This window comes from Streptomyces lunalinharesii, from assembly GCF_039532155.1.
Taxonomy (GTDB): domain Bacteria; phylum Actinomycetota; class Actinomycetes; order Streptomycetales; family Streptomycetaceae; genus Streptomyces; species Streptomyces lunalinharesii.
In genome coordinates this window covers 166904-279438 of sequence record NZ_BAAARK010000001.1, presented here as the reverse complement: position 1 = coordinate 279438, position 112535 = coordinate 166904, and the positions used below count along the sequence as shown (strand labels likewise).

Below are 112535 nucleotides of genomic sequence, written 5' to 3'. Positions count from 1 at the left end.
GATGACGGGGAACGCGGCGTTGAGGACGTTGTACCCGTGGGCGCGGATCTGCGGGTCGGTGATCGAGGTCCAGCCGAACGGCGGGTGGACGCCGTTGGCCGCGCCGTCCCAGTTCTCCCAGTACCCCTGGAGGACCTTGCCGGTGGGCTTCGGCTGCACGGCGCAGATGTCGCTCCGGGGGGCGGCGCTCGCGGGTGCCGCGACGCCCAGCATCGGCAGGAGGCAGGCGGCCGCCAGGCCGGCTTTCAGCAGACGCGCTATCCGACCGGTCACGCTGTGCTCCCTTCGAGCCATGACGGGGCGTCAGTGGCGGGGGATCGGGGGGTGGTGCGCACACCGTAGATTGGTCCATACCTTTCGTCAATGGGTGTGGACCGAAAGGGAGTTGGCGGCTTGAGGGTCGGGTGTGGAGGTGCTGGGGGCGGGTCGCTGCGCCCGTAGGGGCTCAGGAATCCGTGCGGCGGGTGCGGCGGGCGCGGGAGGCGGCGTGGATCACCAAGGGGAGGTAGGTGCCGGGGAGTTCGCCCGGAGGGAGCTGGTCCGGTTCGACCAGGCTCTGTGCCAGGGAGCCCTCGTGGAGGGCGGTGACCAGACGGGCGAGGGAGTCGAGGTCGACGGTGGGCCGTCGCCCCAGCCGGTCGAACAGCACGGCCAGTAGGCGCGCGATCTCCGCGCGCAGGCGGCGGTCGTGGTCGGCGAGGGTGCGGGCGGTGTCGGGATGGCGGATGGCGTGGAGGGTGAACTCCGTCGACAGCAGGTACCAGCGGCGCTCGGCCTCGTCCAACGCGCTGGTGCGGGCGATCAGTGCGTGCAGCGGGTCCGCGGTGTCCTGCATCTCGTCGACGGCCGCGGCCAGTCGGTCGACCACGCGCCGGGCGTGCAGGTCGAAGAGGGCGAAGAAGAGCTCCTCCTTGGTGCGGTAGTTGGAGTAGAACGCACCCCGGGTGAAGCCGGCGCGATCGCAGATCTCCTCGATGGAGGCGCCGTGGAAACCCCGCTCGGTGAAGGTCTCCAGCGCCGCGTCGAGCAGCCGCGCGGTGGTCTGCGGGCGGCGTTTGGTCGGTCCCTTGGGCAACGCGTTCCTCCACAGGCATGGACACGCCGACGTGACCTGCGCACGCTACAGCACCGTATGCGATGCATATCCGCATCCGATCCACCTCCGCATCCGATGCCGATCGGCATCTGATGAGGATCGGCATCCGCTACGGATCGGCATCCGCTACGGATCGGCATCCGCTACGGAGGGGCGCCGGGTGGGGAGTGGCGGCTGCGGGCGAGGGGCGGGCTGCCGGCGGCGTCATACCGGTGGACGGTTGTCATACCTGGGGTCTACCGGCAAGGCCCGGCAGGTGCGCACCACGGGTTGACGCCGGACGTCCCCCGCGTCGGGCACCGTTGAGGCATGAACACAGCGACTCGACAGAGCAAGCCCCATCGAGGGCGACGACGACCGTGGTGTGGCGGGCACCGGCTGCTGCCGTCGCCACGCACCTCGGCAGGCGCGACCACCTCCGCTCGCATCGGTGCGACGCGGGCGGCGCCGGACGGCTCGGGCGCCGGTAGCCTCCCGCCATGGGCCTCTTCCGACGCAAGCCCCACCCGGCCGCCGCCCCGCCGTCGACGTCGGACGCCGCGGAGTCCCGCGACGACGTGTTCGCTGGAGGACTCGAAGCGGTGCGGCCGTTGCTCATGCCGCGGTTGCGACGCGCTGAGCAGTTACCGGACCGACAGGACTGCGTCGTCCGTGAACTCGGCGGGGGGTTCCTCGCTGTTCTGGGAGCGCGCACCCCCTCGGGCCTGTACTTCCTGCGGACCGGTCAGCTGCACCGATGGGGCGCCGACCCGGCCGAGCTGTGGTCGGTGGGGCTGCACAACCTCCGGCGCGAACCAAGGGAGGTGACGGTCTTTCAGCAGGGAGTCGGACCGGTCTATCAGGTCAAGGGCGGTGCGTGGACCGCCACCCAGGTCCTACGAGCCGAGGAACTGGTCGAGGTGGCGATGCCGCACGGTTGTGTCGTTGCCATGCCCGGCGAGAACCTCCTCGTCCTCCACCCGCTGGTCGACGTCAACAGCTACCTGCGGATCATGGAGTTGCAGAAGATGCTGCCGCGACTGTGCGGACCACAGGGTGGCTTCAGCGACGGGCTGTTCCACTGGCACCGGGGCGCTCTGGCGCCGCTGCGGGTCGTCGAGCAGCACGATCCGGACGGGACGCTCGTGCACAGCATCCAGGGTGGCGCGGAGTTGGCCGCGACCCTGCGGGCGTTCGGCAACATCCCGGGTCCGCCGCCCGGCCGGAGCGCCTCGACCTGACCGGCGGCGACGAGCGACGGCGCGCCATCACCCCACCGTCAACTGCCCTTCTTCACCAGGCGAGTGAGGGCCACGCCCCGCTCCGTGGTCCACTCCGTCCCCTCCGCGGCCTTGGCCGCCAGCTCGCCCGCATAGACGTCCACCGCCGATTCCAGAAGGAGGGCATAGGTCGCCACCGCCGCCCGGCCGCGCCGCCAGCCGGACACCGCGGGCACCGCGGCCACCACCAGCGCGGGCCACCACGCGACCGCGACGACCGCGAACAGCACTGACCAGGTGGCGAGTTGGGCGGCCGCCTCGACCCGACGACGGGCCGACGTGACCTCGTCGCGCACCTCCTGCGGGAGCACCAGCCACAGCCGCGGCCACACCGCGGCGAGGTCCAGTCCGTACTGGTGCAGCACGCGGAGATCGGCGCCGGCGACGCGGTCCCCCATCCAGGTCGGTCGGGTCGGTCGGGTCGGGGCGATCGCCTCGCGGTCCTCCGCCGCCCGGTCGATCGCCCGCGCCTCGGCCGGTTCCCGGGGTGCCGGCAGTGCGGCCCGGAGCTCCACCACGCGTCGCTGCGCACTCTCCCAACGGGCTTCCCGGCGGGCGACCAGCACCTGGGACGGGTGGCCGAGGGCCCGCGGCCACTGCCCGAGCCAGAGCCGCAGCGTGCCGCCGGCCGCCGATTCCACCGCGACCCCGACCGCCGCCACCGCCAACAACAGCACCCCGACATAGAGGAGTTGCACCGATGAAGGACGGGACGCGAACGCTTCCGCACACCGGGCGACGCGTTGTGCCAATCGCGCACGATCGAACGGATGCCGCTGTCCGAGCGCCAGCCCGGTCAACGCCGTGCCCGCCAACAACAACCCGGGCAGGGCGAGCCGGCCGACCCACCGCTGGGCGAGCTGCCGGCCCAGATCACCCAGTACCGGCATCACCGGAGGTGGTCCATCGGTCAGTCCGCCAGCAGCCGCATGGTCGAGCCGAGCACCAGGCAGTGCGGCCGCTCGCCGCCCGGCTCCCGGACGACCGTGCGCCCGCACCGGCTCGCCGGGCAGCCGTACCGTTCGCCGTGACTGTGTCCGGAACCCAGCCCCGCGACGATCGCGGCACCACCCCAGGCGTCGCGGTCCTGCCCGGCCGGCGCGATGCCCAACCGCGCCAGCAGCGGTGCGGCCGGCGCCCCCTCGCGCACCGCGCTCAGGCCGTCCGCGAGCTCCGCCGCCAGCGGAGTACCGTGCACCGCCCGGCGCAGCGCACCGAGTTGGGAGCAGAGGGCGGACATATCGGGGTCGTCACGACCGTCCGCGAGTGACGTCGAGGCCATGGGCTGCCCTTCCGGTCGGGCTTATGCTGTGCTGCCTGGAGAGGCCGTCGGGACCGCACGGGGAGGAACTCCCCGCGGGACCGCAGGGGTGAGAATCGGACACCCCATTCTCGGGCCAACGGGGGCGTGATGCGAGAGCTTTCACGGGATCCGGCGCGTGATCCCTCACGGAACGGTTCGCGGGACCAACTGCTCGTCGCGGTACGGCACGGCATCGCCGTCGCCCGCGACACCGGTGACCTCGGCCCCCTGCGGGCCCTGGAACGCCAAGGAGTGATCACCCGGCTGGTGATCAGCATGGACGATGCCCGGTGGCCGGACCTGGCCGCGCTGCACGCCGTCGGCACGGCCCGCTGGTTGCAGTACGTCACCGGGCCCGAAGGCGCGCACCAGGCCGAGTGGGAGGCGTCCCTGCAACCCCTGTCCTGCGTGTACGCCCGCGAACGGGACGCGGTGCCGCCGGAGGCCGCCGCCGTCCTGGAAGCGGTGCGGTCCGGACGGCGGTTGAGCGGGCCCCGGATCCCGCGGGAGGTGCGCCGCTGGGTGCTGTCCGGACTGCGGCTGCGCGAGGAGTTGTCCCCGGACTTCGTCGAGGTGGTCCGCGGGCTCGACCCGCGCGGTGGCCAGCCGCACCGCGACGCCCGCGCCCTCCGCCCCTTCCTCGACCGGACACCGCGCCACCTGCCGTCCCGGGTGCGGGCCCTGCGCCTGCTGACGGTCACCCTCCAGCTGGGCTACCGGGCCACGGGCGACGCCGCGACCTTGGCCGAAGCGGTGCGGCTCGGCCGGGAACTCCTGCTGCTCGTCCCGGCCGGCGGGGCGCGCTGGGCCGACGCCGTCGCCCAGCACGCCCGCGTGGTGGGCGACCACTACCGGCACACCCATGATCGGCGGGACGTCGACGAGGCGGTGGACTGCGGTCGCGAAGCGCTGCGGCACACCCCGCCGGACAGCGAGTGGCTGGCGTCGCGGCTCGACGAGTTCGGCCTCCACCTGTCGCTGCGGTACGACGTCAGCGGCGCCGCCACCGACCTCAACACGGCGATCGACGCCAGTCGCGGTGCGGTGCGGGCCGTCCCCGCCGGGTCTTCGGACGCGACGTCCTACCGGGCCCGGCTGGCCGGTCTGCTGGTGAAGCGCCACCGGGTCACCGGGGACGGGGCCGCGCTGGACGAGGCGGTGCAACTGGTCCGGGGGGAAGCCCATCCGCTGACGGTGCCGGGACGGGGCGGGGTGCTGCTCGAACACGCGGAGGTGTTGCACGCCCAGTACCGGCGGACCGGATTGGTGAGCGTGCTGCACGACGCCCTCGCGCTCTACCGTGAGGCCGTCGACGACCGGCGGACCCGCGGCGGCAACCCCACCGACCTCGCCATCGCCCTCAGCCACTTGGGAAACGCGCTCTACGACCTGTGCGCCGACTTCCCGGGGGCGGGCCGCCCCGCGCCCGGCGACCGGCCGCCAGCGGAGCCGTCCGCGCTGGGCGAGGCGGTCGCCGTCCACCGCGAGGCGGTGGCGGTGAGCGCGCCGGACGACCCGCAGCGCCCCGGCTACCTGAACAACCTCGCCCGCACCCTGCGCGAGCGGGCCCGCCGGGGCGACGGCCCGGACGCCCTCGACGAGGCGATCTCCCTGCTGCGGGAGGCCATCGAAAGCGCCCGCCCCGGTCACGTCTTCCGCTCGGCCATGCTCTCCCACCTCTCCGCGGCCCTGCTGGAACGGCAACGGCACAGCGGGGCCGACGAACCGGAACCCAAGCTCATCCGCGAGGCGTACGCCTTTGCCGAGGCTGCCGCCCGCAACGCCGCCGGGCCACCCGGCGAACTGATCCGGCTGCACCGCGCGCTGGCGGAGTTGGCGAGTTCCACCGGCCGCCACCGCGAGGCCGCCGCGGCCTACGCCCGCGCCGTCGCGCTGCTGCCCCAGGCGGTGCCGCACCACCTCCACGGCAGCGAATCGGAGAGCCAACTCGTCCGCCACGGCCGCGGTCTGGCGGCCGACGCCGCGGCCGCGGTCCTCCAGGCGGGCGGCCCCGACGCCCCCGCCCGGGCCTTGGAGATCCTCGAACAGGGCCGTGGCATCCTGCTCGCCCGGACGCTCGGGCTGCACGGCGAGGAGGAGGCGCTCCGGGACGCCGCCCCGGCCCTCGCGGTCCGGTTGGCGGGCCTGCGCGCCGCCCTCGGCACCGCCCCGACCGGTGCGGACCCGGCCGACCGCCGTCATCAACTGGCCGACGAGTGGGAGCTGGTGGTGGCCGAGGCCCGTCGGCTCCCCGGTCTGGAGGGCTTCCTCAAGCCGCCACGGTTGGCCACGCTGCGACCGGCGGCCGCCGGCGGACCGGTGGTGACCGTCAACACCAGCCCACTGCGCTGCGACGCACTGATCCTGGCCAGCGGGGGAGTGACCGCCGTACCGCTGCCCGCGCTCACCCACGCCGAGGCCGCGTCCCGTGCCGAGCGGTTCGCCGAGGCCCTACGCACCGCCGAGGCGCACGGCACCGCGCTCGTGGACCGTCTCGCGGCCCAGGCGTACCTCCGCGAAACCCTGAAGTGGCTCTGGGACGCCGCCGCGGCCCCCGTCCTCACCCATCTCTCCCGTACCACCGCCTTCTCCCACACCCCGGCCACCACAGCACCCCTGCCCCACCCGCCCCGCCTCTGGCTCTCCACCACCGGCCCCCTGGCCCAGCTCCCGCTGCACGCCGCCGGCGACCACGACGACCCGAGCGGCACCCGCTCCCTCCTCGACCGCGCCGTCCCCTCCTACACCCCGACCGTGGCCGCCCTCGCCGCGGCCGTCCGCACCGCCGCCCGCCGCGGCGCCCGGCCCCACCGGCCCGCTCCCCTGGTCGTGGCGATGCCGCGCACCCCGGGTTTCGCTCCGCTGGCCGGCGCCCTCACCGAGGCCCGCGCCGCCGCCGACCGCTACGGGGCGGACACGGTCCTGCTGACCGGTGTGGAGGCCACCCGCACCCGGCTGTTGGCGGCCCTGCCGGCCAGCACCCACGTCCACTTCGCCTGCCACGCGGTGGCCGACCCGACCAGTCCCTACGGCAGCCACCTCATCCTCGACGACCAGCCGCTGACCGTGTCCGAGATCTCCCGGCTCCGGCTCGCCCGCGGCGAGTTCTGTTACCTCTCGGCCTGCGCCACCGCCCGGTCCGGGCGGCTCCCCGACGAATCCGTCCACATCGGCGGCGCCTTCCACCTCGCCGGGTTCGGCCAGGTCGTCGCGACCCTCTGGCCCATCGAGGACACCACCGCCGCCGAGACCGCCCGGCTCTTCCACGCCAGCCCGCACCCCACCCCCGCCCACGCCCTCCACCAGGCCGTGTGCACCCTGCGGGCGAACGCACCCCGGTTGCCGAGCCGATGGGCGGGCCACGTCCACATCGGGCCGTAGGGCAACCGTGCCTCGGGCCGTAGGGCCACCACGAGAGGACTCGGCGACGCCCCACCGGGCGGGGCCCCACCGTGCGGCGCCGCCCGGCACTGCCGACGACCGCGCCGGGTCCGCCCGGCACCACCCCGCTGCGGACCCGGCGCGGTCTGCGTCAGCTCAACCGCAGCGGCAGCGAGGCCAGCCGCCAACTGCCCGGCAGCGGGACGCGTCGGAGGTCCTCCGGCGCCACCGCCAGCGACACGTCCGGGTAGTGCGCGAGCAGCTTCCCGAAGGCGACCTCGGCCTCCTGCCGGGCCAGGCTGGCGCCCAGGCAGTAGTGCATGCCGTGACCGAAGCCGACGTGGTTCTCGGCCCGGCCCGCCGGCTGCCGGGTGAGGTCGAGCCGGGCGGGATCGGCGAAGTGGCGCGGATCGTGGTTCGCCGAGACCAGGACGGGCGTGACGGCCTCGCCCTTCTTGATCCGCACGCCGCCCAGCTCGACGTCCTCGGTGGCGTACCGCAGCTGGGTCAGGTGCACCGGCCCGCACCAGCGCATCAGCTCGTGCACCGCGCGGGGCAGCAACTCGGGCTCGGACTTGAGCAGTTGCAGCTGGTCGGGATGGGTGAGCAGGGCGGCGACGCCGTTGGTGATGAGGTGGGCGGTGGTTTCGTGACCGGCCAGGACGAGGGTCAGGACCAGCGTCACCATCTCGACGTCGCTGAGGCGGCTGCCGTCGTCGTCGTGCACCCGGATCAACTCGCTGAGCAGATCGTCGGTGAGCGCCGCCCGCCGTTCCCGGATCAGGGCGTGGATGTGGTCGATCATCTCCGGGAACGTCTCGGGGTGCAGCTCCGGTCGCGTGGAGACCAGGTGCGTGCCCCATTCCCGCCACTTCGGCCGGTCGGCCTCCGGAATCCCCACCAGTTCGCAGATGACCGTGATGGGCAGCGGATAGGCGAAGTGCGGGATGAGGTCGACGACGCCGTCCACGGCGTGTTCGGGCAGCCGGCGCAGCACGTCGTCCGCGATGTCCGCCACCCGGGGACGCAGATCGGTGATCTTGCGGGCGGTGAAGGCCCGGGAGACCAACCGCCGGATCCGGGTGTGGTCGGGGGCGTCCATGTTGAGGATGGTGCCGGAGAGGTACACGCGGTAGTGCTCGGGCAGGCCCATGATCTCCAGCAGCCGGTCGACGGGGGTGTCCGCGTTCCCGCCGCCCGCCGAGTGCGCGGGGCTGTTGGCGAACCGCTGGTCGCGCAGCACCTCCCGGGCCTCCTCGAACCGGGTGATGAACCACACCGGGGTGTCGTCCACGAACCGGCCGCGGACCACCGGACCCTGCTCGCGCAGCGCACCGTAACCCGCGAACGGGTCGCTGATCAGGCCGGGTTCCATCACGTTCGGCTCGCCGGGGTGCTTGCCGACGAACTCGCTGAACGGGGAGTCTGATAGTTCGGTCATGTCGCTCTCCTGTGACGTGCAGTGAAATGAGCTGGGCTCGATGGCGAATCGGAGGCCGGACGGACCACGGCCGCGCGTGCGTCGGCCGGCGGTTCAGCCCCGCAACTGCCGGCGCATCTCGCGTGCGCCGTACTCCTTCGCCTGCTCGTACAGCGGGAGGACTTCGCGCCTGGCGGCCTCCAGCGCCTCCTCCACGGTCCGTGCCCGGGGAGCGCCGGAGCGGCCCGGCGGCCCGGCGGCCCGGGCACGGAACTCCTGCGCGGGAAGGTCCACCGCGTTGCGGATCGTCGCGGCGAACAACTCGGCCCGCACCTCCGGCGTGTCGGGCGCGTGGTCCGCCAACATCGCCTCGGCCATGAAGAATCCGGTGGACGTGGACATCAACACGTACTGCTGGTGCCGCACGTCGATGTCGGTGCGCACCAGCCCGTGCTCCCGCAGCACTTCGAGATAGCGCAGCAGGATCCCGTTGTTGAACGCGAGGAGCTCGGCGAGTTCCTTCTTGGCGACGTCGTTGAGCCGGCCGAGGACGTCGACGTCGTCGGTGTAGAGGGCGCGCAGCACCGGCTCCTCCAGGAAGTCCAGGTAGTAGCCGTGCATCATCCGGCTCGGCAGGATCTCCCGCGGGTCGGTCCGCATTCTCGCCAACTGGGCGTGCAGGGCCTGTGTTTTCGCCTTCAGCACGACGGCCAGCAGCAGGGCGTCCTTGGTCTTCCAGTGCAGGTAGACCGTGCCCTTGCCGACCGCGGCCCGGCGGGCGATCTCGTCGATCGTCACCCGCCGATAGCCCCAGGCGACCAGGAGTTCCCCGGCGGCCCTCAGGATGCGCTCACCGCGCTCGGCACGCTCCACGCGCTCTCTCCCTCCCCGTGCGTGACCAGATTTTGAATCTGGTCACGCAGTCAAAGGTAAGGAGCGAGCGGCCGCCGGATAAGGCGGAATCCGGTCACGCGCCGTCGGCTGCACCACAGTTGGCCGACGGCTTGTCCGAGCCGGAACGGCGGGAGATCATGACCTCGTTCGCCGCTCTCCCCGCGCCGACCGCTCCCCGGCGGTGACGGGACCGAATCGAGGAGAACGCCATGCTCAAGACCTTCGCCGAGCTGTCCACGCCGCTGGTGGCCGACGCCTGCGTGCGGCTCGGCGTGCCCCTGCGCCCCGCCCCGCCCGGCATCGGTGCGGTGGTTCCCGGCCACCGGATCGCCGGACGGGCCCTGCCGACCCGCCACTACGGGAGCGTCGACGTCTTCTTGGAGGCGTTCACCGACGCCCGACCGGGCGACGTCCTGGTCATCGACAACGGGGGCCGTCAGGACGAGGCGTGCGTCGGCGATCTGCTGTGCCTCGAAGCGCAGGCCGCGGGGCTGGCCGGCGCGGTGATCTGGGGGCTCCACCGGGACACCCCGGAGCTGGCCGAGATCGGGCTGCCGGTCTTCAGCTACGGCCGATCCGCGCCGGGCCCGGTCCGGCTCGCCGAACGGGAACCGGAGGCGCTGATCAGCGCGCGCTTCGGCGCCCATCTGATCACCGCCGACGACCTGGTCTTCGGCGACGACGACGGGGTGCTCTTCGTCCCCGCTGACCGTGCCGACGAGGTGCTCGCGACGGCACGCACCCTCTGGGAGACGGAGCGCGCGCAGGCCGACCGGATCCGCGCGGGGGAGACCCTGCGCCGGCAGACCGCCTTCGACGACTTCCTCGCGCGTCGTGCCGCCGATCCGTCGTACACGTTCCGGCGGCACCTCCGGCGCGTCGGCGGCGCCGTGGAGGAGTAGCCGGAACGCGCACGACCCGGTCGCGGACCTGCCGGGGCGGCCGCGGGCGGGCCGGGCGTTTTAAGCAGTCGGCAGAGGAGAGGCGGATGCCGCCGCGTGCGGTCGGGGCGCGAGCCGAGGGCCCGTAGACCTCAGGCATGGCCCGGTGGCCGAGGTCGTACCTGGGGTTGACGGCGGGGTGCACCCCTCGGGTTGATGCCGTCGGGCGGCGGATCGCGGACAGTGGAACACATCGAGGCGCGGCACGGGCCCGCGTCGGGCACACGCAGCCGACTGTTAGGGAAGAGGGGGCGTCATGGGGAGCAGGTTCAGTGGACGACGGGCGGTACCGCCGAGGGACCTCGCGCGGTGGCAGGCCGTTGGCGGGGAACATGCTGCCGATGGCGTAATCGTCGGGTTGGCTGCCCGGGCGCGTCAGGCTGTGGGCCTTGAGCACGGTCGTGACAGGAGTCCGTGACGGGAGCCCGAGTGAACAGGTCGCGTGAGTGGGTCGTTGAGCGGTGACGCTGAGGACGAGGGGCGCGGGGTTGGCCGGCCCGGTCCCGACGGCACGGTGGGAGCCGCCGTCGTGAAGCCGTCGGGCCAGGCCCGCCCGGGCCAGCGGCTCACCGGACTCGTGGACAGCAACGGTTTCGAGGCTCCGCGGGTCCCGCCGTGGATGCGTTGGCTGCCCGGGCTCTACGTCCTGCTGGTGCTGCTGCTGGAGTTCGTCACGCCCACCCAGTGGGCGGTCAGTTCGCTGCTCATCGCCGTGCCGGTGCTGGCGGCCTTCACCCACGGCCCGATCGGCGTCGCCGTCGTCACCGTCTTCGCCGCCGGCCTGGAGGGCGTGCTCGCGGGGACCCCGTGCTGCACAGGCCACAACATCCATCAGTTATGGGGGAATCACTATGTCGCGACGTACATCTCCACCTTGATCGTGGGGATCATGGGCGTGGCCCTGGCCGGGTACCGCCAGCGTCAGCAACGCCACCTGGTGCAGGTCAACTCGGTGGCGGAGGCGCTGATGCGCACGCTGCTGCGACCGGTGCCGCACCGGGTCGGCGGGGTGCTGGCGGCCGGTCTCTACCGGTCGGCCGAGGTCGGCACGATGGTGGGCGGCGACCTCTACGACATCCGGGCCACCCGGGCCGGCGAGCGGGCCATCATCGGTGACGTCCGGGGCAAGGGGCTCCAGGCGGTCCGTACCGTCGCCGACATCCTCGGCAGCTTCCGCGAGGCGGTCTACGACCCCGGGGACCTCCTGGCGGTGGCCTCCCGGATGGAACGGCGGCTGGCCCACGAGGCGGCGGAGATCCCCGACGACGAGCTGTTCGTGACTGCGGCCCTGATCGAGTACGACGCCGGCGCCCGCCAGCTGACGATTATCAACCACGGGCACATCGAGCCGGTGCTGATCTCGGCCGGGGAGGTGGTCGCCCTCACCGGGCCACCGGCCCTGCCGCTGGGGTTGGGCGGGCTGGCGGCCGAAGTCCCGGTGTCGTACACGCACCCCTTCGGCGAGGGGGACGTGCTGTTGCTCTGCACCGACGGTCTGATCGAGGCCCGCGATCAGACGGGCGCGTTCTATCCGCTGCTGGACCGGCTCACCCTCCGGTTCGGGGGTCGGCCCGCGCCCGGACCGGCCGACGTCATCGACTTCCTCAACGCCGACCTCCCCCGTCACACCCGCGTACTCCACGACGACGTGGCGATCCTCGCCCTCGCCCCGTGCGACCGGGAACCCGACCCGGCGTAGGGCGGCTGACCCGCGCGGCGTCGGAGGCGGGGCCGGCACCGTGGCAGGACCGGCACCGCGGCAGGAACGGGGAGACACGGGGCGGGCACGCTGCGCGGCAGGGCAGCCCAGCGACATCGCCGAAGCCGCAGGAAGCGAGGAGAGCGAAGGAGCAGCGAGCAGCGGGGAGCAGTGGGGACGAGAGGAAAGAGGGAGGGGAGGGAGGGAGGGGGTGGGGAGGAGGGGAGGGGAGGGCGGCGATGACGGTTGCGGCGAAGCACACGGCCCGCAGGCGAGCGCAATTCGCAGCGCCCAGGGCGGCCAAGGCGGCCGGGGAGGCCGGGCGACTCGGGTCGCTTACGGCGGCCGGGCGGAGGACCCTGGAGACGTAGTGGGGGTCGGGAAGAAGTTGTGAGGTGTCGGATGAGCACGCTCGAAGAACACATCGACATCAACGTTCCGCTGGAAACGGCGTGGGCTTGCCTCCATCGTGCGGAGACCTATCCACGGTTCCTGAACGGCGTCCGCCAGGCCCGAGCGGCGGGTGAGCGGCGGGCGCACCTGGACGTCGAGGCGGGTGGCCGGGCGCAGGAGGTCCAGGTCGAGATCGTCGACCGGGAGATGGAGAACGTGATGACGTGGCAGACGACGAGCGGTCCCGATCTGGCCGGGACGTTCTCGCTGCTGCCCATCGACCGCGGGCACACCCGGATCCAGGCCCGGTTCGAGTACGACCCGGGCACGATCAAGGAGACCTTCGGCGGGCCACAGGGCTTCGCACAGGCGGTCGCCATCGAGCGGGGAGTCCGCATCGATCTCCAACAGTTCAAGGAGCTGGTGGAAGCCGAGCGCACGGCCAAGTGAGCGGAGCGCGTGCCGCCGGACGTCAGACGAGGTGGCGTTCGGGCATCGGGCGCTCCACCCCGTCCAGTTCCAGGGTGCAGCGGGGCGCGGTCGGGACGAGCCGAGGCTCGCGGATGCGGACGCGGAAGAGCCGGACGGGGTCGTCGGGGAGTTCGCCGGTGAGGAGGTTCAAGCCGGTGTCGTGTGCCTTTTGGTAGGCGACGACCTTGCCGTTGACCAGGAGTTCTATCTCGCCGTCGCGCCCCGGGCCGATGTTCACGGTGATCGAGTGGCCGCCCTGATCGAGGTGGAAGTGGTGACTGCGTCCCATGGCCCTCGCCTCCCGCGGTCAGGCGGCGCGCGGTGCGAGCGGCGCCCGCGTCCGACGGCTGCGTGCCTTTCGGACGTCGGGTACGTCCCGACGTCCGTGCTTCCAGGTTAGTGCGGTGGGCGAGCGGGGCCGGTGCGAAGGGGCGGAGTGCGCAGGCGACGAGGGGGAGGCGAGTGACAATGGGGGGTGAGTGCCGTGCCGGGCGGTCCGCGGAGTGCGGGGCGCGAGGCCCCGCCCGGAGGAAGCGCCGTCCGGGCCGGCGGGAGACGCTGATGAACGGCTCGGTCCGGATCGGACGTGTGGTCGGGGTGCCGCTGCGCATGCACTGGAGCGTGCCGCTGCTGGTGGTGCTGTTCGCGTACGGCCTGGGGCGGCAGACGCTGCCGGTGATCGCTCCGGGGCGCTCCGCCGTCGTGTACGCCGTGGCCGGGGTCGTCGGCGCCGCGCTGCTCACCGGAAGCCTGCTGTTGCACGAGACGGCGCACGCCGCGATCGCGCGGCGGAAGCAGATCTCCGTGGAGGACGTGACCCTGTGGGCCTTGGGCGGGATGACGCGGATGGGCCGGCCGCAGACCGCGGCCGCGGCCTTCGCGGTCGCCGTCAGCGGCCCCCTGACCAGCCTGCTCGTCGGGGGTGTGGCGCTGGGGGCCGGGTTCGGGCTCAGTGCGCTGTCGGGGTGGGCGGTGCCCACGGTCGTGCTGGTGTGGTTGGGCTGGGCCAACGTCTTCCTGGGGGTGTTCAACCTGCTGCCGGCCGTGCCCCTGGACGGGGGGCGGGTGGTCCAGGCACTGATGTGGTGGCGCACCGGCGACCGGGACCGCGCGGACCTGGTGGCCTCCCGGGGCGGCCAGGTGATGGGCGGGCTGATGGTGGCCGCCGGCTGGTTCCTCGTCCTGCGCGGCTCGGCGAGCGGGCTGTGGCTGGCGTTCATCGGGTTGTTCATCATGGTGGTCGCCGGGGCGGAGCGGCGCCGTGCGACGCTCCAGACGTCGCTGCGCGGGCTGCGGGTGAGCGAGGCGATGTCCAGTCCCGTGGTGACCGGCGCGGACTGGCTGACCGTCGAGCGCTTCATCGACGAGGTTGCCGTGCAGACCGGGCACACCGCGGTGGCGCTGCTGGACTTCGAGGGGCGGCCGAGCGGCCTCGTCCAGCTCCGCAGGCTCGCGGCGATACCGGTCGCCCAACGCGCGGAGCTGCGGGTGCGGGACGTGGCGACGCCGCTGTCGCAGTGTGCGGTGGCCGCGCCCGACGACCTGCTGATCGAGGCGTTGGAGAAGCCGTCCCTGCGGACCGGGATGCGGATCCTGGTCGTGGACGCGGGACACCTGGTGGGGATCGTCACCGCCAAGGACGTCTCCCGGATGATGCAGCGGCGCACGCTGAGCGGTCGGACGGGGGCCCGGTGAGCGCGCGGTCCCCGGCAGGGCGGGGCGCGCACGGCACGGACCCGTCGGGCGCCGGCAGGGACTTCGGTCACCGGGTCGGCAGCGGCCGAACGGCAGCGACCGGGGCGGCAGCGACCGGAGCGGCAGCGACCGGAGCGGGAACGGCCAGGAGGGAGCGAGGGTGAGCGAAACGGCGACGCGGTACGTCACGGTGACGGCGCTCAGCCACACCGGTCTGGTCCGGGAGCACAACGAGGACAGTCTGGTCGCCGGTCCGTGGACGCTGTGCGGCACGGTCACCGCCAACCCGCAGACGCTGCTGTTCCCGCTGGGCAGTCCCCTGGTGGTGGCGGTCGCCGACGGCATCGGCGGGCAGCCCGGTGGTGAGGTGGCGAGTGCGCTGACCGTGGCGCACCTGGCGGCACTGGGGCCGTCGCTGGACAGCGAGAAAGCCGTGCGGGAGGCGCTGACCCGCTGCAACCAGGCGGTGTACGCGGCCGCCGAGCGGAACCGGGCGCTGCTCGCGATGGGGACCACGGTGGCCGGTGCGGTCGTCCTGCCCGACTCCTTGCTGGTCTTCAACGTCGGCGACAGTCGGGTGCTGGAGGCGGACGGCGACGGGTTGCGGCAGGTGAGCGTGGACGACAGCCCGCCGCTCCAGGCCGGGCAGCGGACCACGTCGTTGGTGACGCAGGCGATCGGTGGCGCGGCCCGGTTCAGTGCGATCGCTCCGCACGTGCGGAGCGTCCCGTTGGACCGCGAGCGGCGGTACGTGGTGTGCACGGACGGCCTGACCGACCCGGTCTTGGAGGAGGAGATCGCCGCGATCCTGCGGGCCCACGATGGCGGACGGGCCGCCTTCGAGCTGTGGAAGGCGGCCATCGAGGCCGGCGCCCCGGACAACATCACGATGGCGTTGGTGTCTGTCGGGGAGTGAGGCGGGTGCGCGCGTTCAACTCCCTTGCTGCTGCCTTCTCCTGAGGTGGTGTGGGCTGCCGGAGGGCACTGCGCGGTCGGCCGGTTCGCCGGGGCCGCCACCGCCGCGCCCTGATCGTCGCACCATGCACTCGGGCCACGGGGAGAGCCCCACGGGGCCGCCCGCGTCGCCGCGGGGCTAACCCCGGTCGCGGGGGAGTGCCGGCAGTCCGAGCCGGTTTCCGGTGTCGTCGTCGAATTCCGCGCAGAACGCGCCGATGGCGTCCTCCAGATGGGAGAAGGAGCGCGCGGCGAACAATACGGGCTGATAGCTGGAAATGCGGTACTGCGTACTGGCTGCGTCGCACATGTCCAATTCGCGGACTTCTCGGCCCTCGTGTGCGGCGATTTCCCCGTACGAGGACAACAGTCCCGCGCCGAAGGCTTTCGGGCCGCCGGATTCGGTGACCAGCCCGAATTCGAGGGTGTACCAGTACACCCGGCTGAGGGTGTCCAGTGCCTCGGGGGTCCGGACCCGGTTCGCGGCCCGCCCGATCACCCGGTACAGCTCGGCGATGCGTGGCGACGACAGGTGCATGCCGTGCCCGAACACGTCGTGCAGCACGTCGGGTTCGGGGGTGTACAACGGCACGGCCGGATGGCGTACGAACTGCACCGCGTGGAAGTAGCCGTGCTCCATCGAGCCCAGGAACCGCTCGTTGGACACCACCCCGCCGGCCAGCGTGAGCGCGAAACCGGTACGGGCCCGCAGCCCGACGCTCACCTCGGCGTGCTGCGGCACCCGCTCCGCCCCGACGTCCGTGTCCGCCCCGGCCTCCAGCACCGCCCGGCAGGCGTGCGCCCGGTGTGCCGGGGCCAGCGCGTCGTGCACCGTCCGCCACGTCCGGTCCTCGTCCTCGGTGTACGCGACGTCCGCGTACGGCGCCCCCACCGGGTGGTTCTCGGCGCGGGCCGCCAGGGTGTCGCGCCGCCGCCGGTACTCCGGGTCGTAGCGCCCGGGGTGGTCGTTCGCCCGGCCCAGCCGACCCTCGGCGGAGATGGGGGTCCGCTTCCGCATCGTGGTCATGGCCCTGAATCTGCCCCGGGGTCGGGCGAAGCTCACCTGCCGTGGGGGTCGTTTCACGGTGCGCGGCGGACCGGGCTCCGCACGCGACACGGACGGCCGCCGGACCACCCCCGCCGCCTTCGACACCTCAACGCATACCGCGTCATCGGTGACGTTATTACTTCGTTTCTTGACGATTGCGCCTCTCGTGACGTTCACTCAGCCCTTCATGGGCCGAGTCAGGGCGGCCCCTGTGGAGGTACTTTTCATGAGGCCGATGAAGGCAATGGGCGCAGTGAACGTGATGAATGCAACAATCCGCCGCCGGATCGTCGTCAGTGCGCTGACGCTTTCCCTCGCCGCCCCCTTGGCGGCCTGCGGAAGTGATCATCAAGAAGCGCCCGAAGGGAAGGACCACATCGGCCTCCTCCTTCCCGAGAACAAATCCACGCGGTACGAGAAATTCGATCACCGCATCATTTCCCGGCGCATCGCGTCGCTCTGCCTCGCCTGCAAAGTCGACTACGGAAACGCCCAGTCCAGCGCCGAGACCCAGCGCACCCAGTTCGAGGACATGGTGAAGAAGGGTGTCAAGGTCATCGTCCTCGACCCGGTCGACGCCCGGGCCGCGAAGGGCTGGGTGGACTCCGCCGCACGTCAGGGCGTGCAGGTCATCGCCTACGACCGGCTCGCCGAGGGCGACGTGAAGGCGTACGTCTCCTACGACAACGAGAAGATCGGCCGCCTCCAGGGCGAGGGAATACTCGCCGCGCTCGGCCCGCGCGCCGCCAGCGCCAACGTCGTCATGTTCAACGGTTCCCCGGACGACCCGAATGCCCCGTCCTTCAAGAAGGGCGCGCACGCCGCCCTGGACGGCAAAGTTCGTAAAATCGTCTACGAGAAGGACGTTCCCGAATGGTCCGCGGCAACCGCGAAGAAGGACATGACCGACGTCATCCACTCGCTCGGTCCGCAGGGCTTCGACGCGGTCTACTCGGCGAATGACGGGATGGCCGACGGAATCACCGAGGCGCTGAAGTCGGCGGGTCTGAAGAACGTTCCGGTGAGTGGTCAGGACGCCGAACTCCCCGCATTGCAAAGGTTGTTGAACGGCACTCAGGCGTTCACCATCTACAAGGAGGTGCGGCCGGAGGCGGAGACCGCCGCGGAGATCGCCTTCCGCCTGCTGCGCGGGCAGAGCATCACCTCGCTCACCTCCACCACCGCCGACAGCCCGAGCGCGGCCCACATCCCCGCCAAGCTGTTCAAGGCCACGGTGGTCACCAAGGAGAACCTCAAGGACACCGTGGTCAGCGACGGCGTGGTCCGCACCGACTGGCTCTGCACCCCGGCCCTCGCCGCGGAGTGCGCCTCGCTCGGCCTCACCTGAGCCGTCCGGCGGGGCCGGCCGGCGCACCTCGCCCCGGCCGGCCCCGGGCCCACCGCGGTCACCCGGGCCGGTCGGCCCGCCCGATCCACGCGTACGCCGTCCGCGCGCTGAACTCCCGCTGGCCGCCCGGGAACACCAGCCCCGCCCCGGCGAAGCCCGGATCGTCGGCGCTGCCGGCCACGTAGGGCACCGCGATGCACCGCATCCCGGCCCGGCGCGCCGCCACGACGCCCGGCGCCGCGTCCTCCACCACCACGCACGCCGCCGGCTCGACCCGCAGCCGGCTGGCGGCCGCCAGGAACACGTCGGGCTCCGGCTTGCCGTGCGGCACCTCCTCGGCCGACACCACCGTGGTCAGCAGCGCGTCCAGCCCCGTCCCGGCCAGCACCGCCTCGATCGCGGCCCGGGACGACCCCGACGCCACCGCCATCGGGTGCCCGCCCGCGGCCAGCCGCCCCACCAACTCCCGCATCTGGGGGAACACCGTGGTACCCGCCCGCGCCAGCTCCAGGTAGAGGCGGTTCTTCCGGGTCAGCAGTTCCTCCACCGGAGCGTCGAGCCCGTACTCCCGCGCCAGGACCTCCAGGGTCTCGCGGGTGCCGATCCCGATGAAGCGGGCGTGCCGCTCCCAGGTGAAGTCCGTGACGCCGTACCGGGCCAGCAGGCGCCGCCCCGCCTCGAAGTAGAGGGGCTCGCTGTCCACCAGCGTCCCGTCCAGGTCGAAGACGACGGGCGTCGGTCCGCCCGGCGCCGTCCCGTCCGGCACCGCTCAGCCCGCCCGGTCGGCCGTGCCGCCGACGGCCTCGACCAGCGGCAGCATCCGGTGCGGCACCCGCTCGCGCAGCGCCATCTCGGTCCGGGTGCGGACCACCCCGGGCAGGCTGATCAGCCGCTGGATGACGTCCTCCAGGTGGGCGGCGTCCCGGGCCACCACCCGCGTCAGCAGGTCCCCGCCGCCGGTCGTGGAGAACGCCTCGATGATCTGCGGCACCTCGGCCAGCGCGGTGGCGACCTCCTCCAGGTGTCCCTGCGTCACCTCGATGTGCACGAAGGCCAACACCGGATGGTCCAGCGCGGCGGGCGAGAGCCGCGGGCTGTAGGCGGTGATCACGCCGTCCCGCTCCAGGCGGTCGAGCCGGGCCTGCACCGTCCCGCGGGCGACGCCCAGCACCCGGGCGTACTCCCGCACGCTCGTCCGGGGCTGCTCCAGCAGCAACCGCAGGATCTTCGCGTCCAGTGCGTCCACGGCCATCGGCGCGCGGCCTCCTCGCGGTCCGGGGTGTCGGAAGGACGGTCGGGCGTCCCGGGCATGGATCCATTATCCAGGCGTGAGGCCCCTTCCGTCACCGTCCACAAGAACGATCTTTCGTGGTGATTCGTCCCCCTAGCGTGGAGGGCACCGACCCGACGCAGGGTCACCACCGACGTCTGGAGCCCCGATGACGCACGAGGCGCAGCAGCGCAGCACCGACCACGGCGACGGCCCCGACCGGCCGGCAGCCGAAGTCGCCGCGGTGGCGGCCGAACTCGTCGCCATGGCCGCCGCGGACCAGCAGGCCGCACCATGCGCCAACGCCGACGACTTCGCCGACCAGTTGGCCTGGCGCCGGCTGACCGCCCAGCACGCCGACCGGCTCACCGAGATCCTCGACGCCCACGGCTGGCCCACCGCGGACCGTTTCGGCGCGGCCGCCGCCCGCGGCGCCTGGCTGGTGGCCCAGCACGCCGACCGGCAACTGGAGGTCCAGCGGCGCGCCGTGCACCTGCTCGAACGCGCCGTTGCGGACGGCCTGGCGAGCCCCCGCGAGCTGGCCTTCCTCACGGACCGCAGGCTGGTCAACGACGGGCGCGAGCAGATCTACGGCACCCAGATCGCCGGGGTCCGCGACGGCGCGCCCGTACCGTGGCCGTGCCGTGACCCGGAGCGGATGGACCGGCTGCGCGCCGAGGTCGGCATCCCACCGTTCGACACGTACGTCGCCCAGTTCGCCTGAGCGGCGGCCGGCACCCCCGGTCCGGGGCCGCGGCGCCAGGCCGTTCCCGGAGGCCGCCGCCGGGGCACAAGACTGTGAGCTGAGAGGCCCCGGACCGCCCGAGTGACCCGGGGCTCCCCCGCGTCGGGGACCGCCTCAGGTGAGGGTCAGCGTGGCCTTCTGGTCGGCGGCCGAACTGGCGCCCACGTAGAGGTCGATGGCGCCCGGCTCCAAGCGGAACTCGCCCTGCGGGTCGTTGCTCCAGAACCCGAGGTCCGCGGCGGCCAGCCGGAACCGCACCGTCCGGCTCTTTCCGGGCGCCAGCGTCACCCGCTGGAAGCCCCGCAGTCGGCGGACCGGCTGGGCGAGGCTGGCGACCCGGTCGTGGACGTAGAGCTGGACCACCTCGTCGCCGGGCCGCGAACCGGTGTTGGTGACGGTCGCGGCGACCTCGACGGTGTCGCCCTCGCGCAGGGCGCCCACCGCGATCCGCCCCGCACTCAACTCGGGCGCCCCGATGCGGAACGAGGTGTAGCTCAGGCCGTGGCCGAACGGGAACTGCGGGCCGTCGGGCAGGTCGAGGTACTTCGAGGTGTACTTGTCGTCGGGGGAGTAGGGGCGGCCGGTGTTCTCGTGGTTGTAGTGGACGGGGATCTGGCCGGCCGACCGTGGGAAGGAGACCGGCAGTTTGCCGCCGGGGTTGACCGCGCCGAACAGCACGTCGGCGAGGGCGGGGCCGGCCTCGATCCCGGGGTGCCAGGCCACGAGCACGGCCGGCGCGCGCGCCACCCAGTCGGCCACCGTCAGCGGCCGCCCGTTGACCAGGACCACCACGAACGGTCTGCCGGTCCCCGCGACGGCCTCGACCAACTGCCGCTGCGCGCCCGGCAGGCCGATGTCGCTGCGGGCGGCGGCCTCCCCGCTGAGCGCCGGGGGTTCGCCCACCACCACGACACTGACCTCGCAGGCCGCGGCGGCCGCGACCGCCGCCGGGATGCCGCTGGTGTCGTCGCCCTGCGGCGCGACGCCGCGGGCGTGCCGCACCGTGCTGCCGGGCGCCGCCCGCCGCACCGCGTCCAGCACCGTGCCGGCCGGGAACTTCTCGGCCGCGGGCGGCATCACCCACGTCCCGAGCAGGTCGGTGGAGTCGCCGAACGGCCCCACCACCGCGATCGAACCGACCGAACGGGCGAGCGGCAGCACCCCCCGGTCGTTCTTCAGCAGCACCATCGACCGGCTCGCCGCCGCCCGGGCCGCCGCCCGGCTCCGCGCGGACGGCGCGCCGATCGCCCTGGCCTCGTCGGCGTACGGGTGCGCGAACAGCCCGAGCGCGTACTTCAGGCGCAGCACCCGGGCGACCGCCTCGTCCACCCGCCGCGCGCTGATCCGCCCCTCCCGCAGGAGCCGCTTGCCGTGGGTGACCAGATGGGTGCTGGTCATCTCCATGTCGACGCCGGCGTTCAGCGCCAGCCGCGCGGCGTCCGCGCCGTCCTCGGCGACCCCGTGCGGGATCAGTTCCTGCACGCCGTTCCAGTCGCTCACCACCATGCCGTCGAAGCCCCACTCCCGCCTGAGGAGGTCGGTGAGGGTGTGCGGGTCGGCGTGCGCCGGGACGCCGCCGATCGTGTTGAAGGCGGCCATCACGGTGGCCGCCCCGGCGTCCAACGCTGCCTTGAACGGCGGGAGGTAGAGGTTCCGCAGCCGGGACTCGGAGACGTCCACGGTGTTGTAGTCCCGGCCGCCCTCGGCCCCGCCGTACGCCACGAAGTGCTTGGCGCAGGCGGCGATCCGGTCGCCGGCGGACAGCCGGTCGCCCTGGTAGCCGCGGACCTTGGCGGCGGCGAACGCGGCCGTCAGGTACGGGTCCTCGCCGTTGCCTTCGGCGATCCGGCCCCAACGCGGTTCGTGCGTCACGTCCATCATCGGCGCGAAGGTCCAGTGCACGCCGTTGGACCGGGCCTCCCGCGCCGACACCTCCGCGTCCCGCGCCGCGACCTGCGGGTCGAAGCTCGCGGCCTGCGCCAGCGGGATCGGGAAGGTCGTCCAGAAGCCGTGGATGACGTCGAGCCCGAACAGCAGCGGGATGCCCAGCCGCGACTCCTCGACGGCGATCCGCTGGAGCGCGTTGCAGGTCCGGGCGCCGAAGATGCTGAGCACCGAGCCCAACCGGCCGGCCCGCGCGGCCTCTTCGACGGCTTTGGTCCCCGGCCCGCCCGGCCCGGTGTCGTACGCCCAGGGGAGCTGCTGCAACTGCCCCAGCTTCTCTTCGAGAGTCATACGCGCCAGCAGTGCGTCGACCTTCCGGTCGTACGGCCCCGGTCGGCGCCCGGACGGTGCCGGTGCCGCGGTGGCCCCCGCCGCAGCGGCGGGCGGGACGGCCCGTGCCGGGGTCGCTCCGGTGCTCGTCAGGCCGGCGGCCGCCGCGGTACCACCCGCGGCGGCCAACAGGGAACGACGTCGCAGCCCATCCATGCCTTCACCTTTTTCATCCATCGAGGGGTAAAGGTTCTCTCAAGGCGCCAGGAGCTGAAGTGACGGTAAGTGGCGGGCAGTTGGCCGTCAAGGAGGCGTGCACGGCCCCGTCCACCGCGCCGCGCCCGGCCCGGAGCGCCCGCAGTGGCCCCCGGCCGGCGCGGCGGCGATGATGCACGGCATGCCCGACGACTCCACCGCCCCCACCGCCCCCACTGCCCCCGCCGTCGTCCGCCTCGACGACTTCACCGGCGCCGACCTGACCGAGATCCTCGGCCCCGGCCCCGATCCCTTCGGCGTCGCCGCCACCGGCCTGACCTGGTTGCCGAAGGAGGAACACTTCGGCATCCGGCTCGGCGGCCGGCTGGTGGCCCACGCCGGTCTGCGCCGGCTGCCCGTCGACCTCGGCGGCACGCCGACCCCGGTGATCGGCGTCGGCGGGGTCGCCGTGGCGTCCGACGTGCGCGGCCGGGGGCTGGCCCGACGGGTGGTGGCGGCCGCCCTCGACCACGCCCGCACCATGGGGCCGCGGCACGCCCTCCTCTTCTGCCGCCCGGCGCTCCTCGCGCTCTACCAGCGGCTCGGCTGGCGCGAGGTGCCGGCCGAGGTGCGGGTGGAGCAGCCCACCGGACCCGTCGTCATGCCGCTGCGCACCCTGTGGACACCGCTGCACGACGGCGCCACCTGGCCGCCCGGCCCGGTCCGGCTGCGCTCGCTGCCCATGTGAGGCGCACCGCCACGGGGCACCGGGTCACGACGCCCCGCCGGCGAGCATGGCGCGGGCGAGCCGGGCGGTGGTCCGGTGCCACTTCCCGGCCTCCTGGAGCATGGTGTGGCGCCCGCGCGGCATCGTGAGGAACTCCACGTCAGCGCCGGCCAGTCGGGCACGTTCACCGTAGGCGCGCGAGTCCTGGTAGGCGGTGACGCGGTCGCGGACGTCGTGCAGCAGCGCCAGGGGCTTGCCCCGGAGGTGGTCCACCGGGTCCTCGGGCGGGCACCAGGGCGCGAGCGCGACGATGCCGCGGACCGCGGGGTGCCCGCCGGCGTGGAGCGCCGCCCGCCCGCCCATGGAATGGCCGACGAGGACGATCCGCAGCCCGGGGTGGTCGGCCACCAGCGCCTCGACGGCCCACCGGGCGTCCCGCGCGGCGTCCGCCGCCGCGCCGTTCCAGCCGCGGCAGCGGTAGCGCACGGACGCGAGCAGCGGCGCCTCCCCCATCGCCGCCCGGGTCACCGCGCGCCGGAACGGCCGCATGCGCAGCGCGGGAAGGTTCAGCAGCGGCGGCGGTCGGGTGCCGTCGGCCTGGCCGCCGTGGAGGAACAGCACCGCGGAGCGCGGGGCGGCCGGGCCGCCGTGGACGACGAGCGGCCGGTGCGCCGGGTCCGACGACGGAGGGTGGGCGCGGGGGGCACGAGGGGCGCGGTCGGCAGTGGTCATCGGTGCGGTCCCTTGCGTGGCGATGGGAGCGGGAGGAACCCACTGGTGCGTGCCCGGTAGGCGGCGTAGCCGGGACGGTGCGCCGTGTGGTTCTCCAGCAGGCGTTTGCCGCTGCCGCCGATGAGAAGGTACGACATCACCATCGGTGACGCGCACGCGACGGCGGCGGCCCGCCAGTCGCGGCAGGCCTGGGCGAACAACCCCCACCAGACGAGGAAGTCGCCGAAGTAGGTGGGGTGGCGGGTCCAACTCCACAGGCCCCGCTCCATGATGGGCCCGGGGCCGCTCGCGACGGAGCGGCCCCACCCCGGGCGGGCGCAGAGGACGGTTCGCCGCGGGCTGCGACGTGCATGAACACCTCCGGGACGTGCATGAACACCTCCGGGGGAGACGCGGGCACCCTTGGTTCGGCGCCGGGCGCAGCGCGGATGGGTCGGGAACGGACGGAGGGACGGACGGGCGGCCGACGCCGGCGGCGCACCGGAGGGGCGTCGCAGGCCCGGCCGACGGGTGCCCGCCGGACTGCCGGCCGGACGCGCGGTCGACCTCGCACCCGCTCCGGGCGCCGAGTGCGCCGAGTGCGGCCAGGAGTGCTCCATTGGCCCCGCAGTGGCAGCCTCGGAAGATCCAAAACTACGCCATTGGCCCAGTGAATCAGTTGACTGTTGAGCCATCGGCCGTATCGATGGTGAAATGTACGAGTCGATGGCGCTGCGGGATCCCCGCGGCGCCTTTCTCATGTCGTGGTGCACCTGTGCACGGAAGGGGCGGGGCAACTTGCTGAAGAAGGCGTTCGTGGCGCCGGATCCGGGCCGGATCCGGCTGCGGTTCGCGGCCCGGGCCGTGCTCGGGATCGGGTGCGCCGTGGCGTTGTGCGGAGCGGTCGGACACTCGCTGATCGCCGCGATCACCGGCGGCCTGGCCGCGCTGCTCGCCCTGTTCACGGTGACCGACCCGACGGTGCGCGGGCAGGCCGTGACGACCGCGCTGCTGCCGCTCGTCGGGCTCCCGGTGCTCGGGCTGGCGGCCCTGCTGCACGGCGTGCCCGTCGCACGCGACCTGGCGTTCCTCGCCGTCGTGGGGGCCGGGGTGTACGCGCGGCGGTGGGGACCGCGCGGGCACGCGCTGGGCGTCTTCGCCTTCATGATCTTTTTTGCCGCGCAGTTCCTGCACACCGTCCCCGGCCAGCTCCCCGAGCTGTACGCGGCGCTGCTGCTCGGACTCGCGGCGGCGTCGGCGGTGCGGTTCGCCGCCTGGTGCTACGAACGGCGGTTGCCGGCGCCCGCCGCGCCGGCCGCGCCCGCCGGGGGGACGGGGTTCGCACGGATCACGACGCGGCAGGCGGTGCAGGCGACCGTGGGGGCCGCCCTCGCGCTCGGCGCCGGGCACCTGCTGTCCGACCAGCGCTGGTACTGGGCGGTGGGCGCCACCTGGTGGGTGTTCGTCAACACCACCTCGCGGGGCGAGACGATCGTCCGCGGGTTCCGGCGGTTCCTGGGCACGGTGCTCGGGGTCGCCCTCGGCTTCGCCGTCGCCGTCCCGCTGCACGACGAGCCGGTCGCGGCCGCCGTGGTCGTCGCCCTCAGCGTCTTCGGGATCTTCTACGCCGCCGCCGTCTCCTACACCTGGATGATGCTCGCCGTCACGGTGCTGGCGAGCATGCTCTACGGGCTGCTCGGCGTGCTTGATCCGGCGCTGCTCGCGCTGCGGGTGGGCGAGACGGCCGTCGGCGCGCTGGGCGCCCTGCTCGCGGTGCTCCTCGTGCTGCCGGTGACCACGCACGCCGTCACCGACGAGCGGGTCGAGCAGGCCGTGCGCTGCGTGCACGCGTGCACGGCGGCGGCCGCCGCCCGGCTGGCCGGGGACGCGGCGGCCGACCCGGCGCCGCGGGTCGCCGAGCTGGAGGCGATCCTGGGCCGCGTGCGGCTGTCCCTCGTCCCGCTGGTGCATCCGCTCAGCCCCTCGCGGGCGCGCAAGCGTCGGGCCCGGCAGATCGTCGCGCTGCTCGACGACTGCGCGCGCGAGGTGCGCGGGCTCGCCTCGATCGCCGCCGACCCGGTGGCCTCGCACGACGCCCGGCTCGTCGCGGCGTGCTGGCGGGTGGAAGCCGCCGTCGAGGCCCTCACCGACGCCCCGATCGACGCGCGGCGCCGGCCGGCCGGAGCCGAGACCGCCGCGCACGCCGCCGACGGCGAACCCGTACTGGCCCACCTGCACGCCCTGGAGCAGGCCCTCCTCGCCCTCGCCGTGCCCCTCGGCAGGTCCGGCCGCGTCCCGGCGGGGGCCTGACCCGTCGCGCCGGCCGGCCGTGGTCCACTCCCGGCCACTGCCGGCGCCGGGCCCACCCGTCCTGTTAGCGTCGCCGGGACAGCGCGAGGCCGTCCCGGAGGGGCCGCGGCGGGCCCGCCGCCCCTCTCCCGGACAGCCCGTCGGGCAAGACGGACGAAGGGCGGCGACCCATGGCGACGAAGCAACGAGGTACCGGGCGGACCACCGGCGGACCGGCCGACGGCGCGGGCGTCCGCGCCTACCTCGGCTCCTTCACCGCCGCCGGCGGCCACGGCATCACCACCGCGGCCGTCGACCCGGAGTCCGGCGCGCTGACGCCGCTGCACTCCACCGACGCCGTGCCCAACCCCTCCTACCTGGTGCCCGACCGGGCCGGCCGCCGCCTCTACGCGGTCAGTGAGACCCCGCACGGCGCCGCCGCCGCCTTCCGCCTCACCCCCGAAGGGCCGGACCTGCTCGCCCCCGCCGTCCCCGTCGGCGGCGCCGACCCCACCCACCTCACGCTGACCGCCGGCCACCTGGTCACCGCCAACTACAGCTCCGGCGACGTCAGCACGCTGCCCGTACGGGACGACGGCACGCTCGACGGCCCGGCACGGGTCCTCGCCCACCAGGGCAACGGCCCCCGGACCGACCGCCAGGAGGGACCGCACGCCCACGCGGTGCTGCCCGACCCCAGCGGTCGCTGGCTGCTCGGCGTCGACCTGGGCACCGACTCGGTCCGCACCTACGCCCTCGCCCCCGCGAGCGGCACGCTCACCGTGCACGACGAGGCGCCGCTGCGCCCCGGCAGCGGCCCCCGCCACCTCGCCTTCCACCCGGCCGGCCACCTCGCCTGCGTCGTCAACGAACTCGAACCGACCCTGACGCTCTGCCGCTGGGACGCCGACCGGGGCACGTTGACGCCGCTGGGGGAGACCCCGCTGCTGCCGGTCGGCGCCGCGGGCACCGACCCGACGTTCCCCTCCGCGCTGGTCGTCTCCCCGGACGGCCGGTTCGTCTGGGCGGCCCACCGCGGCCACGACAGCATCGCGGTGCTCGCCCTCGACGCCCGGGCCGGGACCGCCACCCTGCGCGCCACCGTGCCGTGCGGCGGCCACTGGCCGCGCGACCTCGCGCTGCACCCCGACGGGCGCCACCTCTACGCCGCCAACGAACGCTCCGGCGACGTCACCTGGTTCACCGTCGACCCCGAGACCGGCCTCCCGGTCCGCGGCGGCTCCGTCGCGGCACCGGCCGTCTCCTGCGTGGTCTTCGCCTGACGGGCCGTTGCGGGGCGGGGCGCGGCCCGTAGGGTCGGCCGGTGCGCCGTCACCCCTGGGGGAAGCGCCCGCCGAAGTACACCTGGGTCTCGGTGAGCCGCCCGCCCCGCACCGTCATCACCTCGACGTTGCGGTGCCGTTCGCCGCTCAGCAGCTCGTACGCGTAGCGGACGAAGACCTGGCCGTCGCCGAACGGGACGGCGTCGAGGACCACCTGCGAGCGGACCCGGTCCGCGGTGGGGAAGCAGACCTCCAGGAACGCGGCCCGGTCGAGGTGGTCGTCCTGCGGGCTGGTGAAGACGAACTCCTCGGCGAGCAGCCGCTCCATGGCCGGCCGGTCCTGGGCCAGGTACGCGGCGAAGCAGGCGCGGGCGACGTCCTCGGGCGCGGTGGTGTCCGACATGGTGTCCTCCTGTGCTGACGGGCGGGCCATGACGGTAGACGGGGCGGCGCGGCCCGACTCATCGGCCGCGCGGGAACGCCGGCCGCCGGGCGGAGCACACGGGGGCGCACGACGGCCACTGAGCGCCCCTACGCCGCCCGCGACCGGCCCGCCGGCGTTCCGGGGCCACGCCGGCCCGCCCGGCCCGTCCAGGGGGCGTCTGCGCCGCTCAGCGGGGGTGCAGGGGCCGGACCGGGGCCCGCGCGTGCGACGGGCCGCCCCGCGCGTGCGGCGCGGGACGGCCCTCGGTGAACGGGTGCGCGGCTCCGGTCGTCCTGCCGGTGCCGCGCGACGGTGCCGCAGACTTACCGGACGGCCGCCCCCAGCCCCTGGCCCGGCAGGGTGATCCCCATCTTGGCCGCGTAGTTCGACAGCACCAGCCGGCCCACCGCGCCGTACGCGCCCAGCGCCTCGGCGGACGCGCAGCCCGCCTCCGCCGCGGCCGCCCCCAGCAGGCCGTCGGCGAGTTCGGGGCCGATCAGGTACGGGGCCAGCGCCAGCTGCTGCGAACCGGAGGTGCGCAGCTGCTCGGCGGTGCGGGCGATGGCGCCCTCCTCGTCCAGCCCGGCGGCCAGCACCGGCACCGCCAGTCGGGCGGAGAGCAGCATGCCGGTGATGCCGGCGGCCTGCACCGCCTCCTCGCCGCCGACGGTGGCCAGGATGATGCCGTCCGCGGCGGTCGCGACGGTGAACAGCCGGGCCCGGTCGGCACGGGCCAGACCGACCTCGGACAGCCGGACGTGCAGCGCCTCGGCGAGCAGCGGGTGCGGGCCGAGCACGTCGGTCAGTTCGGCCCCGGAGCCGCTGTTCATGATGGCCTGACGTATCCGGCGCAGCAGGGCGCTGTCCGGCCCGGCCAGCAGCGGGACGACGACCGCGCCGGGACCGGGGTCGGGCTGGCCGGCCGCGACCGCCCGCGCCTTCTGCTCGGCGGCGGCCTGCGTCAGCACCGCCTGAAGCGACGGGAACGCGTCGTCCCCGCCGTCGACGTAGCCGATCCGGGCGTCGAGGCCGGGCAGTTCGGACCGGGCGATGCTGGAGACCTCCTCCGCCAGGCTGCGCGAGGCGGGGGTGGGTGCGCCGGGCACGGCCAGCACCAGGGCGGGTGCGCCCTCGGGTGCGGCGAGCGGTTCCGGCTTGCGGTGGCGGCCGGACTGCCGCGTGCGCGGCGTGCGTACGGGCAGGCCGGGGGCTACGGCGTCAAAACGGGGCGAGCCAGGTGCGGGCCCAGTGGGGGAACTCATGGCGCCGCATGCTAACGCCTCGTCGTGCCCGGCTGCCGAGGGAGGGTTCCACCACGAGGTATCCGTCCCGTTTTATCCCGCGCGTCGGGGTGGCGGGTCCGCCATATGCCCTGTGATCTGCAACAACTTCCCGTCGACGGGGAGCGCCAGCCGGTCCTCGGCCAGCGCCGCGGCGATCGCCAGCGCTCCGTCGAGCGGGCTCCCGGCGGCCTCGGCGGGCCGGGCGTCGGGGAGCCGTTCGGCGAGTGCCGCGCGCAGCGGGACCCGCAGCGGGTCCCCCAGGGCCAGGAGGCCCCCGGTGAGCGCGACCGCCGCGCCCGGGACCGGCGGGCAGGCCGCGGCCGCCGCGTCCGCGATGTGGCGTGCGGCGTCGGCCAGGATTCCGGCGGCGAGCGGGTCCCGCGCCGCGCACCGGGCGACCTCGGGCGCGAACGAGGCCAGTACGGCGGGTCGGTCCGGCCGCGGATAGAGCGCGGCGGGCAGCCCGGCGACCGGTCCGAACACCGCCTGTGCCCGGTCCAGCAGGGTCCGCGAGCCGCCGGGACGGCCGTCGTGGGCGCGCAGCGCCGCCTCCAGTCCGGCCCGCCCGATCCAGGCTCCGCTGCCGCAGTCGCCCAGCAGGTGCCCCCAGCCGTCGGCCCGGCGCCAGCCGCCCGACGGCGTCAGGTCGGCGCCCAGGGCGACCAGGCCGGTGCCGGCGGCGACCACGGCGCCCGGCTGCTGGCCGAGCGCCCCGGCGTAGGCGGTCACGGCGTCCGCGGCGAGTGCGAGGCGCCGCACCCCGAAGGCGTCGGACAGTGCCTCGGGCAGCCGGGCGCGCAGGGCGTCGCCGAGTGTGCCCATCCCGGCGGCGCCGACGCACCCCGCGGCGAACCCGACCGCCCCCACCTGTCGCGCCAACTCCGTTGCGGCCGGCAGGAGTTGTTCGAGCATGTGGTCCGCGTCGATGCCGGTCGGGCCGGTGCGCACCGGATCGTGCGAGGTGAACGTGGCGGCCGTCCGGGGCATCCCACCGTCCGGCGCGATCCGGGCCACCGCGATCCGCAGGCCGGACCCGCCCGAGTCCACGCCCAGGACGTGGCCGCCGGCGCCGTCGCCCACGGGCTCAGCCAAGGCCGCGGGAGTCCTGCTTGAGGGCGGTGTCGACGGTCAGCGCGGTCGCCACGACCAGGCTCAGCAGTGGGTCGGGCAGCTGTCGGTGGATCTGCAGCACGTAGTTGTCCGCGCTCGTGAACATCGTCTTCGCCAGCCCCTCCCAGGTCTTGGTGATCCGGGCGATCTCGGTCTCGGTGTGGTCGACGATGGCGAAGTTCCAGGCGCGCCAGTTCTCCGCCTTGATGGCGCCGACCTGCTGGCCGTTGACCTGCATCGCGAAGTTGATCTTCCCGATGGCGTTCTGCTGGACGATCTCGCCGACCGGCTGGCCGTCCGGACGCGCCACCAGCACCTTGGACTTGATCAGCTTCGCCGGCCGGGTCAGCACCAGCTGGGGCTGGCCGTAGGCGTCCCGGATCTCCAGCTTGTGGGTCATGTACTGGTCCAGGCTGGACACCACCCGGAGCACCTTCCTCGCGGTGCTCTGGCCGATCTCGACGACCGAGCCGAGGGTGTTGCCGTGCTGGTCGTAGACCGCGTACTCGTTGCTCACCTCGATGAGCTTGGCCTTCTGGTTGACCACCAGCACCGGCTCGGTGAAGAGCGAGCCGCCGCCCGGCCCGGTGGGGGCCACGCCGGCCTGCTGCTGTGCCTGGTGCCGGATGCCGGCCTGCTGCTGCGCCTGGTGGTGCTCGTCGGCGGAGTGGGGGCCCGGCTGACCGGCCGGCCCCGGCATCATCTGCTGCGGGTACCCGCCCTGCTGGCCGTACGGGACCTGGGCCGGCTGCTGCTGCGCGTACTGCTGGGGCGCCTGCTGCTGGGCGGGCAGCGGCTGGCCCGGCTGACCGGCCTGCGCCGCGGCCTGGGCCTGCTGACCGGGGTGCGTGTGACCGGTCCACTGGGCGCCGTCCCACCAGCGGAGCAGGTGGGGGGTGCCCTGCGGGTCGGCGTACCAACCCGCAGGGATGTTCGGATTCGTCATGCGGGGAACACTATCCCCGCCCCACGGGCCCGCGCCGGCTCAGGGCAGGCGCCAGTCCACCGGCTGGGCGCCCTGCCCGACGAGGAGGTCGTTGACCCGGCTGAACGGCCGCGAGCCGAAGAACCCGCGGTCGGCGGACATCGGGGAGGGGTGGACGGACTCGACCGCCGGGAGGTTGCCCAGCAGCGGTCGCAGTCTGCGCGCGTCGCTTCCCCAGAGCACCGCCACCAGCGGGCCGCCGCGCGCCACCAGGGCCCGGATGGCCTGCTCGGTGACCTGCTCCCAGCCCTTGCCGCGGTGCGCGGCGGGCTTGCGCGGCGCGGTGGTCAGCGCTCTGTTCAGCAGCAGTACGCCCTGCTGCGTCCACGGGGTGAGGTCGCCGTTGGCGGGGCGGGGCAGCCCGAGGTCGGAGTGCATCTCGCGGAAGATGTTCTCCAGGCTCCCGGGCAGCGGGCGGACGTCCGGTGCCACGGAGAAGCTCAGCCCGACGGCATGGCCCGGGGTGGGGTAGGGGTCCTGTCCGACGATGAGCACCCGCACCTCATCGAAGGGTTGCTGGAAGGCGCGCAGCACGTTGCTGCCCGCGGGGAGGTAGGTCCGGCCGGCCGCGATCTCCGCCCGCAGGAAGTCGCCCATCGCGGCGATCTGTCCGGCGACCGGCTCAAGTGCCTTGGCCCAGCCTGGTTCGACGATGTCTTGGAGAGGTCGTGCAGCCACGGGCTCACCCTACTGGCCGAGGCCCGCCCCCCTTCAACTCCCGGCCCGCCGCGGCTCAGCCCACCACCGCCGCCCGGACGCACAGCACGTCGGGCAGGTGGGCGGCGAGCTGCCGCCAGGTGTCGCCGTCGTCGGCGCTGGCGTACAGCTCGCCGTTGCGGTTGCCGAAGTACACCCCCGCGGGGTCGGCGTCGTCGACGCAGAGGGCGTCCCGCAGCACCGTGCCGTAGTGGTCCTCGGCCGGCAGCCCGGCGTCCAGCGGCTCCCAGCTCGCGCCGGCGTCGCAGGTGCGGAAGACCCGGCAGCGGTGTCCGGCCGGGACCCGGTCGATGTCCGCGGTGATCGGGAAGAGGTAGGCGACGCCGGTCCGGTGGGGGTGCGCGGCCACCGCGAAGCCGAAGTCCGAGGGGAGAGCGGAGCCGATGTCCGTCCAGTGCGCCCCGGCGTCGTCGCTGCGGTAGACGCCCCAGTGGTTCTGGAGGTAGAGCCGGTCGTGGTCGACCGGATCCGGCGCGATCTTGTGGACGCACTGCCCGAACTCGGGGTGCTGGTCGGGCAGGAAGACCGCCTTGACGCCCTTGTTGGACGCTGCCCAGCTGGTGCCGCCGTCCTCGCTGCGGAACACCCCGGCCGCGGAGACCGCGACGGTCACCGCGGCGGCGTCCCGCGGGTCGGTGACCACGGTGTGCACGGCCAGCCCGCCGCCGCCCGGCACCCACTTCGCGCGGCTGGGGTGCTCCCACAACGCCCGGACCAGCTCGAAGGTCTCGCCGCGGTCCGCGGACCGGAAGAGGCCACCGGGCTCGGTGCCGGCGTAGATCACCTCGGGAGCGGCGGGGCCCGCGGGGTGCAGCTGCCACACCCGCTCCAGTGAAGTCCCGGTGTCCTTGGGGTACGTGACGGCCGGTCGGGCCGGTTCGTGCCAGCTGACGCCCAGGTCGTCGGAGTGGAAGACCGACGGGCCCCAGTGCGCGCTGTCGGCTCCGGCCAGCACCCGCGGCCGCGCGCCACGGGTGTCGATCGCGAGGGAGTACACCGCCTGCGCGGGGAAGTGCGGCCCGCCCAACTGCCAGTTGCCGCGCCGCCGGCGGCCGAGGAACAACCCTTTGCGGGTGCCCACCGCGAGGAGTACGTCTGTCATGCCAAAACACCTCCGAAACGCCGTTGTCCCAGCTGGTCGCCAGTGTGCACCCGGCCACTGACAACGGCGTTCCGGTCGGTGTCCGCGCAGGTCAGACGGCCCGGTGGTACTGCTGCGGGAGGTGCACGGCGGCGCCGAGTTCGCGCGCCGCGTGCTGGGCGAAACTCGGCGAGCGCAGCAGTTCGCGGCCGAGCAGCACCGCGTCGGCCTGGCCGTCCGCGACGATCTTCTCGGCCTGCCGGGCCTCGGTGATCAGGCCGACGGCGCCCACCGCGAGGCCGGTCTCCTTCTTGACCCGCTCGGCGAACGGCACCTGGTAGCCCGGTGCGACCGCGATCTTCGCGTCCGGGGCGTTGCCGCCGGTGGAGGTGTCCAGCAGGTCGACGCCGTGCTCCCGCAGGTCGCCGGCGAACCGCACGGTCTCGTCGGCGGTCCAGCCCTCGCGGTCGTCGCCGGCGTCCTCGCTGAGCCAGTCGGTCGCCGAGATCCGGAAGAGCACCGGCAGCTCGTCGGGCCAGACCGCGCGCACCGCGTCGACGACCTCCAGCGCCAGCCGCGTCCGGTTCTCGTACGAGCCGCCGTAGGCGTCGGTGCGCCGGTTGCTGTACGGGGAGAGGAACTGGTTGATCAGGTAGCCGTGCGCGCCGTGGATCTCGACCACCTGGAAGCCGGCGGCCAGCGCCCGGCGAGCGGTCTCGGCGAACTTCCCGACCACCTCGGCGATCTGCTCGACGGACAGCTCGGCGGGGGTGGTGGACCGCTCGGTGAACGCCACGGGGCTCGGGCCGACCGGCCGCCAGCCGTACTGCTCCTCGGGCCGCAGGGTGCGCCCGCGGTCCACCCAGGTGCGTTCGGTGGACGCCTTGCGGCCGGCGTGCGCGATCTGGATGCCGGGAACGCTGTTCTGGGCCTTGATCGCGTCGGTGATCCGGCGGAACGCCGCCGTCTGGGTGTCGTTCCACAGTCCGAGGTCGTAGGGGCTGATCCGGCCCTCGGGGCTGACCGCGGTGGCCTCGGCCAGGATCAGGCCGGTGCCGCCGGCCGCCCGCGCCGCCAGGTGCTGGAAGTGCCAGTCCCCGGGTGCGCCCTCGGCCGGACCTTCGGGTGCTGCGGAGTATTGGCACATGGGCGCCATCCAGAGGCGGTTCGGGACGGTCAGCGACCGGAGGGTGAGGGGCTCGAAGAGTGCGCTCACGGCAGGCTCCTGTACCTGGACGGGGCGGGGCCGGTCGACCCCACGTTCATACGATAGGCATCGTAGTACGGCAGGTGTCAAACTACGATGGGTCTCGTACAATGGGGGCTTCAGAGGCCGTGGTGACCCTTCTCGGGGACCTCGCGTGCGAGCGCGTCGCCGGCCCAACAGCACCGCAGGTCAGGAGCCGACATGTCGACCGATACGCCAGCCGCCGAGCCCGTCTCGGGCGCCCGGTCGCTCCCGCATCCGGGCCGTGAGGAGATCCGGCTCGCCCAGGTCCTGCACGCCCTCGCCGACCCGATGCGGCTGCGGATCGTCTGCGTGTTGGCCGCCGCCGAGGGCGAGTTGAGCTGCGCGGACATCGAACTCCCGGTCAGCAAGTCGACCTGTACGCACCACTTCCGGGTACTGCGCGAGCACGGCGTGATCCAGCAGTTCTACCGCGGCACCGCCAAGATGAACGGCCTGCGCCGGGCCGACCTCGAAGCGTTGTTCCCGGGCCTGATCGACGGCGTGCTGCGGGCGGCCGGCCTCCAGGAGCGCCGCCTCGGCGAACGCTGAACGGGCCGGCGCCCGCCGCGTCCCCCGGGGCGCACGTGCCGCACCGCCCGGGCCCGCCCGGGCGGTGAACTCCCGCCCGCCGCGCGGCCGGCGGGAGTTGCCCCGCGTCGGCTCAACGCCCCACCATCACCGACCGCGCCGCACGCAGCAGCTCCGTCCAGTCCGCCAGCTTGACCGTGCCGCGCCCCAGGCCGCGCCCCCACTGCGCTTCCGCCGCCTCGATGGCCAGCCAGCCGCGCCAGGGCACCGGCCGCGCCCCGGTCCGCTCCAGTGCCGCCACCGGGTCCACCGCGACCGTCCGCCGGGCCAGCCGCGCCGCGTCCGCCAACAGGGAGGTCGCGGTCTCCTTCGCGCACGGGCGGTTGGTGCCGATCACCCCGGTCGGGCCGCGCTTGATCCACCCGGCCACGTAGACCCCCGGGTACGGCTCGCCGTCCCGCAGCACCCGCCCGGCCGCGTGCGGCACCGTGCCCGTCGCCTCGTCGAACGGCAACCCCGGCTGCGGCGTCCCCCGGTAGCCGACCGAACGCAGCACCAACTGCCCCTCGATCTCCTCGTGCTCGCCCGTCCCCGCGACCCCGCCGCGCCCGTCGGGCACGGTCCGCTCGAACCGCACCGCGCGCACCCCGGCGACCGGATCCCCGAGGACCTCCACGGGCCGCAGGAAGAACCGCAGGTGGATCCGGCGGGCCCGGCCCATCCCCGCCGCCCGCTCCACCGGCCGCTCGGCCCAGTCGCGCAGCACCTCGACGTTGCGCCGCACCGGTGCCGGCAGGCCGGCCGGATCGCGGTACGCCGGGTCCAGCGCCAACTCCTCGGGGCGGACGAGCACCTGCGTGCCGGGCAGCGCCCCCAACTCCCGCAGCTCCTTGGTGGTGAACTTGGCGTGCGAGGGGCCCCGCCGCCCCACCATCCACACGTCCTCGACCCGGCTGTCGGCGAGCGCCCCGAGCGCCCCCTGCGGCATGTCGGTGGCGGCGAGTTCGGCGGGGCCGCGGGACAGCATCCGGGCCACGTCCACCGCCACGTTGCCCACCCCGATGACCACCGCCGAGCGGGCGGTCAGCGCGAAGCCGTCGGTCGCCGCGTCCGGGTGCGCGCTGTACCAGGCGACGAAGTCGGTGGCCGGGTGGCTGCCCGGCAGCTCCTCGCCGGGGACGTTCAGATGTCGGTCGGTGGCGGCCCCCACGCAGAACACCACGGCGTGGAACATCTCCCGCAACTCCCGCAGCCCCACCCCGGCGTCGCCCACCGTGACGTTGCCCAGGAAGTGCACCCGGGGGTGCTCCAGCACCGTCCGCAGGTTGTTCTGCAGCGACTTGATCTTCTCGTGATCGGGTGCCACGCCGTAGCGCACCAGACCGTACGGACAGGGCAGCCGGTCCAGGACGTAGACCTCGATGTCCGGGACGGTGTCCTGCTCGACCAGCGTTTGGGCGGTGTAGACACCGCTCGGTCCGGAACCGATCACTGCGACACGAAGCACGGGTGGCCCCTTCCGCGGAGTACCCCCAGCATCGCACCGGCGGGCGTGCGGCGGGAGAGCTGCGCTATCGGGGTTGCTCCCGGTCCGCTGAGCGTGCCGCGCCCCGTGGCCGGGTGAGCTGGGGGCTAGGTTTTGTTTGTGTCGGAAAGTGAGTTTTATACCGATAACCACCGATATAAAGCGCAAGCCGGGGCATTGGAGTGGCCCGATTGGGAGCTTCAGGCGCATGGCTCGGCCGCGTCCGAACTGGGCCCCTGGTTCAGCGCCCGGCTGACCTTCCCCCACGGGGCCCGCGTCGACGTCCTGGTGACGGTCACCGCCGAGCGCCTCACGGTGGAGGACGTCCGCGCCGACCCACCCCTGACACTGGACGCCCTCGCCTCCCTCGCCCACTGGATCGAGGGCCCCCTCGACGACGCGTGCCGCGCGGCCACCGGACGCCCGCCGAAGGACCGCCCCGGCGCCGTCGCGCCGTCGGGCCCGGAGCCCGCACCGGCCCCCCGCGCCTGCGGGCAGGAAACGAGCCCGGCCCGGCCCCGGGAGCCCCGCGCGGGCACCGCCCCACCCAGGGGCCAGGTCGTCCACGGCGCCGGCCGCCTCTGCGGTTCGGGCGCCGGACCGGCTCCCGGGACCTCGGCGACCGGGCCCGCGGGGGCTCCGGCGGCCACCCCGACCGGAATCGCCGGGGCTCGGGCGGTCACCCCGAGGGGCGGGACCTCCGACTCCGTGTCGGCCCCGGCGCCGGACGCCGCACCGGAGCCGGATCCCGCCGCGCCCGCCCCCGTGGACGGCCCCGCGGCCCAGGAGCCGGACGCGGCGCCGCCCGCCGCCCGTTCGGCCGTCCTCGTGCGCTCACGCGCCGGCGAACGCCGCAAGATCGCCGCGGCCGCCTACCGCGAGGCCCAGCAGGAGGGGCGGGACCCCGTCGTCGCCGTCATGCACGCCACCGGCCGCAACCGGCGCCGGGCCCTCCGCCTGATCGCCGGCGCCCGCGACGCCGGCCTGCTCACGCCGCGGCACAACAAGCGCTAGCTGTATGGCCCTGTGAGGTGGGGGCGCGGCGCGCCGCGCCCCCACGCCGACGGGCGGTGCCCGGCCCGTCGACTCCGCGCCTCATCCGGCCGGACATCCCCGCGTCAACGGTTCTCGGACGGCCGCTCGCCCGGTGGCACGCCCAGCTGCCAGTCCAGTCCGTACCGCTGAAACAACTCGGCGCGCAGCCGTACCCGTGGCATCTGAGCCCCCGGAAGCAACATGGGCACCACCGATCCCATCAGCAGCGCCCGCAACAGCGGGTAGTCGGTGTCCGGGGCCGCCGACCCGTAGGCCACCACCGTCTCGCGCAGCAACTCGGCGAGCCGCTGCTGCTCCGGGCACTGGATGAACCCCGGGGACGTGAGGATGCCGGCCATGTGCGTGCGCATCAGCAGCGGCTCGTCGTGGGCCAGCCCCAGGATCGCGTCGATGGCCCGGGCCAGCAGCTCCCGCCCGGCGTCCGGTCCGATCGGCCGCGGCTCCCGTTCCAGCGCGGCCTGGAGGGTGCGGTGCATCAGGCGGTGCACCGCCGACTGCAGCAGTTGGTGCTTGCTCGGGAAGTAGTACGAGATCAGACCGCGTGCCGCCCCCGCGCGCCGGGCGATGTCACCGAGCGTCGTGGCGTCGTACCCGCGCTCGCCCACCAGCTCGACCGTCGCCTGCAACAGCCGCTCGCGGGAACGCCGCCGCAATTCTTCATTGACCGATGCGCTGCGGGGGGACATCCTGTAACTCCTGCGTTGACTGGCTGAGAGCCAATATACTCAGCACAGGATCGGATGGCCGCCCGTCAGGGTGGCGAATCCGGTCAGGCTGCCTGATTCGGGCGACGCGGGGGATCGCCCGAATCGGGTGGACGCGGGGTCGGGGTCGACTTCGTGGCCGGCGTCTTCGCAGGCCGAGGGGTCGGCCCCGGTTCACGTTGGTCTGCCGGCTCCGGTGGGACGCGCCGCGGCTCGTTCCGGTGCGGTCGTGCCCACGCGGCGGTGCCCGCAGCGCGAGCCCCTTGCGGCTACGCGGGTCCCTTGGTGGCTCCTGCGCGGAGCCGTCCTCACGCGGTGGGGCGGTGGTGGCGGAGGCCGCCCGATCCGAGCCCGCGTCGTACGTTTTCCGGGCCCCGGTCAGTCCGGCGCGGTGGGCGCTTGAGCGAGGCCCCTACTCCGAGGTTCCCCGCCGAGGGACCGCCGTCGGCTGACGTCCGGGACGGTTCCCGGGCGCGGTGGACGTTCGTGCGCGGTGCGCCGAGCCCGGGCGATGCGGATTCCCCGAAGTCTTGCGGAAATTGCTAGTCGGGTACCTGGTATTGGCGCGGGGCAATGGGCCTCAGGAATGGCGGGCGATGATGCCCCTTCTCGGCTGAGTTCTCCGGTGGGTTTTCGGTCGGGTGGGTCGGGGCCTTGGTGTGCGGTGCCGCAGTGGGAGGACTTGGGGGCGGCGGGTGCGGTGCGCCGTGGAATGGGAGGGGGCGCGCCGACGGCGGTTATGCGAGGGCGAGTTGTCGGCTCGGGAATGAGTGAAGTGCGGGGCGCGCTGAGGGCGGGGCGTGGTCGGGCGGGGCGAGGAACGGGGACGGGCGTCGGCGTGTGGGCGGTTCCGTGAGGGACGTGCGGGCCCGGGGCGCGCGGGCTGCGCCGCACGTCCCGGGCCTGTGGCGCTCTGAATCAGCCGAAAGCGGGGCGGGTTGGCGGCGGGAATCGGCCGGGAGGCTTGCCGCTTCGGAGGGGGACGGGGGAACGGATCGCGCCAGTTGGGCGTTGCCGACTTGACCAACTCTTGATCAATATCCGGAGTCCGGAGAGAATCACGTCAGCATCGTCCCACCGTGTCGGCCTTACCAGAGGTGTGCCCTCCCCCCATTTCCGCCCTCGTATTCCCTACCGGTTCACCGACGGTTTTAGCCGACCGGAAAATCCTTGCCGCATCGGTTGTTCCCGCGTCCACCCACGGCGTGGGACCTGTCAGGAAACCCGTGCCAGTGAAGCGCATAGCCGTAACCGTCCACACGTCCGATCCGCTGTCCGAAACCGGAATTCTCAGTTTCTTACGCGACGACCCCGCCCTGGAGGTCATCGGTCGCGAGGAGCCCCGGGCCGGTGGGGTCGCCGTCATCCTCACCGGTCGGCTGCACGAGTTGGCGGCGACCAAACTGCGACGACTGTCCCGAAGCACCGACCAGGCCCTCGTGCTCATCGCCGAACGACTGCGGGAGCCGGAGATGATGGCCGTCGTCGAGTGCGGGGTGCGGGTGGTCGTCTGGCGCCACCAGGCCACCGCCCCCCGGCTGGTGGAGGCGATCCACACCGCCGCGCGCGGCGACAGCCAGATCCCGCCGGACCTGCTGGGCCGCGTGCTGGCGCAGACCAGCCGCCTGTACCGGCACTCGATGAGCGACGGCGACCAGCCACCGATGCTGGGGCTCACGGCCCGGGAGGTGGACGTCATCAAGCTCGTCGCGGAGGGGCTGGGCACCCGTGAGATCGCGGAACGGCTGGCCTACTCCGAACGGACGGTCAAGAACGTCCTGCACGCGATGATGACCCGCATGCAACTGCGCAACCGGGCCCACGCGGTCGCCTACGCCCTACGGGAGGGCCACATCTGAGCGGTCGCCGACCCGGGCACCTCCCGCCGGCCACGGGTGACCGGCCCGGTATCAGGGCGGGCGTCCGCCTAAGGGGCGACGCCGAACGGTGCCGGTGGGGCCGGCTCGTCGGGGCCGTCGGCGGGGGCGCGCAGCCAGACGGCGGTGTCCGGCGGCAGGGTGCGGTCGGGAACGGGACCGCTGGCGAGGAGGAGGGCGTGCTCCGCGGGCAGGGCGACGGGGCGGTCTGCGAAGTTGACCGCGCAGAGCAGGTCGCCGCGCCGGAAGGCGAGCACGTCGGCCCCGCTGGGCAGCCACCGCAGCGGGGCGTCGGCCGTGGCCGGGCCCGTGCGGCGCAGCCGCAGGGCGGCGCGGTACAGCTCCAGCATCGAACCCGCGGCGCCGTCCTGTGCCGCCACGGTCAGGTCGGCCCACCGCGCGGGCTGCGGCAGCCAGGGTTCGACGCCGTCCCGGGTGAAGCCGAACGGCGGGGCCGTGCCGGACCAGGGGAGGGGGACCCGGCAGCCGTCGCGGCCCGGGTCGGTGCCGCCGGAGCGGACGTGGATCGGGTCGCGCCGCCGGTCCGCGGGGAGGTCCTCGACCTCCGGCAGGCCCAGTTCCTCACCCTGGTAGAGATAGACCGCGCCGGGCAGGGCCAGGGTGAGCAGGGCGGCGGCCCGGGCGCGGCGGGTTCCCAGCGACGGGTCGGTGGGGACGCCGTGGGGCCTGGCGTCGAGGTCGAAGGAGGTGTCGGCGCGACCGTAGCGGGTGACGGTGCGGGTCACGTCGTGGTTGCACAGCACCCAGGTCGCGGGGGCGCCGACCGCGGCGTGGGTGGTGCGGGTGGCGTCGATGCGGGCGCGCAGCGCTCCGGCGGCCCACGGACTGCTCAGGAAGTCGAAGTTGAAGGCGGTGTGGAGTTCGTCGGGCCGCAGGTAGCGGGCGAACCGCTCGGGGGCGTCGGGCAGCCACAGCTCGCCGACCAGGACGCGGGGGTCGGGGTAGGAGTCGGCGACGGCGCGCCACGAGCGGTAGAGGTCGTGGAGTTCGTCGCGGTCGAGGTAGGGGTGCGGACCGCCGTCGTCCGCCAGGTCGGGCAGGGCCGGGTCCTTGGCCAGGGCGATCGCGGTGTCGACGCGCACGCCGGCGGCGCCCCGGTCGAACCAGAAGCGGAGCACGGCTTCGTACTCCGACCTGACCTCGGGGTGGCTCCAGTTGAGGTCGGGCTGCTCGGGGGTGAACAGGTGCAGGTACCACTCGCCGGGGGTGCCGTCGGGGGCGGTGGTGCGGGTCCAGGCGGGGCCGCCGAACTCGGAGGTCCAGTTGTTGGGCGGCTCCCGGCCGTCCGGGCCGCGACCCGGACGGAAGTGGAACCGGGCGCGCTCGGGGCTGCCCGGCGGCGCGGCGAGCGCCGCCCGGAACCACGGGTGGGCGCGGGAGACGTGGTTGGGCACGACGTCGACGAGGGTGCGCAGCCCCCGTTCGCGGGCGGCGGCGATCAACCGCTCGGCCTCGTCGAGGGTCCCGAAGTCGGGGTGGATACCGCGGTAGTCGGCCACGTCGTAGCCGCCGTCGGCCATCGGGGAGGGGTACCAGGGGGTGAACCACAGGGCGTCGATGCCCAGTTGGACCAGGTACGGAAGACGGTCCAGGACGCCGGCGAGGTCGCCGGTGCCGTCGCCGTTCCCGTCGGCGAAGCTGCGCGGGTACACCTGGTAGATGACCGCGTGGCGCCACCAGTCGGTCTCCGGCACGGCCCCGGGCGCGGCCCCGGGGCGGGCGTCCGGCGTCGTCGTGCTCGGCGTCCCGGGCCGGGCGCCGGGGCTCATCGGGCGGTCCACGGTGCGCGCGTCAGGTCCACGGCCCACAGGCCGGGCAGCACGTGGTCGGCTGCGGAGTAGTCCAGGGAACGGGTCAGCGCGGTGGGGACGGCGGTCACGGTGATCCCGGCGGCCCGCGCGGCGGCGACTCCGGTCAGCGAGTCCTCGAAGGCGACGCAGCGTGCCGGCGGGACGCCGAGCCGGGTGGCGGCCGCCAGGTAGACGGCGGGATCGGGCTTGCGGCGCGGCACCTCGTCGCCGCCCACCACGGTCTGGACGTACTCCGCGATGCCGAAGTGGTCCAGCCAGCGCCGTACCCACGCGGCGTCGGCGGCCGACGCGACCGCCACCGGCAGGCCGGCGGTGCGCAGCCGCGTCAGCAACTCCCGTACGCCCGGCAGGAGGCGGATGTGCTCGGGGGTCATGAAGCGCTCCCACAGCTGCGACAGGCGTTCCTGGAGCGCGGCGTGGTCGCGGGGGCCGTTCGCGCCGCCGGCCGGGGCGGGGGACGGGCCCGCGGAGTCCAGCAGGGCGTCGAACAGGCGCGGGTAGCCGTCCGGGCGCCCGCACACCTCCTGCGCCCACATGCGGGCCGGCAGGGTCGCGCCGTGCTCCTCGAACAGGGCGGAGCAGGCCAGGTAGTCGGGCCGGACGGTGTCGACCAGGATGCCGTCGTGGTCGAAGACGACCGCCTCGACCGCGAGCGGCGCGGACGGGTGCGGGGTGTCGGCGGAGGGGGTGTGGGCTTCGGTCACGGCGGTCACAGCTCCCGGATCACGCGGGCGGGGTTGCCGACGGCGAGCACCTTCGGCGGCAGGTCCTTGGTGACGACGCTGCCGGCGCCCACCACGGTGTCCGCGCCGATGGTCACGCCCGGCAGGACGGTCACGGCGCCGCCGAGCCAGACCCGGTCCTCCAAGGTGATGGGTCTGGCGTACTCCCACATGGCGCGGCGCAGGTCGGGGTCGAAGGGGTGGTTGGCGGTGAAGAGCTGGCAGCGGGGTGCGATCAGAACGTCAGCGCCGACGGTGATGGGGGCGCAGTCCAGCATCATGACGTCGAAGTTGACCTTCGCCCGGGGGCCCAGCTCGATGAAGAACCCGAACTCGCACAGGAACCGGGGCATCACCCAGCCGCCCGGTTCGATGCGGCCCAGCAGGTCGCCCAGGAGCCGTTCGCGGGTGCGGGTGTCGCTCAGCGCGGTGTTGTTGACCCGGTCCAGCAGCTCCATGCAGCGCTGGCGGTAGGGCTGAAGGTCGGGCTCGTGGGCCGAGTACAGCTCGCCGCTGGCGAGCCGGGCCTTGATCCGGGCCAGTTCGGCCGCCTCGGGGGGTGGTGCGGGGGCGGGTGGGGCGTCGGGGGGAGTCGGTTCCATCGGGTGCGGGGTGCCTTTCTGCGCGCGGGCGTCCCGGCCGGTCAGTGCCGGCGCAGCCGGAGGGTGATCGGTCGGTGGTCGGAGGCCGCCGGCCGGTCTCCCGCCGGGTGCAGCCGGGGGTCGTCCAGTGCCTGGTAGCCGAGCAGGTCCGGGGCGAGGGACGGGGTCAGCAGGAACAGGTCGATGCGCCGGGGCGCTTCGCGCGGCGGGTGGAAGCCGAAGGTCGTCGACCGGTCGCCACAGTGGGCACCCGCGTCGAGGAACAGCGGTTCCTCCGCGGTGCCGAGCAGGCGTCGCAGCGGGGCCCGGTCGGCGCGGTCCTCGCCGGGCACCGTGTGGTCGGCACGCCGGTGGCGCGGCACGGTGGACCAGTCCGGCTCGGCGTCCCCCGGCGGCACCGTGTTGGCGTCCATGGCCAGCAGGGTGGGGTGCGGGGCTTCGGGGTCGGCGTACTGGCGCAGGTGGTCGGATTCGATGCGCCGGTTCGTCGCGCTGAACGGGTCCAGGTGGGCCACGACGAACCGCAGGGGCGTCGAGCGGCCGGGCAACTGCAAGGTGGCGCTGCCGCGGCCGTGCCACTGGGCGAGTTCCGGCGCGACCTCCTCCACCGCGACCAGGTCGATGTCCCGCTGCCAGAACACGGCCAGGTTGCAGCCGGTCTTGGCGGGGAAGAGCACGCCGTCCATGTCGAACGCGGCCTTGGCGTCCTCGAAGAAGGCGCGGTCGTCGAAGTGCCAGCCCCAGCCCTCGGTGGTCATCAGCACCCGGGGGCGGTGGTCTCGCACCAGGTCCCGTTGCCGGTGCCAGCGGGCGTCGCGGCCGTAGTAGCGGTCGACGCCCGCCTCGTAGAGGTTCCAGAACATCACCAGGTCGCTGGCGCCCGCCGGGTGGCGGTCCGGTGGTCCGGGGCGGCTCACTTGACGCCCACGACCATGGACTCGGGGCCCTCCAGGTGCTCCACGTAGGTCTGCGAGAAGCCCGCCTCGCGCAGCCACTCCCGGCACTCGGCGCCGGTGTAGTCGAAGCCGCCGGGGACCTCGGCGTGCATGATGAGGCTGAGGATCAGCCCGATGGCGTTGCTGCGCCGCTCGTCGTCGATGAGCGTCTCGTAGACCAGCACCGCCCCGCCGTCCGGCAGCGCCCGGTGGGCGGCGCGCAGCAGCCGCAGCTTCTCCTCCTGCCCCCAGTTGTGCAGGACGTGGCCGAAGACCAGCACGTCGGCGGAGGGCAGGGGGTCGCGGAAGAAGTCGCCCTCCTGGAAGGTGACGCGGTCGGCGACCCCGAGGCGCCCGGTGTACTCCACGAAGCCCGCACGCGCCGGGGGCAGGTCGAAGCCGACGGCGGTCAGGTGGGGGTGGCGGGTCAGGACGTGGCCGGGCAGCGCGCCCTCGGCGCAGCCGATGTCGGCCAGCGAACGGTACCGCTCCCAGGGGAACTTCTCCGCGATGGCCCGCGCCGGCCCCATGCTGAGCGCGGTCATGTCCTTCTGGAAGGCGCGCACCGATTCCGACGCGGCGTACGTGGCCTGGTAGAAGTCCCGGCCGTCCTGGGCCTGGCGGGCGGCCCGGCCGGTGCGCAGCACCTCGGTGAGGTCGTCGGCCAGTCCGGCGCACTGGGCGAGGAAGCTGCCGCCGAGGTAGCTCGTCGGCCGGTTGTGGTCCAAGTACTCGGCCGCCGCCGGCGAGTTGGCGTACCGGTCGCCGGTGCGCACCAGCAGCCCGAGGGCGACCAGGGCGTCGAAGAAGTCGGTGGCGGGCCGCGGGTGCAGGCCCAGGCGGTCGCGGAGCGCGGGGCCGGGCAGCGGCTCCTTGGCGAGTTCGGCGAAGACCCCGACCTCGACGGCGCTGAGCATCGTCTTGGTCTTCCAGTGGGCCCACATCAGGTCGGTGACGGGCTGTGGCGAGGTCATGGGGAGGTCTCCAGTTCGTTGTGGGGTGCCGGTCGCGGTGCGCGCGGCACGGGCCGGCGGGCCAGGCGGGCGGCGCCGGCGAGGGTCAGCCCGCACAGCAGCGTCAGACCGGCGAATGCGACGGGGATCGTGGCGCGGTTGCCAGGGGCCGCCGCCAGGCCGATGAGGTAGGGCAGCGCCGTGCTGCCGACGAGGTTGGCCACCAGCAGCGCGGAGTTGACCCGGTGCGGATCGGGCAGCAGGGCGTTCGCCCAGGCCAGCGTGGTGGGGAAGACCGCGGCGAGGGCCAGCCCGGCCAGCCCGTACGCCACCGGTGCCACGGCGTCGAGCAGGGTGGCGGTCAGCGCCCCGGTGGCGGCGAGCAGGCACAGGCCGATCAGCCGGGGGTGGGGGAGCCGGTGCGCCGCCACCGGCAGGACCAGCCGGCCGACGGTGAGCCCGGCCCAGAACAGTGCCGTGGCCCGGGCCGCGGCGGCCGGCGAGTGGCCGGAGGCGGCCAGGTGGGTCGACTCCAGCGCGCCGATCCCGGCCTCGACGCCCGCGTACAGCAGCGCCAGCAGGGCGAGGACGGCGAGCAGCGGCGCCGACGGACGCGGGGCGGCGGCCCCTTCGGGACGGTCGACGGGCTCCCCGGTGGCCGCCGCGGCCCGGAACAGCAGCAGCGACAGGGCGCCGGCGACCAGCAGCAGTCCGGACGTCCCGCCCCACTGGCCCACCAGCAACGGGCCCAGCGTGGCCCCCGCACCGAAGCAGGCGTGCAGCACGTTGAGCAGCAGCGCCGGCCGGGCCCCTGAGGACCGGGCGAAGTAGCTGTTCAGGTGCAGGATCAGCCCGCCGTAGCCGGCGCCGGCGACCAGGGCGAGCGCACACAGCAGCCCCCAGGTCGGCGCCAGGGCCATGCCCGCACTGCTGCCCGCGAACGCCAGCAGCAGTGCGGGTGCCAACGCCCGGCCCAGCCGGCGGCCGAGGCCGATCCCGCAGCCGACGATGGCGAGCAGCGCCCCGAGGTTGTACAGCACGACGAGTTCGGTGCCGCTGCCGTCGGCCAGCCCGTAGGCCGACCGCAGCAGCGGCAGCGCCGCCCCCAGCGCCCCGGTGACCACACCGAGGAGCAGGGAGAGCGCCAGCGCCGCCGCGATCAGCGGCCCGTGCCCGGGCCGGAGGGGGAGCCGGGTCACCGGCGGTCGCCCAGCGGCACGGGGCTCAGGTGCAGCGGGCCGAACCGCGCCGTGGCGGACGGGGAGAAGGGCGCCTGGACGAACACGCCGAGCCGCAGGACCGGGTCCGCGAAGCCGTGGAACGTGCGGACGAACCGCCACTCCTCCTCCGGTCGTTGGCGGAAGAGGACCGCGTGCCGACGACCCTCCCGGGTCACCAGCAGTTCGGCGGCGGGGCCGTCCAGTGCGGGGCCCATGGCCTCGTCGGACGCCGGGCGGGACAGCACGGTGACCAGCGCCCAGCCGCCGGCCTTGGTGCGCTCCACGCAGACCTTCAGCCAGCCGTCGTCGCCGTGCAGCGCCAGGCCCGCCGCGTCCCCGAACGCCGAACCCTCGACGCGGACGGCGGTCCGGGCGGTGAAGTCGCCGTCGACGCCGCGTTGCAGCAGGGGCAGCGAGTCGGCCTCGTACGAGCCGGGCAGCGCGTACAGGTCCGCGCCGCCCGGCGCCTCGATGCGCAGCGACTCCCCGGCGCGTGACCAGGAGCGCGGCCGGCCCTGCCACCGCCAGCCGGCCGGGGCGTCGGTGGCGGGCCACGGCACGGGGGTACCGAGCGTCACGGGGCCGTCATCCCGCCGTCGACGCTGATCGCCTGGCCGGTGACCTTGGTCGCGCCGGCGAGGTAGACGACCAGTTCCGCGAGGTCCTTGGGCGTCTGGAACTCGCGCTGGGGGATCATCGAGCGCATCCGCTCCCAGCACTCGTCCTCGGTCTCGCCGGGGCGGACGAACTCCGAGAGCAGGTAGCGCCACATGTTGGAGCGGACGATGCCGGGGCAGACGGCGTTGACGCGGATGCCGTCGCGGGCGACCTCCTGGGCCAGCGCCGCGGTGAAGCCGACCACCCCGAACTTGCCGGCGCAGTAGTGCGCGACCTTGGCGAACCCCGAACGGCCCGACACCGACGAGAAGTTGATGATGGCGCCGCCGCCGGAGTCGCGCAGCAGGGGCAGGGCGTTCTTCGACGACAGGAAGACGCCGTCGAGGTTGCCGGCCACCACGCGCTGGAACTCGGCCAGTTCCATCTTCTCCACCGGGCAGACGTGGGTGACGCCGAAGGCGTTGACGACCACGTCCAGGCGGCCGGCCTGCTCGGCGAGGTCCGCGTACAGCCGCCGGACCTGCTCCTCGTCGGTGGCGTCCGCCTGCGCCGCACTGACCTTCAGGCCCTCCCCGGTCAGCCGGGCGGCGAGCTTCTGGGCGTCGGCGTAGCCGCTGACCTGGGTGGACTGGTAGTGGTTGTACTGTGAGGGCAGGGTGTCGGTGTCGGCGACCACGACGTGCGCCCCACGCCGGGCGAGCTCCTCGACCACGGCCGAGCCGATGCCCCGGCCGCCCCCGACGACCAGCGCCACCTTGTCGGCGAATCCCGTTGCGAAGTCCATGTTCCTCATTCCTTTCCGGCGCCCGCGCCCACCGGCTGCGGCGCGAGGCGATAGGTCAGCGGCGGCAGTACCAGGGCGTCCAGGAGCCGTGGGAACGCCCGGTAGTCGGCGAGGTTGCGACCCGGCCGGTCGACCAGGTTGTGCAGTGCGGCCCACTCGCCGGGGGCCGGGTCGTCGCAGCCGTGCGTGGCGGCGTGTTCGTCCAGCGCGCGGTGCACGGCCTGGTCGCGGCGTCCGAAGAAGTCGGTGAACAGCCGCTCGGCCTGCGCCACGGCGCGTTCCGGGTCGAAGTCGGTGCGGGCGGGCACCCGCAGCGCCTCGGTCAACGTGGTGTCGTGGTCCAGGGCGTGCGCGTCCGGGGCGCCGGACAGGGCGTGCAGGAACGCCTCGTCCTGGAAGGGGGCGGCGTTGCGGACGGCGGCCGGTGCGTAGTCGCGGGCCAGCAGCTTGCGGGTCAGGACGTCCTCGTCGATGCGGCCCAGCGGCCCGACCCGGCTCATGGTGAACGCGCCGGCCGTGTCGAGGGCGGTGGGCACCAGGTTGCGGGCGGGCAGCAGTTCCACGGCGGGGCCGATGTCGGCGGCCACCACCGGTACGCCGTGGGCCAGTGCCTCCAGCACCACCCGGCCGAGGGTCTCCCGGGAGGCCGTGCTGGGGAAGAGCAGGACGTCGATCCGGGCGAAGAAGTCGGCGAGCCGGTCCTGCCCGAGGACGCCGAGCACGTCGACGGCGCCGGGCGGGACGCCCTGTTCGGCGAGGGTCGCGCGGACCGCGTCCGCCTCCCAGCGGGGGTGGTTGGGCTTGCCCGCGCACACCAGGCCGGCCCGCCCGCCGCTCTCCCGGTGGCAGCGGGCGAAGACGTCCACCACCTGGTCGAAGTTCTTGGCGAGCGACAGCGCGCCGAGGTACCCCAGGCGCAGCGTCGCGCCCGCCGCCGGCGCGGGAACGGGCCCGTTGCGGGGCAGCCGGTCCAGCATGGGGTACGCCACCGCGGAGTTCTCCTCGGTGAGCGCGGGGAAGTGGCGGAGGAACAGCCGCCGGGTGTACTCCGTGGGGAAGAGCACCAGGTCACCGGGGCGCGTCAGCGATGCGCACAGCTCCTCCTGCGCCCAGTAGCCCGACCACAGGGCGGTGTGCACCTCGCGGACGATCCGGAAGCGGCCGCCGGAGCGCTGCCGCCAGTGGTGGTAGAGGAAGGCGTACGGTCCCGATCCGGCGTACACCACGTCGCCGGGGCCGGCGGCGGCGACGCACTGCGGGCCGCCGGTCAGGTCGTGCCAGGCCACGGACTGACGACGGGTCAGCAGTTCGGCCATCTCGCGGTGCATCAGGATGGCGCCGTCGACGATCCCGTCGGTGTCCGGGGCGCGGTAGTCATGCGTGTGCAGTCGCACGTGCGCCCCCCTCCGAGCCGTCGGGCGGGGTCGCGGCGTCGCCGGGCCGTCCGGTCAGGCCCCGCAGCAACGCGTCGAGCTGTTCGGGGCCCATGCCGTGCAACCGCAACTGCCGGTCGTGCACGCGGTTGGCGATGTCCTGGCGGACGCCGTGCACCTGCGCCGGGAGCAGGTACTTGGTGCGCAGCCGTTCGCCGAAGCCGCCGTGCACGCCGTTGTACTCGACAGTCAACAGCTGCTCGCAGGCGGCGAGTTGGGAGAGCGTGTCGGGGTCCAGGTCGGGGTCCAGGGCCGCGCAGTGCAGGTGCGGTACGCCCAGGTCGCGGTTGGCCTCGGCGACGAGCACCCCGGCGTAGCCGAAGGTGACCACGGCCGTCCGCGGCCGTCCCTCGCCGGGCGGGGTGAGCCAGGTGCCGCCGTCCACGTCGCCGGCGCAGTCCGCCGGGGGCGGGTCGAACTTGGCGTCGACGGTGCTGATCACATGGGTGGTGTCCGGATGCCGGTCGAGCCGGTCCAGGCAGGCGGCGAACTCGGCCGCGGTGACCGGCTCGTAGACCCGGGTGTGCAGCAACTGGCCCAGCAGGTTGGTGGCGTTGTGGGCGCCGCCCCAGGCACCCCAGCTGCGCCCGGCCAGCACCAGCAGGTTGCGGACGCTGGTGGTGGCCTCGGTGAGCATGCTCAGCGAGTCCATGTAGTACATCGCGTCCGTGGCGACGACCTTGACGGTCTCCGCCGGCAGGGACAGCGTCAGTCCCAGGCTGAGCGTCTCCGCGAGCCCGGTGTTGGTGTACGGGACCTTGTCGCGGAACCCGAAGCGGGCGGCCATGTCGGCGGTGAAGACGGCCAGTTCGCGTCCGGTGCGCTCCTGGTAGGCGGCGAGCGCCGCGCCGGAGGTGTGGGCGAAGGACACCTTGGCCGGGCGGGCGGCGGCGGCCGGCGCGGTGGTGGCGGGCTTGAAGCTGTGGTCGCCCTTGCGGGTGCGGCACACCAACGCGGCGGAGGTCGGCGCGGTCAGCAGCGCGCCGAGGGCGTCGCGGACGGTGCCGGCGTCCAGGCCGTCGACCTCCTCGACCCGGTCCAGGTAGCTGGCCAGGTAGGTGCGGCTGAGCGGCTTGCGGAGCGGCTCGATGCCCTTGTCGTTGGCGTCGACGACCAGGATCAGGTTCGTCAGGTCCGCTTCGTGGGCGAAGCGCAGGCACTCGAAGGCCACGCCCTCCTGCAGTTCGCCGTCCCCGGCCAGGCAGACCACCTTGCGGTCCTCGCCGCGGCGGGCCAGCTCCCAGGCGAGGCTGACGGCCTGGGCCACGCCCACGCCCAGGCTGTAGCGCATGGTGTTGGTGAAGCCCAGGTCCTGGTGGACGACGCCGGTCAGGCCGCCTTGGTGGAGGGTGGCCAGCGGGGCGAACGGGAAGGTGCCGCGGACGTAGTGCTCGGCGTAGAAGGCGGGGGCGATGTGGCCGCGCCCGACGATGAGTTCGGCCGGTCCCGGCCCGTCCTCGGGCACCAGGCCGAGGTCGAAGCAGGCCCGTACGAGGGGCAGGGACGACACGTTGCTCTGGTGGTTGCCGGACCCGGCGATCTCGTGCATCCGCAACAGCACGCGCGCACTGTCGTCGTAGAGCCGCTCGGGCACGGCGCTGGCCAGCTTGCGCAGGCTCTCCAGCAGCGGGCCGGTGTAGCCGCCGTCGGCGAGTTCGTCGAGTTCGCGCCGCACCACGGCGCGTTCCGGCTCGGTGAGGCGGGGCGCCGCGGCCGTGGCCGGGCGCTGCACGAGGGCGTGCAGGGCGCTCATCGGGCCGCTCCACAGACCTCGTCCAGGGCCGCGCCGAGGATCTCAAGCGCCTCGTCCGCCTCGGCGCGGGTGGTCACGAACGCCGGGGCCAGCACGAACCAGTCGTCCTGGCCGCGCAGGATCAGGCCGCGCCGCAGACAGGCGCGGGCGACCCGCTCGCCGATCGGACCTGCTCCGCCGTCGTCGGACCCGGTGAGCGTGACGCCGTACAGCAGGCCGATGGCGCGCAGGGTGCCGCGCCCGGCGACCACCTGCCGCAGCCGGGGCTCGACGTACTGCGCCAACTCGTTGACCTTGGTGAGGTAGTCGCCGTCGTTGAACAGGGTCACCGCGGCCAGGCCCGCCGCCGACGCCATGGGGTTGGCGGCGTAGGTGTGGGACGGGGCGAAGGCGCGCGGCCCGTCGGCGTCACCGAGGCCGGCGGCGATCCGCTCACCGATCAGGACCGCGGCCAGCGGCGCGTAGCCGCCGGAGATGCCCTTGCCGACGCACATCAGGTCGGGGGTGACGCCGAAGGCCTGCGCGGCGAAGGGGTGGCCGGTGCGGCCGAAGCCGGTGACGATCTCGTCGAACACGAGCAGGACGTCGTGCCGGTCGCAGATGTCGCGGAGCCGGGCGAAGTAGTCGGCCGACGGGATGGCCATGCCGCGCAGGTGGATGACCGGCTCGATGACCAGCGCGGCCACCGAGTCGGCGCCCTCCGCCTCGATGGTCCGCTCGATCATCTCCGCGGCCAGCGCGCCGGACCGGTCCGGCGCGACGCCCCAGAAGGCTTCCAGGCAGTCCGGCGGCCAGACGTGGACGACGCCGGGCAGTCCCGGGCCGAAGCGGCTGACGTCGGGCCGGCCGGTCAGGGTGAGCGAGCCGAAGGTGGCCCCGTGGTAGCCGTGGTAGTGGCTGAGCACCTTGACCTTGTCGGGCCGGCCCTGCGTGCGGTGGTGCAGGCGGGCCAGCCGGATGGCGGCCTCGATGCTCTCCGAGCCGCCGTTGACCAGCTTGGCGGCCGTGATGCCCTCGGGGGCCAGGTCGACCAGGGCCCGGGCCAGGTCGAGCGCGGCCTGGTTGGCGCCGTGTAGCGGGGGGTTGAACGGCATGGTGTGCAGCTGCTGTTGGACGGCCTGCGCGATGGGCTCGCAGTCGTAGCCGAAGCAGGACACGAACACGCCCGACATGGCGTCCAGGAAGCTGCGCCCGGTCGCGTCGGTCAGGCGGACGCCCTTGGCGGAGCTGAAGAGCAGCGAGTCCTCGGAGTGGGGGACCTCGAAGCAGTAGGCGGACAGGTCGGTCGGCCACGGCGAAGCCGCGGACTCCTGTGCGGGCATGCGGGAACCCTCTCTGTGCGGGGGATGAGCAACGGAGCACTCCGCGGCGGTGACCGCGATGAGTGACGAGTCGTCAGAAAGGTCGAGGGGGCCGGTTCCGCGTAGGTGCGCGGGTCCGGTCAGGGGCCGTCCGGGTGCCGATCCGGTGTCCTCACCGGGCGGGCGGCGACGGGGTGGGCGCGGTCAGCAGGCGGTGGATCTCCCCGCGGCGCGCCGGGGACAGCAGGTCGAAGTAGTCGAGCCAGACGGGGCTGAGGATGTTCCGTTCCAGGATGTCCTTGGCGATGTCGACGATCACCGGCAGCGAGTGGGCCACGAGCAGCGGCATCAACAGCCGTTCCTCGCCCGGCCGCAGCAGTCCGCGGTCCGTCGCGGTCGCGGTGAACTCGGCCAGCGACCGGCGCCGTTCCGCGGGCTCGGCGATGCGGCCGGCGGCTTCGGCCAGCCACGCCAGGTCCAGCAGCCGGTCGCCGAGGTGCGCGTTGTCGAAGTCGAGGACGCCTTGGACCAGCGGCCGGCCGGCGGGGCCGTCGTCGGTGAGCACGAAGTGGTGGTGGTGCAGGTCGCTGTGGACCACCGCGGGTCGGGGGACGGGGTCCCCGACGGCGGGTACGCCGGCCTCCCGCGGCAGGCGTCCGGCCGCCACCGTCTCGCGCAGCACCGTGGCCGCTGCGCGGTGCCAGTCGCCTTCGCCCTCCTCGGCCAGGGGCAGCAGCCGTTCCTCGGCGTCCCGGAGCGCGGTCGGCCAGTGCTCCTCGTCGACCAGCCGGGGCAGCGGGATCGGCGCCAGTTCCCGTGCCCACTGCGGCGGCAACCGGTCCAGGGCGGAGCGCAGGTCCAATCCGGTGCGGACCACCTCCCGGGCCTGGTCGGGGGTGAACCACGCCACGGCGGCGCCGGCCAGCCGGGGACTGAGTTCGCACACCAGGCCCTGGCACCACACGCTGGTGGTGCCGTCCGCCGCCGGCACGGCCGCCGGCACGGGGACCCCCAGGTCCCGGCAGTGTGCCGCGATCCGCTCCTTGAGCGGGTAGAAGCGGCGCTGCCGGGCGGCGTCGGGGTTCAACTGGACCTTCAGCACGTGCCCGTTGCCGGGCAGGTCCACGTGCCACAGTCCGGCCGTGTGGCTCAGCGGCGCTGCCCCGTCGGACACCAGGGGCCGGACCGGCAGCCCGGCCCAGGGCTCGCCCCAGCCCGCCGCCACCACCCGGCGCACCCATTCCGCGCTGCCCGGTGGCGCGCCACCGGGCACGAGGAGGACGTCCCGGTCGTGCCCCTGCCGTTCCTGACTGTGCATTTCGTCCCTGTTCGCGAGGCGGCTACGGGTGCCACTCCACCGCATTCGTCCGCTCCCGGACCAGGTCCGAACGGTCCTCTCCCCGGGGCAGGCAGCGCTGCCCCGGCGACGCCCACCGGCCCGCCGGCGGGCACCTGTCCCGTGCCCGGCCGTCGGGCCGGCCACGACCCCGCCCCCGTCGTCCCGCGCCGCCACGTGCCGCGGTCGGCTGCGGCGCCGCCCGGCCGGTGGCGTCCGGTCCTCGACCGAGGGGCCACCCGTCCGTCCCTCCCGTCAGGACCGAACGGCCCGACGGTGCTGCCCCAACGGTCACCGCGCGGCTGCCCGACCGTCGGCGGCGGACCGGACGCGGCCCGTCCCGCCTACCGGACGGGCGGTCCGCACCGGTTCCGTCGGACCTGCCGCGCGCGGGCCGGAACGGACGGTGCCCGACGGACCGCGTCCCAGGTCGGGCGCGCCTCTGCGCCGGCCCCGGGCGTGCGCGACTACCGGTCGGGCTCCGCACCGGGGTCGCTCAGGAGGCGCTCGATGTCGCGCACCAGTGCCTGCGGATCGACGCCCTTGGCGTCCACCTCCAGGGTGCGGCCGTCCCGGGCGCTCACGGTGATCCGGAGGTCGGAGCGCCGCTGGGCGATCCAGGTGGACAGGCAGTTGGCCAGCACCGCGCCCACGCCGCCGGAGCCGACGGCCACCGCGAGCACGTCCAGCGCCCCGCCCATCTCGCCGGGCGCGGGCGGCGCGTGCACCGCCCGCACCCGGCCGCGCAGTCCGTCCTCGTGGCGCAACCACTCCAGCAGGGAGGGCAGTTGGGCCGCCGCGCCGGGCAGGCGCAGCCGCAGTTCCGGTACTCCGTCGGTCATCACGCGACCATCCTGGCCGATGCGCGCGCCGCCCGGTCCCGGACCGCGAAAAACGCGCGTGGCACAGGGGCCCGGGCGGAGCGTGCGCGGCGCCGGACTCACGCCAACGCGGCCTGATCCGGGGCGACGTCGGACGCGTCGAGGTGCCAGTGCAGGTCGCGGACGTCCGGTTCCAGGGAGAGCCGGGCGATGACCTGTTCCAGGGCCTGCGCGAGGTCGCCGGAGACGGTCACCGAGGCGCGGATGCCGGTGGTGTCCTCGGCGTCCCGCCGGGCCCGCAGACCGATGGGGGTCAGTCCGGACGAGGTGAGCGCCTGGAGCAGAAGGGCGCGGATGTGCGTCTCCGCGCGGCGCTCGCAGACCACGTGCACGGTGGCGAGCACGGCCGCGTCGGGGTCGGATCCGGCCGCCGGGGCCCGGTCCAGCAGCCGCCCCGCCGGGCGCAGCACGAGGTGCACGGCGAGGACGGCGAGGGTGCCGAGGGCGGCGAGTTCGAGGCGCCCGGAGGCGGCCAGCACGCCGACCGCCGCCGAACACCACAGGGTGGCCGCGGTGTTCAGGCCGCGCACCCCCGCCCCGTCGCGCAGGATCACCCCGCCGCCGAGGAAGCCGATGCCGGAGACGACGTACGAGGCGACGCGGGTAGGGCTGCCGGAGTCCCCGACGGCGGTGCTGTAGAGGACGAAGAGCGTGGCCCCGGCCGCGACCAGGGCGTTGGTGCGCAACCCCGCCATCCGGGCGCGCCATTGGCGCTCGACACCGATGAGCGCTCCGCAGGCCACGCCGGTGGCGAGTCGGACGAGGAAGTCGACGACGGTCAGGGTGTGCATGGGAGCACCTCCTCGGGAACGGGTGGGGTGGGGGACGGGTGCCGGCGGCGGGCCGGGCACCTCACTGGGCGAGCGCCACTTCGACGAGCTTGACGACGACCAGGACCATGGCGAGCAGCAGATACGTCCGCAGCGCGGTCAGGCCGATCTTGTGCCCGGTGGAGAGCACCGGCCGGGGCAGCCGCTCCAGGGGCGGCATCCGCCAGTCGTCGCGGCCGGTGCGGTCCACCGGACGGCCGCCGCGCGCCCAGCCCTTGCGGCGCCGCCGCAGCTCCGCGTACCCGAGCGCCAGCACCCCGGCCGCGCCGCAGCCCGCCATGAGGGTGAGGATGCTGCCCGCGTCGATGTCCGGGAAGAGGACCGCGGCGGTGAGGATCACCGAGAGGGTGACCAGGACGCCGACGACGGCGGCGGTGAAGGCGTTGGTGCGGGGGCCGTTGACCCACGGGCCGAGCACCGCCCGGTCGTTGCACAGGAGCAGCAGGAAGACGGAGGCGGACGGCAGCAGCACTCCGGCCAGGGTCTGCACGCCCTCGGTGAGCAGGCCCAGCGGCGCCCCGGGCAGCAGCACGATCGTGGCGGCCGCGGCGACCAGGCCCGCGTAGACGGCGTAGAAGCCCTTGGCGCCGCCGACGCCGCGGTGCAGGGAGTGCCGGATGCCGAAGACGTCGCCGATGGCGTACGCGGTGGACAGGGACACCGCGAAGGCGCCGATGATCGAGGCGTCCAGCAGGGCGATGGCGAACAGCACCCCGGCGAGCTTGCCGGCGTGGGCGGCCAGGCCGTGCGCGATGCCGGCGGTGTCGGTGAAGGCACCGGCGCCCGCGGTGCCGGCGAAGGCGGCGGCGGTGCATCCCATCAGGGCGGCGGCGCCGAGCACCACGATGGCGATGCCGATCCACAGGTCGGCCTTCTCGTAGCCCATGAAGCGCGGGGTGATCCGCTTGTCGATGACGTAGGACTGCTGGAAGAAGAGCTGCCAGGGCGCGACGGTGGTGCCGACGATGCCGATGATCAGCAGCAGCACCGCGGACGGCCCGCCGGGCCCGTCGGGCAGGTGCGGGACGACGAAGTCGTGGGCCATCTGCCCGGTGGACGGGTGCACCAGGAAGTACAGCGGGACGAGCAGCAGGGACGCCGCGCACAGGGCGATGGCGATCCGTTCGAACCTGCGGAACGACCCGGTGAAGGCGGACGCGATGATGACGGCCGCGGCCAGCAGGACCGCGCCGACCTTGGGCAGTCCCAGGTACCCGGCGGCGAGGGTGATGCCGATGAACTCCGTCACCAGCGTCAGCGCGTTGAGCAGGAACAGGTCGATGACCGAGAAGGCGCCCCAGAACTTCCCGAACCGCTCCAGGATGAGCCGCGCGTGCCCCACCCCGGTGACGGCGCCCAGTCGGAGCACCATCTCCTGGTTGACGTAGAGCACCGGGACGAGCAGCAGCAGGGTCCACAGCAGGTGGGTGCCGTAGTTCTGGCCGGCCTGGCCGTAGGTGGTGAAGGCGCCGGCGTCGTTGTCGCCGACCATCACGATCAGGCCGGGGCCGGCGATGGCGAGCAGGGTCTTGAGCTTGGCGGGCAGGCCCCGGCGCGGGGCGGTGTCGTCGTGCCGGATGGTGCCGAGCGCGCCGCGGATGTCACCGGTGTGCGCGTCGTCGAGCACGGCGGTGGACGGCGGGGCAGGGGCCGTGGTGCGGACGGTGGTCTCGGTCATGGCGAACTCCCAAGTCCCCCGGGCGGGGGAGGTGTTGGGGGCGCGAGGCAGGCATCTTCCCTGCGCGGGAGCGCAGCACGGCGACCCGTGTCGGCGCCTGGCCGTACGGGGGCGTGGTGCGGCGGACGGGCCGCGCAGGGAAGGTGGCTACCGCGTGCCGGAAGAATGCGAGGGCAAGCGGAGGTGGGGCCGATGATGGCCCGGACTACTGCAATCCATGTCTCTCGCCTCCTTCCGGCCGGGGCGCTCGGGACGCGCCGTCGTCGATCCGGCAAGGAGCGGCCGGTCACCGTCGACCGGCTCACCCCCACTCGTCAGAGCTTTGGCACGTCACGGCGTAGCCCCGGGCGGGGCAGCCACTTGGGGTCACCCCTTGGGCCGGGGAGACCTGTCCTGATCCGGAGCGTCTCTCGACGGGTGGGATCAGTGGCCTGTGTCCGTGACGACGCCTCACCGAACGAGGTGCGTGCTTCGTCAAACCTCTAGGAGTCTAGACCCTCTCGATGGATACTTGCGCAATTGTGCAACTTTTTGACCGACTCTTAACCCCGCGGCCACCGGCTGCCGCCGTCCCGGTCCGGCTGCTGGACACCGTCCGGTCGTCGGGTGAGCATGAGGCCCATGTCGGAGCGCGATCCCGGGCCCGGAGAAACGGGCGGAGCCGGTACCGAAGCCGAGCGGCTGGACCGCATCGAGGCGCTGCTGGCGCCCGCCGTGACGGGGCTGGAGGAGGCCGGGCGCCGGTTGCGGCCGGCCTGGCGGCGGGTGACCCGCGGCGAGCCCCGCTGGCCCTCGACGCTCGCGGTGCTGGTGGCCGTGGTGCTGCAGTGGTTGCTCCCGGAGCGGCTGACGATCCACCCGGATTGGCTGCTGCCGGGGCTGGAGACCGCGCTGCTGCTGGTGTTGGTGGCGGCCGACCCGTTCCGCATCGAGCGGGCCTCCCCGTTGTACCGGTGGACGGGGCTGGCGCTGATCGTGCTGATCAGCACGGCGAACGGCTGGTCGGCGGTGCGCCTGGCGGTCGGCCTGGTGCGCGGCATCGAGGGCGGGGACGCCGGCCAACTGCTCGTGACCGGCGGCGGCATCTGGCTCACCAACATCATCGCCTTCGCGCTCTGGTACTGGGAGTCGGACCGCGGGGGCCCGGTCGCCCGGGCCCGTGCCGTGCGCCGCTACCCGGACTTCCTCTTCCCGCAGATGGCGACGCCGCAGTTGGCCCCCGAGCACTGGGAGCCGCAGTTCGCCGACTACCTGTACCTGTCGTTCACCAACGCCACCGCCTTCAGTCCCACCGACGTGATGCCGCTGAGCCGCTGGGCGAAGCTGCTGATGCTGTTGCAGTCGGCGGTCTCGCTGCTGACCGTCGTCCTGGTGGTGGCCCGGGCCGTGAACATCCTCAAGTAGGCGGCGCCGGCGCCCCGTTGGTGACGTCCACGGGCGTTGCGGGGTGTGCCGGGCGCACGGTGAGGGTATGGCCGCGTCATGACACCGCGATGAGGCCGGCGTGAGAAGTCGATGAATATGTGCTCAGTTGCGCAATCATTTAGGCAAGGCTTGACCGGTTGACCCGTAACCGATCGGGATCACGCCTCTGACCTGGGGTTTTGTCGCCCCGGGGGAGTGGTGCCGAAAACAATCCCCGGCCGGAGTCAATTCTTTCCCACGCCGTGGTCAGGCGCCGTGGGCGCTTTCCCGGCGCTGCCTGCCCAAGCGCCCGGTAGCCGCTTTCACAGCACGTTCGAATTGCGGAACAGACCGCCCGGCAGGCGAACCCCCTGCCTGAGCAGCGGCATCTCTAGGGGCGAACGTCCGAGGGTCATCCACCCACCGGCACCGAACAGAGGCATATCGATGTCGTCGCCCCTTCTCGAATCGTCCTTCGAGCCGTCCGAGCCAGCGCCCCGCCGGGCCCTGTACCGCACCGCCGGCAACCCGGCCCCGCGGACCCTGCTCGACGTCCTCGATGCCACCGCCGCCGCACATCCCCAGGCGATCGCGCTGGACACGGGCTCCGAGGCACTCACCTACCGCGACCTGTGTACCGAGACCGAACGCCGCGCACGGCAGCTCAGGGACCGTGGCATCGGTCCCGGCGACCGGGTCGGAGTCCGTGTGCCCTCCGGGACCGCCGAGCTGTACCTGTCCATCCTCGCCGTCCTGCGCAGCGGAGCGGCCTACGTGCCGGTCGACGCCGACGACCCCGACGAGCGGGCCGCCACCGTCTTCCGCGAGGCCGCCGTCTGCGCCGTCCTCGGCCCCGACGGCCCGCTGCCCGGGCTGGCCCGGCCCGGCGGCGCCCCGCGCTGCGCGGGCCCCCAGGACGACGCCTGGATCATCTTCACTTCGGGTTCGACCGGCGCGCCCAAGGGCGTGGCGGTCAGCCACCGCTCCGCCGCCGCCTTCGTCGACGCCGAGGCCGACCTGTTCTGCCAGGACCGGCCGCTGGGCCCCGGCGACCGGGTGCTGGCCGGGCTGTCCGTCGCCTTCGACGCCTCCTGCGAGGAGATGTGGCTCGCCTGGCGGTACGGCGCCTGCCTGGTGCCCGCACCCCGCGCGCTGGTCCGGGCCGGCCACGAACTCGGCCCCTGGCTCGTCGAGCGCGGCATCACCGTCGTCTCCACCGTGCCCACCCTCGCCGCGCTCTGGCCGGACGAGGCGATGCGCCGGGTCCGCCTGCTGATCGTCGGCGGCGAATCCTGCCCGGCCGGGCTCGTCGACCGCTTCGCCGGGCCCGGCCGCGAGATGTGGAACACCTACGGCCCGACCGAGACCACCGTCGTCGCCTGCGCCGCCCGCCTGCTGCCGGGCGAGCCGGTCCGCATCGGCCTGCCCCTGGAGGGCTGGCAGCTCGCCGTCGTCGACCGGGCCGGGCAGCCGGTGCCCTTCGGTGCCGAGGGCGAACTGCTGATCAGCGGCGTCGGCACGGCCCGCTACCTCGACCCCGTCAAGGACGCCGAACGGTTCCGGCCCGACGACGCCCTGGGGGCCGCCCGCGTCTACCGCACCGGCGACCTGGTCCGGGCCGAACCCGAGGGCCTGCTCTTCGTCGGCCGCGCCGACGACCAGATCAAACTCGGCGGCCGCCGGATCGAACTGGGCGAGATCGACGCCGCCCTGGCCGCCCTGCCCGGCGTCCGCGGGGCCGCCGCGGCCGTCCAGACGACGCCGGCCGGCACCCAGGTGCTGGTCGGCTACGTCGTCCCCGAACAGCGCACCGCCGACGGTTCCAGCTTCCAGCAGGACAAGGCCCGCGCACTGCTCCAGGAACGCCTGCCGGCGCAGCTGGTCCCGGTCCTCGCGGAGGTCGAGGGCCTGCCCACCCGGACCTCCGGCAAGGTCGACCGCAAGGCGCTGCCCTGGCCGCTGCCGACCGCCCCGGCCGACTCCGCCACCGGCGACCCGGCCGCGGCGCTGCACGGCACCGCCGCCCGCCTCGCCGGGATCTGGGAGGAACTCCTCGGCGTCCGGCCCGGCCCGGACAGCGACTTCGTCTCCCTCGGCGGCACCAGCCTGGCCGCCGCCCGCATGGCGTCCCAGCTCCGCATCCACCACCCCGGCGTCTCGGTCGCCGACCTCTACCGCCACCCGGTCCTGCGCGACATGGCCGAACACCTCGACTCGCTCGGCGGCACGGTGGACGAGGTCCGCCCGGTCCGCCCGGTCCCGCGCCGCACCGGTCTCGTCCAACTCCTCGTCCAGACCGGCCTGTACGGCATCGCCGGCCTGCGCGGACTGGTCGGACTCGCGCTCGCGGACAACGTCCTCGGCCTGCTCGCCCCGCAGGTCTGGGCGCCGCACACCGCGTGGTGGCTGATCGTCGTCGGCTGGGTGGTGCTCTACAGCGCCCCGATGCGCTGCGCCCTCGGCGCCCTGGCCGCTCGCACGCTCGCCGGCTCCATCAAGCCCGGCGCCTACCCGCGCGGCGGCGCCACCCACCTGCGCCTGTGGACCGCCGAACGCGTCGTCGCCGCCTTCGGCGTGCCCTCCCTGCTCGGCACCCCCTGGGCGCGGCTCTACGCCCGGAGCCTGGGCTGCACCACCGGGCGGAACGTGGCACTGCACACCATGCCGCCGGTCACCGGCCTCGCCGAACTCGGCGACGGCTGCAGCATCGAACCCGAGGCCGACCTCTCCGGCTGGTGGCTCGACGGCGACATCCTGCACATCGGCGCGGTCCGGATCGGCGCCGGCGCCCGGGTCGCCCACCGCAGCATGCTGATGCCCGGTGCCGTCGTCGGCCGGGGCGCCGAACTCACCGCCGGCGGCTGCCTGGACGGCGAGATCCCCGACGGCGCCTCGTGGTCCGGCTCCCCGGCCCGCCCGGCCGGCGCCGCCGAGCGGATGGCCGGCGCCGCCTGGCCCGCCCCCGCCTGGCAGCGCTCGCGCCGCTGGAGCGCCGCCTACGGACTGACCCTGCTGGGCCTGCCGCTGCTGGCCCTGCTGTCCACCGCGCCCGCCCTGGTCGGCGCGTACTTCCTGCTCCGGGACAGCGGCACCCTCGCCACCGCCGCGCTCCGCCTGCTGCTGGCCGTCCCGGTCTTCACGCTCCTGACCACCGGCTGCTCGATCCTCGTCACCGCCGCCGTGGTGCGCCTCCTCGGACGCGGCATCACGCCGGGGCTGCACCCCGCGAGCGGTGGCGTCGCCTGGCGCGCCTGGCTGGTCACCCGCCTCCTGGACGGCGCCCGCGGCAGCCTCTTCCCGCTCTACGCCAGCCTCGGCACCCCGCACTGGCTGCGGCTGCTCGGCGCCAAGGTCGGCCGGCACGCGGAGATCTCCACGGTGCTGCCGCTGCCCTCCCTGCTGCACGTCGAGGACGGTGCCTTCCTCGCCGACGACACCCTGGTCGCGCCCTTCGAACTCCGCGGCGGTTGGCTGCGGTTGGGGACCGTCCGGATCGGCCGCCGGGCCTTCGTCGGCAACTCCGGCATCGTCGACCCCGGCCACGACGTGCCCGACCACAGCCTGGTCGGTGTGCTCTCCAACGCCCCCGCCGACGGCGAGCCCGGCTCCTCCTGGCTGGGCCGGCCCGCGATGCCGCTGCCCCGGGTGGCGACCCAGTCCGACCCGGCGCGCACCTTCGCACCGCCGCGCAAGCTGGTCCGGGCCCGCGCCGCCGTCGAACTGTGCCGGGTGCTGCCGCTGATGTGCGGCCTGGCGCTCGCCGAGGGCGTGTTCCTCACCGAGCAGGACGCCTTCGCCCAGGGCGGCCTCGGGCTCGCCGCGCTCGTCGGCGCCCCGCTGCTGCTGGCCTCGGGCCTCGTGGCGCTGCTCGTCACCACCCTCGCGAAGTGGCTGCTGGTCGGCCGCTTCACGGTGAGCGAGCACCCGCTGTGGTCGTCGTTCGTGTGGCGCAACGAGCTCTACGACACCTTCGTCGAATCGCTCGCCGTGCCGTCGATGGCCGGCGCGTTCACCGGCACCCCGGTCCTCAACTGGTGGCTGCGCACCCTCGGCGCCAAGATCGGGCGCGGGGTCTGGCTGGAGAGCTACTGGCTGCCGGAGACCGACCTGATCACCGTCGCCGACGGCGTCAGCGTCAACCGCGGCTGCGTCCTGCAGACCCACCTCTTCCACGACCGGATCATGCGGCTGGACACCGTCCGCCTCGCCGAGGGCTCCTCGCTCGGCCCGCACGGCATCGTGCTCCCCGGCACCGACGTCGGGGCGCGCGCCTCGATCGCACCGTCGTCCCTGGTCATGCGCGGCGAGAGCGTCCCGGCCCACACCCGGTGGGCCGGCAACCCGATCGCCGGCGAACGCCCCGCCCGTCCCGTCACGGCGTGCGCGGAAGGAGGTGCGGCCGCGTGACCCGATGCAGTCGGCGCGCCCTGCTCCGGGGCGCCGCCCTGCTCCCGTTCGCCGCGACGGTCGCGGACGGCCCCGCCGGGCCGCTCCCGGCCCGCTACTTCCCGCGGCACGGCACCTACGCCCACGACACCGTCTCGTACGACCTGCACCTGGACTACCGCCCGGCCGACGGCGGCCTGGACGGGCGGGCGCGCATCGAGGCGGTGGCCAAAGAGCCCCTGGACCGGGTGGAGTTGGACCTCTCCCGGCTCACCGCGCACACCGCCACGATCGACGGCATCCGGGTCCGCGCCCGCCAGCAGAACGGGAAGCTGTACCTGGCCGCCCCGCACCCGCTCGCCACCGGCGCGCGGTTCACCGTGGACGTCGGCTACCGCGGCCGGCCCCGGCCGGTGCGCTCCCCGTTCGGCCCGATCGGCTGGGACCGCACCGGCGATCCGCACGACGGGACCATGGTCGCCTCCCAGCCGCTGGGCGCCCCGTCGTGGTTCCCCTGCAACGACCGCCCCGACGACAAGGCGGCCTTCACCTTCCGGATCAGCGTCCCGCACGGCCAGCACGCCCTCGCCAACGGCACGTTGCTCGAACGCCGCCGCAGCGGGCACCGCGAGTGCTGGACCTACCACCACCCCGGCCCGATGGCCCCGTACCTCGCCGCGCTCTACACCGGCCGGTTCCGCCACGACAGCGGCACCGCCCAACTCGGCCCGGGCCACCCGACGATCGCGCTGCACAACTCCTACCCGGCCCGGATGGCCGAGGACGCCGCGCACGACCTGGCCCGCCAGCCCGAGATGCTCCGGGCGTTCAGCGACCACTTCGGCCGCTACCCGTTCGAGGCGTACGGGGCGGTGGTCGTCGACGCCGAACTCGCCGCCCCGGTCGAGAACCAGACCCGGTCGGTGTTCGGCAGCAACCACATCGACGGGGCCCGCGGCGCCGAGACCCTGGTGGCCCACGAGATCGCGCACCAGTGGTACGGCAACAGCGTCAGCCTGCGCGACTGGCGCGACATCTGGCTCAACGAGGGCTTCGCCACCTACGCGGAGTGGCTGTGGTCCGAGCACATCGGCGAGGACTCCGCCGACGAGATCGCCCGCCGGGAGTGGCTTTCGCTGCGCGCGCGACCCCAGGACCTGCGGGTCGCCGACCCCGGCCAGCGCCGGATCTTCGACGACCGGGTCTACGTCCGCGGCGCCTGCACCCTGCACGCGCTGCGCCGGGCCGTCGGCGACGACCGGTTCTTCGCGGTGCTGCGCGGCTGGCACGGCGAGCACCGCGGCGCCAGTGCCGACACGGGGACGTTCGTCGCGCACGCCGAACGCTGCGCCGGGCGTGCCGTCCGCCCGCTGCTGCACACCTGGTTGTACGACAAGCCGCTGCCCGCGCTGGCGGCCTGAGCGTTCCGCGTGCCCGGTGGCGGACGGTTCCCCGTCCGTCACCGGGCACGGCCGGTTCAGCTGTGGCGCCGCACCTTCAGCGCCGCGTCGGTCCGTTCGAGCGGCTGCCCGTCGGGGCCGTTCTGCACCCGCGTGTACTCCTCGCTGAGCTGCACCTCCCACGCGTCGGCGGGCAGCGCCAGCGCCGCCAGCACCTCGTCGGTCGTGGGGAACTCGTCCACCGGGTGACCGTGGCCGTGGTCCTGGTCGTGGTCGTGGCCGTGCTGCCACGGCGGCGGCCCGGCGTGCCCGACGATCAGCAGCACCCCGCCCGGCGCCACCGCGGCCGCCGCCCTCCGCAGGATGCGGTCCCGGAAGACCTCGCCGGGGTTGTGCAGGAACTGCGCGGAGACCAGGTCGTAGCTGCCCTCCGGGAAGGACAGCGACAGGTCCCGCCGCTGCCAGTCGATGCGGTCGGCCACCCCGGCCGCGGCCGCCTGCTCGGCCGCCCGGCCCAGGGCCACTCCCGACACGTCGACGGCGGTGACCCGCCAGCCCTGCGCGGCCAGCCAGATCGCGTCCGCCCCCTCGCCGCAGCCCAGCTCCAGCGCGGTGCCCGGGGCCCGGTCGCCGACCTCACGGACCAGCGTCGCGTTGGGGTTCCCGCTCCAGATCCGGTCGCCCTCGGCGTACCGGGCGTCCCAGAACTCCTCGTCGGGGACCGTGGTGCTGCCGTTGCCGTGGTTCATGGTTGTGCACTCCTCTCCGTCCGGTCACGGCACAGCCTCAACCGTACCCAGGCCATCCGGCAAAGTCCGTTGCCGATACCGCAACGAAACGGAGGAAGCCCCCGCTTAAAGTTCGCCCTCGACCGTCCCACCCACGTCATGGGCGATGTGCACCGCGGCCTCCTCGGCGGACGCCGCACCCCCGTCGACGCCGACGTCGCGGGCGACGACGTCGTTGCTGCCGCCGCCCCGCCAGAACCCCTCGTCGAAGCCGACGATCCGCCCGGCGCGCTCCTCGCCGACCTGGTCGTCGTAGGGCTCGCCGGCACCGCCCGGCAGGTCGCCGATGCCGTCGCCGTCCGGCGTGCAGACGTCCGGCAGCTCGATGGACAGCCGGTGCGCCAGCGACTCGCGGTCGTGCTGCTCCTGCGCGGTGGTCCCCTCGTGGTTGACCACGAACGGGCGCTCCGGCGGCGAATACCCGGTGTCCAACGCCTCGTCGAGCCCCGGCTCGTCCAGGGCGTCCTCCATGTCGAGGTCGTTGGGATTGTCCTGCGGATCGAATCTGGGCGGCTGGTAGACCTCGTCGCCCATGGTGTCGTCGGACATTGCCGCCCTCCTCTTCTCCTCCGCGTGGACGGTGCGTACGCCCTCCCGTGGCCATTGTCCGCCACGGCGGGCCGCTCGGCCTCAGGAGCGCCGGTCCTCGGTTCCCAGCCCGAGCGACTCGGCGATGCCCTGCACGTTGTCGTACCGGTGGTGGGCCGGCAGTTGCTCCGCCATCGAGACCAGCAGGTCGGGCGCGTGGTTGCGGCGCAGGGCGCGCAGGACGTCGTTGCGCTCGGCCGGGTAGACGCTGCGCCCGAGGTACTGCGCGAACTCCGAGCGCAGCCCCACGTCGCGCTCGGACATGCCGTGCGGCGTGCCGCCGCGGTAGACGCTCTCCGGCGACGGTGCCGCCGTCGGCTGGTCCTCGCCGGCCGGCTCCAGCTCGCGGTTCTCGTCCGTGCGCAGCGAGCGGTCCAAGGTCAGCTGGCCCCGCAGCTGCTTCTTCATCATGTCGTCCCGGGCCGGACCGGTCTTGTCCATGCCGTGTTCCATGACCATGGCTGCCTCCGTTGCCTCCGGTTCCAGTCTCCCCGTTCCCCCGGCGCTGACAACACGGCGCCCGACCGCCCCGCCGCCCCCGCGTGCGGCCCGTGGTGCGGACACGGAACCGCCCGCCGTCCCCGGGTGTCCGGGGTCGGCGGGCGGTCGGCGTGCGGCCCGTGCCGTCAGTCGGTGGCCTCGGCGGCCGTCGGCTTCGGGATCAGGAACGACGACGCGATGGCGAGCGCCAGGATGACCACCCCGGCGATCATGCCGGCGGTGTAGCCGCCGGCCGCGGTCGGGTCGGCCGGCGTCAGCGCGGTCTTCACGGCGTACAGCGCGGCGAAGCTCAGGCCCGCGCCGAGGTTGAAGGCACCGGCGTTCAGCCCGGGCAGGAAGCCGGGGTTCTCACCCGGCGAGAGGACGATGCCCAGCCCGTTGAGGACGATGTTGGCCACGCCCGCGTAGGTGACGCCCACCAGCAGCGAGGTCACCAGCAGCAGCACGTGCGACTGGCTGTGCATGGTCAGCAGCATCAGCACCACCGACCCCACGGCCCCGACGAGGCCCAGCCGCAGGATCCGGCCGTAGCCGTAGGTCGCGGCCAGTCGGCCGGCCAGCGGACCCATCGCCAATCCCGCGAGCGCGTACGGCGACAGCGTCCACCAGGCCGACTGCTCGGCGGACATCCCCAGTCCGGCCTGGGCGTCCTGGGCGAAGGAGGGGATCAGGCCGTTCATCACCGCGAACACGCCGGTCATGGTCAGCACCGTGGTCAGCAGCAGCGACCAGGTGGCCCGCTGCTTGAGGTGGCGGGTGGCGACCAGCGGCTGCCCGCTGCGGTTCTCGGTCCGCCAGAACAGCGCGAACGCGGCGGCGGCCACGACGACCAGCACCGCGATCATCGCCCAGTTCGCGGCGGCCAGCTTGCCCGCCTCGTTCAACGCGATCAGCAGCGCACCGACCGAGACGACCAGCAGCGCCACGCCGGGCCAGTCCATCCTGGACGCGGCGGCCGCCTTGGACTCCGGGGTCAGGGTGGCCACCAGGACGGTCGCCAGGGCCGCGACGCCCGCCATCGCCCAGAAGACCGACTGGAAGCCGTGGTGGTCGGCGAGGTAGCCGCCGGCCAGCGAGTCGACGCCGGCGATGCCGCCGTTGACCGCGGTGATCACGCCCAGCAGGGTGCCGTACTTCTTGGGCTCCTTGACCTCGACCCGGAGCATGATCAGGCACAGCGGCACGACCGGCCCGCTCACGCCCTGGATGATCCGCCCGACGAACAGCATCGGGATGCTCGTCGACAGCGCGGCGACCACGCAGCCGACGGCCATCAGGACGAGCATGCCGGCCAGTACCCGGCGCCGGCCCAGGACGTCGCCCAGGCGCGGCAGGAACAGCGAGAACAGCGCCGCGGAGGTGAAGAACGCGGTCTGGGTCATGCCCACTTCGGCGGAACTGGCACCGAGCGAGTCCTCGATGCTCTTCAGCGCCGGGCTGAGCATGCTGGCGTTGAGCTGGAAGGCGAAGCACGCCACCAGCAGGGCGGTGACCAGCACGCCGATCCGGACGCCGGATCCGCGGCCGGCGGCCTCGGTGGAACGCGGTGCGGTGGAGACGTTCATGCCCGGCCTTCGCCGATCCGCTCCAGGGCGTCCACCACGAGGTTCCAGAAGCGCTCGTGGTCCAGCTTGACCGCGACCTGGGTGTGGCAGTCCGCCGGCGCCGGTGCCCGGAAGTCGGTCACCGTCATGCCCAGGGTCAGCGCGCCGCGCAGCTCGATGTCGACCGGCGCCTTGCGGACGGTCATCACGTCCGGGTCGATGACGTACGCCACCGCGCAGGGGTCGTGCACCGGCGGGTGGTCGAAGCCCTGGTTCTCCCGGTACGCCTCGCGGAAGAAGTCGAGCAGCTCCAGCACGAACCGGGACGGCGCGGTGCCGACCGCGGCGATCTTCGCCTCGACCTCGGGGGTGGCCAGGGCCTGGTGCGTGAGGTCCAGGCCGACCATGGTGACCGGCCACTTCTCGTTGAAGACGATGTGCGCGGCCTCGGGGTCGATGATGATGTTGAACTCGGCGACCGCGCTCCAGTTGCCCTCGTGGTAGCCACCGCCCATCAGGACGACCTCGCGCACCCGCTCGGCGATCCGCGGCTCCTTGCGCACGGCCATGGCGATGTTGGTCAGCCCGGCCGTGGGGACGATGGTGATCTCGCCCGGCTCGTGGGACATCACGGTGTCGATGATCAGGTCGACGGCGTGCCGGCGGTCCAGCTCGAAGGCGGGCTCGGGCAGGTCCGGCCCGTCCAGGCCGGTCTCGCCGTGGATGTCGGGGGCGGTCTCGATGGACCGCACCAGCGGACGCGGGTTGCCCGCGGCGAACGGCACGCCGGTGATGCCGGCGATCGTCGCCACCGACAGCGCGTTGCGGGTCACCTTCTCCAGCGTCTGGTTCCCGACCACGGTCGTCACGGCGACCAGGTCGACGTCGGGATTGCCGTGGGCCAGGAGCATGGCGATCGCGTCGTCGTGCCCCGGGTCGCAGTCGAGGATGATCTTTCTGGCCAACGGAAGAGCCCCTTTGCTCTGCGGAACGGTGAAGCGGGGTGAACTCGATCTCTGGGGCGCGCCGCAAACAGGCCACTACCTCGGGAAAACGTTCTCCGGAAATTTCGCTCATGTTGCGCGGAGATGTCAATGAATCATTAACGAAGTGTGAGGCAGACGACCCCTCTACCCGCTGGTATCGAAGGGCACGGAGCTGGTACGCCTGTGTACCGGCGGTGATAACGATTGCCGCCGATGTCCGGGACAGTGCGGTGCGCAGGGCCGCCGTTCCGTAGTGGAAGGGCACACCGTCGTGGCCGAAGTGACCTTGCGGGACGTCGCCCGGGCGGCGGGCTGCTCCGTCGCCACCGTCTCCCGCGTGCTGGCCGGCACCCGCCCGGTCGGCGCCGAGACGGCCCGCGCCGTACGGGCCGCGGCCGACCGACTGGGCTACCGCCCCAACGAGGTCGCCCGGGCCCTGCGCAGCCGCTCCACCGGCACCGTCGGCCTGGTCCTGCCGCAGATCACCAACCCCTTCTTCCCCTCCCTCGTACGGGAGTTGGAGCACGCCCTGCACGCCGAGGGCCGGGCGGTCCTGCTCGCCGACTGCGACGACGACCCGGCGACCGAAGCCACCCGGATCGCCGCCCTGTTGGACCGTCGGGTGGACGCCCTGCTGCTCATCCCGGTCGACGAGCGGCGCAGCCGGGACGCGGTGGCCGCCGCCGCGGCGCGGGTGCCGCTGGTCCTGCTGGACCGCGGCTGCGGCCCCGGCGTCGCTGATTCGGTCGCGGTCGACAACGCGGCCGGGATGGCGCTCGTCCTGGAGCACCTCGCCGCCACCGGCCGCCGCCGCCCCTGCTTCGTCGGCGCCGCCGGGACCGCCTCCGCCGCGGTCGAACGGCGTGTGGCCTACGCGGCCGGGGCGGCCGCCCTCGACCCGGCCGCGCCGCAGCGCACGGTGCTCGGGGACTTCTCCGTGGAGTGGGGCCGCGCCGCCGTCGACCGGATCTGGTCGGCCCGGCCGGACGCGGTGGTCTGCGCCAACGACCTGATCGCGGCCGGTGCCCTGCAACGCCTGCGGCAGCTGGGCGCCGACGTCCCCGGCGAGGTCGCGGTCACCGGTTTCGACGACGTCCCGCTGGCCGGACTGGCCGACCCGGCGCTCACCACGGTCCGCCAGCCGGTCGCCGAACTGGCCGCCGAGGCCGCCCGGTTGCTCGCGCACCGCCCCGCCGCGGCCCCGATCCCCGGCCCGCGGCGACCGGTCCGTACCGTCCGGCTCGCCCCGGAATTGGTGGTACGGGGGTCCAGCGCGCCGGCCGACGGCGGCAGCGACCCGCGCACGACCCCTTGACCGTACGCGGTCATCGCGTTAAGTCTAGACCAATTGCTCGGCACGCCCTCGCGTCAACCACCCCCCTACGCGAAAGGGTTGACATGAACAAGAAGAGAAGGCTGGCCCTCGCCATAGGCGCCGGCATCGCCCCCCTCCTCGTCGTCAGTCTGCCGGTCAGCCCGGCCAGCGCCCACGGCTACGTCTCCTCGCCGCCCAGCCGACAGGCCCAGTGCGCCGCCGGCACCATCGACTGCGGTCCGATCAAGTGGGAGCCGCAGAGCGTCGAAGGCCCCAAGGGGCTGACGAGTTGCAGCGGCGGCAACAGCCAGTTCGCCGACCTCGACGACGACTCCAAGCCGTGGCAGGTCACCCCGATCAACAGCAGCCAGACCTTCACCTGGCGCTTCACGGCCCGGCACGCCACCAGCAACTGGCAGTACTTCGCAAACGGCCAGAAGGTCGCCGAAATCAACGGCAACGGGGCCCAGCCGCCGGCCGAGGTCTCCCACACCGTCAACTTCGGCGACATCAAGGGCAAGCAGAAGATCCTCGCGGTGTGGAACATCGCCGACACCGCCAACGCCTTCTACGCCTGCATCGACGTCACCATCGGCTAGCGGCGTCCCCGCGGATTCCGCTTCCGCTCCGCTCCCCCTCTCCCGCCGACCCGCGCGCTTCCCCCTCCGCTCACCGACCCCGCCGTCGCCCCGCGCCCCGTCCCAGGACGCGGGGCGACGTCGCGGTCAGGGGCACCCGTTACGATCGGCGCATTCAAGGGCCGATGCGGGTGGCCGCAGCCGGGAGGACGAGATGGGTCTGTTCCGCCGAGGACCGAAGCGGGATCCCCGCGAACTCGCACGTGACGAGGAGTTCAGCTTCTTCTCCGAGCGGGAAGGACGCGTCTTCAGATCCCAGGTCCGGCAGGCGTTCGCCGAGCGCGGCCTGGAGGTCACGGCGTACGCCGGCGCGGTCACCGACTCGGGCGGCCGCCAGTTCGGCCTCGGCAACCTGGCCGCCGTCTGCCACCGCGACCGGCGCGGCGCGCGCAGCTGGCCGACGCTCATCCGCGACCACGTCGGCAAGGTGCTGCGCACCATGGACGGCCCGCAGCCGCTGGAGATCCTCTCCCACGACGAGATCCGCGCCTGCCTCTACCCGCGGATCGTCGCCCAGGAGACCCTGCCCGCCTCCGATTCCTTCCACTACGGCCACGCACCGGCCCCCGGACTGTGCGAGGTGCTCGCCCTCGACCTGCCCGAGGCCGTCCAGATGCTCAGCGCGGACTCCCTCGCCGACCTCGGGGACGTGGCCGAGCTGCGGATCCGGGCCATGAACAACCTGCGTGCCCTGCCGGTCGAGGGGCACGAGACGGTGCGCCGCGGCGACGGCTCGGCCTTCGAGGTGCTGCTCGGCGACTCCTTCTTCACCGCGAGCCGGGTGCTCGTCCTCGACGACCTGGTCGAGCGCCTCACGGGCACCGCCCTCACCCGCGACGGCGCCCTGGTCGCCCTGCCCTTCCGCCACCAGTTGGCGTTCCACCGCATCCGCGACGCCCAGGTCATTCCGGCGCTCCAGGCCATGGCCCAGTTCGCCGCGGCCGGGCACGAGGACGCGGCGGGCGCGATCAGCCCCCGCGTGTTCTGGTGGCGCCGCGGGATGATGACGGCGCTGAGCGAACCGGACGGCGACGGGCTGCGCGTGGTGGTCGACGTGGAGTTCCAGGACATGTTGGAGCGCCTGGTCCAGGACGAGCCGTAGCGGCTCCGGGCGGCCGGCCGCTTCCGGGCCGCTCCCGCCCGCCGAAATCCGTCCGAGAAATCCGCGCCGGACGGGAACCCCGCAGGCCCGCGGCCCGTTCTACTGTGTGAGGCCCCGCGTTCTCCCCCGTACGCGGGGCCTCACTACGTCCGCCGCCGCGCGGGCCCGCCTCACCCGTCGAGCTGCGCCCGCTCCTCGTCGGTGAAGAGCCGGGAGCGGATCAGGAAGCGCACGCCCTCCGGCGCCTCCAACGAGAAGCCACTGCCCCGGCCCGGCACGACGTCCACCGTCAGGTGGGTGTGCCGCCAGCGGGCGTACTGGTCCGCGGACATCCAGAAGCCCACCGGCTCCGGCACGCCGTTCACCACCAGCTCCGCCAACAGCACGTCCGACGCGCCGGTGCGGAACTCCCCGGCCGGATAGCACATCGGCGCGCTCCCGTCGCAGCAGCCGCCGGACTGGTGGAACATCAGCGGCCCGTGCCGGGCGTGCAGCGACCGCAACAGCGCGGCGGCGCCGTCGGTGAGCGCGATGCGCGCGGGAACTGTCGGGAGGCCGGTCCCTCGGTCGTCCATCTGTCGCCCCTTCGTCGGCCGGTCACGGTGGGCGCGGTCCCCCGCCGGGCGGGGGAGTGCCCCGCCCGGCAGCATGGCAGAAGGCCGCCGCGGCACGGAACACGGCGGCGCCCGGAGCCCGGCGGACCGGGAGGGCGGGCCGCCGCCTCACCGGCGGCGGCCCGCCCGCCTCACATCCGGTGCGTCAGCAGCGCCTCGGCGATGGCCACCTGGGCCGGCTCCAGCGCGGACTCGCCGTCCTCGACCTCCCACAGGGCGTTCTGCAGCACCCGGCCGAGCGTCCAGCCCGCGGCCCGTTCCCGGTCCAGGCCGACCACCTCGGTCAGCAGGTCGAAGCGGCGCAGCACCGCGCCCGGCACGTCACCGGTGGCCACCACGTCGTCCCACCGGTTGTAGAGGGCGGGCAGCAACTCGAAGCCGGGGTCGCCGGCCAGCGGCTCCGGATCGATGGCCAGCCAGGGTTCGCGCTGCCCGGCCAGCACGTTGTCGTAGTGCAGGTCCCAGTGCAACAGCCGGTCCCCGCCGGTGCCGAGCAGGTCGGTCACGGCGGTTGCGCAGGTGCGCACGAGCTGCCGTTCGGCGGGGTCGTGGAGCGCGGGGACGGCCTGCGGGGTCTGTTCGACCATGGCGGCGGCGAGGTCGGTGAGCCGGCGCAGCCCGGCCGGCGCGGGCACCGCCACCAACCGCGCCATCAGCGCGGCCAGGATCCGCAGCGCCTCGGTGTCGTCGGGCAGGGCCGACAGCGGACGGCCGGCGTCCAGCCGTTCCAGCAACTGGGTGGCGCTCGGCGCGTCGTGGTCGAGCAGCCGCACGATGCCCTCGCCCCGCCAGGCCCGCAGGCTCGCCGCGGCGCCGGCGTTCTCCTCCCGCGGCTGTTGGAGCTTGAGCGCGGCCGGCGTGCCGTCCGCCTGCCGCACGGGCAGGACGAGCGAGGCCATGCCGAACCGGGCGGGGCCGTCCGGTCGCAGGGTCCAGCGGTCCAGGAACTCGGCGCCCAGCGCGGGCAGGGTGGCGAGCCAGGCGCGCTCCGACGCGCCGTGCTCGCCGTAGGACGTCAGGAACGCCTCGGGGACGTCGATCAGGGCCGACGTGGTCATGGGGAAAACTCCTTCGTGGATCCGGATCCGGCGTGCGGTGCGGTAACGAAGGAGTCGGCGGGGGTGCCCGGGCCGCGGGCGCGCGTCAAAGCATGCGTCCACCCTAACGCCGTCGGCCGCCGGAGCGCCCGGCCGGTCGCCCGGCCGGGTCCGCCGCCGCGGTCCTCGTGCGGCGCGGCGGCGCAACGCCCTTGTGCCGGGCGGGAGTTACCGCGTCCCGTGCCCTGTGGAGCCGGGCCCTGAGTCCTGGGCGGGGATGCGGGCCCCCGCCCAGCCCTGCACGGCCGGCTCGTCCAGGGACTCCACCCACCAGTCGGCCTCCGCGTTGAGTGGCCCGGAGGGTCGGGGGCCGACCCCGATCACCCGCAGGCCCGCCGCCGCGGCGGCCTCGATGCCGCACTGGGAGTCCTCGACGGCCAGTGCCCGGTCCGGCTCGACCCCGCAGAGTCGGGCCGCGGTGAGGTACACGTCCGGGTGCGGTTTGGGTCTCGTGGTGGTGTCGGGCACCACGACGTGGTCGAAGAACCGGCGCAGTCCCGCCACGTCGAGGCAGTCCTCGACGACCTCCAACGGGCAGTTGCTGGCCACCGCCAGCGGGGCGAACTGCGCGGCCGAGCGGACCAGTTCGGGGGCGCCGGGCATGGTCGTCGGATGCGCCGCGACGAGACTGCGGAAGCGTTCCAGGAGCGCCGCGGTGAGTTCGTCGGCGAGTTCGGGGCGGCCGACGGAATCGGCCATCAGCCGTCCGCAGGCGGTGTAGTGCAGCCCCCGGGCCTGTTCGGAGAAGCCCGGCGCGGGGGCGTAGCCGTACGCGTGCAGCACCTCGTCACGGGCGTCCACCCAGTGGCGTTCGGTGTCCATCAACGTGCCGTCGCAGTCGAAGACCACGGCGGCTGGGGTCCAGGAAAGGATGCGATGTGCTGTCATCCGAGGTTCCGTTCCGATGGGCCCGGAGGGCGACGGCGTGACCGGTCCAGCGCGTGAGGCGTGACGGTGTCGGTGCGCGGCCGCGGCAGCGGGCTGAGGGGTTCCGACGGCGGGCGGCTCCCGGACAGGGGAGACCTGGGCGCAGCGTCGGAAAATAACGATCGTTACGTTACGGATGGCGCCGCACCAGGGTCAATAGATCGCTAAATGTCCATATTTTAAGCCTTATGGGTAACTGAAGGTGCCGTAGGCCGTTGGTGTGCCGCCCTGGACGACGCGGAACGCGCACGTCGCGTGGTACCGGGCGCACAGCACGCGTGCGGCCGGCGCGAGTTCGGTGAACCGCACCGCCCGCAGCCGCCCGGCGTACGGCCGGGCTAGGGCGCCCCCGCTCCGGTAGGCGACGGCCTGCCGGGCGGCCTCCAGGAGCACCATCCCGGGCACGTGGTCGCCCGGGTGGTCGAAGAGGAACGGGTGCAGCGGGTCGGCCGGCGCCACCAGCAGCCCGTCCGCGTCCTCGGCCAGGACCGCGTCCTGGGGGTGGTTCACGGTCAGCGCGGCCGGCTCCGGGCGGCGCGCCGCGGCCCGCGGGGCGCCCGCGCCGTCGCGCGCGCCCCGGCTCCGCAGCGCCGCGTAGCCCGCCCCGTCCACGAACCGCACCCCGCCGCCGGCCTCCCCGAAGGTCACTCCGTGGGCGGCGAACGTGGCGTCCAGCCGCAGACCGGTGACCGTCCGGTCCCGGGCCCGCCGGACGGCGCTCACCCGGGCGAGGCAGGTGACCTCGGTCGCGCCCGGCCCGGCCGTCGGCTCGTTCTCCGGGGCCAGCCGGAAGTGCAGGTCGCTGATGATCGCGTGGCGTGCCGCCGGCACCCCGTGGAACCGCAAGGGGACGTACAGCCCCAGCTGGCGCAGGGTCTCCACGAGGACCAGCGGGCTGTTCCGCTGCGACCCGTCACGGGGGAACGTCGAGTGCGCCCGCGGCCAGGACGCCGCCGCCTCGAAGACGTCCGGGTCGGACGTCGGTCGGACGTCCGTGAGGAGGACCTCGGCCACGGAGGTCCGGTGCACCAATTCCCGTTCGACGGTACGGGACCGGCTGAGCGGTCCTTCTTCTCCGAACGCGGCGGCAGCTGACGTATTCATATGACCAGGGAATATCGAAATTCGAACACTCGCACCCGTGAATTGGAAGGGGCCGGGCGCGGTAGATTCCTTCCAGATGGCACGAGAACGACATCTGAGGTGTACGTGCAGATCCGGGCGAAGACGACGCGCAGGTTCCTTCTGGAAGCGGCCGCAACACTGTTCGATGAGCGGGGTTATGCCGGCACGAGCATCAGCGATATCAGCGCGCATTCCGGCCGCACCAGCGGCGCGATCTATTTCCACTACGCCAGCAAGGAGAAGCTCGCCCTCGCCATCGTCGAGGAGCACTTCGCGACCTGGCCGCGACTGATCGGCCGGCACCGCCAACCCGGTGTGCCGGCACTGGAGAAGCTCGTCGCGCTGAGCTTCGAGGTGGCGCGCGCCTTCCGCGACGACATCGTGGTCCGGGCCGGCGCCCGCCTGTGGGCGGAGCGCAAGGCCATCGAGACCCAACTCCCGGCACCGTTCCTGGGATGGATCGAGGCCGTCACCCAACTCCTGGAGGAGGCCGCCCGCGACCGCGAACTCGCCGTCGGGGTGCCCCCGGCCGCCACGGCGCACACGGTGGTCTGCGCCTTCTTCGGCCTGCACACCGTCTCCGACGCGCTGGAGGGTCGGCGCAACATCGAGGAGCACCTGGACGACCTGTGGCTGTTGCTGCTGCGCGGGTTGCAGGCCGAACCGGAGCCCGCCGCCCTGCTGGACCGGGTGCACCGGCGGGACCGCGCCGCCCGACCGGCGCCCGAACCGGCCTGAGCGACCGGCGGATCCGTCGGTCGTTACGGCCGGCGGCCGCCGCGCAGGAAACGCCGCAACCTGGTCAGCGGCCAGGTGTTGATGACGTCGTCCTTCGTGAGCCAACCGCGCTGCGCGGTGCCCACCCCGTAGCGCAGGTAAGGAAGATGCGTGGTGGCGTGCGCATCGGAATTCACCGCGAACTTCACACCGTGCCGCTTGGCGCGCAGGATGTCCTCGTCGCGCAGGTCCAACCGCTCGGGATGCGCATTGATTTCCAGTGCGGTGCCGGTCCGTGCGCAGGCGGCGAAGACCGCGTCGAAGTCGGCGTCAATTCCCGGGCGTTTGCCGATCAGCCGCGTGGTGGGATGCCCGATGATCGCGATGCGCGGATTCTCGCAGGCCCGGATCAGCCGACGGGTGAGCGCCTGCCGGCTCTGGTTGAAGTGCGAATGCACCGAGGCCACGCAGAGGTCGAACTCCGCCAGGAAGGCGTCGGGCCAGTCGACGTCCCCGTCCGGCCCGATGTTGAGTTCGGTGCCGTGCAACAGGCGCATCCCGCGGTGCTTCCGGTCCAGCGCGCGGACCTCGTCCCGCTGCGCCAGCACCTTCGCCTCGGTCATCCGCTGCATGGCGAGGTCCGGGGCGTGGTCGGTGACCGCGTAGTACGCGTAGCCCCGGGCGGCCGCGGCGGCGACCATGTCGGCCAACGAGGACAGCCCGTCGGTCAGATCGGTGTGCGTGTGCAGATCGCCCCGGACGTCGCCCTCCGCCACCAGCTCGGGCAGGTCGCCGCGGAGTCCGGCGGCGACCTCGCCCCGGTCCTCCCGCAACGGCGGCGGGATCCAGGGCAGTCCGAGCCGGGCGTAGACCGCCTCCTCGGTCTCCGAGGCCACCGACTCCCCGCTCTCGGCGTCGAACAGCCCGTACTCGGACAGCTTGAGCCCGTTGCGCACCGCGATCGCCCGGGTGCGGATGTTGTGGCCCTTCGACCCGGTGAAGTACTGCAACCCCGCGCCCCAGGAGGCCGGCGGCAACACCCGCAGGTCCACCTGGAGGCCCTTGGTGGTGCGGATCGAGGTCTTCTTGGCGCCGTGGGCGATCACCTCGGCGGTGTACGGGAGCTCCGTCAGCGCGGTCATGAACGGCGCCGACCGCTCCGCCGCCACCAGCACGTCGACGTCCCCGATCGTCTCCCGCATCCGACGCAACGACCCCGCGTAGGTGCACCGCTCGCACCCGGCGATCCCGGACAACTCCCCGGTGATCTGCTCGGCGACGTCCATCGCGGCACTGATCAGGATCCGCCCGTCACCCGCCTTCTGCAGCAGCGCGATGCCGTGCAGGATGTTCTCCTCGGTCCGCTCCCCGAACCCCTTCAGGTCCCGCAGGCGCTCCGCGTGGACGGCGGCCAGCAGCTGGTCCACCGAGGTGATGCCCAGCTCCTCGTGGAGCACCATGGCCTTCTTCGGCCCCAGCGTGGGGATGGCGATCAGCTCCCGCACCCCCGCGGGGACCTCCGCCCTGGTCTCCTCGATCACCGCCACCCGGCCGGTGTGCAGGTACTCCACCACCTTCTCGGCGATCGACGCCCCCACGTGCGGGATCTTCCGCAGCCCCGGCACGTCGAGCCGCGTGACGTCGACGGGGTGCCCCCCGATCGCCCGGGCGGCCTTCTCGTACGCCCGGGCCTTGAAGGCGTCCCCACCACTGATCGCGATGAGGTCGGCGTACTCCTGGAGCAGTGCCTCGACCTCTTCGTTGGCGCGGACCATGTCTCCAGGGTGCGCCCGGGCTGCGGGCGCGGCACGGGAAGCGGGGCCGGGACCGCGTCCCGTGGCCCCGGCCCGGCGGCTGGCGCCGGCGGCCTGGGGGCCAGGCACTTCCTCACCTGCCTGGCGTGGGACCTGGTGGGGTGAGGCGCGTCCTCCGCCGTCTCGACGGCGGAGGAAAAAAAGCCTTTCGGGCGGCCGTGCGGACCCTGCTACGGTGGCCGCGGCAGTGATCCTTCGTAAAGGAGTCCAGACATGGCGGGTGACGACGACATCTCCGGGTGAGACCCGGAGCTGATCGACCACCGGCAGGCGCACCTACGGCAGCGCCGCCGTCGTGGTGATCTCGTCGTCCCCTTTTCCCTGTCTCAGGCGCAGTGCCCTTCGCGCGGTGGCTTCCGCATCGCGGTTTCCCCGTGGAGCGCCCTGCCCACTCTTCCCACGAGGTCCTCCCATGTCCGACGCTTCCGTCATCTGCTCCCAGCTGACCTTCTCCTGGCCCGACGACACCCCGGTCTTCGACGGCCTGTCCTTCACCGTCGGCGCCGGCCGCACCGGCCTGGTCGCGCCCAACGGCTCAGGCAAGAGCACCCTGTTGAAGCTGATCGCCGGCGAACTGCGGCCCGCAGCCGGCACGTTGACCGTGCAGGGCACGATCGGCTACCTCCCGCAGACCCTGCCGCTGACCGGTGAGCCGACGGTGGCCGAGGTGCTGGGCGTCGACGCGGTGATCCGCGCCCTCGACGCCGTCGAATCCGGCGACGTGAGCGAGGAGCACTTCACCACCATCGGCGACGACTGGGACGTCGAGGAGCGCACCCGCGCCCAACTCGACCGGCTCGGCCTCGCCCACCTCGCCCTCGACCGGACCCTGGGCACCCTCAGCGGCGGCCAGGTCGTCAGCCTCGGCCTGGCCGCGCAGCTGCTCAAGCGGCCCGACGTGCTGCTGCTGGACGAACCGACCAACAACCTCGACCTCGAAGCCCGCCACAAGCTCTACGACGTGCTCTCCGACTGGACCGGCAGCCTGCTGCTGGTCAGCCACGACCGGGCCCTGTTGGACCGCATGGACCGCATCGCCGAACTCGACAGCGGCGAACTCCGCCTGTACGGAGGGAACTTCACCCAGTACGAGCAGGCCGTACAGGCCGAACAGGAGGTCGCGGAGAAGAACGTCCGCAACGCCGAGCAGGAGCTGAAGCGCGAGAAGCGCGAGATGCAGCAGGCCCGCGAACGGGCCGAGCGCCGCGCGAGCAACGCCGCCCGCAACCTCAAGAGCGCCGGCCTGCCGCGCATCTTCGCCGGCAACATGAAGCGCGGCGCCCAGGAATCCGCCGGCCGGGCGGGCCAGATGCACGCGACCCGCGTCAACGAGGCGCGGGCCCGGCTCGACGAGGCGGGCCGCGCCCTGCGCGACGAACAGCGGCTCGTCCTGGAACTCCCCGACACCGACGTCCCCGCCGGGCGCACCGTGATCCTGGGCGAGGGGATGCAGGTCCGGCACGGCGGGCGCCACCTGTTCGCGGGGGACGGCGTCGACCTCACCATCCGCGGGCCCGAACGCATCGCGCTCACCGGCGCCAACGGTGCCGGCAAGACCACCCTGCTGCGCCTGATGGCGGGGGAACTCGCCCCGGACGGCGGGAGCATCAAGCGCGCCGACGGGCGGATCGCCGTCCTGTCGCAGCGCCTGGACCTGCTCGACGCCGACCGCACCGTCGCCGAGAACTTCGCGGTGTTCGCCCCGCAGCGGCCGGAGGCGGAGCGGATGAACCTGCTCGCGCGCTTCCTGTTCCGTGGCCCCCGGGCGCACCTCCCGGTGCGCGTGCTCTCCGGCGGCGAACGCCTGCGCGCCACGCTCGCCTGCGTCCTGTGCGCCGAACCGGCCCCGCAGCTGCTGCTGTTGGACGAGCCGACGAACAACCTCGACCTGGTCAGCGCGGGGCAGTTGGAGAGCGCCCTGGCGTGCTACCGCGGCGCGTTCGTGGTGGTCAGCCACGACCAGCGGTTCCTCGACCGGATCGGCGTCGACCGGTGGCTGCGGGTCGCCGACGGCGAGCTGACCGAGAGCGGGGCGCCGCACTCGTGAGCCGCCGACGTGCCGCTCGCGCCCACGCCCGAGGTGCCGCACCCGGTGGGCCCGCAAACGACCACGTTGGACGGATCGCCATGCCCCACCCCCACTCCGCCCTGCTCGCCCACGACGTCGTCCGCACCCTCGGCACCCGCAGGATCCTCGACGGCCTCGGCCGCACCGCCTCACCCGGCCACCGCATCGGTCTGATCGGCGAGAACGGGCCGCAGCGCGTGGACCGAGGCTCCTTGCGGGCACCGTAGTCACCCCTCAAGATGGTGACGTGAATCTGGATCATGTCTTTGTGTGCGGCAACCCCGCCCTGGACTTCGCGGCCACGCTCCGAGCGCGCCGCACCGCGCGGTTCGAGATGTTCGCGACGCCGGACCGCCTGGACGCGTGGTACCTGGAGTCCGGCATCGTCGACGCCGTCTCGCCGGCCCGGCCGGCCGACGTGGAGCGGGCCACGACCGTACGGGAAGCCGTCTACCAGCTGATCACGGCCCGGCGTCGCGGTGCGGACTTCGACGCGGAGGCGCTGGCCGTGGTCAACGACGCGGCCCGCCGGGCCCCCGCGGCGCCGCAGCTGACCCACGCCGGCCGCTGGACGGCGGCGACGCAGCGCGAAGCGCTGTCCGCCGTCGCCCGGCACGCGGTGGAACTGCTGAGCGGCCCGGACGTCCCCCTGCTCAAGGAGTGCGGCGACCCCGAGTGCACCCGCGTCTCCCTCGACCGCTCGCGCGGCAGCCGCCGCCAGTGGTGCGGCATGGAGTCCTGCGGCAACAAGATCAAGGCCGCGGCGTACCGCGCCCGCAGGAAGGCCACCGCCGCCACGGGGTGACCGCGGCACCGGCGCCCGCTGCGGCCGGCACCGGACGGGCGACGCCCTCGGCGGGCGGCATCCCGTGCCGCCGTCCGACGGCGGCATGGCGGGCGGGGCCGGGACGCACGCCGTCGCCGGCCACGGGTGGCCGCGCGGCAGGGCCGACCGGCGTCCGGCGGAGGCCGACGCGTCACCCGATGCGGTGATGGTCGGTACACCGCGTCCACCGGGCGGCGGCGGGCCGCGCCGGCCCCGGTAGGGCCTGGCAGCAGCGGCCCCCGGCGCCCCGCCCGGCAGCCGCAGCCGCGCGACGCGCCCTTCCCGACGAGAACTTTCCGCACCCGCACAATTACGCTTCGTGTCCATGCGGGCTGGGTCACTCACGCGAAGCGGCTGTTCCGTGCCGCGGGCCGGCGCGGTGCTCGCCGTGCTGCTGACCGCGCTCCTGCACGTCCTGGGGTGCGCACACGGTCCGACCGCAGACCCCGCCCTCCGCGCCGACGCCCCGCTGTACGCGTCGTCGGCCCCGCACCGGCAACTCCCGGCGGACGGGCCCCAGGCGACCAGGCCCGGGCGCGGCGCACCCGCCCCCGATCGGGGACCGCACTGCTGCAGCCTGGACCAACCGACCGTCCAACCACCGCGGGACGGCGGCCCGGTCGCCTGGCCCGTGGTCGCGGCCCTGCCCGCCGGGCCCGCCGGCCTCCACCCGGGCGTCGAGCCGTCCGTACTCCACCCGGCCCGCGCGCCGTCCCCGGCGCCGTCCGACGGATCGACGCGGGCGCTCCTGGGCGTGTGGCGGAACTGATCGGCCCCTCGTCGCGCCCGCACCCGGCGGGCCGCGCCGCGACCGACCGTCTCCGCCCCTCTTCCGCACCCACCGGCCGGCCGCCTCCACGGCGCCGACCGCAGGAGAACCACGCCATGAACCACGCCATGAACCAGTCCACGCACCGCGCCACGAACCCGTCCACCCGGACCGATCCGACCGCGCCCCTACCGCCGACCCCGACCCCGACCCCGGCCCCGTTCCCGGCCGACGCCCCACACCCGCGCCCCCTGCACACCCCCGCCGGCCTCGTCGGCGACACCCCCGTCCTGTGGATCGGGGCACCCTTCACCGCCGGCGGCCGCGGCTTCTGGGCCAAGCTGGAGGGCCACAACCCCGGCGGGATCAAGGACCGGACCGCCCTGCACATGGTCCGCGCCGCCCTGGACCGCGGTCGGCTCCGACCCGGCGCCCGCATCATCGAGTCGACCTCCGGCACCCTGGGCCTCGGCCTGGCCCTGGCCGGCGCGGCCTACGGCCATCCGGTCACCGTGGTGACCGACCCCGGCACGGAACCGTTGATGACCGGGCTGCTCACCGCACACGGCGCCGAGGTCGACGTGGTGGCCGCGCCCCACCCGGAGGGCGGCTGGCAGGAGGCGCGCCGCCGGCGCGTCGCGGAACTCCTCGCCGGCCGTCCGGACGCCTGGTGCCCCGACCAGTACAACAACCCCGACAACGTCGCCGCCTACGCCCCGCTCGCCCGGGAACTCGTCGCGCAACTGGGGCGCATCGACACCCTCGTCGTCTCCGTCGGCACCGGCGGCCACTCCGCGGGCATCGGCGCGGTCCTGCGCGACTGCTTCCCCCACCTGCGGATCGTCGGGGTGGACACCACCGGCTCGACGATCTTCGGGCAGCCGGCGGCCGCCCGCCTGATGCGCGGCCTGGGTTCCAGCATCCACCCCCGCAACGTCGCCTACGGCCTCTTCGACGAGGTCCACTGGGTCGCCGCGCCCGAAGCGGTGTGGGCGGCCCGCCGCCTGGCCCGCCACCACTACGCCACCGGCGGTTGGAGCGTCGGGGCCGTCGCGCTCGTCGCCCGCTGGCTGGCCCGCACCCTGCCCGGGGAGAACCGGATCGTCGCCGTGTTCCCCGACGGGCCGCAACGCTACGTCGGCACGGTCTTCGACGACGCCTACTGCCGCCGCCACGACCTCCTCGGACGCCCGCCCGCCGACGGCCCCGACACGATCGACGACCCGAAGGAGCGCACCGTCACCCGCTGGACCCGCTGCACGCACGTCACCGACCCGCTCGCCCGCCCCGAAGGCCACGACCTCGTGGGAGCCGCCCGATGAAGCAGCTGTGGCAGCAGACCCGTTCGTTCCCGCCCGCCGCACGGCTGTTGATGGCCAATCAGTTCGCCATCAACCTCGCCTTCTACATGCTCATGCCCTACCTGGCCACCCACCTGTCCGACGGTCTCGGCCTCGCCGCCTGGGCCGTCGGCCTCGTCCTCGGCGTCCGCAACTTCTCCCAGCAGGGGATGTTCCTGATCGGCGGCACCCTCGCCGACCGGTTCGGCCACAAGATCCCCATCATGGCCGGGTGCCTGCTGCGCACCCTGGGCTTCGGCCTGCTCGGCTGGGTCGACGACCTGCCGGCCCTCGTCGCGGCCTCCGCCGCGACGGGCTTCGCCGGCGCCCTGTTCAACCCGGCCGTCCGCGCCTACCTCGCGGCGGAAGCGGGCGAACGACGCGTGGACGCCTTCGCCACCTTCAACGTCTACTACCAGGCCGGCATGTTGCTCGGGCCGCTCGTCGGACTCGCCCTGCTGGCCACCGACTTCCGGCTCGTGTGCACGGTCGCGGCCGCCCTCTTCGCCGCCCTCACCCTGTTGCAGTGGCGGGCACTGCCCGCACGTCACCGCCCCACCGGGAACGGCGCGCCGGACGGCGTGCTGGCGCAGTGGCGCGGCGTCGTGACCAACCGGCCGTTCCTGCTCTTCTCCGCCGCGATGATCGGCTCGTACGTGCTGACCTTCCAGGTCTACCTGGCCCTGCCGTTGGCCGCGACCGACGCCCTGGGGGCCAGGGGCACGACGGTCACCAGCGGACTGTTCGTCGTCTCGGCCGCGGTCGCCGTGGTGGGCCAACTACGGTTGACTGGCTGGGCCAAGGAGCGCTGGCAGCCCGGCGAGGCCCTGGTCCGCGGCCTGGCCGCGATGGGCCTCGCGTTCGTGCCGCTCGCCCTCAGCCCGCGCGGCTCCGCGACCGCCGTGCTCGTCTCCCTCGTCGCCGCCGTGGTCCTCCTCGCGACCGGGTCCGCGATCGTCTACCCCTTCGAGATGGACACGGTCGTCGCCCTCTCCGGCAACCGCCTGGTCGCCACCCACTACGGCCTCTACAACACCGTCTCCGGACTGGGCATCACCCTGGGCAACCTCGGCACGGGCGCGCTCTGGGACGTCGCGGGGCGCCATCACGCCACCTGGCTGACCTGGGCGGCCCTGACGGCCACCGGGACGGCGTGCGCCGCAGCGGTCGCCGCCCTCGCCCGAACCGGGCGCCTCACCGCACCACAGCCCCGACCCGCCGCGGTGTGAGCCGCGCCCTGCCGGATCGGCACCCCGCACCGCACAACCGACCCGCCAGGCATCGAGCCGGCTTCCCGTCCACCGCCGGGAAGCCGGCGGTGGGCGGTGGGCGGTGGGCGGCCGGTGCGGGGACGCGTCGACCACCGGGCGAAAAGGGCTGGCCGGCCTGATGACCGTCCTGATAGCTTCCGGCTGCCGTGAACCAGTCCGAGGAGGTGAGACCCATGAAGGCGGTCTTCAGCTGGGTGCTCCCCCTCGTCGTCACGGTCGGGCGATCTGCATAAGCGTCGCCGGGAGCGCCTCGACAACCAGGCACTCCCGAAAGGCAACACCCCATGAAATCCCTGCACTTCACCGCCCAGTCGTCCGTCGACGGCATGCTGGCACGCGACTTCACCGTGGGCGGCGTCCCCGGCGTCCTCTGGTCCCCCGTATCCGCTGCGGACCGGGCGCCCCTGGTCCTGATGGGGCACGGTGGCGGCAACCACAAGAAGCACCCGGCCATGTCGGGGCGGGCCGAGCGCCTGGTGGACGCCTGCGGCTTCCACGTCGCCGTCCTCGACGCCCCCGGTCACGGCGACCGGCCGCGTACGGAACACGACGAGCGGGAGATCGCCGCGCTGTTCGCGGCGCGCGCGGCCGGCGAGCCGGAAGGCCCGATCGTCGTCCGCTACAACGCCCACCTGGCGGAGCAGGCGGTGCCCGAGCACCACGCGCTGCTGGACGCACTCCAGCAACTGCCGGAAATCGGCACGGCCGGGCCGGTCGGCTACTGGGGCCTGAACATGGGCACCGCGATCGGCGTCCCGTTCGTGGCGGCGGAGCCCCGGATCACGGCCGCGGTCTTCGGCCAGCACTGGCCCCACGCCCTGGCCGAGCACGCGAAGCGGATCACCATCCCGATCGAGTTCGACCTGCAGTGGGACGACGAGCACCTCGCGCGCCACGACGGGCTCGCACTGTTCGACGCGTTCGCCTCGCCGGAGAAGTCCCTGCACGTGAACGCGGGCAAACACAAGGAACTACCCCGATTCGAGGCCGACAGCGCGGTCCGCTTCTTTGCCCGCCACCTCGGCACCGTGGTGGAGGTACGGGCTTGATCCGACCGGCGGCCGTCCGTTCGTACAGGACGGCCCGGACTCGAGAGCGAGAAGTGCCTGAACACCCCGTCGATGTTCGATGTCCCACCGATGTGTTCAACAGAAATGGACTCAGTGCTGATGGAAATTATCGAGCGACCTGGGGGAACTTCGATTACTGATCCCGTCGAGGAGTTTCAGGGCGCAATCCGAGATGTCTTGGATACTGCCGAGGCGACTTACGGTGTCCAGGATCTGGAGCGAAATCTGGAGCGCGCTCTCGTGCTCCTGCAACGAAATCCCGAGCTGCGGCCACGGTTCGAGTCCGAGCTTGTGTCCCTGCTCGACCCAATTGAGGAAGGCGTCATCGAAGTCGTGTCTTACACCATGCACGAGTTGCGGTGGCCAGTGGTCGAGAGGGCGATCCGGGATAAGATTGCTGCGCCCGGTGTCGATGTCAGTGACGTTCGACTGTATGGCGTGATGCTCGATGCCTTCTCTGACGAGTGGCGCGATCGCGATCTCTATGCCAGATCCGATCGGTAGGGATCTCGTGGCCCGCTGAGCCCGACCCCCACACGGTCATGAATGCGCAGCCCCACCCGATGGAATCTCCCCTGGGTGGGGCTGCGCGCACGTTCCGGTGGATACACGGGAACCTTCCGGCGAAACCGCTGGAGCGTGCCGTCTTTCGGTCCCTGTCTAGAAGAACCCCAGCTTCTTAGGCGAGTAGCTCACGAGCAGGTTCTTGGTCTGTTGGTAGTGGTCCAGCATCATCTTGTGGGTTTCGCGGCCGATGCCGGACTGTTTGTAGCCGCCGAAGGCGGCGTGGGCGGGGTAGGCGTGGTAGCAGTTGGTCCACACCCGGCCGGCCTGGATGGCGCGGCCCGCGCGGTAGGCGGTGGAGCCGTCGCGGGTCCAGACGCCGGCGCCGAGGCCGTAGAGGGTGTCGTTGGCGAGGGCGATCGCCTCGTTGAAGTCGGTGAACGGGGCGACGGCGACGACCGGGCCGAAGATCTCCTCCTGGAAGATCCGCATGTCGTTGTTGCCCTCGAAGATGGTCGGGCGGACGTAGTAGCCGCCCTCCAGTTCGCCGCCGAGTTCGGCCCGGGTGCCGCCGGTGAGGATCTTGGCGCCTTCCTTCTGGCCGATGTCGAAGTAGGAGAGGATCTTCTCCAGTTGGTCGTTGGACGCCTGGGCGCCGACCATGGTGTCGGTGTCCAGCGGGTGGCCCTGGACGATCTCCTCGGTGCGGGACACGCCGGCGCCCAGGAAGTCCGCGTAGTGGCCGCGTTGGATCAGCGCACGGGACGGGCAGGTGCACACCTCGCCCTGGTTGAGGGCGAACATCGTGAAGCCTTCGAGGGCCTTGTCGTGGAAGTCGTCGGCCGTGCGCGAGACGTCGTCGAAGAAGATGTTGGGGCTCTTGCCGCCCAACTCCAGGGTCACCGGGCGCAGGTGCTCGGAGGCGTACTGCATGATCAGCCGGCCGGTGGTGGTCTCGCCGGTGAAGGCGATCTTGGCGACCCGGGGGTTGGACGCCAGGGGCTTGCCCGCTTCGACGCCGAAGCCGTTGACGATGTTGACCACGCCCGGCGGCAGCAGGTCGGCGATCAGGCTCATCAGGAAGTGGATGGAGGCGGGGGTCTGTTCGGCGGGCTTGAGGACCACGGTGTTGCCGGCGGCCAGGGCCGGCGCCAGCTTCCAGGTCGCCATCAGGATCGGGAAGTTCCAGGGGATGATCTGCCCGACCACCCCCAGCGGCTCGTGGAAGTGGTAGGCGACGGTGTCCTCGTCGATCTCCGAGAGGGTGCCTTCCTGGGCGCGGACCGCGCCCGCGAAGTAGCGGAAGTGGTCGATGGCCAGGGGGATGTCGGCGGCCAGCGTCTCGCGCACCGGCTTGCCGTTCTCCCAGCTCTCGGCGACCGCCAGTTCCTCCAGGTGCTGTTCCATCCGGTCGGCGATCTTGTTGAGCACGCCGGCCCGCTCGGCGGCGGAGGTGCGGGCCCAGGCGGGGGCAGCCGCGTGCGCCGCGTCCAGGGCCCGCTCGACGTCCTCGGCCGTGCCGCGGGCGACCTCGGTGAACGACCGGCCGTTGACCGGCGTCGGGTTCTCGAAGTACCGGCCCTCGGCGGGCGCGACGAACTCACCGCCGATCCAGTGGTCGTAGCGGGACTGATAGCTCATCACGGCATCTGCGGAACCGGGGTTCGCATAACGTGCCATGGGGCGGCCTCCCAATCGATCGCGCGGCGCGACCCGACGCTCCGTGCGGCGGGCGGTGGGGGGAGGGTAGGGCCGCGGACGTTGCGCCGACGTTGCGCGGGGGAGCGGTGGCGCGGGGCCGGTGGCCGGGCCGTGTCACCGGGCTGTCGGGGGCCCGGAATCCGCCGGGCGCGCGGGCGCCAGACCGTATTCGGAACGCAGCCGTCCGGCGGCCGCGACGCAGGCGGGGCGGACCGCGGAACGCTCGGGGAGGGCGGCCACCAGCGCTTCTCGGACCTCCAGGTCGTGCTCGCCCCAGGGCGTGAGCGACCAGGAGCGCAACTGGTCCGGGTCGGCGGCGGCGAGCAGGGCCCGGCGCAGCCGGTCCTCCAGCGCGGTGCGCAGCCGGCGGATGCCCGGTGCCTCGGAGCAGGGGAGCAGCGGACCGCGGTAGGCGTCGAGCGCCGCAGTGAGGTGATGGACCGTCACATGTCGTTCGGTGGTGTGCAGATCGGTCTCGACGGGGGCGCCCAGGCGGTAGGGGCGGGAGTGCAGCAGTGGTCCCACCAGGTGGCGCAGCCGGCACAGTTCGGCCCGCAGGGTGACCGGACGCATCTCCCGTTCGCCGTAGAGGAGCACGCCGAGCTGATCGCCGGTCAGGCCCGCCGGATGGTGGGCGAGGAGCACCATGATCTCGCTGTGCCGGCGGCCCAGTCGCAGCCGCTCGCCGTCGCGCACCAGCAGCGCCTCGTCGCGGCCGAGGGCCGTCAGGAACGTGCCCGAACTCCGTTCCTGCGCGGCGAGGTGCGCCTCGGCGGCGCGCGCGGTGGCTTGGACCAGGGCGAGGCTGTGCGGACTGGCCAGGTGGTCGCCGCCGGTGATGTCCACGGCGCCGAGCAGCCGCCCGGTCCGCAGGTCGTGCAGCGGTGCGGCGGCGCACGTCCAGGGCTGCACCCGGCGGTTGTAGTGCTCGGTGGCGAAGATCTGGACGGCGTGGTCGGCGGCGAGCGCGGTGCCCGGTGCGTTGGTGCCGGCGTGGCGCTCGTCCCACCGCGCACCGGCCACGAAGTTCATCTGTTCGGCGCGGCGCAGCACTCCGGAGTGCCCCTCCACCCACAACAGCCGTCCGTGCGGATCGCAGACCGCCAGCAGGTGCGCCCCGTCCTGGGCGATGGTGCCGAGCAGTTCCCGGAAGACCGGCATGGCGCGGGCCAGTGGATGGGCCGCACGGTAGGGGTGCAGCGCGGCCTCGTCGAGTTCGACGGGGACCTCGCCGTCCGGTGCGGCGCACGCCCGTGCCGAGCGGCGCCAGGAGTCGGCGACCACCTGCCGGACCGGCGGCGCCACCGTCCCGTCGGCCAGGAACGCCTCGTGTGCCCGGCGTACCGTGCGGAGGCGTTCGCCGGGATCGGCGCCCGCTTCCATCGCCAGCCAAGGGTTGACCACGCGTCACCTCTTCGATGCGGTTCCGGCCCCGTACGCCGATGGTGCTCGTGCCGGCCGGGGCCGTAAACCCCGCATCGGAACGGATCGGCTCAGCCGCCGCCGGTGGTGCCTGCGGAGTCGGCGTCCGCCCGGAGCCGCAGGCCGTCCGCCACGATCAGGTCCGACGTCACCAGTGCCTGTTCGGCCTTCACTCTCGTCATGTAGACGAAGGGCGGGACGACGGGCGGCACGGGGAGCGTGTCGGGGGTGAAGGTGAGGCAGAGCACCCCCTCGATGCAGCCGCTGAACTTGGTGAGGTAGAGGGTCACCGCTCCCTTGAGGTCCAACGCGTCGGCGTTCAGGCCAAGTTGGGGTCCCTGTCGGTCGTGGGTGGTGAGGCGGTAGTCGGTCAGCGAGGCGGCCTTCATGTGCAGCACCATCACCTTGAGCGGTCCGGTGGCGGTGGGGACGGTGGTGACGCCGGCCAGGGTGAAGCCCTGGGGGGCGAACCGCGTGGTGGTCACGGTCGGCGGGGCCGGGGGTGCCGGGGTCCCGGTCGCGGCGGCCCGTGGTGTCGGGCCGCCGACCGCGGTGAGCAGGGCCAGCGGCAGGCCGACGGCCAGTGCCTTGCTGCCGGTGCCGCGGCGGCGCGCGGGCGTCCGGTCCGCCGGGCCCGTGGCGCCCGGCCCGGCAGCCTCGGGACCGGCGTCCGGCGGTGCGGCGGCGGGCGGGCGCGCCGCCGCGTCCGGTCCGTCCCGCACCGGCGTCCATCCGAACCCCAGCGCACTGCCCGCGATCCCCAGTCCCATCCCCACCAGGAACCCGCCGAGGTTGGTCGCGGCGAACGAGAGCACCGACAGGATCAGCGCATTGATGCTCACGTAGTGGTGCGCGGCCGGCGTGCACCACAGGAACACGCCGGCCACCACCAGTGCCAGTCCGATGCCGAGCGCGGCCAGTCCGCCCAGTCCCAGGCTGACCAGGACGGTCAGTGGGGAGAGCGGCACCAGCGCCAGTTCGACGCCGCCCAGCAGGAGCAGCGCGCCGGCCCAGAACGGCCGGGTCCGGCGCCACCGCCGGAACGCCGCCCGCCGCTGTGGCCAGGGCAGCGTCCGCTCCAGCCGGGCCCCCCACCGCGCCCGGCGCGCCCTCAGAAACACGCCGTGCCGTCCAGGCTGACGCTCACCCGGAGTCCTTTGAGCCTGAAGTTGCCCCCGGTGGCGGACCAGGCGTGCGACTTGACGCCGGCCACCTCGATGTTGCCGGCCTGGAGCCCGAACTTCCCGCTCGGTCCCTTGACGCCGGGCACCGCGTCGAGCGTGCCGGCGTCCCGACCGATCTGGGCGGTGCCGAAGCGGGCGTCACCGACCAGGTCCTCCCCGTCGATGACGAGGCTGTCGGCGCGCACCGCACCGGCCGGACCACCCGCGGTCAGCTTGAACACCACCGTGCCGACCGGGGTCTTGACCCGTGCCGCCTGGCAGATGTCGGTGAGGTTCGCCTGGCCGATGCCCAGGAGGGCGACCGGGTGGCCGTGGTCGTCGGCGTCGCGGTCGGTGTGCACGTACGAGGCGAGCCCTTCGCTGGTCAGCTTGCCCGACGCGACTTGGAAATTGGTCCCGGACACCGCGAAGGAGGCGGCCAGTGCGCCGTGGGCCATCGCGGTGGCCAGCGCGCCCACGGCGAGGACGGCGGGCACCGCCACCGCCGCGGTCTTCTTCCAGGAGGTTCGCCCTTCGGGCGCCCTGCCGTTCGGTGTGCTCACTGCGTCCTCCCCGGGGCAGCGGTCGAATGCGCGAGGGAAGTGCTTCATGGAGCTGTCTGCGGGGGCCCGCCGCAGGTCCGAATGCGCAGGTGACGTTCTGTCATACTGCGCAAAACTCTTGGCAGTTGGAGACTAGGGCGGATTTTGAATAAGAGTCAACAGTGCGGACACGCGGCCTCGCGGAGCCCCCGCGGCACCGCGCGTTACCAGGCACGCCGTGCCGAACTGATAGCCACCGGGAAGAAGCTGTTCGCCGACACCTCGTACGACGCGCTGTCGATGGACGACATCGCGCGCCAAGCCGGGGTCGCCAAGGGCCTGATCTACTACTACTTCACCAACAAGCGCGGCTACTACCTGGCGATCATCGAGGACGCGGTGGCGGACCTCGTCGAGCGCGCCGGCAGCACCTATGACCTGCCGCCCGTCGACCGCGTCCGGCACACCGTCGACGGCTATCTGCGCTACGCCCAGCACCACCAGGCCGCCTACCGCACGATCGTCACCGGCGGCGTCGGCTTCGACGCCGAGGTGCTGGCCATCCGGGCCCGGGTGCGCGCCCGGCTGCTCGGCACCATCGCGCGGGGCGCCTGGGACCGCGCGGAGATCCCGCCGCTCGCCCGCACGGCGCTGACCGGGTGGCTCTCCAGCGTCGAGGGCGTCACCCTGGACTGGATCGAGGAGCAGGAACTCCCGCGCGAGACCGTGGTGGCGCTGCTCGTCCGGGGGCTCGGGGACACCCTCCGGCTGATCGAGGAGTACGAGCCGGACTGCCCGGCGCCGCCCCGACCACCGGCCTGACTCCGGCGGGGGCCGCACACGGCCGAGCGGGCGGGAGGTCGGTGCCTCCCGCCCGCTCGGGCTCCCCGCTTCCCGGGGTGGTCCTGCAACGGGGCGCCGCCCCGTGGACGCCGTGGTCGCGGCTACTTGATGGCCTTGATCAGCTCACCGTCCGCGGTGTCCCCGCTCAGCTCCCAGAAGAACGTCCCGGCCAGTCCCTGGGCGTCCTTGTAGGCCATCTTGGTGCCGATGGTCTGCGGGGTGTCGTAACTCCACCACTGGTCACCGCACTTGGCGTAGGCGGTGCCGCCCACCGTGCCGGTGGCCGGGCAGCGGCCCTTGATCACCTTGTAGTCGTCGATGCCCGCCTCGTACTTGCCCGGCGCCGCGCCGGTCGCGGTGCCGCCCGGGGCGTCCTGGGTGACGCCGGACCAGCCGCGTCCGTAGAAGCCGATGCCCAGCAGCATCTTGTCGGCCGGCACGCCCAGCTTCTTGAGCTTGGCGATGGTGTCGGTGGTGTTGAACCCGGCCTTCGGAATGCCGTTGTACGACGTCAGCGGGGAGTGCGGGGCGGTCGGCCCCTTCGCGTCCCACGCGCCGAAGTAGTCGTAGGTCATCGGGTTGTACCAGTCGACGTACTGTGCCGCGCCGCCGTAGTCCGCGGCCTCCATCTTGCCGCCGTCCGAGGCGTCCGCGGTGATCGCCGCGGTGACCAGGTTGCCCTGGCCGAACTTGTCCCGCACCGCCTTGAGCACGTTGGTGAACGCGTCCTTGCCGCTGGTGTCGCAGGTCAGGCCGCAGGCGTTGGGGTACTCCCAGTCGATGTCGATGCCGTCGAAGACGTCCGCCCAGCGCTTGTCCTTGACCAGGTCGTAGCAGGACTGGGCGAACGCCGCCGGGTTCTTGGCGGCCTCGCCGAACCCGCCCGACCAGGTCCACCCGCCGAACGACCACAACACCTTGAGGTCGGGGTGCAGCTTCTTGAGCTTGCGCAGCTGGTTGAAGTTGCCGCGCAGGCCGTTCGGATCGTCCCAGGTGTCGGCCTTGCCGTCGACGCTCTGGTCGGCGGTGAACGCCTTGTCGTAGTCGGCGTAGGAGTCGCCGATGGCGCACTTGCCGCCCTGGACGTTGCCGAACGCGTAGTTGATGTGGGTCAGCTTGGCCGCGGAGCCCGAGGTCTCGATGTTCTTGACCTGGTAATTGCGGTCGTAGATCCCCCAGTTGGTGAAGTACCCGACGACCTTGTTGCCGGCCGCGGTGGTCTGGGCCGCGGTGACCGGGTGGGTGGCGGCGGCGGGCGACGGGTGGGCGGAGGCGGAGCCGGCGAAGAGGGTGCCGGCCAGGGCCGCGGTACACAAGGCGGTCGCGGTGGCGATCAGCTTCCGCGGCGCTCGCATCCGGTGCGGTCTGAGCATGTCGTCTCCTCGGAGGGGGGCGAGGGTGGAGCATGGCGGCGTTCCGGCTCGCATGCCTGCCGAATTGGCATGAACGCGCGGAACGTTGGAGGAGAACGTAGAAGGACTAGACCAGTGAGTCAATGGTTCGGACCAATATCCCGGTGCTGCCGCACGGTGCCCGAAACGATGCGCATCCACCGGGAAATCGATGATCAACCAGTGACGTCAGGCCGCCGATCGGGCATACTCCTAGCGCCACAGCCGCAGGTCATCGTCTTCCGCGACCCGGAACGCGATCATCGGCGAGGCACGACGGAATCCGGCGCCGCCGCCTACCCCCGCGCGCGTCGCCGCAGCGCCCGAAAGGGAGGAGAGCGCCGCCATGACCGACTACGTTCCCCCGCCGGTGGACCGCAGGCTGCCCACCGAGGAGGCCCGCGACCTGATGGCCCTGGTGCGCGAGCTCGCCGAGCGCGAGATCCGGCCGTCCGCCGCCGAAGAGGAGGAAGCCGGCCGCTTCCCCCGCCCCCTGTTCGCCCTGCTCTCCACCTCCGGCCTGCTCTCCCTGCCGTACGCCGAGGAGTTCGGCGGCGGCGAGCAGCCCTACGAGGTGTACCTCCAGGTCCTGGAGGAGCTCGCGGCCGCCCGGCTCACCGTCGGCCTCGGCGTCAGCGTGCACACCCTGGCCTGTCACGCCCTCGCCGGGTTCGGCAGCAAGGAGCAGCGCGCCGCGCACCTGCCGGCCATGCTCGGCGGCGGCCTGCTCGGTGCGTACTGCCTGTCCGAGCCCGCCGCCGGCTCCGACGCCGCCTCCCTGACCACCCGCGCCACCCGCAGCGGCGACACGTGGGTCCTGGAGGGCACCAAGGCGTGGACCACCCACGGCGGGGTGGCCGACTTCTACACCGTGCTGGCCCGTACCGGCGGCAGCGGCGCCCACGGCATCACCGCCTTCCTCGTGCCCGGCGACGCCGAGGGCCTCAGCGCCGCCAAGCCCGAGCGCAAGATGGGCATGAAGGGCTCGCCGACCGCGCAGCTGCACTTCGATGGGGTCCGGGTGCCGGACTCCCGCCGCATCGGCGACGAGGGCCAGGGCTTCGCCATCGCGCTCTCGGCGCTGGACTCCGGCCGCCTGGGCATCGCCGCGTGCGCCATCGGCGTCGCCCAGGCGGCGCTCGACGAGGCCCTCGCCTACACCGCGGGACGCCGCCAATTCGGCCGCCCGATCGCGGACTTCCAGGGTCTGCGGTTCATGCTCGCGGACATGGCGACCCAGGTCGAAGCGGGCCGGGCGCTGTACCTCAGCGCCGCCCGGCTGCGCGACGCCGGCCTGCCGTTCTCCAAGGAGGCGGCGATGGCCAAGCTCTTCTGCACGGACGCCGCGATGCGGGTCACCACCGACGCGGTCCAACTGCTCGGCGGCTACGGCTACACCGTCGACTTCCCGGCAGAGCGCTACATGCGCGAGGCCAAGGTGTTGCAGATCGTCGAGGGCACCAACCAGATCCAGCGGATGGTGATCGCCCGGCATCTGGCGGGGCCCGAGTCGCACTGAGCCACCGGGGCGGGGCCGGGCCGGCGCCCCGCCCCGCCGGCCCGGCGGGCTCAGCCGCCGTCCCGCCCGGAGGCCGTCCCGAGCGCCTTCATGCCGGTGGCCGTGCCGATCGCCACCACCACCGCGTCCGGCCCGGTCGCCAGGGTGCGGGCCACCGCCACCGCGACCGCGGACGACGGTTCCAGCAGCAGCCCCTCCGCGGCCAACCATCGACATTCGGCCATGGTCACCTCATCGTCCACCGCCACCGCGGTGCCGCCGGTGCGCCACAGGGCGTCCAGCCCTTGCCAGCAGGGCCGTTGCTCGCCCAGCGAAAACGCCACCGTCGGGCCCGAGTCCACCCGCGTCCGCTCCTGCTCGGCCCGGTCCGACGCGCGCAGCGCGGCGGTGAACGGTGCCGCCGCAGCGGGCTCGGCGGCCACCAGCCGGGGCACCTCGGCGATGAGTCCGGCCTCCCTCAACTCCCGGAAACCACGGGCGATTCCGGCCAGCAGGTCCGCCCGACTGGTGGGAACCACCACCGTGTCGATCCGCCGCCCCGCGAAGTCCCGCGCCAGCTCGTGGGCGACCGACTTGTAGCCCTCGTTGGCGTACGGATTCCCGCCCGGCGACGGCGTCGAGAAGCTGGTCAGCGGGTACCACCCGTGCAGCGCGACGGCCTCGGCCATCGCCGCGTTGCGCTCCGCCGTGCCACCCCCTCGCACCCTCCGCTCGGCGCCGAACGCGTCTATCTGCGCCTGAAGTTGGGGCGGCACCGCATCGGTGGTGAACACCACGCAGCGCAGCCCGGCGCGGGCCGCGTAGGCCGCGGCCGCCGCTCCCGCATTGCCCGAGGACGCCGCGACCACGGTGTCCGCGCCGGCCGCCAGTGCCGCCGCCACCCCCACCGACATCGCCCGGTCCTTGTGCGACCCGGTCGGATTGGCGCCCTCGTATTTCAGCCACAACCCGCCGCCTTGGGCGGGGGGTGGGGCGACCGTCGCGGCAGTGGTGCGCAGCCGGACGACGGGGGTGTTCCCCTCGCCGAGGGTGACCGGCGGGCCCGGCACCGGTAGCGCGGTGGGCCAGCCCCACGGTCCGCCCGGATACGCCGCGAGGTCCAGGCCGCTCAGATCCGCCAGCGGGGGCGGGGTGTTGACGCCGACGCCGTCGCGGGCGCAGGACGCACAGCCGGTGAAGCCGTCCGCTGCGCGTCCGCAGCGCGGGCATCGGAGGGGGGCAGGGGGCATCGTCGTCGCTCCTGGGGTCGGGTCCGGGCCACGGTGAACGAGCGCGACCGTAACAGGCGCTATCCCTTCGTGCCACCTACATTCCCCGACGGTGTGGCCGCCTGCCCACATCTGACGTACCGTCATTTTCTCGTTTCCCGGTGATCCCCGTGCGACCGCGCCCAGGAGGGACCGTGTCCGACCGCCCGATCCCGCTCGACGAATACCCGATCCACCAAGCCCCGCTCTCCATGCGGCAGGTGGCGACCAGCGACCGCAACGCCTACGACCGCTGCATCTTCCACGTCCTGGACCACACCGGCCGTGCCCTGCTCATCGCCGGCCTCGGCGTCTACCCCAACACCGGCGTCATCGACGCCTACGCCACCCTCCGCCTCGGCGACCGGCTGCACGCCGTCCGGGCCTCCGACGCGCTCACCGACGACCGCCTGGCGCTCACCGTCGGCCCGCTCACCCTCACCGTCGAGGAACCCCTGCGCCGCATCCGCCTCACCTGCGACCCCGACCCCGCCGACCCGGACGGCCTCTCCTACGACCTGACCTGGACCGCCGCCTTCCCCGCCACCTGGGAACCGCACCACACCCAGCACCGCGGCGGCCGACTGATCCTGGAGGGCCGCCGCTTCGTCCAGGCCGGCACCTGCACCGGCACCCTCCGCGCCGCCGGCGAGCAGCTCACCGTCACCGCGGGGGAGTGGACCGGCACCCGGGACCGCAGCTGGGGCGTGCGCCCGATACCCGGCGAGGACGGCGGCCGGGCCGCCGCCGAGGCGCCGACCGAGGGGTTCCACTGGATCTGGTGCCCGGTCCGCTTCGACGACCGGTTCGTCATGGTCATCGTCCAGGAGGACGCCGACGGCCACCGCACCCTCAACGAGGCGCTGCTGGTCCGCGACGGCGTCCCCGACCGGCAACTGGGCTGGCCGCACGCCGACATCAGCTACCGCCCCGGCACCCGCCACCCCGAACGCGCCGTCCTCCACCTCACCGACCCCGGCCGCAAGCCCCTCGAACTCACCGCCGAGGTCCTCACCTCCTCGCCGCTCGCCCTCGGCGCCGGCTACCCGCCCGCCGACGACTGGCAGCACGGCACCTGGCAGGGCCGCGGCTGGACCGACCGCCGCGTCTACGACCTCACCGACCCCACCGCCCACCCCCGCGCCGCGTACGGCGTCACCGACCACGCCGCCCGCTTCACCCTCGACGGCCGCACCGGCTACGGCATCTTCGAACACGGCAGCTTCGGCCGCCACGACCCCAGCGGCTTCACCGGCTACGACTCCGTCGCCCCGGACCGTGCCCACCGTCCCGGGGAGGCGGCCCGATGAGACCCGCCCCCGACGCCGCACCGGGCCCGGGCCGCGCCCCGGACGCGCCCGCCGACCCGCGCCCCCGGACCACCACCCGCGACCCCGAGGAGCTCACCCGGCGGCTCTCCGCCTGGCTCGCCACCCGCCTGCCCGGCGCCCGCGCCACCGGGGCCACCGTGCCCGCCTCCAACGGCATGTCCAGCGAGACCCTGCTCTTCGACCTCGACCACCCGGCCGCGCCGTCCCTGGAACCCGCGCCGGGCGGCGTCCCCACCTCCTGCGCCCTCCGGCTCGCCGCCGACCCCGCCGCGTACACGATCTTTCCGCGCTACGACATGCCCCGGCAGTACCGCACCATGCGCCTGGTCGCCGACCGCACCGACCTCCCGGTGCCCCGCGCCTTCTGGTTGGAGGAGGACCCCGCGCACCTCGGCGCGCCCTTCTTCGTCATGGCCCGCGCCGCCGGCCGGGTGCCGCCCGACGTCATGCCCTACACCTACGAGGGGAGTTGGCTGCACGACGCGAGCGACGCCGAACGCGAGCGGCTGGAGGCGGCGAGCGTCTCCGTCCTCGCCCGCCTGCACGACCAAGTACCGCTGGACTGCGCGGAGTTCCTCGCCACACCCGGCACCGGTGACCCGCTACGACGCCACGTCGACGCCCAACACGCCTACTACACATGGGTCATTGACGGTCTCCCGCGCTCCCCGCTCATCGAGCGCGGCTTCGCCTGGCTCGCCGACCACTGGCCCGACGATCCCGGAGAGACGGTACTGACCTGGGGCGACGCGCGGATCGGCAACATCGTCTACGACGGTTTCGCACCGGCCGCGATCCTGGACTGGGAGATGGCGGCCCTCGGCCCCCGCGAACTCGACCTGGGGTGGATGATCTACCTCCACCGCTTCTTCCAGGACCTCACCCGGTCCGGCGGGCAGCACGGACTGCCGGACCTCCTGCGCCGCGACCGCGTCGAGGACCGCTACGCCGCACTGACCGGCCACCGGCCGCGCGCCATGGAGTTCCACACCCTCTACGCGGCCCTGCGGCACGCCATCGTGATGCTCAGGGTGGCCTACCGCCAGGTCCACTTCGGTGAGGTGCCGGTCCCGGCCGACCCCGACGGGCTGATCCTGCACCGGGACACCCTGGAGGCGATGCTCGCCGGCCGCTACTGGTGAACCGCGGCGGCCGGCTGCGGCACCCTCAGCTCCGGCGGCGCGAGCGCGGCACCCGGGCCGCCCGCTCACCGGGGCCGCCGGGGTGGGAGAACGGCTGACGGCGCCAGTCCAGGCCCTCGGGCAGCGTCAACAGGATGGCCGCGTCCTGCTCCTGGGCGTCCATCATGTCGTCGGTGTCCGGGGCGTCGGCCGCCGGTCGACCCGAACCCTGGCACACCGTCAGCGCGAACGGGTTCCACGGCGAGGGGCACAGCGCGTGCTCCGGAAGCGTGTCCTCGTCCGCCAGCAGGGCGATCGGCTGCCCGCAGTCCGGGCAGCTCACGCGGTAGATCTCGTAGGTGTCGAAGGGGTCGTCCGCCACCTCCTCGACCGGGAACCCGAAACTGTCGCCCTCCTGGGCGTCGACCTGGGCTGCGGCGGATTCCTGCTTCAGGCGTCGCATGATGTCCATCCCCCTCGGGTGGGCCACTGGGACCGCTGAGTACGTTCGTGTGACCGGCGGTCTCGGCCATCAGCAGCAATGCCCTACATGCCGGGCGCATAATCGCCGGCACCCCGCGGACCCCGCGTCACCGGTGTGGCGTTCCTCACACAGCCCGGTGCATGGGCGTCCACGATCCGGCGCGCGCTGCGCACACGCGCCCGCGCACAGTAGGTTGAGCGGGTGGAGGAGTTGGACCGACAAATCGTGGATCTGCTCGTCAAGGACGGGCGGATGAGCTACACCGACCTGGGCAAGGCCACCGGCCTGTCCACCTCGGCGGTGCACCAACGGGTGCGCCGCCTCGAACAGCGCGGGGTGATCCGCGGCTACGCCGCCATCGTCGACCCCGAAGCCGTGGGCCTACCGCTCACCGCCTTCATCTCGGTCAAACCCTTCGACCCCAGCGCCCCCGACGACATCGCCGACCGGCTCGCCGAGGTCCCCGAGCTGGAGGCGTGCCACAGCGTCGCCGGCGACGAGAACTACATCCTCAAGGTCCGGGTCGCCGCCCCACTGGAGCTGGAGCACCTGCTCACCCGCATCCGCAGCCTGGCCGGCGTCTCGACCCGCACCACGGTGGTGCTCTCCACCCCCTACGAGGCCCGTCCGCCGCGGATCTGACCCGGCCGGGAGGCGACCCCCGGACGCCGGGCACCTCCGGCCAGGGGCGAAACTGTCCGGTATGAGCGAGCGCAACTCCGAGCAGCACCCCTCCCGCACCGTTCTCCTACGGGGCGGTGAGGTGCACAGCCCCGCCGACCCGTTCGCGACCGCGATGGTCGTCGAGGGCGACCGGATCGCCTGGGTCGGCGAGGAGGGCGCCGCCGACTCCTTCGCCGACGGCGTCGACGAGGTCGTCCACCTCGACGGCGCGCTGGTCACTCCGGCGTTCACGGACGCACACGTGCACACCACGGCCACCGGACTCGCCCTCACCGGCCTGGACCTCTGTGGCACCGCCACCCTGGCCGACGCGCTGGACCGGATCCGCGCCCACGCCGCCGGCCGCCCGGCCGGCGGCGTCCTGCTCGGCCACGGCTGGGACGCCAGCGCCTGGCCCGAGGGCCGCCCGCCGTCCCGCACCGAACTCGACGCCGTCGCCGGCGGCCGCCCCCTGTACCTCACCCGCGTCGACGTGCACTCAGCGGTCGTCAGCACCGCCCTGCTCGACCTGGTCCCGGGCATCCGCGACCGGTCCGGCTACCACCCCGAGGCGCCGCTCACCGGCGACGCCCACCACGCCGTCCGGGCCGCCGCGTACGCCACCGTCACCCCCGCCCAGCGCGCCGAGGCGCAGGCCGCCGCGCTGGACCGGGCCGCCTCGCTCGGCATCGGCACGGTCCACGAGTGCGCCGGCCCGGAGATCTCCAGCGAGGACGACTTCACCGCGCTCCTCGCCCGGGCCGCCGAGGGCACCGGCCCGCGCGTCATCGGCTACTGGGCCGAACTCATCGCATCCGCAAAGGAAGCCGACCGGATCCGGGAGCTCGGTGCGCACGGTGCCGCCGGCGACCTCTTCGCCGACGGTTCGCTCGGCTCGCACACCGCCCACCTGCACGCCCCGTACGCCGACGCCCCGCCCGGCTGCCCCGGCACGCCCCACACCGGCACCGCCCACCTCGACCGCGACGCCGTCGCCGCGCACGTCGCGGCCTGCACCGAGGCCGGGATCCAGGCCGGCTTCCACGCCATCGGCGACGCCGCCCTGACCGCCGTCACCGACGGCGTCCGGGCCGCCGCCGACCGGGTCGGCCTGGCCCGCGTCCGGGCCGCCCGGCACCGCGTCGAGCACGCCGAGATGCTCACCGACGCCACCGTCGCCGCCTTCGCCGAACTCGCCCTGACCGCCTCGGTGCAGCCCGCCTTCGACGCGGCCTGGGGCGGCCCCGACGGGATGTACGCCGCCCGCCTCGGTGCCGAACGGGCCGCTGGCCTGAACCCCTTCGCGGCCCTGCTCAAGGCCGGCGTGCCGCTGGCCCTCGGCTCCGACAGTCCGGTCACCCCGCTCGACCCCTGGGGCACGGTGCGCGCCGCCGTCTTCCACCGCACCCGCGCGCACGGCATCTCCGCCCGCGCCGCGTTCACCGCCCACACCCGCGGCGGCTGGCGCGCCATCGGCCGCGACGACGCCGGTGTCCTGGTGCCCGGTGCGCCCGCCGACTACGCGCTCTGGCGGACCGGGGACCTCGTCGTCCAGGCGCCCGACGAGCGCGTCGAGCGCTGGTCCACCGACCCCCGCTCCGGCACCCCGGGCCTGCCCGACCTCACGCCCGGCAACGACCTCCCGCGCTGCCTGCGCACCGTCGTCGCCGGTCGGCCGGTCTTCGACCGGCCGATCGAGTGACATCGCACATGCCGGTGGCGCCGGACACGGTGCCCGAAGCTGCCCGCCCTACCTGGGAAGGCTCGGCACTGACCTGGGACGACGCGAAAACGCCGGAGACGGAGCGACTGTTGACAGCAGGCGCCGGTCGGCCGGTAGGTTCGGCCGAGTCCACCACAGGACGTCCGACCGGGAGACCTCCGCGCAGCCGTCGAACGCAGCTGGGCCATGGGGCGGCGAGCCATCCGGCACACCGCCACTGGGAGCCAGGTCCAGCGCCAGGGCGATGGCGAGGTCGGTCGGCAGGTGCGACCCGGGTGGGGCCCGGCGCTCAGTAGACAACGGCTCTCGGTCGACCCGCAGCCAGCGGATCCCAGGCCGGCCCGAAGGGCGCCGGGCCCCTATCCGCACCCGCACCCCTCGCCGCCGGCACGACGGCGCCCGTCCCCCGTCGCCCGGCCCCGCGCGATCCGCGTGCGGTTCGCGCACCCCATCCCCGCCCCCGCGGCCCTGCGATGTACGGTCAGCTGACAACCGGACGACCTGCAGGAAGGCCCGCGACCGTGTCATCGGGTTCCGACACCACCGCCGCCACCGCGCGCGGCACCGCGGCCGACGGCCCGGTGCCGGCCGGCACCGACGCCCGTCCCGGCCGGGCCCGCCGGCTGGTCGCCCTGGCCCGTCGCGAAGCGCTGCGCACCGCCCTCGCGGCGGTCGCCGGTCTCGCCCTCGGCCTGGCCTTCCCGCCCTACGGCCTGTGGCCGCTGTCGCTGGTCGCGGTCGCCGCGCTGGCGCTGCTGACCCGCGGCCGGCGGGCCCGCCAGGGCGCCTGGACCGGCTTCGCGTTCGGGCTGCCGTTCTTCCTGCTGCTGCTGAAGTGGCTGCACGTGGTCGGCTGGGACGCGGTGGTCGGCCTGTCCGTCGCCGAGTCGCTGTTCGTCGTGGTGCTGGGGGCGGGGCTGGCGCTCACCTCGCGGCTGCCCGGCTGGCCGCTGTGGGGCGCGTGCCTGTGGGTCGCCCAGGAGTGGGCCCGGGACCGGCTGCCGTTCGGCGGTTTCCCGTGGGGCCGGTTGGCCTTCGCCAACACCGGTTCGCCGTTCACCCCGCTCGCCGCGCTCGGCGGGGCACCGCTGGTGACCTTCGCGGTCGCGCTGGCCGGTGGGCTGCTGGCGGCCTGTGCGGTCGCCCTGTGGGGGCTGCGCCGGGGCGGCGGCGCGCGCGGCGCGGTGCGCACGCTGGAGGCGTTCGGGCTGGCCGCCGCCGTCACCCTGGCCGGCCTGGCCGTCCCGGTGCCCACCAAGGCCGACGACACCGTGCGGATCGCCGTGGTGCAGGGCAACGTCCAGCGGCCCGGGATGGACTTCCTGGGCCGCCCGATGCAGATCCTGGACAACCACGCCACCGCCACCGAGAAGCTCGCCGACGACGTCCGGCACCACCGCGTGCCCAAGCCGGACCTGGTCATCTGGCCGGAGAACTCCTCCGACCTGGACCCCTTCCAGTTCCCGCAGGCGTACGACCGGATAGACGAGGCGGTGAAGGCGATCGGCGTGCCGGTCCTCGTCGGCGCCCTGGTCGACCACCCGACCAAGCCGGGCTACGTCTTCAACGAGGGCATCGTCTGGGACCCCAAGACCGGCCCGGGCGCCTCGTACACCAAGCAGCACCCGGTGCCGTTCGGCGAGTACGTGCCGTTCCGGGAGCAGCTCAGCAAGATCATCACCCGCTTCAAGCGGGTGCCCCGCGACTTCTACCCGGGCGACCACACCGGCCTGCTGAAGGTCGGCCCGGCCAAGCTCGGCGACGTCATCTGCTTCGAGGTCGCCTACGACGAGATCGTCCACGACACCGTCCGGTCGGGAGCCCGGGCCTTGGTCATCCAGACCAACAACGCCACCTACGGGCGCACCGGTCAGCCCGAGCAGCAGCTGGCGATGTCCAAGCTGCGGGCCGTCGAGCACGGCCGGGCCGTGGTCACCGCGGCCACCAGCGGGATCAGCGCGGTGGTCGCCCCCGACGGGACCGTTACGCACCAGATTCCCGAATTCACCCAGGGTGTGGTCTCGGCCCGCATCCCCCTGCGCGACGAAACGACGCTCGCTGACCGCGTTGGCGCGGCTCCCGAGTGGGTGCTCGCTATCGTGGGCCTGATGTCCTGCGGGGCCGCCGTCATCGCCGGCCGTCGCAGGCGTACGAAGGACGAGAAGGGGCAGCAGTGACAGACGGTCAGCGGCAGTACGGTCCGCTCGGCAGCACGTTGGTGATCATTCCGACGTACAACGAGGCGGAGAACATCGAGCCGATCGTCTCGCGGGTGCGGTCCGCCGTCCCCGAGGCGCACGTCCTGATCGCGGACGACAACAGTCCGGACGGCACCGGCAAGCTCGCCGACGCGCTGGCCGCCACGGACGACCAGGTCCACGTCCTGCACCGCAAGGGCAAGGAGGGGCTGGGCGCCGCCTACCTCGCCGGCTTCCAATGGGGCATCGACAACGGCCACGACGTCCTGGTCGAGATGGACGCCGACGGCTCCCACCAGCCCGAGGAACTGCCCCGGCTGCTCACCGCCCTCAAGGGCGCCGACCTGGTGCTCGGCTCGCGCTGGGTGCCCGGCGGCCGCGTGGTGAACTGGCCGAAGTACCGCGAGGTCCTCTCCCGCGGCGGCAGCACCTACTCCCGCGTCATGCTGGACGTCCCGATCCGCGACGTCACCGGCGGCTTCCGCGCCTTCCGGGTGGCGACGCTGCAGGGCCTGGGCCTGGACGAGGTGGCCTCCCAGGGCTACTGCTTCCAGGTCGACCTGGCCCGGCGCGCGGTCCAGGCCGGATACCACGTCGTCGAGGTCCCGATCACCTTCGTCGACCGCGAGCTGGGCGACAGCAAGATGAGCCGCGACATCGTCGTGGAGGCGCTCTGGCGGATCACCGCCTGGGGCGTCGGTTCCAAGGTGAGCAAGATCCGCGGTCGCTGACTCGCCACCGGATCGGGCCAGGCACACTGGTGGCATGACGTTCGGAGCCACGCCACCGCCGCCGAGTCCCCGCCCGCCCCGTTCGCGCATCCGCCGGTTCGCCCCGTTGGGCGTCGTCGCGTGGATGGTGCTGGAGATCTGGCTGCTGACGGTGGTCGCCGGCGCCACCAACGGCCTGACGGTCTTCCTCCTGCTGCTCGCCGGCGTGCTCGTCGGTGGTGCGGTGATCAAGCGGGCCGGCCGCCGCGCCTGGCGCAACCTCACCGGCGCCCTGCAGACCACCGGCGCCCCCCAAGCCCCCCGCGAGACCAACTCCGCCGGCACCGGCAACACCCTCCCGATGATCGGCGGGCTGCTGCTGATGGTGCCCGGCCTGGTCTCGGACGTGCTCGGGCTGCTCTGCCTGTTCCCGCCGACGGGGCGGCTGGTCCTGCGCCGCGCGGACAAGCTGCTGAACCGTCCGGGCTTCGCGCCCGGGACCTTCGGCGACGCCTACCAGCAGGCCCGCATGCACCGCCCGGACGGCCAAGTCGTCCAGGGCGAGGTGATCGACCCCGACGGGCCGCCGGCCCCCCGCCGCCAGGACCCGCCGCTCACCCGCTGACACCCGCACCCGGAACCAACCGCACCGGCCCGGATCGGACGCCTGTGGCGTCCGATCCGGGCCGGTGCGGGGTCTTGTGCGAGCACGGCAAGGGCCGGTGCCACCGTCAGTGCGGTGACACCGGCCCTTGTGTGCCGTTCGGTCCGCCCGTCAGGCGGACTTGCGATTGGTGTCGCGCGGATGCACGGCAATGTTCATGGTGCCGGAGCGCAGGACGGCCAGCCGTTCGGCCAGCACCTCCTCCAACTCCTCGCGGGTGCGCCGCTCCATGAGCATGTCCCAGTGCGTACGCGCGGGCTTGCCCTTCTTCTCCTCAGGACCATCCCCATCCACCAGGAGGGAGGGTGCACCGCAAACCTTGCACTCCCACTCCGGCGGAATCTCGGCCTCAACCGAGAACGGCATCTCAAAACGATGTCCGTTCTGGCATGCGTACTCCACCGCCTGGCGCGGGGCCAGGTCGATGCCGCGGTCGGTCTCGTAGCTGGTCACCACGAGGCGCGTGCCGCGGAGAGCTCGCTCACTCATGAATCGTGCCTCCCGGGCTTGTCGCCCACAGGACAGGTGTCGCTGTCGTCGTCATCCGGTCAACGTCCGGTCGGCGGTGAAGATTCCCGTTCATCGGGACATACGTCGCCTGCGTCGCCCGTCGTGCCGCCCCTTGTTGTACCCACCAACGCCCGGTTTGTCACATCTGGCAGCAGATGTCACCCAGCGCCTCAAGGAGTTGAGCGCGCAGTAACGGTCCGCCTGGTGAGCCAAAGGCGTACACTACCGCCCCGCACCCTCAAGGGCTAAATCCGGTCAGGTACCGGATTGCCGGCCGCCGCGATCGCCCGCCGCACCGGCACCCGCGCCAGCAGCACGAAACCGAGCGCGAAGAACGCCACCAGGGACACGATCGCGTCCCGGTAGCTCCCGGTCAGCTGGTACGCCACCCCGAACACCAGCGGCCCCAGCCAGCTCACCCCACGGTCGCTCATCTCGTACGCGGAAAAATACTCCGCTTCCTTGCCGCGCGGGATCAGATGGGAGAAGAGCGAGCGGGACAGCGCCTGGCTGCCGCCCAGCACCAGCCCGATCGCGGCCGCCAGCGCGAAGAACCACACCGGTGCCCGCGCGGGCAGGAAGTACCCCGCGGCGATCGTCAGCGTCCAGGCCACCAGCGAGGCCAGGATGGTCCGCCGGGCGCCGTACGTCCGGGCCAGCCGCCCCATCAGCAGGGCGCCCGTGGCGGCCAGCACCTGCACCAGCAGGACCGCCACGATCAGCGTGGTCTGGTCCAGCCCCAGTTCCTCGGAGCCGAAGACGGACGCCTGGGTGATCACGGTCTGGATGCCGTCGTTGTAGACGAGGTAGGCGAGGAGGAAGGCGAGCGTCAGCGGGTGCCGCCGCATGTCGCGCAGGGTCTCCCGCAGCTGGTGCCGCCCCGTGCCCGCGCCGGGCGTCGGCCGGTCGCGCAGCCGCCGCAGCGGGATCAGCGCGAAGCAGCCCCACCACAGTCCCGCCGTCGCCAGGCAGATCCGCACCGCGGTGCCCTGGGAGACCCCGACGGCGTCGTGGCCGGCGTACAGCGCCAGGTCGAGGACGAGGACCAGCGAACCGGCCGCGTAGCCGAAGGCCCAACCGCGCGAGGAGACCGCGTCGCGCTCGTCCGGGCCGGCGATCTGCGGCAGGTAGGAGTTGTAGAGCATCATCGCGACCACGAACGAGGCGTTGGAGACGATCAGCAGCGCGCCGCCCAGCAGGTAGCGGTCGCCGCCCAGGAAGAACAGCCCCGTGGTCGCCGCCGCCCCCGTGTAGGCGCAGCACCCCAGCAGGGGCTTCTTGCGGCCGGTCCGGTCCACCAGTGCGCTGGCCGCCGGCATCGCCAGTACTGACAGCAACAGGGACGCCGAGACCGTGTACGCGAAGAACGAGCCCGCCCGGACCGGCAGGCCCAACGGGTGCACGAAGCCCTCGGCGTCCGCCGCGGCCTTCGCCACCGACGTCAGGTACGGCCCGAGGAAGACCGTCAGCACGCTGGTCGAGTAGACGCTGATCGCCCAGTCGTAGAAGTACCAGCCGCGCTGCTCCCGCCGGCGCGCGGCCCGTGCCGCCTCCGCCGCGGCCCCGGCCACCGTCTGTGTGTCCTGCACCCGTACCCCCGTCGTCCGTTCCCGTCCTCGCGCGGCGACGGGAAGGGCGGAGGGGCGCGCGCCGAGACCCAGCACCCCCGCTCGGTCCGCGCCGCGCAGCGTTTCCCCGTGGTCGATCGGTGACGGTCGCCGGCGCGCGGCCCGCGGGCCGTACCGACGACCCCACCGGGACCGATCGAGGAAGAGCGGGACGGGCCGGCGCGACCGTCTGGCCGCCCGAACGGCGCCCGCCGCCACTGCTGTTCCCCCGCCGCTCCCCGTCGATCCTGGAGAGGGGAGACGATACGGCGCCCGATCGGCGGCGTCACCTCCGAGCAGGCGTCCGCCCGGGGGGCACGCGGCCCGCGCACCGCGTCGTCGGGGCGCCGTCGGGCCGGTGGGCCCCGGAATCAGGGGACCCAGCGTCCCCGCTCGGTCAGTACGGTGCGCAGGGTCTCCAGGTCGTCGGTCATGAGGCCGTCCACGCCGAGGTCGAGCAGGGCCCGCATCCGCTCCGCGTCGTTGACCGTCCAGACGTGGACCTGCATGCCCAGGGCGTGCGCGGCGCGCAGGAAGAGCGGGTCGACGACGCGGATCCCGAACTGGCGCTCGGGCACCTGGACGCAGACCGCGCTGCGCCGCACCGCCGCGCCCAGCAGCCGGTCCAGCGGCACTGCGCCGCGTCCGTAGGAGCTAAGCCGCAGGCCGGCCACCCCGCGGGTGCCCAGCGAGCTGGCCATCCGGCCGCCGGCGAGCCGTTGCGCCCGGGCCACCCGGGCCTCGGAGAACGAGCCGACGCAGACCCGGTCCCAGGCGTCGGTGCGCCGCAGCAGGGCCAGCAGCGGCTCCAGCGCGCCCGCCGCCTTCAGGTCGACGTTCCAGCGGGCCTCGGGGAACTCCGCCAGCAGCTCTTCGAACAGTGGCAGCGGCTCGCGGCCGGCGACCCGGGCCGCGCGGACCTCCCGCCAGGGCAGGGACGCGATGGCGCCCCGGGAATCGGTGACCCGGTCCAGGGTCGCGTCGTGGAAGGCGACCAGCGCGCCGTCCGACGTGGCGTGGACGTCGGTCTCCAGGTAGCGGTAGCCGAGGCCGACCGCGCGGCGGAAGGCGGTGGCGGTGTTCTCCAGGCCGTCCGCGGTTCCGCCCCGGTGGGCGAAGGGCAGCGGGCCGGGGTGGTCGAGGTAGGGGTGGCGGGGACGTATCGCAGGGGTCACTTCGGCAGTATCGCGCGCTGGGGTGACGGCTCGGGCGAGCGGGCCACCAGCGTGGACGGCCGCTCCGCCAGCCCCTCGATCGCGAACCGGCGGAGGAAGAACTGCGCCAGCGGCCCGATGGCCAGGGCGTACACCACCGTGCCGACGCCGAGGGAGCCGCCGAGCGCGAAGCCGACGCCGAGCACGGTCACCTCGATGCAGGTCCGCACCAGCCGGACGGGGCGGCCGGTGCGCCGGTGCAGTCCGGTCATCAGCCCGTCGCGCGGCCCCGCGCCGAAGCGGGCGGTGAGGTACAGGCCGGTCGCGGCGCCGTTGAGCAGGACCGCGGTCGCCAGCAGCGGCACGCGGACCGCGAGCGGGCCCACCGTGGGGACCACCGCGAGCGTGCCGTCCATGACGAGCCCCAGGATCACCACGTTCGAGACCGTGCCCAGGCCGGGGCGCTGCCGCAGCGGGATCCACAGCAGCAGGATCAGCGCCCCGGAGAGGATCGTGACGGTGCCGATCGACAGTCCCGTGTGTCGGGATATGCCCTGGTTGAACACGCTCCACGGTTCCAGTCCCAGTCCGGCGCGGACCATCAGCCCCATGCTCACGCCGTACAGCACGAGCCCCACGTAGAGCTGCGCGAGCCGGCGCGGCAGGTGTGGCCGCCTGGTACCGGACCTCCGAGTGATGGACACGTCTTTTCCCCCTCCTGGCAAAATTGGACTGGTGCGTGTCACCATGTGGCATGTTCGGGCTCTGGATGTAGAGCCAATTCGGGGAAGGTGGACTGATCTTCATGGCGCAGTGGACTTCCGCGGTGGGCGCGCCCCAACTCGCCCGCCTGCTCCGGTCGCAGGACCCGCGGGCCGCCGAACTCTCCGCCGGCGGGCGGAAGTTGCCCGCCTACCGCAGTCTCGCCGACGGCGTCCGCCGGCTCGTCCTCGAAGGCCGGGTGCCGGTCGCCGCCCGGCTCCCCGCCGAACGCGAGTTGGCCACCGCGTTCGGCGTCAGCCGCACCACCGTCGCCGCCGCCTACGAGGCGCTGCGCACCGAGGGGTTCTTGGAGTCCCGGCGCGGTTCGGGCAGCTGGACCGCCGTCCCGGCGGGCAGCCCGCTGCCCACTCGCGGCCTGGAACCGCTCCCGCCGGAGGCCGCGGGATCGATGATCGACCTCGGCTGCGCCGCCCTGCCGGCCCCCGAGCCCTGGCTCACCCGCGCCGTCCAGGGCGCCATGGCCGACCTGCCGCTCTACGCCCACACCCACGGCGACTACCCGGCCGGCCTGCCCGTGCTGCGCCAGGCCCTCGCCGACCGCTACACCGCCCGCGGCATCCCCACCATGCCCGAGCAGATCATGGTCACCACCGGCGCGATGGGCGCCGTCGCCGCGATCTGTCGGCTGTGCACCGGGCCGGGGGAGCGGGTGGCCGTCGACTCGCCCTCGTACGCCAACATCCTCCAGCTGATGCGGGACGCCGGCGCCCGGCTCGTCCCGGTGGCCCTCGGCGAGCGGCTGACGGGCTGGGACGTCCCGGCCTGGCGCCAGGTCATGCGGGACGCCGCGCCCCGGATGGCCTACGTCGTCGCCGACTTCCACAACCCCACCGGCAGCCTCGCCACCGAGGACCAGCGCCGCCGGCTCGTGGACGCCGCCCGGTCGGCCGGCACCCTGCTGGTCGTCGACGAGACCATGGCCGAGATCGTGCTCGATCCGGACACCGAACTGCCGCGTCCGGTCTGCGGGTTCGACCCCGCCGGCAGTGCGGTGATCACCGTCGGGTCGGCCAGCAAGGCGTTCTGGGCCGGGATGCGGATCGGCTGGGTGCGGGCCGCGCCCGACATCATCCGCAGCCTGGTGGCCGCCCGCGCCTACTCCGACCTCGGCTCGCCGGTCCTCGAACAGCTCGCGATCGCCTCCCTGTTGGAGGGGGGCGGTTGGGAGGAGGCCGTCCGGATCCGCCGCGAGCAGGCCCGGGAGAACCGCGACGCGATCGTCGAGGCGCTCCACCGGCACCTGCCCGACTGGGAGTTCAGCGTCCCGCGCGGCGGCCTGACGCTGTGGGCCCGCACGGGCGGGCTGTCCGGCTCCCGGATCGCGGAGGCGGGGGAGCGGTTGGGGGTCCGGGTGCCGTCGGGCCCGCGGTTCGGCGTGGACGGCGCCTTCGAGGGCTTCGTACGGCTGCCGTTCACCGTCAGCGGTGCGGTCGCCGACGAGGCCGCGGTCCGGCTGGCCAGGGCGGCGCAGCTGGTGGCGACCGGGGCGTCGGTGGAGACGGAGTCGCCGCAGGCGTTCGTGGCCTGAGCCCGGGGAACCGGCGCGGTGGCCTGAAGGTCCGTCAGATGCGGCCCGCGGTGCGACGTCAGGGCGTGGTGCGCCGGCCGCCCACGGACGCGGCGCCGTCGTCGTCAGCGTCCGGATGCTTCGCGAGGGACACCGGTCCGGGGCCGCCGGCGGCCGGCCGCGCGTCGTCCTGCGCGGCGCCGGTCCGCTCCGGCAGCAGCGCCAGGACCGCCCGCCGGTGCGCCTCCCCGGTGGCCTCGTCGTACGGGTCGGGGGTGGCCGGCACCTGGAGGCGCAGCACCGGGCCGGTGCCGAGCCGGGCGTAGCCGCGGCCCGGCGGCACCTGCCCGAGCGGCGTGGTGTGCGGCGGCACACCCAGCACCGCCCGCACCTCCTCGGCCGTGGCCGGTCCGAGCACGACCCGCGCCTTGGTGTGCGCCCGCACCGGGTCGCTCAGCAGCTCGGCGGTCTCGAACTGGTCGGCCGCCGCCACCGTCACCCCGGCCGCCCGGCCGTGCCGCAGCGGCACCTGGAGCAGGCGCTGGGGGTCGTCCCGGCCTTCCACCGCCGCCAGGTGGGACAGCGCCGTCAGGCGGTCCGCGACGATCCACAGCGGCCGCCGGGAGTCCGCCGGCGCGGTGCGGCCGGCCTGCTGCGCCCGGTTGGCGGCGACCAGCCGCCGCTCGGTCTCGTGCGCGGCCCACTCCAACGCCGCCAGCACACCGGTCAGTTGGCTCTCCACGGCGAGCACCCCGCGCCGTCCCACCAGGCACCCGAACTCGCCGGTGCCGCCGCCGTCGACCACCAGGACGTCGCCGTGTTGCAGTGCCTGGAGCGCGAGCGAGCGCAGCAGCGTCGTCCCGCCGGCGCCCGGCTGCCCCAGGGCCAGCAGATGCGGTTCGGTGGAGCGCCGGCCGGTGCGCCACACCACCGGCGGTTCGTCCCGGGGCACCTTCCCGCAGACCACCGGCAGCGTCCGCTGCACGGAGGCGGCGTCGGTGAAGCCGAGCACCGTCTCGCCCGGGGACGTCACGAAGCGCTGCGCCGCGAGGTCCGTCGGCAGCGGCCCGAGCGCCGTCAGCACCAGCTGGTTGGCCTCCTCGTCCCAGTCGAAGCGGTACTCCCGGCCGCGGCCGGACTTGGCGTGCAGCAGCTGCTCGACGGCGGTCCGCGCGCCGTCGTCGCCGTCCGGGAAGTACGCCGGGTACTTCAGGTGCAGCCGCGCCGGCCGCCCGTCGTCGTCGAAGGCGTGCTCGCAGAACGCCTGCTGCCAGTCGCCGTCGTGGGAGTACAGGGGCGCGGGATCGCCCTCGGCGAAGAAGTGCGGCACCAGCGCCTCGTAGAGCGCCTGGAGACGCTCGGCCTCCGCCTCGCTCGGGCCGCTGTCCTCCGCCACCGGCGTGCGGTCCCGGCCCAGCCAGGCCGCGGCGGCCGTCACCCCGATCACCGCGAGCAGCGGACCGTACGGCACCAGCGTCACCAGCAGCACCGACCCCGCGGCCAGGAAACCCAGCGGCCCGCGCTGCTCCTTGGAGGTGGCGGCCCAGCGTCCCCGTGCGGCCACCGCGAGCCGGCGCAGGCCCCGGCTGATGGTGATCAGCGGGTGCAGCACGTCGGCCGCGCCGTCGGCCGCGGACCGCGCCAGTTCGCGGCCGCGGGCGATCGGGGCGCTGCCGCTCAGGGGGTTGCCGGTGAGGATGCGGGGCAGGGGGCGCCGGGCCACGGCTGGACTCCTGGTGCTCGTAGGGACGACGGGCCGGATCGGTGCGGGCGAACGGCCGGGACGGGCCGCACGGGTTGCCGGAAACGGAGCGGGCGGGGGCGGTCCCGCCCGCCCGGGCCTACAGCTTGATGCCGCCGAGGAGGCTGGCCAGGCTCGCCCCGCCGGCCTTGATGCTGGGCGCGATGGCCGAGCCCGCGAGGTAGAACCCGAAGAGCGCGCAGATCAGGGCGTGGGACAACTTCAGGCCGTCCTTGCGGAAGAAGAGGAAGACGATGACACCGAGCAGGACGACGCCGGAAATGGACAGAATCATGAGGGTTCTCTCCTGGGTGTGGGGACGGTCTTTGTGAGTTCTTCCAGCCTCACGACCGGTATCAAGCCAAGAAGATCCGCAAACGGAGTATTTATCAGGGAAATCCCTCAAACGGGCCAGCTTTCGGGAAACCGGTCCGCACCCACCCACCGCCCGGCGCCGACGCCCCCCGTCCGACCCGGCACAATCGTGGGGTGTCAAAGCCCAGGAAGCCGTCGAAATCCCCGCAGCGCCGGACCCGGCAGCAGCCGCCCGCACCCGCCGCCGTCACCGAGAACTCGCCCTGCCCGTGCGGCCGCGAGGCGTCCTACGGGCAGTGCTGCGCCCCCTTCCACCAGGGACGGGCCGCGGCCCCGACAGCCGAGCGCCTGATGCGCTCGCGCTACAGCGCCTTCGCCGTCGGCGACACCGCCTACCTGCTGCGCAGCTGGCACTCGACGACCCGCCCGGCCGCCCTCGAACTCGACCCGGCGCAACGCTGGACCGCCCTGGAGATCCTCGCCGCGACCGACGGCAGCGCCTTCCACACCGAGGGCACCGTCACCTTCCGCGCGCACTACGCGGTGCGCGGCCGCGCCGGCAGCCAGGAGGAGCACAGCCGCTTCGTGCGGGAGGACGGCCAGTGGGTCTACCTCGACGCGCTGCCGGCCGCCTGAGCGTCGTCCCGGCCGGTCAGGGCCACTGCTC

The 112535-nt window shown here is 73.7% G+C and carries 101 protein-coding genes, 1 pseudogene and 1 riboswitch (2 of these 103 running past the window's edge); of the genes and pseudogenes, 41 read left to right on the top strand and 61 right to left on the bottom strand.

Annotated features, from left to right (window positions below; all coding sequences use genetic code 11):
* Both ABD385_RS01315 and ABD385_RS01310 read right to left on the bottom strand, forming a co-directional pair.
* On the bottom strand, positions 1-294 hold the 5' end (the start) of the coding sequence (locus ABD385_RS01315; RefSeq protein WP_344572954.1) for a chitinase. Its footprint begins 786 nt before the window's first position; the window shows 294 of its 1080 coding nt (coding positions 1-294); its start codon is at positions 292-294; the stop codon falls past the left edge of the window.
* A 151-nt stretch (positions 295-445) separates the two neighbouring features.
* On the bottom strand, positions 446-1075 hold the full coding sequence (locus ABD385_RS01310; protein ID WP_344572953.1) for a TetR/AcrR family transcriptional regulator: 630 nt from the start codon (positions 1073-1075) through the stop codon (positions 446-448).
* A 500-nt stretch (positions 1076-1575) separates the two neighbouring features.
* On the opposite strand from ABD385_RS01310, the gene ABD385_RS01305 reads away from it, so the two are divergent.
* Entirely contained in the window at positions 1576-2316 is a 741-nt protein-coding gene (locus ABD385_RS01305) for a DUF1444 domain-containing protein (protein WP_344572952.1), read from the top strand.
* Between the two features lie 38 nt (positions 2317-2354).
* Here the strand turns inward: ABD385_RS01305 and ABD385_RS01300 are convergent, their stop codons facing one another.
* Both ABD385_RS01300 and ABD385_RS01295 read right to left on the bottom strand, forming a co-directional pair.
* Entirely contained in the window at positions 2355-3245 is an 891-nt protein-coding gene (locus ABD385_RS01300; RefSeq protein ID WP_344572951.1) for a hypothetical protein, read from the bottom strand.
* A 20-nt stretch (positions 3246-3265) separates the two neighbouring features.
* Positions 3266-3637 carry a hypothetical protein gene (locus ABD385_RS01295; RefSeq protein ID WP_344572949.1) on the bottom strand — a complete coding sequence of 124 codons (372 nt, stop codon included), beginning with the start codon at positions 3635-3637 and terminating at the stop codon, positions 3266-3268.
* Between the two features lie 129 nt (positions 3638-3766).
* On the opposite strand from ABD385_RS01295, the gene ABD385_RS01290 reads away from it, so the two are divergent.
* The gene (locus ABD385_RS01290; RefSeq protein WP_344572948.1) at positions 3767-7039 is read left to right on the top strand and encodes a CHAT domain-containing protein; all 3273 of its coding nucleotides are present in this window, start codon (positions 3767-3769) and stop codon (positions 7037-7039) included.
* A gap of 151 nt (positions 7040-7190) precedes the next feature.
* Here ABD385_RS01290 and ABD385_RS01285 read toward each other — a convergent pair whose 3' ends face one another.
* Together ABD385_RS01285 and ABD385_RS01280 are read right to left on the bottom strand one after the other, a co-directional pair.
* Positions 7191-8480, bottom strand: coding sequence for a cytochrome P450 family protein (locus ABD385_RS01285; protein WP_344572947.1), 1290 nt, complete (start codon positions 8478-8480; stop codon positions 7191-7193).
* Between the two features lie 93 nt (positions 8481-8573).
* On the bottom strand, positions 8574-9332 hold the full coding sequence (locus ABD385_RS01280) for a TetR/AcrR family transcriptional regulator (protein ID WP_344572946.1): 759 nt from the start codon (positions 9330-9332) through the stop codon (positions 8574-8576).
* Between the two features lie 230 nt (positions 9333-9562).
* Here ABD385_RS01280 and ABD385_RS01275 point away from each other — a divergent pair, with 230 nt between their 5' ends.
* From ABD385_RS01275 to ABD385_RS01265, 3 genes are all read left to right on the top strand, one after another.
* Positions 9563-10255, top strand: a complete 693-nt coding sequence (locus tag ABD385_RS01275; RefSeq protein WP_344572945.1) for an RraA family protein — start codon at positions 9563-9565, stop codon at positions 10253-10255.
* 568 nt (positions 10256-10823) lie between these two features.
* Positions 10824-11993 carry a PP2C family protein-serine/threonine phosphatase gene (locus tag ABD385_RS01270; RefSeq protein ID WP_344572944.1) on the top strand — a complete coding sequence of 390 codons (1170 nt, stop codon included), beginning with the start codon at positions 10824-10826 and terminating at the stop codon, positions 11991-11993.
* 402 nt (positions 11994-12395) lie between these two features.
* Positions 12396-12836 (top strand): SRPBCC family protein, encoded by a 441-nt coding sequence (locus tag ABD385_RS01265; protein ID WP_344572943.1) that lies wholly within the window; start codon positions 12396-12398, stop codon positions 12834-12836.
* Positions 12837-12858: 22 nt separating this feature from the next.
* Here ABD385_RS01265 and ABD385_RS01260 read toward each other — a convergent pair whose 3' ends face one another.
* Positions 12859-13146, bottom strand: a complete 288-nt coding sequence (locus tag ABD385_RS01260) for a hypothetical protein (protein WP_344572942.1) — start codon at positions 13144-13146, stop codon at positions 12859-12861.
* 272 nt (positions 13147-13418) lie between these two features.
* On the opposite strand from ABD385_RS01260, the gene ABD385_RS01255 reads away from it, so the two are divergent.
* Together ABD385_RS01255 and ABD385_RS01250 are read left to right on the top strand one after the other, a co-directional pair.
* Complete coding sequence (locus ABD385_RS01255) at positions 13419-14552, top strand: site-2 protease family protein (RefSeq protein ID WP_344572941.1); 1134 nt, start codon at positions 13419-13421, stop codon at positions 14550-14552.
* Between the two features lie 160 nt (positions 14553-14712).
* On the top strand, positions 14713-15468 hold the full coding sequence (locus tag ABD385_RS01250; RefSeq protein ID WP_344572940.1) for a PP2C family protein-serine/threonine phosphatase: 756 nt from the start codon (positions 14713-14715) through the stop codon (positions 15466-15468).
* A 177-nt stretch (positions 15469-15645) separates the two neighbouring features.
* Here ABD385_RS01250 and ABD385_RS01245 read toward each other — a convergent pair whose 3' ends face one another.
* Positions 15646-16533, bottom strand: coding sequence for a phenylalanine 4-monooxygenase (locus tag ABD385_RS01245; RefSeq protein ID WP_344572939.1), 888 nt, complete (start codon positions 16531-16533; stop codon positions 15646-15648).
* A gap of 283 nt (positions 16534-16816) precedes the next feature.
* Between ABD385_RS01245 and ABD385_RS01240 the strand changes: the two genes are divergently transcribed.
* On the top strand, positions 16817-17902 hold the full coding sequence (locus ABD385_RS01240) for a sugar ABC transporter substrate-binding protein (protein WP_344573480.1): 1086 nt from the start codon (positions 16817-16819) through the stop codon (positions 17900-17902).
* Between the two features lie 58 nt (positions 17903-17960).
* Here ABD385_RS01240 and ABD385_RS01235 read toward each other — a convergent pair whose 3' ends face one another.
* Together ABD385_RS01235 and ABD385_RS01230 are read right to left on the bottom strand one after the other, a co-directional pair.
* Positions 17961-18668, bottom strand: coding sequence for an HAD family hydrolase (locus ABD385_RS01235; RefSeq protein WP_344572938.1), 708 nt, complete (start codon positions 18666-18668; stop codon positions 17961-17963).
* A 3-nt stretch (positions 18669-18671) separates the two neighbouring features.
* On the bottom strand, positions 18672-19154 hold the full coding sequence (locus tag ABD385_RS01230) for an Lrp/AsnC family transcriptional regulator (RefSeq protein ID WP_344572937.1): 483 nt from the start codon (positions 19152-19154) through the stop codon (positions 18672-18674).
* A gap of 187 nt (positions 19155-19341) precedes the next feature.
* Here ABD385_RS01230 and ABD385_RS01225 point away from each other — a divergent pair, with 187 nt between their 5' ends.
* A complete protein-coding gene (locus ABD385_RS01225) occupies positions 19342-19896 on the top strand; it encodes a DUF6624 domain-containing protein (protein ID WP_344572936.1) in 555 nt (184 codons plus the stop codon).
* Between the two features lie 135 nt (positions 19897-20031).
* Here the strand turns inward: ABD385_RS01225 and bglX are convergent, their stop codons facing one another.
* Positions 20032-22347 (bottom strand): beta-glucosidase BglX, encoded by a 2316-nt coding sequence (gene bglX / locus ABD385_RS01220; RefSeq protein ID WP_344572935.1) that lies wholly within the window; start codon positions 22345-22347, stop codon positions 20032-20034.
* 169 nt (positions 22348-22516) lie between these two features.
* Here bglX and ABD385_RS01215 point away from each other — a divergent pair, with 169 nt between their 5' ends.
* Positions 22517-23074: a GNAT family N-acetyltransferase gene (locus tag ABD385_RS01215; RefSeq protein WP_425585341.1), complete on the top strand. Its 558-nt coding sequence runs from the start codon at positions 22517-22519 to the stop codon at positions 23072-23074.
* Positions 23075-23098: 24 nt separating this feature from the next.
* Here ABD385_RS01215 and ABD385_RS01210 read toward each other — a convergent pair whose 3' ends face one another.
* Both ABD385_RS01210 and ABD385_RS01205 read right to left on the bottom strand, forming a co-directional pair.
* Positions 23099-23785: an alpha/beta hydrolase gene (locus tag ABD385_RS01210; RefSeq protein ID WP_344572934.1), complete on the bottom strand. Its 687-nt coding sequence runs from the start codon at positions 23783-23785 to the stop codon at positions 23099-23101.
* Positions 23782-24063, bottom strand: a pseudogene (locus ABD385_RS01205) (DUF1295 domain-containing protein); the annotation flags it as partial. The pseudogene ABD385_RS01205 and the gene ABD385_RS01210, both read right to left, overlap by 4 nt.
* A gap of 499 nt (positions 24064-24562) precedes the next feature.
* Here ABD385_RS01205 and ABD385_RS01200 point away from each other — a divergent pair.
* Together ABD385_RS01200 and ABD385_RS01195 are read left to right on the top strand one after the other, a co-directional pair.
* A complete protein-coding gene (locus tag ABD385_RS01200) occupies positions 24563-26074 on the top strand; it encodes an FUSC family protein (protein WP_344572933.1) in 1512 nt (503 codons plus the stop codon).
* A gap of 170 nt (positions 26075-26244) precedes the next feature.
* Positions 26245-27336 carry a lactonase family protein gene (locus tag ABD385_RS01195; RefSeq protein ID WP_344572932.1) on the top strand — a complete coding sequence of 364 codons (1092 nt, stop codon included), beginning with the start codon at positions 26245-26247 and terminating at the stop codon, positions 27334-27336.
* A 49-nt stretch (positions 27337-27385) separates the two neighbouring features.
* On the opposite strand, the gene ABD385_RS01190 is transcribed toward ABD385_RS01195, so the two are convergent.
* The 7 genes from ABD385_RS01190 to ABD385_RS01160 all read right to left on the bottom strand — a co-directional run bounded on the left by ABD385_RS01190 (position 27386) and on the right by ABD385_RS01160 (position 34152).
* A complete protein-coding gene (locus ABD385_RS01190; RefSeq protein WP_344572931.1) occupies positions 27386-27739 on the bottom strand; it encodes a nuclear transport factor 2 family protein in 354 nt (117 codons plus the stop codon).
* A 344-nt stretch (positions 27740-28083) separates the two neighbouring features.
* Positions 28084-29022, bottom strand: coding sequence for a sirohydrochlorin chelatase (locus ABD385_RS01185; protein WP_344572930.1), 939 nt, complete (start codon positions 29020-29022; stop codon positions 28084-28086).
* Between the two features lie 72 nt (positions 29023-29094).
* Complete coding sequence (locus ABD385_RS01180) at positions 29095-30135, bottom strand: N-acetylglucosamine kinase (RefSeq protein ID WP_344572929.1); 1041 nt, start codon at positions 30133-30135, stop codon at positions 29095-29097.
* Positions 30128-31099 (bottom strand): LURP-one-related family protein, encoded by a 972-nt coding sequence (locus tag ABD385_RS01175; RefSeq protein ID WP_344572928.1) that lies wholly within the window; start codon positions 31097-31099, stop codon positions 30128-30130. The genes ABD385_RS01180 and ABD385_RS01175 overlap by 8 nt, the downstream gene beginning before the upstream one ends.
* Positions 31100-31138: 39 nt before the next feature.
* Complete coding sequence (locus ABD385_RS01170) at positions 31139-31816, bottom strand: uracil-DNA glycosylase (protein ID WP_344572927.1); 678 nt, start codon at positions 31814-31816, stop codon at positions 31139-31141.
* Positions 31817-31871: 55 nt separating this feature from the next.
* Complete coding sequence (locus ABD385_RS01165) at positions 31872-32957, bottom strand: WD40/YVTN/BNR-like repeat-containing protein (protein ID WP_344572926.1); 1086 nt, start codon at positions 32955-32957, stop codon at positions 31872-31874.
* A gap of 91 nt (positions 32958-33048) precedes the next feature.
* Positions 33049-34152, bottom strand: a complete 1104-nt coding sequence (locus tag ABD385_RS01160) for an NADH:flavin oxidoreductase/NADH oxidase (protein ID WP_344572925.1) — start codon at positions 34150-34152, stop codon at positions 33049-33051.
* Between the two features lie 192 nt (positions 34153-34344).
* Here ABD385_RS01160 and ABD385_RS01155 point away from each other — a divergent pair, with 192 nt between their 5' ends.
* Positions 34345-34716, top strand: coding sequence for an ArsR/SmtB family transcription factor (locus ABD385_RS01155; protein WP_344572924.1), 372 nt, complete (start codon positions 34345-34347; stop codon positions 34714-34716).
* 112 nt (positions 34717-34828) lie between these two features.
* On the opposite strand, the gene ABD385_RS01150 is transcribed toward ABD385_RS01155, so the two are convergent.
* Positions 34829-36202 carry an FAD-dependent oxidoreductase gene (locus tag ABD385_RS01150; RefSeq protein WP_344572923.1) on the bottom strand — a complete coding sequence of 458 codons (1374 nt, stop codon included), beginning with the start codon at positions 36200-36202 and terminating at the stop codon, positions 34829-34831.
* A 195-nt stretch (positions 36203-36397) separates the two neighbouring features.
* On the opposite strand from ABD385_RS01150, the gene ABD385_RS41305 reads away from it, so the two are divergent.
* The gene (locus tag ABD385_RS41305; RefSeq protein ID WP_425585325.1) at positions 36398-37234 is read left to right on the top strand and encodes a DUF6214 family protein; all 837 of its coding nucleotides are present in this window, start codon (positions 36398-36400) and stop codon (positions 37232-37234) included.
* Positions 37235-37338: 104 nt separating this feature from the next.
* On the opposite strand, the gene ABD385_RS01135 is transcribed toward ABD385_RS41305, so the two are convergent.
* On the bottom strand, positions 37339-37962 hold the full coding sequence (locus ABD385_RS01135; protein ID WP_344572922.1) for a TetR/AcrR family transcriptional regulator: 624 nt from the start codon (positions 37960-37962) through the stop codon (positions 37339-37341).
* 1244 nt (positions 37963-39206) lie between these two features.
* Here ABD385_RS01135 and ABD385_RS01130 point away from each other — a divergent pair.
* Complete coding sequence (locus ABD385_RS01130; RefSeq protein ID WP_344572921.1) at positions 39207-39839, top strand: helix-turn-helix transcriptional regulator; 633 nt, start codon at positions 39207-39209, stop codon at positions 39837-39839.
* A gap of 68 nt (positions 39840-39907) precedes the next feature.
* On the opposite strand, the gene ABD385_RS01125 is transcribed toward ABD385_RS01130, so the two are convergent.
* From ABD385_RS01125 to ABD385_RS01055, 15 genes are all read right to left on the bottom strand, one after another.
* Positions 39908-41572, bottom strand: coding sequence for a glycoside hydrolase family 13 protein (locus ABD385_RS01125; RefSeq protein WP_344573477.1), 1665 nt, complete (start codon positions 41570-41572; stop codon positions 39908-39910).
* 71 nt (positions 41573-41643) lie between these two features.
* Positions 41644-42393 carry an HAD family hydrolase gene (locus ABD385_RS01120; protein WP_344572920.1) on the bottom strand — a complete coding sequence of 250 codons (750 nt, stop codon included), beginning with the start codon at positions 42391-42393 and terminating at the stop codon, positions 41644-41646.
* A gap of 5 nt (positions 42394-42398) precedes the next feature.
* On the bottom strand, positions 42399-43013 hold the full coding sequence (locus tag ABD385_RS01115) for a sugar O-acetyltransferase (protein ID WP_344572919.1): 615 nt from the start codon (positions 43011-43013) through the stop codon (positions 42399-42401).
* Between the two features lie 41 nt (positions 43014-43054).
* Positions 43055-43930: an endonuclease/exonuclease/phosphatase family protein gene (locus ABD385_RS01110; protein WP_344572918.1), complete on the bottom strand. Its 876-nt coding sequence runs from the start codon at positions 43928-43930 to the stop codon at positions 43055-43057.
* Positions 43927-44922, bottom strand: a complete 996-nt coding sequence (locus ABD385_RS01105) for a methyltransferase (protein ID WP_344572917.1) — start codon at positions 44920-44922, stop codon at positions 43927-43929. Before ABD385_RS01105 ends, ABD385_RS01110 begins: the two co-directional genes overlap by 4 nt.
* The gene (locus ABD385_RS01100) at positions 44919-46100 is read right to left on the bottom strand and encodes an MFS transporter (RefSeq protein ID WP_344572916.1); all 1182 of its coding nucleotides are present in this window, start codon (positions 46098-46100) and stop codon (positions 44919-44921) included. The genes ABD385_RS01105 and ABD385_RS01100 overlap by 4 nt, the downstream gene beginning before the upstream one ends.
* On the bottom strand, positions 46097-46699 hold the full coding sequence (locus ABD385_RS01095; RefSeq protein WP_344572915.1) for a DUF1349 domain-containing protein: 603 nt from the start codon (positions 46697-46699) through the stop codon (positions 46097-46099). Before ABD385_RS01095 ends, ABD385_RS01100 begins: the two co-directional genes overlap by 4 nt.
* Positions 46696-47523, bottom strand: coding sequence for an SDR family NAD(P)-dependent oxidoreductase (locus tag ABD385_RS01090; protein WP_344572914.1), 828 nt, complete (start codon positions 47521-47523; stop codon positions 46696-46698). The genes ABD385_RS01095 and ABD385_RS01090 overlap by 4 nt, the downstream gene beginning before the upstream one ends.
* Before the next feature lie 5 nt (positions 47524-47528).
* A complete protein-coding gene (locus ABD385_RS01085) occupies positions 47529-48917 on the bottom strand; it encodes a glycosyltransferase (RefSeq protein WP_344572913.1) in 1389 nt (462 codons plus the stop codon).
* A complete protein-coding gene (locus tag ABD385_RS01080; RefSeq protein ID WP_344572912.1) occupies positions 48898-50709 on the bottom strand; it encodes a 1-deoxy-D-xylulose-5-phosphate synthase N-terminal domain-containing protein in 1812 nt (603 codons plus the stop codon). Before ABD385_RS01080 ends, ABD385_RS01085 begins: the two co-directional genes overlap by 20 nt.
* Positions 50706-52031: an aminotransferase family protein gene (locus ABD385_RS01075; protein ID WP_344572911.1), complete on the bottom strand. Its 1326-nt coding sequence runs from the start codon at positions 52029-52031 to the stop codon at positions 50706-50708. The genes ABD385_RS01080 and ABD385_RS01075 overlap by 4 nt, the downstream gene beginning before the upstream one ends.
* A 151-nt stretch (positions 52032-52182) precedes the next feature.
* On the bottom strand, positions 52183-53328 hold the full coding sequence (locus ABD385_RS01070) for an aminoglycoside phosphotransferase family protein (protein WP_344572910.1): 1146 nt from the start codon (positions 53326-53328) through the stop codon (positions 52183-52185).
* A 485-nt stretch (positions 53329-53813) separates the two neighbouring features.
* Complete coding sequence (locus ABD385_RS01065; RefSeq protein WP_344572909.1) at positions 53814-54188, bottom strand: effector-associated constant component EACC1; 375 nt, start codon at positions 54186-54188, stop codon at positions 53814-53816.
* Between the two features lie 98 nt (positions 54189-54286).
* Entirely contained in the window at positions 54287-55018 is a 732-nt protein-coding gene (locus tag ABD385_RS01060) for an MgtC/SapB family protein (RefSeq protein ID WP_344572908.1), read from the bottom strand.
* A gap of 61 nt (positions 55019-55079) precedes the next feature.
* Positions 55080-56735 (bottom strand): NRAMP family divalent metal transporter, encoded by a 1656-nt coding sequence (locus ABD385_RS01055; protein WP_344572907.1) that lies wholly within the window; start codon positions 56733-56735, stop codon positions 55080-55082.
* A gap of 298 nt (positions 56736-57033) precedes the next feature.
* A riboswitch (M-box (ykoK) riboswitch) is annotated at positions 57034-57204 on the bottom strand.
* Between the two features lie 152 nt (positions 57205-57356).
* On the opposite strand from ABD385_RS01055, the gene ABD385_RS01050 reads away from it, so the two are divergent.
* The 3 genes from ABD385_RS01050 to ABD385_RS01040 all read left to right on the top strand — a co-directional run bounded on the left by ABD385_RS01050 (position 57357) and on the right by ABD385_RS01040 (position 63946).
* Positions 57357-58139 carry a hypothetical protein gene (locus tag ABD385_RS01050; protein ID WP_344572906.1) on the top strand — a complete coding sequence of 261 codons (783 nt, stop codon included), beginning with the start codon at positions 57357-57359 and terminating at the stop codon, positions 58137-58139.
* Between the two features lie 447 nt (positions 58140-58586).
* Entirely contained in the window at positions 58587-62546 is a 3960-nt protein-coding gene (gene pls / locus ABD385_RS01045; RefSeq protein WP_344572905.1) for an epsilon-poly-L-lysine synthase Pls, read from the top strand.
* Positions 62543-63946: a M1 family metallopeptidase gene (locus ABD385_RS01040; protein ID WP_344572904.1), complete on the top strand. Its 1404-nt coding sequence runs from the start codon at positions 62543-62545 to the stop codon at positions 63944-63946. Before pls ends, ABD385_RS01040 begins: the two co-directional genes overlap by 4 nt.
* A 56-nt stretch (positions 63947-64002) precedes the next feature.
* Here the strand turns inward: ABD385_RS01040 and ABD385_RS01035 are convergent, their stop codons facing one another.
* The 5 genes from ABD385_RS01035 to uriH form a co-directional block, all read right to left on the bottom strand.
* Positions 64003-64674, bottom strand: coding sequence for a class I SAM-dependent methyltransferase (locus tag ABD385_RS01035; RefSeq protein WP_344572903.1), 672 nt, complete (start codon positions 64672-64674; stop codon positions 64003-64005).
* 105 nt (positions 64675-64779) lie between these two features.
* The gene (locus ABD385_RS01030) at positions 64780-65262 is read right to left on the bottom strand and encodes a DUF5709 domain-containing protein (RefSeq protein ID WP_344572902.1); all 483 of its coding nucleotides are present in this window, start codon (positions 65260-65262) and stop codon (positions 64780-64782) included.
* A gap of 81 nt (positions 65263-65343) precedes the next feature.
* Positions 65344-65760: a DUF2795 domain-containing protein gene (locus ABD385_RS01025; protein WP_344572901.1), complete on the bottom strand. Its 417-nt coding sequence runs from the start codon at positions 65758-65760 to the stop codon at positions 65344-65346.
* A gap of 167 nt (positions 65761-65927) precedes the next feature.
* Positions 65928-67367 (bottom strand): uridine transporter UriT, encoded by a 1440-nt coding sequence (uriT, locus tag ABD385_RS01020; RefSeq protein WP_344572900.1) that lies wholly within the window; start codon positions 67365-67367, stop codon positions 65928-65930.
* Positions 67364-68311 carry a uridine-preferring nucleoside hydrolase UriH gene (gene uriH, locus ABD385_RS01015; protein ID WP_344572899.1) on the bottom strand — a complete coding sequence of 316 codons (948 nt, stop codon included), beginning with the start codon at positions 68309-68311 and terminating at the stop codon, positions 67364-67366. The genes uriT and uriH overlap by 4 nt, the downstream gene beginning before the upstream one ends.
* 292 nt (positions 68312-68603) lie before the next feature.
* Here uriH and ABD385_RS01010 point away from each other — a divergent pair, with 292 nt between their 5' ends.
* From ABD385_RS01010 to ABD385_RS01000, 3 genes are all read left to right on the top strand, one after another.
* On the top strand, positions 68604-69647 hold the full coding sequence (locus ABD385_RS01010; protein ID WP_344572898.1) for a LacI family DNA-binding transcriptional regulator: 1044 nt from the start codon (positions 68604-68606) through the stop codon (positions 69645-69647).
* 83 nt (positions 69648-69730) lie between these two features.
* Entirely contained in the window at positions 69731-70246 is a 516-nt protein-coding gene (locus tag ABD385_RS01005; protein ID WP_344572897.1) for a lytic polysaccharide monooxygenase auxiliary activity family 9 protein, read from the top strand.
* Positions 70247-70439: 193 nt separating this feature from the next.
* Positions 70440-71387: a hypothetical protein gene (locus tag ABD385_RS01000; RefSeq protein ID WP_344572896.1), complete on the top strand. Its 948-nt coding sequence runs from the start codon at positions 70440-70442 to the stop codon at positions 71385-71387.
* A gap of 170 nt (positions 71388-71557) precedes the next feature.
* Here the strand turns inward: ABD385_RS01000 and ABD385_RS00995 are convergent, their stop codons facing one another.
* From ABD385_RS00995 to ABD385_RS00980, 4 genes are all read right to left on the bottom strand, one after another.
* Complete coding sequence (locus ABD385_RS00995; RefSeq protein ID WP_344572895.1) at positions 71558-71962, bottom strand: DUF779 domain-containing protein; 405 nt, start codon at positions 71960-71962, stop codon at positions 71558-71560.
* 170 nt (positions 71963-72132) lie between these two features.
* On the bottom strand, positions 72133-73059 hold the full coding sequence (locus ABD385_RS00990; protein ID WP_344572894.1) for an aminoglycoside phosphotransferase family protein: 927 nt from the start codon (positions 73057-73059) through the stop codon (positions 72133-72135).
* Positions 73060-73266: 207 nt separating this feature from the next.
* Positions 73267-73986: an HAD family hydrolase gene (locus tag ABD385_RS00985; RefSeq protein WP_344572893.1), complete on the bottom strand. Its 720-nt coding sequence runs from the start codon at positions 73984-73986 to the stop codon at positions 73267-73269.
* Positions 73987-74211: 225 nt separating this feature from the next.
* Complete coding sequence (locus ABD385_RS00980) at positions 74212-75129, bottom strand: ScbA/BarX family gamma-butyrolactone biosynthesis protein (protein WP_344572892.1); 918 nt, start codon at positions 75127-75129, stop codon at positions 74212-74214.
* A 99-nt stretch (positions 75130-75228) separates the two neighbouring features.
* On the opposite strand from ABD385_RS00980, the gene ABD385_RS00975 reads away from it, so the two are divergent.
* Positions 75229-75888 (top strand): ScbR family autoregulator-binding transcription factor, encoded by a 660-nt coding sequence (locus tag ABD385_RS00975; RefSeq protein ID WP_344572891.1) that lies wholly within the window; start codon positions 75229-75231, stop codon positions 75886-75888.
* Between the two features lie 23 nt (positions 75889-75911).
* Here the strand turns inward: ABD385_RS00975 and polX are convergent, their stop codons facing one another.
* On the bottom strand, positions 75912-77642 hold the full coding sequence (polX, locus tag ABD385_RS00970; protein ID WP_344572890.1) for a DNA polymerase/3'-5' exonuclease PolX: 1731 nt from the start codon (positions 77640-77642) through the stop codon (positions 75912-75914).
* Between the two features lie 451 nt (positions 77643-78093).
* On the opposite strand from polX, the gene abc-f reads away from it, so the two are divergent.
* The 8 genes from abc-f to ABD385_RS00930 all read left to right on the top strand — a co-directional run bounded on the left by abc-f (position 78094) and on the right by ABD385_RS00930 (position 85529).
* Positions 78094-79728 carry a ribosomal protection-like ABC-F family protein gene (abc-f, locus tag ABD385_RS00965; RefSeq protein ID WP_344572889.1) on the top strand — a complete coding sequence of 545 codons (1635 nt, stop codon included), beginning with the start codon at positions 78094-78096 and terminating at the stop codon, positions 79726-79728.
* An 80-nt stretch (positions 79729-79808) separates the two neighbouring features.
* Complete coding sequence (locus ABD385_RS00960) at positions 79809-79976, top strand: hypothetical protein (RefSeq protein WP_344572888.1); 168 nt, start codon at positions 79809-79811, stop codon at positions 79974-79976.
* Between the two features lie 20 nt (positions 79977-79996).
* Positions 79997-80554 (top strand): CGNR zinc finger domain-containing protein, encoded by a 558-nt coding sequence (locus tag ABD385_RS00955; protein WP_344572887.1) that lies wholly within the window; start codon positions 79997-79999, stop codon positions 80552-80554.
* 346 nt (positions 80555-80900) lie between these two features.
* On the top strand, positions 80901-81344 hold the full coding sequence (locus ABD385_RS00950; protein ID WP_344572886.1) for a hypothetical protein: 444 nt from the start codon (positions 80901-80903) through the stop codon (positions 81342-81344).
* Positions 81345-81460: 116 nt separating this feature from the next.
* On the top strand, positions 81461-82666 hold the full coding sequence (locus tag ABD385_RS00945) for a PLP-dependent cysteine synthase family protein (RefSeq protein WP_344572885.1): 1206 nt from the start codon (positions 81461-81463) through the stop codon (positions 82664-82666).
* Positions 82663-83913, top strand: a complete 1251-nt coding sequence (locus ABD385_RS00940) for an MFS transporter (protein ID WP_344572884.1) — start codon at positions 82663-82665, stop codon at positions 83911-83913. Before ABD385_RS00945 ends, ABD385_RS00940 begins: the two co-directional genes overlap by 4 nt.
* 326 nt (positions 83914-84239) lie before the next feature.
* Positions 84240-85004 (top strand): alpha/beta fold hydrolase, encoded by a 765-nt coding sequence (locus tag ABD385_RS00935; RefSeq protein ID WP_344572883.1) that lies wholly within the window; start codon positions 84240-84242, stop codon positions 85002-85004.
* Between the two features lie 120 nt (positions 85005-85124).
* Positions 85125-85529, top strand: coding sequence for a hypothetical protein (locus ABD385_RS00930; protein WP_344572882.1), 405 nt, complete (start codon positions 85125-85127; stop codon positions 85527-85529).
* Positions 85530-85685: 156 nt separating this feature from the next.
* On the opposite strand, the gene exaC is transcribed toward ABD385_RS00930, so the two are convergent.
* From exaC to ABD385_RS00910, 4 genes are all read right to left on the bottom strand, one after another.
* Entirely contained in the window at positions 85686-87209 is a 1524-nt protein-coding gene (gene exaC / locus ABD385_RS00925; RefSeq protein WP_344572881.1) for an acetaldehyde dehydrogenase ExaC, read from the bottom strand.
* A 135-nt stretch (positions 87210-87344) separates the two neighbouring features.
* The gene (locus ABD385_RS00920; RefSeq protein ID WP_344572880.1) at positions 87345-88634 is read right to left on the bottom strand and encodes a GAF domain-containing protein; all 1290 of its coding nucleotides are present in this window, start codon (positions 88632-88634) and stop codon (positions 87345-87347) included.
* A gap of 89 nt (positions 88635-88723) precedes the next feature.
* Positions 88724-89773 (bottom strand): DUF6114 domain-containing protein, encoded by a 1050-nt coding sequence (locus ABD385_RS00915; protein WP_344572879.1) that lies wholly within the window; start codon positions 89771-89773, stop codon positions 88724-88726.
* Positions 89764-90378: a DUF6230 family protein gene (locus tag ABD385_RS00910; protein WP_344572878.1), complete on the bottom strand. Its 615-nt coding sequence runs from the start codon at positions 90376-90378 to the stop codon at positions 89764-89766. The genes ABD385_RS00915 and ABD385_RS00910 overlap by 10 nt, the downstream gene beginning before the upstream one ends.
* 144 nt (positions 90379-90522) lie before the next feature.
* On the opposite strand from ABD385_RS00910, the gene ABD385_RS00905 reads away from it, so the two are divergent.
* On the top strand, positions 90523-91179 hold the full coding sequence (locus ABD385_RS00905) for a TetR/AcrR family transcriptional regulator (RefSeq protein WP_344572877.1): 657 nt from the start codon (positions 90523-90525) through the stop codon (positions 91177-91179).
* 122 nt (positions 91180-91301) lie between these two features.
* Here ABD385_RS00905 and ABD385_RS00900 read toward each other — a convergent pair whose 3' ends face one another.
* Complete coding sequence (locus ABD385_RS00900; RefSeq protein WP_344572876.1) at positions 91302-92573, bottom strand: glycoside hydrolase family 18 protein; 1272 nt, start codon at positions 92571-92573, stop codon at positions 91302-91304.
* A gap of 364 nt (positions 92574-92937) precedes the next feature.
* Between ABD385_RS00900 and ABD385_RS00895 the strand changes: the two genes are divergently transcribed.
* Positions 92938-94110, top strand: coding sequence for an acyl-CoA dehydrogenase family protein (locus ABD385_RS00895; RefSeq protein ID WP_344572875.1), 1173 nt, complete (start codon positions 92938-92940; stop codon positions 94108-94110).
* Positions 94111-94160: 50 nt separating this feature from the next.
* Here the strand turns inward: ABD385_RS00895 and ABD385_RS00890 are convergent, their stop codons facing one another.
* Complete coding sequence (locus ABD385_RS00890) at positions 94161-95339, bottom strand: threonine synthase (protein ID WP_344572874.1); 1179 nt, start codon at positions 95337-95339, stop codon at positions 94161-94163.
* Between the two features lie 173 nt (positions 95340-95512).
* On the opposite strand from ABD385_RS00890, the gene ABD385_RS00885 reads away from it, so the two are divergent.
* Positions 95513-96667, top strand: coding sequence for an Rv3169 family protein (locus tag ABD385_RS00885; protein ID WP_344572873.1), 1155 nt, complete (start codon positions 95513-95515; stop codon positions 96665-96667).
* Positions 96664-97830 carry a phosphotransferase family protein gene (locus ABD385_RS00880; protein ID WP_344572872.1) on the top strand — a complete coding sequence of 389 codons (1167 nt, stop codon included), beginning with the start codon at positions 96664-96666 and terminating at the stop codon, positions 97828-97830. The genes ABD385_RS00885 and ABD385_RS00880 overlap by 4 nt, the downstream gene beginning before the upstream one ends.
* Positions 97831-97855: 25 nt before the next feature.
* On the opposite strand, the gene ABD385_RS00875 is transcribed toward ABD385_RS00880, so the two are convergent.
* On the bottom strand, positions 97856-98281 hold the full coding sequence (locus ABD385_RS00875; protein ID WP_344572871.1) for a hypothetical protein: 426 nt from the start codon (positions 98279-98281) through the stop codon (positions 97856-97858).
* A 213-nt stretch (positions 98282-98494) separates the two neighbouring features.
* On the opposite strand from ABD385_RS00875, the gene ABD385_RS00870 reads away from it, so the two are divergent.
* From ABD385_RS00870 to fxsA, 5 genes are all read left to right on the top strand, one after another.
* Positions 98495-98935: an Lrp/AsnC family transcriptional regulator gene (locus ABD385_RS00870; protein ID WP_016575508.1), complete on the top strand. Its 441-nt coding sequence runs from the start codon at positions 98495-98497 to the stop codon at positions 98933-98935.
* A gap of 61 nt (positions 98936-98996) precedes the next feature.
* A complete protein-coding gene (locus ABD385_RS00865; RefSeq protein WP_344572870.1) occupies positions 98997-100658 on the top strand; it encodes an amidohydrolase in 1662 nt (553 codons plus the stop codon).
* Between the two features lie 542 nt (positions 100659-101200).
* Entirely contained in the window at positions 101201-102856 is a 1656-nt protein-coding gene (gene lnt / locus ABD385_RS00860; protein WP_344572869.1) for an apolipoprotein N-acyltransferase, read from the top strand.
* The gene (locus ABD385_RS00855) at positions 102853-103608 is read left to right on the top strand and encodes a polyprenol monophosphomannose synthase (RefSeq protein ID WP_344572868.1); all 756 of its coding nucleotides are present in this window, start codon (positions 102853-102855) and stop codon (positions 103606-103608) included. The genes lnt and ABD385_RS00855 overlap by 4 nt, the downstream gene beginning before the upstream one ends.
* Positions 103609-103642: 34 nt before the next feature.
* Entirely contained in the window at positions 103643-104212 is a 570-nt protein-coding gene (gene fxsA / locus ABD385_RS00850) for an FxsA family membrane protein (protein ID WP_344572867.1), read from the top strand.
* Between the two features lie 150 nt (positions 104213-104362).
* Here fxsA and ABD385_RS00845 read toward each other — a convergent pair whose 3' ends face one another.
* From ABD385_RS00845 to yczE, 4 genes are all read right to left on the bottom strand, one after another.
* Complete coding sequence (locus ABD385_RS00845; RefSeq protein ID WP_006601711.1) at positions 104363-104740, bottom strand: RNA polymerase-binding protein RbpA; 378 nt, start codon at positions 104738-104740, stop codon at positions 104363-104365.
* 266 nt (positions 104741-105006) lie between these two features.
* The gene (locus tag ABD385_RS00840; RefSeq protein ID WP_344572866.1) at positions 105007-106350 is read right to left on the bottom strand and encodes an MFS transporter; all 1344 of its coding nucleotides are present in this window, start codon (positions 106348-106350) and stop codon (positions 105007-105009) included.
* A gap of 389 nt (positions 106351-106739) precedes the next feature.
* Complete coding sequence (locus tag ABD385_RS00835; protein ID WP_344572865.1) at positions 106740-107543, bottom strand: glycerophosphodiester phosphodiesterase family protein; 804 nt, start codon at positions 107541-107543, stop codon at positions 106740-106742.
* Positions 107540-108271 (bottom strand): membrane protein YczE, encoded by a 732-nt coding sequence (yczE, locus tag ABD385_RS00830; RefSeq protein WP_425585324.1) that lies wholly within the window; start codon positions 108269-108271, stop codon positions 107540-107542. The genes ABD385_RS00835 and yczE overlap by 4 nt, the downstream gene beginning before the upstream one ends.
* 56 nt (positions 108272-108327) lie before the next feature.
* Here yczE and ABD385_RS00825 point away from each other — a divergent pair, with 56 nt between their 5' ends.
* The gene (locus ABD385_RS00825; RefSeq protein ID WP_344572863.1) at positions 108328-109833 is read left to right on the top strand and encodes an SCO1417 family PLP biosynthesis transcription factor; all 1506 of its coding nucleotides are present in this window, start codon (positions 108328-108330) and stop codon (positions 109831-109833) included.
* Positions 109834-109891: 58 nt separating this feature from the next.
* On the opposite strand, the gene ABD385_RS00820 is transcribed toward ABD385_RS00825, so the two are convergent.
* Together ABD385_RS00820 and ABD385_RS00815 are read right to left on the bottom strand one after the other, a co-directional pair.
* On the bottom strand, positions 109892-111535 hold the full coding sequence (locus ABD385_RS00820; RefSeq protein WP_344572862.1) for a hypothetical protein: 1644 nt from the start codon (positions 111533-111535) through the stop codon (positions 109892-109894).
* A 118-nt stretch (positions 111536-111653) separates the two neighbouring features.
* Positions 111654-111848, bottom strand: coding sequence for a hypothetical protein (locus ABD385_RS00815; RefSeq protein ID WP_016576341.1), 195 nt, complete (start codon positions 111846-111848; stop codon positions 111654-111656).
* 194 nt (positions 111849-112042) lie between these two features.
* Between ABD385_RS00815 and ABD385_RS00810 the strand changes: the two genes are divergently transcribed.
* Positions 112043-112504 carry a YchJ family protein gene (locus ABD385_RS00810; RefSeq protein WP_344572861.1) on the top strand — a complete coding sequence of 154 codons (462 nt, stop codon included), beginning with the start codon at positions 112043-112045 and terminating at the stop codon, positions 112502-112504.
* A gap of 16 nt (positions 112505-112520) precedes the next feature.
* Here ABD385_RS00810 and ABD385_RS00805 read toward each other — a convergent pair whose 3' ends face one another.
* Positions 112521-112535, bottom strand: the end of a protein-coding gene (locus ABD385_RS00805) for an RNA-binding S4 domain-containing protein (RefSeq protein WP_344572860.1). 399 nt of this gene lie beyond the right edge of the window; 15 of the gene's 414 nt are visible here — the last part of the coding sequence; its start codon lies beyond the right edge, outside the window — the gene reads right to left on this strand; it ends in the stop codon at positions 112521-112523.

What these genes read in the sequence shown, in the direction of transcription:
- ABD385_RS00895 (WP_344572875.1), top strand. Translation starts at nt 92,938, where the DNA reads ATGACCGACTACGTTCCCCCGCCGGTGGACCGCAGGCTGCCCACCGAG.
- ABD385_RS01290 (WP_344572948.1), top strand. Translation starts at nt 3,767, where the DNA reads ATGCGAGAGCTTTCACGGGATCCGGCGCGTGATCCCTCACGGAACGGT.
- ABD385_RS00930 (WP_344572882.1), top strand. Translation starts at nt 85,125, where the DNA reads ATGGAAATTATCGAGCGACCTGGGGGAACTTCGATTACTGATCCCGTC.
- yczE (WP_425585324.1), bottom strand. Translation starts at nt 108,271, where the DNA reads ATGGTGACACGCACCAGTCCAATTTTGCCAGGAGGGGGAAAAGACGTG.
- ABD385_RS01245 (WP_344572939.1), bottom strand. Translation starts at nt 16,533, where the DNA reads ATGACCACGATGCGGAAGCGGACCCCCATCTCCGCCGAGGGTCGGCTG.
- exaC (WP_344572881.1), bottom strand. Translation starts at nt 87,209, where the DNA reads ATGGCACGTTATGCGAACCCCGGTTCCGCAGATGCCGTGATGAGCTAT.
- ABD385_RS01115 (WP_344572919.1), bottom strand. Translation starts at nt 43,013, where the DNA reads ATGGAACCGACTCCCCCCGACGCCCCACCCGCCCCCGCACCACCCCCC.
- ABD385_RS01230 (WP_344572937.1), bottom strand. Translation starts at nt 19,154, where the DNA reads ATGGCCGTGGACGCACTGGACGCGAAGATCCTGCGGTTGCTGCTGGAG.
- ABD385_RS01000 (WP_344572896.1), top strand. Translation starts at nt 70,440, where the DNA reads ATGGGTCTGTTCCGCCGAGGACCGAAGCGGGATCCCCGCGAACTCGCA.
- ABD385_RS01025 (WP_344572901.1), bottom strand. Translation starts at nt 65,760, where the DNA reads ATGGTCATGGAACACGGCATGGACAAGACCGGTCCGGCCCGGGACGAC.
- ABD385_RS01240 (WP_344573480.1), top strand. Translation starts at nt 16,817, where the DNA reads ATGAATGCAACAATCCGCCGCCGGATCGTCGTCAGTGCGCTGACGCTT.
- ABD385_RS00880 (WP_344572872.1), top strand. Translation starts at nt 96,664, where the DNA reads ATGAGACCCGCCCCCGACGCCGCACCGGGCCCGGGCCGCGCCCCGGAC.
- ABD385_RS01050 (WP_344572906.1), top strand. Translation starts at nt 57,357, where the DNA reads ATGTCGGAGCGCGATCCCGGGCCCGGAGAAACGGGCGGAGCCGGTACC.
- ABD385_RS01305 (WP_344572952.1), top strand. Translation starts at nt 1,576, where the DNA reads ATGGGCCTCTTCCGACGCAAGCCCCACCCGGCCGCCGCCCCGCCGTCG.
- ABD385_RS00815 (WP_016576341.1), bottom strand. Translation starts at nt 111,848, where the DNA reads ATGATTCTGTCCATTTCCGGCGTCGTCCTGCTCGGTGTCATCGTCTTC.
- ABD385_RS01225 (WP_344572936.1), top strand. Translation starts at nt 19,342, where the DNA reads ATGACGCACGAGGCGCAGCAGCGCAGCACCGACCACGGCGACGGCCCC.
- ABD385_RS01275 (WP_344572945.1), top strand. Translation starts at nt 9,563, where the DNA reads ATGCTCAAGACCTTCGCCGAGCTGTCCACGCCGCTGGTGGCCGACGCC.
- ABD385_RS00825 (WP_344572863.1), top strand. Translation starts at nt 108,328, where the DNA reads ATGGCGCAGTGGACTTCCGCGGTGGGCGCGCCCCAACTCGCCCGCCTG.
- ABD385_RS01060 (WP_344572908.1), bottom strand. Translation starts at nt 55,018, where the DNA reads ATGCACACCCTGACCGTCGTCGACTTCCTCGTCCGACTCGCCACCGGC.
- ABD385_RS00845 (WP_006601711.1), bottom strand. Translation starts at nt 104,740, where the DNA reads ATGAGTGAGCGAGCTCTCCGCGGCACGCGCCTCGTGGTGACCAGCTAC.
- uriT (WP_344572900.1), bottom strand. Translation starts at nt 67,367, where the DNA reads ATGAACGTCTCCACCGCACCGCGTTCCACCGAGGCCGCCGGCCGCGGA.
- ABD385_RS01255 (WP_344572941.1), top strand. Translation starts at nt 13,419, where the DNA reads ATGAACGGCTCGGTCCGGATCGGACGTGTGGTCGGGGTGCCGCTGCGC.
- ABD385_RS01300 (WP_344572951.1), bottom strand. Translation starts at nt 3,245, where the DNA reads ATGCCGGTACTGGGTGATCTGGGCCGGCAGCTCGCCCAGCGGTGGGTC.
- ABD385_RS00900 (WP_344572876.1), bottom strand. Translation starts at nt 92,573, where the DNA reads ATGCTCAGACCGCACCGGATGCGAGCGCCGCGGAAGCTGATCGCCACC.
- ABD385_RS00875 (WP_344572871.1), bottom strand. Translation starts at nt 98,281, where the DNA reads ATGGACATCATGCGACGCCTGAAGCAGGAATCCGCCGCAGCCCAGGTC.
- ABD385_RS01190 (WP_344572931.1), bottom strand. Translation starts at nt 27,739, where the DNA reads ATGTCGGACACCACCGCGCCCGAGGACGTCGCCCGCGCCTGCTTCGCC.
- fxsA (WP_344572867.1), top strand. Translation starts at nt 103,643, where the DNA reads ATGACGTTCGGAGCCACGCCACCGCCGCCGAGTCCCCGCCCGCCCCGT.
- ABD385_RS00865 (WP_344572870.1), top strand. Translation starts at nt 98,997, where the DNA reads ATGAGCGAGCGCAACTCCGAGCAGCACCCCTCCCGCACCGTTCTCCTA.
- ABD385_RS01175 (WP_344572928.1), bottom strand. Translation starts at nt 31,099, where the DNA reads ATGACGAATCCGAACATCCCTGCGGGTTGGTACGCCGACCCGCAGGGC.
- ABD385_RS01135 (WP_344572922.1), bottom strand. Translation starts at nt 37,962, where the DNA reads ATGTCCCCCCGCAGCGCATCGGTCAATGAAGAATTGCGGCGGCGTTCC.
- polX (WP_344572890.1), bottom strand. Translation starts at nt 77,642, where the DNA reads ATGGTCCGCGCCAACGAAGAGGTCGAGGCACTGCTCCAGGAGTACGCC.
- ABD385_RS01195 (WP_344572932.1), top strand. Translation starts at nt 26,245, where the DNA reads ATGGCGACGAAGCAACGAGGTACCGGGCGGACCACCGGCGGACCGGCC.
- ABD385_RS01185 (WP_344572930.1), bottom strand. Translation starts at nt 29,022, where the DNA reads ATGAGTTCCCCCACTGGGCCCGCACCTGGCTCGCCCCGTTTTGACGCC.
- ABD385_RS01005 (WP_344572897.1), top strand. Translation starts at nt 69,731, where the DNA reads ATGAACAAGAAGAGAAGGCTGGCCCTCGCCATAGGCGCCGGCATCGCC.
- ABD385_RS01090 (WP_344572914.1), bottom strand. Translation starts at nt 47,523, where the DNA reads ATGGACTTCGCAACGGGATTCGCCGACAAGGTGGCGCTGGTCGTCGGG.
- ABD385_RS00985 (WP_344572893.1), bottom strand. Translation starts at nt 73,986, where the DNA reads ATGACAGCACATCGCATCCTTTCCTGGACCCCAGCCGCCGTGGTCTTC.
- ABD385_RS01260 (WP_344572942.1), bottom strand. Translation starts at nt 13,146, where the DNA reads ATGGGACGCAGTCACCACTTCCACCTCGATCAGGGCGGCCACTCGATC.
- ABD385_RS01035 (WP_344572903.1), bottom strand. Translation starts at nt 64,674, where the DNA reads ATGAACCACGGCAACGGCAGCACCACGGTCCCCGACGAGGAGTTCTGG.
- ABD385_RS01065 (WP_344572909.1), bottom strand. Translation starts at nt 54,188, where the DNA reads ATGACCGACGGAGTACCGGAACTGCGGCTGCGCCTGCCCGGCGCGGCG.
- ABD385_RS01105 (WP_344572917.1), bottom strand. Translation starts at nt 44,922, where the DNA reads ATGACCTCGCCACAGCCCGTCACCGACCTGATGTGGGCCCACTGGAAG.
- abc-f (WP_344572889.1), top strand. Translation starts at nt 78,094, where the DNA reads ATGTCCGACGCTTCCGTCATCTGCTCCCAGCTGACCTTCTCCTGGCCC.
- ABD385_RS01265 (WP_344572943.1), top strand. Translation starts at nt 12,396, where the DNA reads ATGAGCACGCTCGAAGAACACATCGACATCAACGTTCCGCTGGAAACG.
- ABD385_RS01210 (WP_344572934.1), bottom strand. Translation starts at nt 23,785, where the DNA reads ATGACCACTGCCGACCGCGCCCCTCGTGCCCCCCGCGCCCACCCTCCG.
- ABD385_RS00960 (WP_344572888.1), top strand. Translation starts at nt 79,809, where the DNA reads ATGCCCCACCCCCACTCCGCCCTGCTCGCCCACGACGTCGTCCGCACC.
- pls (WP_344572905.1), top strand. Translation starts at nt 58,587, where the DNA reads ATGTCGTCGCCCCTTCTCGAATCGTCCTTCGAGCCGTCCGAGCCAGCG.
- ABD385_RS01165 (WP_344572926.1), bottom strand. Translation starts at nt 32,957, where the DNA reads ATGACAGACGTACTCCTCGCGGTGGGCACCCGCAAAGGGTTGTTCCTC.
- ABD385_RS01055 (WP_344572907.1), bottom strand. Translation starts at nt 56,735, where the DNA reads ATGACCGAGACCACCGTCCGCACCACGGCCCCTGCCCCGCCGTCCACC.
- ABD385_RS00940 (WP_344572884.1), top strand. Translation starts at nt 82,663, where the DNA reads ATGAAGCAGCTGTGGCAGCAGACCCGTTCGTTCCCGCCCGCCGCACGG.
- ABD385_RS00980 (WP_344572892.1), bottom strand. Translation starts at nt 75,129, where the DNA reads ATGAATACGTCAGCTGCCGCCGCGTTCGGAGAAGAAGGACCGCTCAGC.
- ABD385_RS00935 (WP_344572883.1), top strand. Translation starts at nt 84,240, where the DNA reads ATGAAATCCCTGCACTTCACCGCCCAGTCGTCCGTCGACGGCATGCTG.
- ABD385_RS01215 (WP_425585341.1), top strand. Translation starts at nt 22,517, where the DNA reads ATGATGCACGGCATGCCCGACGACTCCACCGCCCCCACCGCCCCCACT.
- ABD385_RS00945 (WP_344572885.1), top strand. Translation starts at nt 81,461, where the DNA reads ATGAACCACGCCATGAACCAGTCCACGCACCGCGCCACGAACCCGTCC.
- ABD385_RS00995 (WP_344572895.1), bottom strand. Translation starts at nt 71,962, where the DNA reads ATGGACGACCGAGGGACCGGCCTCCCGACAGTTCCCGCGCGCATCGCG.
- ABD385_RS01080 (WP_344572912.1), bottom strand. Translation starts at nt 50,709, where the DNA reads ATGAGCGCCCTGCACGCCCTCGTGCAGCGCCCGGCCACGGCCGCGGCG.
- ABD385_RS00950 (WP_344572886.1), top strand. Translation starts at nt 80,901, where the DNA reads ATGCGGGCTGGGTCACTCACGCGAAGCGGCTGTTCCGTGCCGCGGGCC.
- ABD385_RS01075 (WP_344572911.1), bottom strand. Translation starts at nt 52,031, where the DNA reads ATGCCCGCACAGGAGTCCGCGGCTTCGCCGTGGCCGACCGACCTGTCC.
- ABD385_RS01030 (WP_344572902.1), bottom strand. Translation starts at nt 65,262, where the DNA reads ATGTCCGACGACACCATGGGCGACGAGGTCTACCAGCCGCCCAGATTC.
- ABD385_RS01070 (WP_344572910.1), bottom strand. Translation starts at nt 53,328, where the DNA reads ATGCACAGTCAGGAACGGCAGGGGCACGACCGGGACGTCCTCCTCGTG.
- ABD385_RS01285 (WP_344572947.1), bottom strand. Translation starts at nt 8,480, where the DNA reads ATGACCGAACTATCAGACTCCCCGTTCAGCGAGTTCGTCGGCAAGCAC.
- ABD385_RS00890 (WP_344572874.1), bottom strand. Translation starts at nt 95,339, where the DNA reads ATGCCCCCTGCCCCCCTCCGATGCCCGCGCTGCGGACGCGCAGCGGAC.
- bglX (WP_344572935.1), bottom strand. Translation starts at nt 22,347, where the DNA reads ATGGATGGGCTGCGACGTCGTTCCCTGTTGGCCGCCGCGGGTGGTACC.
- ABD385_RS01295 (WP_344572949.1), bottom strand. Translation starts at nt 3,637, where the DNA reads ATGGCCTCGACGTCACTCGCGGACGGTCGTGACGACCCCGATATGTCC.
- ABD385_RS00990 (WP_344572894.1), bottom strand. Translation starts at nt 73,059, where the DNA reads ATGACCACGTCGGCCCTGATCGACGTCCCCGAGGCGTTCCTGACGTCC.
- ABD385_RS01155 (WP_344572924.1), top strand. Translation starts at nt 34,345, where the DNA reads ATGTCGACCGATACGCCAGCCGCCGAGCCCGTCTCGGGCGCCCGGTCG.